Raw genomic sequence first — 115,343 nt, 5'->3', positions numbered from 1 at the left:
CGAGCCCGGAATCTTTGAAGCCCCATCTGCCAGGTACTGCAGAACCGTACGGCGTGACACGGTATCGCCGCGCAGCAGCGCACGGGCAAACCCGTCGGACTCGCCGGCGATGAAGCAGTGCTCTTTTGCACGGGTGATCGCCGTATAAAGCAGCTTCCGATCCAGCATGGCGTAATGGCTGAAGGTCAGCGGCATCGCGATGCTGCGGTACTCCATCCCCTGGACTTTGTGCACGGTCAGGGCATAGGCCAGCATCAGGTGCGAAGTCAGCTGCGTATAGTCGTAGCAGGCGACCATCTCCTCAAGAGGGTACACGACATAGACCTGCTCCGCCTCTTCGTCGATCCGGAAGAGCAGCCCCAGCATCCCGTTGAAAATACGGCGTTTCTCCGAAGGCGCCTCTGCTTTGTACTCCTGAAGGCTCCAAGAAGGCAAGTTGTCGTTTTTCGTATGGACCACCTTATCCATGAGTGCGAAGCGGCGCTCGCCGCGCTGGACGGTCTGGCGGGGGGAGGGGTTGAAATAGCCCTGCAGTACCCGGTTGAGGTTCTCGGTACCGAGCGTCCCTCCCTTCATCGGGCTGATCACCTGGAAGGCCGTCAGGTAGGCATACAGCTCTTTTTGTTTCAGATGCTCGCGGCACGCGGGGATCGCATTCACCGCCTGCTCTGCCAACGCCGCCAACAGCGCCTCGGCATGGGTTCCACGGTCGGGAAAGTCGCGTGAAGCGATCGGCAGGAAGCGGAAGTCTTCATACTCCCCGTAGAGTGCGGGGATCTCGCTGTGGCGTACCGCATCGGCGATGGCCGGGATCGCCTGTGTCTCGCTTTGACGGTAGATCTTCGTCAAGGTCACCACCGGCATCAGTTTGAAACGGATGATGTCGCCGAGCACGTCCCCGGCGCCGATCGGCGGCAGCTGTGCATCGTCGCCGACGATGATAAGTGCCGCATCCCGGTGGCATTTGCTGAGCAGCCGGGCAAAGAGCGGTGCATTGATCATGGAGGCTTCGTCGATGAGCACGACCTTGTAGGGCATGCTGTCGCGCTCTTCGAAGCGCACCAGCAGGCTCTGGATCGTCGCACTCTCATAGCCGCTCACCTCCCCGATGCGCTGGGACGCGATGCCGCTGAGCGCACAGGTGATCACCTGTTCACGTCCGTGCCGCAGGGCCAGGAGGTCCAGCAACAGTTTTGCCGTCGTGCTCTTACCCGTCCCGGCATAACCGACCAGACAGAAGAGCCGTTTTCCCCGGTTCAGCGTCTCAAGCGCTTCGCGCTGCTGCTCTCCCGGTACAAATGCCGCCTCCGCCAAAAAAGTATCGAGATCTTCGGTCAAAGGGGTGTCATCGCGTTTCGCTCGCCGACGGAACTCTTCGTAGAGAAAACGCTCTGCCTCATAGAGCCGCACCGGCGAGAGTAGCTCGCCGTTCAGCGGGCGGATCGACTCCTCCGCAACATGCTCCGCCAGTACCGCCTCATAACGCTGCGGTACGGCACCTTCCTGCAATAGGGTATCCAGTTCGGCGAAGAGTTCCTCTTTGCCTACACAGCTGTTGCCGTCGCGTTCGCAACGCTGTGCTATCGCGTATTCCATGGCACAGGCCAGACGCCGCTCATCTCCGGTCTCCACCCCCATCTTCAGGGCCAGTTCATCGGCACGCCGGAAACCGATCCCCTCCACGTTGGTCAGGATATAGGGATTTTTCCGGATCGCCGCGACAGGGTCTCTGACCTCTTTCATCGCACCCGCGATCGTCGTCAGCATGGCGGGGGTAACGTCAAAGGGAGCCAATAGGCTTCCCAGTTCACGCATAGAGCGGAACTGTTTCCAGCGGCCCTGGATCCGCTCCACCCGTTTCTGTTTTATGCCTGCGAATTCTGTCAGTTTTTCGATGTCGTTGTCGAGGATGTCGATCAGGCCCGCTTCTCCGAAACGCTCAATCAGTTCTGCGGTCACCTTTTTCGGGAAGCCTTTGACGACACGGTTGAGGAAAAAGAAAAGTTCATGCTGGTTGACGTTGAGGGTGTGAAATTTGAAGGTACGCCCGTATTTGGGGTGTTCGACATACTCGCCTTCAAGGGTGACGGCCGCGTTTTCGATGCTGGCGACACTGCTCTCAAAGTAGTGGCCGCTGATCTTCTCGCCCGAACCGAGCACGCCGACGAAGAAGCCTTCGTCCTCGTAAAAGATCTTCTCGATCTGGCCGATCAGTTTCATGGAAGAGGAGTTACGCCTTTACCCGTGCAAGCCGCTCCGCTTCCTGGGCTTTGTAAAGTTCCGCGCATCCCTTGGCCAGTTCACGGATCTTGAGAATGTAGTTGGCGCGTTCTGTCTGGGAGATCGCCTTGCGCGCATCAAGGGTGTTGAAGGTGTGGCTGGCCGCCATACAGAGGTCATAGGCCGGCAGGGGAAGTTCCGCATCGAGGGCACGTTTGCACTCGGCGGCCTTCGCCTCAAAGTCGGCGAAGAGCATTGCCGTATCCGCCACTTCGAAGTTGTACTTGGAGAACTCGATTTCCCCCTCTTTGTGAATGTCGCGGTAGAGGGTTTTGCCGAATGCATTCTCGTTCCAGACAATATCGAACACCGTATCGACGCCCTGGAGGTACATGGCCAGGCGCTCCGTACCGTAAGTGATTTCGACAGCAACCGGGTCACAGGCGACACCGCCGACCTGCTGGAAGTAGGTGAACTGCGTGACTTCCATCCCGTTGAGCCAGACTTCCCAGCCCAGCCCCCATGCGCCCAGCGTCGGGGATTCCCAGTTATCCTCAACGAAACGGATATCGTGCTCTTTGAGGTTCAGGCCCAGGTACTCCAGGCTTTTGAGATAGAGCTCCTGGATATTGTCCGGGCTCGGCTTGATCAGGACCTGGAACTGGTAGTAGCTCCCCAAACGGTTGGGGTTCTCGCCGTAGCGACCGTCCGTCGGACGGCGGCTCGGGGCGACATAGGCTACCGACCACGGCGTCGAATCAAGCGAACGGAGGAAGGTCGCGGGGTGAAAAGTCCCCGCGCCGGCCGGGATATCGTAGGGTTGGACGATATTGCAGCCTTGATCCTTCCAAAATTGCTGCAGTTTGAGCAGCAGGTCACTAAATGTCAACATCGCTATCGCCTTGAAAAAAATTACGCAATTATAGCCACTCCTTTCTGAGGCATCGATGGCGACGGCTCAGTAGGTCACGCACTGCTTCCCACTGATGTAATCATCCAGAATCCGGCGGTGGTCGAAAACCAGCGGCGTTTTGACCGCATCTTCGGGTGTAACGACCCGGAGTTTTTTTGCATCGTCGGCCGCGATGGGAAACCCGGTTGCGCGGCAGACAAATACCGCCGAGACGGTATGGAAACGCGAATCGCGGGAGGGATCGGAGTAGATACCCAGCAGACGTTCCACCCGGACATCCAGGCTGATCTCCTCTTTCATTTCCCGGCGCACTGCCTGTTCGACCGTTTCGCCGATATCGACAAATCCGCCCGGCAGCGCCCAGCCGTGAGGCGGATTTTTGCGTTCGATCAGTACGATACCAAAAAAACTGCCTTTGGCATCGAAAAGTTCGACGATACCGTCGACGCTGACATGGGGTGTTTTGATCATGACTGAGGGTTCTCCATCCTATGCATTAAAACTATCTATTCCGCCGTTCCTAAAACGTTATAGCCCGTATTAATGTAACCGGGTTTTACACCAAATAAACCGATGAGAATGTGTTTCCTTCGGAAAAAAAACAGGTAAAGCAACTGTTAGTAAAATTCCCAAAGCTATTTTCATGATCATTCCGGGCCCTCTATGGCGGAAAGATTGGTCAGTCAAAGGTCAGTTGTACTGTATCGCGTGCTGTTTTTGAAGCTTACCGTTTGCAGAGTGTACAGCGGAGTTTCCGCTGCACAAAGGGCGAATTAATAATCGCTGGTAAATTTGAAGATGGCAGAAATGTATCCCTGGACCAAGTCATTAATTACGAGAGCTGCATTGGAATCAGCAACGTCACAATAACGTGCCCCCAGTTCAATACCGAAATCTTCGCTCACGTTAAGATTGACCCCGAGGTCTGCGCCGTAGTAAGGATCGACGTCCGTATCACCAATAGAGTTGATAACACCGGCGTTAAGACCCATAAAAATGTTGAACACATCGCCGAGGGGAACAAGGTACTGCAGTGAAGCGCCGATCTTCCCTGCTTTCTTGTATTGGTCCGTATACCAGAAGCTACTGTCAATGAAAACACGGTAATGACGGCTTTCCGCACCCAGTTTCAGACCGAGCGTCGCCGTTCCTACTTCACTGGTTTCACCGATTGCCGTGTTCTCAGTGTTGTATTTCGTGTTAACATATCCGGCTTCCACCCCGATAAGACCTTTGGCACTCTCTTCTTCGGCATAAGCGCTCATTCCCAGAACCAACAATGCCGGCAGCATGATTTTTTTCAACATAGTACACCTTTAGTACAGTATAACACCTGCTGTGTTTCCCTGATTATACCCACTGCGATTTTAACGCAACTTTAAACCGCCGTAATGTGATCCGCCGCACACCGCCCGCTGGCAAAAGCCCACTGGAAATTATAACCGCCGAGTTCGCCCGTGACGTCGACGACCTCCCCGACAAAATAGAGCCCCCGCACGTCCCTGCTCTCGCATGAATAGGCTTGCAGTGCGCTGCAGGCAACACCCCCTTTGCTCACCTCCGCTTTCGTAAACCCGAAGGTTCCGGCCGGGGCAAACGTATAGGCGTTCAATGTTTTCAGCATTACTTTTTCTTCTGCTGTCACTGCACTGCAGGGCTTGTCAGATACCCCCAGAGCATCAAGGAACTGTGTTACAAAACGTTTCGGCAGCGGAATCGCGGTGGCGATTTTTTTGTTCCCGCCCCGTTTCAACACCCCTTCGACAGAAAGGCCGTCAAGGAAATCGATCGTGATCATCCCCTTCTCCCAGTAAAGCGACGCGGACAGGACGGCCGGACCGCTGATACCGCGGTGGGCAAAAAGCATATCCTCCCTGAGACGTTTTTCGCCGACATGTATCGTCACCGGAAAACTGATCCCCGTCATGGCCTTCATCCAGAACTGCTCTTTTTGCAGCGTCATCCCCGCCAATGCCGGACGGAACGGCACCGTTTCAATCCCAAAACTTTCGGCAATCTTCAGGCCGATATCTGTCGCGCCCACTGAGGCGTAACTGACCCCGCCCGTGGCGACGATCACGTTCCGTGCCTTGAGCGTCCTTTTGTCCGTCGTAACGATAAAGCCTTCATCATCGTGCCGGACCGTCTCGATTTTGTGTCCAAGGAAGAAGCGGACCCCTTCGGCGGATTTGAGCAGGATATCGATGAGTTCCTGGGCACTGCGCGGGCAGAAATAGTAGCGCGCTTTGCGGACAACAGGCTCGCAGCCCCGCGCACGCACCCACTTCAGCAGGGCGCTGTCGTCAAACCGTTTCAGTACGCTCCGCACCAGGGCTTCATCGCCGAGGTAGTTGTGTTCGGAAACGGAGACATTGGTGAGGTTGCACTTTCCGCCTCCGCTGATACGGATCTTGGCACCCGGTTTGGCATTGCCCTCAACGACACAGACGGACAGACCGCCCCGTTCGTTCAGGCGGGCCGCAGCCATCAGACCTGCCGCACCGCCGCCGAGAATGGCTACATCATACTCCACGCGTCCCCTTTCGCTATAATTGCGTAATTATAATAAAGGGTAGAGCGAAAACCGCTGTGCCCTGCAACAGGCAAAGCATGAGTACAAAAAAACTGCATATCGTCTCGTTGGGGTGCACCAAGAACCTCGTGGATACCGAAGTCATGATGGGACGGCTACAATCGTACGAACTGACCCAGGAGAGCGAAGATGCCGACGTCATCATCGTCAACACCTGCGGCTTTATCGACGCAGCCAAGGAGGAGTCCCTTAATACGGTCCTGAGCCTCGATGCTTCCCGCAAGGAGGACTCTGTCCTTGTCATGGCCGGCTGCCTCAGCGAGCGCTACAAGGAAGAACTGAGCAAAGAGCTCAGCGAGGTCGACATCTTCACCGGTGTCGGCGACTATGACAAGATCGACGAACTCCTGGCTGCGAAGCAGAGCCGCTTCAGCGACGAGGTCTACCTGATCGACGGTGCCGAGCGCGTCGTCACCGGCTCTACCTACCACGCCTATGTCAAACTCTCCGAGGGGTGCAACCAGAGCTGTTCATTCTGCGCCATCCCCTCCTTCAAAGGCAAGCTCCACTCCCGGACACTGGAGAGTATCGCCGTCGAGGTCGAGGGGCTTGTAAAGAAGGGGTATTACGACTTCAGTTTCATCTCCCAGGACTCCAGCTCCTTCCTCCGCGACCAGGGCTTCAAAGACGGGCTCATCCAGCTTATCAAACGCGTCGAGCTGATCGAAGGGGTCAGAAGTGCACGTATCCTCTACCTCTATCCGACGACGACATCGATGAAACTGCTGGAGACGATCGCGAAGTCGAAAACCTTCCACAACTACTTCGATATGCCGATCCAGCACATCGACGACGGTATGCTCAAGATCATGAAACGCGGTGCCGGCCGGGAACAGACGCAGATGCTGCTCGACTACATGCGCAAGCTGCCGGAGAGTTTCGTGCGTACCAGTTTCATCGTCGGCCACCCGGGTGAAACGGGTGAAAGCTTCCGGGCGATGTGCGACTATGCCCGTGATTTCGGTTTTGACCGCATCAACGTCTTTGCCTACTCCGACGAAGAGGGCACAAGCGCCTTTGAACGCACTGACAAGGTCGACGCTGATACGATCGCAGAACGCGCCGAGATCCTGGGCGCTATTGCCGAAGAGGCGAAACTCGCTTCCCTGCAGAAGATGGTCGGCAGCGAGATCACCCTCGTCATCGACGGTGAAAGCGACGAGCACGAATACCTCCTCAGCGCCCGCGACCTCCGCTGGGCCCCGGAGATCGACGGGGAGATCTACGTCAACGACAACGCCCTCGACGAAGAGCTCTCTTTCGGCGTACCTTACCGTGCCAAGATCACTGAACTTGTCGGTGAGACACTGACGGCGACCGTTACGGGCCATGCTTGATGCCCAAACCCTTCCGCTCCTAGCGAAGGGGAAAAATCTGCTGGCGTTCTCCGCCGGTATTGATTCCACCGCCCTCTTTTACCTGCTGCTGCACGAAAAGATCCCTTTCGATATCGCCCACGTCAACTACCATACCCGCGAACAGAGCGATGCAGAGGCCGCCCATGCCCGTGCGCTCGCTGCACAGTACGGCAAACAGTGCTACGTTTATGACAGCGGCGAGATCCTCGAAAACTTCGAAGCGGAGGCCCGCCGCATCCGCTACGGCTTCTTCGACACTTTGATGGAGGCACACGGTTATGATGTCCTGCTGACGGCACACCAGCTCGACGACCGGCTGGAGTGGCTGCTGATGCAGCTGTGCAAAGGTGCCGGGCTCCCCGAACTGCTGGGAGTGGCACCTGTCACTGGCCGGGATGGCTACCGGCTGGTCCGTCCCCTGCTGGGTACCAGCAAAAACGAGCTTCGGGCCTGGCTGGATTCGCGCGGATACCGCTACTTTGAAGACGCTTCCAACCGCGACCCGCGCCACACGCGTAACCGTTTCCGTACGCAGCATGCCGCACCGCTGCTTGAACAGTACCGCAGCGGCATCCGAAACTCCCTTGAATTTCTCAACCGCGATGCCGCGGCCCTGCCGCCGCTGCCCGTACCTGTCATTGATTTGGACTTCTTGATGTTGATCGGGCCGCTGGAGCGTTCGGCACTCATGCGTGCCGTTGACCGCTGGCTGAAGCGGCAGGGATATCTGCTAAGACAGGGGGAAAAAGAGCGGATGCTTTCCGAAGACAGCCTGGTGCTGGGACGCCGCTATGCCCTGAGCATCACGCCGCGCTGCACCATCGTGACGCCGATAGCAGACACCAGCATGCCCAAATCATTCCGGGAATCATGCCGGGTACTAGGCATCGGGGCAGCCGTCCGCCCCTATCTTTATGCCCACCCGGATCATTTTACTGCAGTGCGGGAGAAACTGGCTGCTGCAGCAGGTGAAGCGAAAAGATAACCCGGACCTCATTACCCTCTGCCTGCATGGAGAGGGAGGAACCGACTTTCAGGACCCAGGGTGCGGTATCGAGACGGTCGATCAGTGCATAAAATGCCAGCGGCGTTTTCAGCCGTGCGGAGACCTCGAAGCCATCCGCGGAAGCCGTCACCGTCAGCGGTGCCTCTTTCAGAACCGTCGCAATCCACGCCTTCAGCTGCGCGGCATCGATACTATTTTCAAAACGCTCCGAGAGCCGTGCATCTTCCATCGCCAGCTGCTCTTTCGTCTCATAAAGCCGGTCGTATTCCATCTGCAGCCTGTCGCTGCGCTCAACTGCGCTCTGCACGTCATCCTGCAGCTGCAGATAGGCTTTTGCCTCCGGGATCAGCAGCCAGACCGTCACCCCAAGGATCAGAAAAATGACGGCGAAAAGCGAAAGGGTCAGTTCAAAACCCGTATTCTGGCGTCTGAGCATCACTGCAGCCCTCCCGTTACGCTGAATCGCAGGCTGAACGTTCCGGATTTGGACGTCGCAGAAGCGAGGACATAGCGTCCCGAAAGGGCCCGTTCAAGATCCGCCTTCAGGGTGCTGAAACGGCGGCTTGTCCCTTCGAAAAGGATCCCCGCCCCGTCATACGCGAAATGCGTCAATACCGCGTCGTCGGGAATAAGGTCGAGCAGATCGTAAAGCTGATCGGCCAGGAGCTGATCCGAAGCAATGGTCTGCTGCCACAGCTCCTGTTTCTGCGAAAACTGCGTATGCTGTTCGCGCAGTTGCGCCGTCTGAAGCTGGATCGTCTCCTGCGCGTTGCGCTCTTTTTGCACCGAGGTGCGCAGTTCCCCGTTGACCAGGTGCAGTCCCGCCGATGCCGCCAGCAGGAGACCGACGAGGATGCCCCCGCCGACCCATACACGGCGTACGGCGGCTGAAAAGGGGCTTTTAGCTGCCTGATCAATAAAACTATAATCCATAGCCGTTCTCCTTCATAGACGTTTGGGCACAGAGTGCAGCGGCATCAACCGTACGGCTCTGCGCTTCCACCAGCAGGGTCTCTTCCAGTGCCGCGGCAAGCTCCTCGCCCGACCCGGCGGCATCGAGGATATAGACGGCCTCGACAAACTCACCGCGGCAGCACGGCTTGCCGTAATAGGTATCGAGCGTCGTCGCAATTTTCTCCACCATCGGTACGGCGGAACCGTTCCCGTCGCAGCGGTACTGCTCTGCAAACCGCAGATGGCTCTCTTTGACGACTGCCAGACTCATCCCTCCCGGCGTTATCAGCACATAAAGCGCATGCGCCCCCGCCATCGTTGCTTCAAAATAGGCATGCAAGACGGCAAAGGGCGTATAGATGGCATCGGGGGCCAGCTCCGTGTAGCGCTCCTGGATCCCGTAGAGCACCTCTTCATCGCAGTAGTTCATCCACTCTTCGTCGATGCAGAGCGTCCGGCTCCGCTCCACGATCGGCGCCATCTCTTTCGCCTTGGAGAGCGAACAGGTCGGCAGTGCACCGCAGCGGTCGCTGTCGGTCAGCACGGCGATATAGTTATAGGGCGTACGCTCGACCTGCTCCTGCAAAAACGCGAGCGCCTCTTCGTCCAGTCCGGTAAAAAAGACGCGCTGCCGCACCTGGATCTCTCCGCGCCTCGTCTGCGTCACGACACCGACTTGCAAGGTGCTTTCGTGCTCATAGAGGCCGATGAAGACCTTGTCATAAAAACGGGCGAAAAAATCAGCCAGTGCCATCGGTCTCCTTGCATAGCGGATGGGCCGTCCGGTAATGCTTCATTTTCAGGGCGCTGCCCAGCTTCGTATAGATCTGCGTCGTTGCCATCGACGCATGGCCCAGCAGTTCGCTGACGTCGGCAATCCGGGCATCATGATTGAGCAGTTCAGTCGCATACGCATGGCGTAACTGATGCGGGGTCACCTTCAGGCCGACCCGCGCAAATGCCCTGTTGACGAGGTATCTTAAACTATTTTCGCTTAAACGCCTGCCGTTACACTCGCAAAGGAATGTGCGCGGGGAACACGCTTTTTGATGCATTGCAATTACCTCGCCAGCCGCCTGCGTCAGCGGCACGTCTCGGACCTTGTCGCCCTTCCCCCGGATGCGGACCCACTCCCGGCCGATCCGGTCAAGCCGGAGTCCGTAGAGCTCTGAGAGGCGCAGCCCGAGGGTATAGAGCAGCGTTACAACCATCCGCTCGGTCGGCTCGGCCACGGCTAACGCTTCCATAATATGGGTGTGGGAAACGGGCTTGGGGAGGGTCTTGGGGACTTTGATGCTCTCATCCGAACGGAGTTCGACGGAAAGCCCCTGTTTTTTGAGGTAGGCGACGTAACTGCGCCAGGCGCTGAGCTTTTTGGCGATCGTCCTGGGTCTCTGCGAAGCGATCAGCAGACGAAAGGGCATCAGGTCGATGACCGCGACACCGGACTCCACCGTCCACTCCACCTTTGGAAGCGCCTCCCGCAGCGCTTCGTCGTAGCTCTTGACCGTCAGGTCCGAATAGCCCCGGATATCCAGCAGATAGTCAAGGAAGTCAAGGCGGTATCGGCCGAGGTCGGCTTTGGTCATTTTTCTACTCCAGCGCGTGTTCCATCAGCTTTGATTTTACCATCTCTTTGGCCGTATCCATCCCCAGCCCTTTCAGATCGATCGGTTCGGAAGCATAAAACGTCAGCCGGCCGAAGGGTTTGGGAATCACAAAGCGGTCCCAGCTCTTCAGCCGCCAGCAGCGGCTCGGCACACAGCTGAAAACAATCACTTGTGCCCCGGTTTTCTGCGCCATGGCAACGATCCCGTCGGCCACTTCATAGCGCGGTCCGCGGGGGCCGTCGGGCGTGATCCCGATATCCGCCCCCGCTTTGAGCGTCCGCATCGCTGCGATCAGCACCTTGGCGGCATTGCGGTTGGAGGAGCCGTGGATCGTTCCCAGCCGGAAGAAACGCATCACCTGTGCAATGATCCGGCCGTCGAAATGGTCCGAGATAAGGACATTGGCGTTGGGGGTTTCGCGGAAGCGGTAGTAGAGGTAGGGCATCAGCAGCAGATCCCCGTGCCAGAACGCGAAAATGACGGGGTCTTCGGGGACGTGAGCCGGGAGGTTGAAACGTTTTTTCGACGTATGGAAGATCACGCGGATCAGCAGGGCGCCGACCGGGGGGATGAGCCAGAGGCCCAGCTTCTGAAGCAGCGCTTTTTTGAACGACTGTCGCTTCTTTTTCGCTGCCATCTTATGCGCCGACCAGCTCCCCAACCTGGCCCATGCGGTAGGTCTGGGTGATGCGTACATCCGCAAACTGCCCCAGCAGCTCCTCGCTCCCCTTGACTTTGATCAGGATGTTATTGTCGCTGCGTCCCGCCACGTATCCGTCGCTGCGCAGCTCTTCGAAATAGACAGTAAAGGTTCTGCCCAAATAATCTTTGCACTTTTCGTCGAGCATCGCATCATGCATGCTCTGCAGGCGCATCAGGCGCTCCGAGGCAACCTCCGGATCGACGACGTCCGCATACTCCGCCGCTTCGGTCAGCGGGCGCGGGGAGTATTTGAAACTGAACATCTGTTCAAAGCCCGACTTCCGGACGACATCCATCGTCTCCTCGAAATCCGCGTCGCTCTCGCCGGGGAAAGCGACGATGACGTCCGTACTGATACTGACGTCCGGCACCATTGTGCGGAGCTTCTCGATACGGTTGAGGAACCACTCTTTGGTGTACCCGCGCTTCATCGCCTTGAGAATCGACGTCGATCCGCTCTGCAGAGGAACGTGGATGGACTTGCAGATCTTCGGGTTGGCAGCAAACTCGCCGATAAACTCGTCATCCATGTGGAAAGGGTGCGGCGAGGTGAAACGGATCCGCTCGATCCCCTCGACGGCGCTGACGCGGCGCAGCAGCTCCGTGAAGTTGATCTTTTCATGCTCACCGGAGAAACGGCGGCCGTAGTTGTTGACGTTCTGCCCCAGCAGGAAGATCTCTCTGGCGCCGGTGGCCGCCGCCTTCTCCGCCTCCCTGACGATCAGATCGGCCGGAATGGAGATCTCGTCACCGCGCGTTTTGGGCACGATACAGAAGGTGCACTGCTTGTCGCAGCCGATGGAGATGTTGATGAACGCTTTCCACGGCGAACTGCGGAACTCGCTGAAAGCGAACTGGGACTCGTCATAGTCTATTTCCGTCTCGACGGCCTTGTCGCGGTGCAGTACATCGGTGATCTTGGAGACGTTGCGCGCGCCCAGGACGAAGTTGACGTAGGGCGCTTTTTTGATGATCTCCTCACCCAGGTGCGACGCGGTACAGCCGCAGACGCCGATTTTCGCATCGGCCTTTTTCTTTTTGTTGAACGCGCCCAGTTCGGAGAAGAGCTTATGGACCGGCTTTTCGCGGACGGAACAGGTGTTGATCAGGATCAGGTCGGCCTCTTCGGCGCTGTCACAGAGGGCATAATCCTCTTTCTGCGACAGCTCGGCGATCATATGTTCGCTGTCGCGGACGTTCATGGCGCAGCCGAGGGTTTCGATAAAGAGTTTTTTCACAGGAATGCTTTGGGGGCCCGGGCGGGCTTAGAGGATATGCACTTCGTACATATATTCGTTGTCGGCGAGTCCGAAACGTACTTCGCGCATATAGACGCTCTTGCCTTCATTCTCAAAGTGTTCCTGCAGTGCCAGCAGGTCCTTGTGCGAGTTTTCACGGTCGAAATAGAGAATTACTGATCCCTCTTTTTCGACCATGCTCTCGATCTTTTCAACATCAACTTTCTTCGGTTTCTTATCGGTGTGGCTGCGAGCGATTTTAAGCTCCATACTCATCCTTTCTCCCGCCTCATATCAGCGCTTTTAATAGTAACGCGATTATAGCCCGCGTTTAATTAAGCATGCATTAAGTTGCATGCCTAGTAGCAACTTTAGTCTTTTTTGGGTATAATACTACCCTTCTATAAAAAACAATCACCCCCACATTTTTTTATGGAACGACTAGCGAATACACACAGGGATAGTTATGGAAAATATTCTGGACATTATTGAATCGATCGCACACGAAAAAGGGCTCTCCTCCGAAAACGTGAAAGAAGCGGTCAAAGCGGCATTTATCCAGACGGCCAAGCGCCTGGTCAACCCGGAGTTCGCCTACGATGCGGAAATCGACCCGGAGACAAAAAGCATCCGCGTCTACCAGACCATTACCGTTGTCGAAGATGACGACGAACGCCTCGAGGGCGAAGAGGCGGCTGCCTATGTCGGCCTGACACGTGCCAAAGCCGAGGTCGATCCGGACGTCGAAGTCGGTGACGAATTCCAGATCGAGCATGACATTGAATCCCACGGCCGTACGGCGGCCGCAACCCTGTTCCGCGAAATCGAGTTCCATATCCAGCGCATGGTCGAGAACGAACTGTACAACAAGTACAAAGAGAAGATCGGCACCATCGTCTCCGGGCGCGTCACCCGCGTCGACGGCAAGCAAAACACCTATATCGATATGGAAGAGGTCAAGGCCGTGCTGCCGATGAAGAGCCGCATCAAGGGTGAGCACTTCAAGGTCGGCGACGTCGTTAACGCCGTCGTACGCCGCGTCAACATCGACAAGATCAACGGCATCTCCATCGAACTCTCGCGCACCTCTCCGAAATTCCTCGAAGAGCTGCTCCGTCTCGAGGTTCCCGAGATCAACGACAAGCTCGTCATCGTCGAGAAGTGTGCGCGTATCCCGGGCGAGCGTGCCAAGATCGCCCTCCTCTCGACCCATCCGCAGGTGGACCCGGTCGGCGCGACCGTCGGGGTCAAAGGGGTCCGCATCAACGCCGTCAGCGACGAACTGCTGGGCGAAAACATCGACTGTGTCGAGTACACCTCCGTACCGGAACTCTTCATCGCCCGCGCGATGAGCCCGGCGATCATCAGCTCCGTTACGATCGAAGGCGACCCGGAAGATGAAGAGAGCGAAGCAAAAGCGATCGTCACCCTCCCGAGCGACCAGAAATCCAAAGCGATCGGCAAAAGTGGTATCAACATCCGCCTCGCCTCCATGCTCACCGGCTACGCCATCGAGCTCGTCGAGCAGGGTGGTAGCACGACGACCGCCGAAGAGGGCATGCCTGCCGAAGAGAAAAAAGAGGACCTCTCCTCCCTCGAAGCGCTTTTCGGCGAATAAGCGCTTTTCCGGCACACCTCCCACCTCAGAGGTGTGTTTCTACACATCCACCTGTTTTCGAATCACCTACAATACATCTTATCAGCCCCGCTTAGCATAAGGGTTCAGCTTCAACAGAAGCATATCGGCCAGCATATTCCCCAGCAGCGTCAGGAATGCCGTAATCATCAGTATCCCCATAATGACGGGATAATCCCGACTAAGGGCACTCAGGTAAAAAAGCTGTCCCATCCCCTCGATCCCGAAGATCTGTTCCAGGATGACGCTCCCCCCGATAAGCCCCGGCAACGATAGTCCCAGAAGTGTAATGACGGGGGGCATCAGATTGGGCAGGATGTAACGCCGGAAGAGTATCCGTTCCGGCAGGTCCCTTGCCTTTGCGAAAAAGTAGTAGTCGCTTTTGAGGATCTCGAGCGTCAGGGAACGCACATATACCGTCATCGAACCCAGGGCCAGGAAGACCATAACAAAGACGGGGAGGATCAGGTGCCATGCCATATCCAGCCAGTAGGCGGCCCCCTCCTCCGGCCCGCCGATACTGTGCAACCCCGTGATCGGAAGCCACTGCAGTTCAACACTGAAGAGCAGGATCATCAGCAGCGCAAGGTAGAACGAGGGCATCGCAAAAGAGACCAGTGAAAGCTGCCGGATCGCGTGGTCGGTTTTTTGCTCAAAACGCATTGCCGCTTTGATGCCCAGCCAGAGCGACAGGGCGAAAACAAGCAATAAAGAGACAATATTGATCCCCAGGGTGATCGGGAGGCGCTTCATGATCTCGGCGGTCACATCTTGTCCGCTGACAAAGGAGATGCCGAAATCGAGCTGTGTCATGTTGGCAATCCAGTCCGTATACTGCTGCCACAGCGGCTTGTCCAGTCCGTAAACGGCCTTGAGTCGTTCGATCGCTTCGGCGGACATATTGGGGTTGAGCTCACCGCCGCTCAGAAAACTGTTGGGGGCCGCATGAATGGCCATAAAAGAGATGATCGTAATAAGCATCAGCATCAGCAGCAGGTAACCTGCCTTACGCAAGAGTAGGTTCAAAGCGTGTACTTTTTATTGGGTTGAAAAATTATAGCGGGAAAAGAAAAAAGAAAAGAAAGGGTTCCGCCCGGAGGCGGAAGAAGAACTTCTAGAATTAGAAGTTCAGTGTCAGGTAAGCCTGAACAGAGTTGTATGCGTCACCGTTGTTCTGGTCTTTTGCATCAGTGTTGATGTAGGCCAGTGTTGCATCGAGTGCACCCAGAAGCTGTGTGCCGGCAGTGATTGTCAGCTCGTTGACTTCATGTGTTGTCATCGTGTCGTTGGAAACGCTTGTATAGTAAGCGCCCAGGTCGAAACCGCTCAGGGAAGCTTCACCCGTGATGTTGAAGGATGTTGCATCCGGCATAGCAATATAGCCGTAGTTCCACCATGCTTCTGTGTACAGTTTGGACTGTGCAGTTGACCAGTTTGTCGCTGTATTCCAACCGGCACCGACACCTGCTGCATCATCAACAGATGAGTAAGAAGCTTTGATCGTGAAGGCGTCAGTTGCGAAACCGGCCATTACAGCGTAAGCAGTATTGTCTTCCAGTCCAGATACGAAATCACCTGCATCAACATTTGTATACTGTGCACCGAGAAGGATACCTTCCATATTCAGGTCAGCCTGAATCCAGTAAGCCTGTGCCATACGAGTAACATCGTAGTACCACGCCTGAACTGTCAGCGGTTTAACGGAGTTGTTTACGATACCGAATGCGTATGCACCGTCTGTACCGTATGTTGTAAATGCACCGTTAGCGTTGACAATACCTGTGTATGCCAGACCAGTTTGGTAAACATCACTCGTACTTGTACCCGGTCCAAAAAGCGGGCTGTCGCCGAACCACTCTGTACCGTTACCGTTACCGACGTATGCAGCAACAAGTGTTGTATCCGGGAGGTCCTGGTTCAGGAGGACTGCCGCTTCGAACGTATTCTGCTCAACAGACCATGTTTCTGTAAACGCCAGCGGAGTGTCAAGAGCCATACGGCCGACTTTTGCAGTGGTCTTACCAAGTGTAATGGCTGCCCACGCTTCGTTGAACCAGCTGGAGTTCTCAACTTTTGCTCCACCAAGCGGTCCAGCATAGTTGTTACCATTCGTTGTAAGGTTCTTTGTCGTGTGAGAAGAAGCCCATACGTTGGAAACGAAGTTGTTTTCAAGACCGAGGGTAGAGACCATCGTATAAGATGCACCAGCAGAAATACCCGGGAGCAGGTCTGCACTGACGTTCAGGTGCATTGCAGCGTCTGCTGCAGAAGAGTCTTTATCGAACAGTTCACCGTCTTTACCGATAAATCCGTTATAACCAAATGTATCAGCATCCCATGTGCCATACACAATCTGAGCGTCACCGCTGATCTTTACATTGTCAACCGCAAACGCACTAACACCCATCAGCATTGCAGCTGCCAGGCTCATTTTGACTAACTTCATTCATTCTCCTTCAAGTTAAGCTTGACCTATGTTTAAGTTTCGTCGCCGTCCATTCTAACACACAAATCTTAAAAAATTCTGTAATTCAAAAGAAATTTTCACACCCCGCAAACCCCCTGTACAGCGGGCTTGATAGCTTTGTGATAATATTAAAAAAGTCTATTATTCTCCCAAAGCTTCGATTATGTTTAATATAACTATACTATGCAAGAAAACTCAAAGGTAACAGGTATGAAACTTTTTATGCCCATAATAGTGGCAGGTTGTATCCTTCATGTAACAGCGGCTGCTTCTGACATAGACACAAGCTCCCCCTCTCAAAATACGGAGCTCAATGCCATTACCCCTACAGGCAAGATTGACCCTGACAAAAAAGGCTTTCTGCAGCGCAGTTACGAACATTGGGAGGCAACCGAGTGGGAAGAGAATACACAGCCTGAGACGGCTCCTGAACAAGACGCATCTTCCGACGCGGCACCGGTTGAGGAAGCGGAGGTGTCAAAGGTAACCGAAGACACAGCCGTTGAGACCGAACCGAGCGCTGAAACTGCCAAAGCCGATGAGACGACTGATACAGCAGCAGAGCCTGAGACCGACCCCGAGAAAAGTTTCACGCTGCAATACTATTTTGATAAATGGGGACGGTATCTGGACAACAAAGAGAAAAACCGGACCGAACCACTGCATTCGGAAAAGCTTGAAAAGATGCCTGCGATAGGAAAATAGAATGGAAGAGGAGCATGCGCTGTAGAAAACGCTTGCCCTTATAATGTATAGAGCGTGTCAAACGCTCTTTGGAAATGCCTACTTGTTTTCGTCCCAGCTGAGGACCGTTTTGCCCTCGGCGTTCTTCTCGACAGCCGCCATCCCCATAATGTTATAGCCAGCATCGACGTAGTGGATCTCCCCGCTGACGCCGGAAGCCAGATCGCTCAACAGGTACATTGCCGAATTCCCCACTTCTTCGATTGTAACGTTCTTCTTCAGCGGTGCATTGAGTTCGTTCCATCGCAGGATCTGTTTGAAGTCACCAATGCCCGCCGCGGCAAGGGTCTTGATCGGGCCGGCGCTGATAGCGTTGACACGCTGCCCTTTCGTACCGAGATCAACCGCCATATAGCGTACCGTTGACTCCAGGGCCGCCTTGGCGACACCCATAACATTGTAGTTGGCGACATATTTCGGCCCGCCGAGGTAGCTCAGCGTAAGGATCGAAGCGTCGTCCGCCAGTACCGGCTGGAGCTTGTTCGTCAGGTCGATCAGGGAGAAAACGGAGATCTCCATGGCGATGTTGAAAGCGCTCTTCGTGGTTTCCAGGAAGCTGCCCGTCAGTGCCTCTTTCGGGGCGAAAGCGACGGAGTGGACAAGAAAATCGATCTTGCCCATATCCTTTTCAACGAGACCAGCGATCGCATCCATATGATCGGGGTTGGAGACGTCCAGCTCATACACCTTGTCCGAACCGAATGATTCGGCAATCGGTTCCACGCGCTTTTTGAGCGCATCGTTGAGGTAGGTGAACGCCAGTTCCGCCCCCTGATCGTGGCACGCCTTTGCAATACCGTATGCAATGGATTTGTCATTCGCCAATCCGACGATAAGACCCTTTTTACCTTTCATCAACATGTTAAACCTCCTGTTTTTTAATTTGTTTCGCCGTAGCGATCATCCGGCAGAAGTCATCTGCATCGAGCGCGCCGCTTCCGACAAGTGCGCCGTCAACATGATCAAGCGCCAAAATAGCCGCGGCGTTTCCGACCTTGACACTGCCGCCGTAAAGCAGCGGCGCCGTCGTCAGCTTCGCCAGGGCACCGTGGATCAGTTCGATCTCGCTTTCGCTGGGAACGCGACCCGTACCGATCGCCCAGACCGGTTCATAGGCGATCACCAAGTTTTCATACGAAAGGTCGATCCCTTCAAGCTGTTCCGCCAGATAGGTCATCAATGCCTCGTTCCCGGCCTCACGGACTTCCAGCGGTTCCCCGATGCAGTAGACGATACGGTATCCGAGCGCTTTGAAATAGGCGAATTTTTCCGCAACAAGCGCCTGGGACTCCCCGAGAATGTGGCGACGCTCAGAATGGCCAATCAGGATGGTACGGATCCCGAATTCGTCAAGCTGCTCCGTCCCGATCTCGCCGGTGTATGCCCCGTTTTCGGTAGCCCATGCGTTTTGCGCACCGACGGTCACACCGCCTTTGCCGCTGCACAGTGCTGTCGCAGGCGGGAAGACCATCACCTCATCCGCAATGTCTGCTTCGGCGATATACGCAGTCACCTTCTCCAGGTACGCTTCGGTGGCAGCGCGGGTGTGGTTCGTCTTGAAGTTGGCCGCGATGATCAATCGTGTGCCTTGATCACGAGCGGCTTGACGCCCGGAAGGACTTTGCCCTCAAGCAGCTCCAGGGACGCCCCACCCCCTGTGGAGATAAAGGTCATCTCTTCGTCAAGGCCGATACGCTGGACCAGGTCCGCCGTATCCCCCCCGCCGACGACGGTCGTCGCATAGGAGTCGGCGACAAAGTGGGCGATCTTGCTGGAACCGCGGGCAAAACGCTCCATCTCGTAGACTCCCATCGGACCGTTCCAGAGCACCGTCTGGACGTCGTTGAGGACTTCGCGGTAGAGACGCACCGTCGCCGGCCCGATATCGAGGCCCATCCAGCCTTGCGGGATCTCCTGGGCGGAAACGAGTTTGCTGGTGGCATCCGCGGAGAAGGTCTGCGCGGCGACAACGTCAACCGGCAGGTAGAACTTCACCTTGCGGCGGCGTGCTTCGTCCATGATCTTCTGCGCCTCATCGAGCAGGTCGTCTTCGACCAGGGAGTTTCCGACGTCGTAACCGAGCTGCTTGAGGAAGGTGAAGGCCATCCCCCCGCCGATGATGATCTTGTCGACGCGCGGCAGCAGGTTGATCAGTGCTTCGAGCTTGCCCGAGACCTTGCTCCCGCCGACGATCGCCGCGAAGGGGCGGACCGGCTGCTTGATCAGCGTACCGAAGAAACGGATCTCTTTTTGCAGCAGGAAGCCCGCCGCCTTGTGCTTCTCGTCAAAATGCTTGGTGATCGCCTCCACCGAGGCATGGGCGCGGTGGCTGACGCCGAACGCGTCGTTGATGTAGAACTCCGCCATCCCCGCTAGTTTCTCGGCAAGGATATCGTCATTTTTCGTTTCACCCTTTTCAAAGCGGAGGTTTTCCAGCAGAAGGACTTCATGGCGCGGCAGCGCAGCCGCTTTGGCCAGGGCATCCTCACCGACGACATCTTTGGCCAGGGTGACACTGCGCTTGAGCAGCTGCTGCAGACGCAGGCGTACCGGCTCAAGGGAGTATTTCGGATCGACCTCGCCCTTCGGACGTCCCATGTGTGATGCAAGGATCACGGCACAGTCTTTATCCAGGCAGTAATTGATCGTTGCAATCGCCGAGCGGATACGGCGATCATCGGAGATGTTTCCGAACGAATCGAGCGGGACGTTGAAATCACAGCGGATAAATACTTTTTTGTCCTGCAGGTCCAGATCTTTGATATTGAGAAGCTCCATGCAGTGTCATCCTTCACTAGAGTTATTATTGTGCGTGATTTTACCCAAGCTTAGATATAATTTCGTTAAAAAGCGGGGCCATGGCGATAGCGATTTTCGGCGGTTCTTTCGATCCTCCCCATGCCGGACACGCCGCTGTCGTTTCACGGGTACTGGATACCCTGCCGATCGAAACGCTTTATATCGTTCCGGCCTATGTCAATCCGTTCAAGCGCGGCACCCATGCCCCCCCGGAACTTCGTCTGCAGTGGCTTGAGCGTATTTTCGCTTCCAGAGAACGCGTCCGGGTCAGCGCATTCGAAATCGATCAGGGCCGGCCCGTACCGTCGATTGAGACCGTCCGCCATTTCAGAGAAATCGATACGGACATCTACCTCATCATCGGCGCGGACAACCTGGACGCGCTCACGAAATGGCATGCATTCGATGAGCTGGACCGCATGGTCACCTGGGTCGTTGCCAGCCGGAAGGGCAGCGAAGTCCCCGAACACTACCTGCGGCTGGACGTCGATGTCGACATCAGTTCGACCGAGCTCCGCTCATTGGAGAAAACCCATCTCATTCCCGACAGCGTCCGGGAAGAGATAGAAAACTATTACAAGGAAATTCAGTGCAAAAACGACTAGAAAAGATTATTGACGTGCTCGACCGCAACAAGGCAGAAGCGATTGAGCTCTTCGACCTTCGCGAACGGGACTATTTCGTCGAGTACGTCATTATCGCGACCTCTCTGGGGGAACGCCATACCCACGCCCTCCTCGACTACCTGAAAAAGGATCTGAAGCCGGGCGAGCACTTCAACCAGGTGGACGAAAGCGGCGAGTGGATCGTCGTCGACCTCGGCGACGTTCTCATCCATATCATGACGCCGGAATACCGCAGCAAATACGATATGGAGTCTTTTTTGACAGAATTGGCTAAAAAGCAGGAGTTTTAAAAAAACTCTAAGCTTTTACAGCTATAATTTCAGCCTCCTTAACGGATAACTGGTGTGCGCTCGTAGCTCAGCTGGATAGAGCACTGGTTTGCGGTACCAGCGGTCGGGCGTTCGAATCGCTCCGGGCGCACCATTTACTTTCAAGAATACAATCCACACAAACATTCTTACTACTGTTAAACGATTTTCCAAGTATCCAACACATACGTCATGTGTCATACCGATCTTGATTTGGCTAAAGCAAGTTATTTCATAACGTTTCAGAAAATCTACGACGATCAACAGCACCTGCGATCGGGGTGCTTTTTCTTGCATGTCGGCACGTTCCGGACCAAGAAATGTTGATGCCAGATTTCCGGTACCGGGAGTCGGGTATTCGTATCGCTGCGGCGCACCGTTTATTTAATTCCCGCCGACTCAATTTCCTAACCACGTTCAAAATAATCTGACTTTTTATTTGGCATCGTCCCGTATCCCCTTTGCAGCCGTTTGGGGTACAATAGCGCAACCAAAACTCCGGAGAACCGATGTTCGAAAAAGCCAAAGCCTTTATGCTGGACCACCTCAAAGCCTTCGGGGTCGATCCGCTCCCTCCCGTCATCGAAACCCGGGGCAAAGGCGTCTCGCTTCTCCAAAACGAGAAAGAGAGCGTCATCGTCATCGGCAGCAGTACCGATACCGAAACACTGCCCCTCGTCGAATGGATGGTCGCCACAGGCAAGGCCCTGCTGCACCAACAGGGCAGTGACCTTGTCCCGCTCATCCTCGGGGGCGAAAGCAATAACAATGAGAAGCTGCTTCGTGTCGCAGACGATCTCTTCTACATCATCGACCTGGCAGCCATTTACCAATGCTACCTTCAAAATCCCGTTGAGGCCTACTGCATCTACGACGACGCCATCGAGTTGAAAGATGAGGAGAGCCTCCATCCCATAGCCGTCGCGCTGGGGCTCTCCCACCCGAGGGGACTGGAGGCGATGGGCTTCGACAAAAAGGAGCACGCCCCCGTCTTCGAAGAAGCGGAGTTCTTCAAACCCGTCATCACACAGAAGCGCCCTGACCTCTCCCTGCTCATCGCCCTTCAAAACGCATGGCAGAAGCAGAAAGAGAGCCCCATCCGTCTCCGTGTGGAAGGGCAGATGATACAGTTTTTGTCGGTGGTCTGAACAATACGGGGAGCGACGGAAGAACGCCATAGAATCTATGGCGCGCTTTAAAGATTGTAAGTTATAATTTCGCGCTTCACAAACGATGCGTCCGTAGCTCAGCTGGATAGAGCACTGGTTTCCGGTACCAGGAGTCGGGGGTTCGAATCCCTCCGGGCGTGCCATCCATTTATTCAACCATCCAATACTGATTCTCTTACGGCGCTGTCTGTATCTGCCCTGTTGTACCTACTGCCACACATCCAGTATCACTGCACGCAACATCGTATATCCCGCCATTGGTAGTCGCAGGCGTCTGTTCAGTCCACACGATACCATCCGGTGACGTCAGAATCGTTCCATCCGATTCTCCGCCGATTGACCCGACAACAATAAAATGGTCATCCACCCAGGTAACACTCTGCAAAGAAGCCGTCGTACCGGATACCTGCGCTGTCCACACCAGGCCATCGGGGGACGTCTGTATGGCACCGTCCAACCCCACGGCCACGAATTGTGCACCGGACCACGCAATACGGAAAAGCAGGTCAGCAGCCGCTAGAGACCGTGGCGTCCACGTAATGCCGTCTTCAGAAGTCAGTACCGTATTGCTGCCGACTGCCACAAGCCTTGTTCCCGACCACGCCACGTCATTGAGAATGGTGGTGGCCCCGGATGTCCGAATGGTCCAGTCTACGCCGTTGGGCGACGTCAAGATCGTTCCTAGTCCCGTACTGCCACCCACAGCCACAAACTGAGTTCCCGTCCATGCCACACCGTTGAGCAGATTTGTCGTTCCCGAAACCTGCGGCGTCCACGAGACACCGTCAGCCGAGGTGACAATTCTGCCGACGGCATCCTGCGCACCGCCGACAGCAACGTATTTGTCGCCAGACCACACAACATCGTACAGCGCTTCGGAAAATGCCGACAACGTCCCAACCATTGAGTCCCGCACCGTCCAGCTCACGCCGTCCGGTGACGTCTGTACAATGTTGTCAAAACCGACCGCCAAAAATTGCGAGCCGTTCCAGGCGGCTGCATTGAGTCTCTGCCATGCACCTTCCCGCCGAACGGTCCAGTCTGCCGCATCCGGGGAGGTCAAAATCCCTCCGTTGTCCCCCACTGCCGCATACGCTGTTCCGGTCCAGGTGACGCCATGAAGTCTTGCAAACGTCTGCGCTAGTTTCTGGGTCCAAACCACACCGTCCACGGAGGTAAACACACCGTCTCCGACGGCTACAAACTGTGTTCCGGACCATACCAGATCTTCAAAGGAAGAGGAGGTATTCGCATCCCGGGCAGTCCAGGCCGCGCCGTCAGGTGATGTCAAAATCACACCTTCCGGTGTCACTGAGGAGCCGTTGTTTCCACCTGCAACAAACAAAGAAAGGGACTCAGACCACTCAACGGCAAAAAGAGCACAGGGCACAGGTATGACCTGCTGTGTCCACGCCGTGCCGTTCGTCGAAGTCAATATCAGCCCCGGGTAACCGCCGACCGCCACAAATTGCGATCCGGACCATGTGACGGCATTTAACGATATCGGCGCAATCTGCGATGTCCAGCTGACGCCGTCAGCCGATGTCAGTATCATCCCCAGCCCGGCGATACTGCTGCTATAACCTACCGCGACATATGTCGTTCCGGACCATGCGATATCGCGAAGCGATACGGTTGCACCTGTCGGGTACGCAGCCCAATTTTCGCCGTCAGACGACGTCAGAACAGAAGAGCCATAGTCTACGGCAGCAAACTGCGTTCCCGTCCAGACGGCATTGGAGAAATCCACGTCGATACTCTGCGGGTGCGGCGTCCATTCTACGCCATCTATTGATGTGAGTGCAATATTGTCGGTCCCCACCGCCGAAAACACCGCCCCCGACCAGGCGACGCCGCGCAACGTATTGCCAAAAGCCCTGAGGGTCCAATTCATTTCCGACCCAGTGAAGTTGTTGTCCAAGACGTCGGCATCTGTAATGTTTACCGCCCTGCTCGCAGGCGTAAACAGAAAACCGCTCATACTTGGCGTCAACGTATACGTACCGCTCACTAACCCGGAGAAGCTGTAATGACCCAATACATCCGTCGTAGATGTACTGTTTTGATCGCCCTGCAAATATACCGTCGCATTGATGAGGGGATCGCCTAAAGACGTCGAAATGCTCCCGCCAATGTTGTAAGTCACCAGCGAAGATACAAAATCCACACCGCTTTTGTTTGCATCACTGAGCGTCACACTCGCTTGCGACGGCGTAAACGTATACCCGGCCTTGCTCGGTGTCAAACTGTAATTCCCGTTTTCCAAACCCGAGAAGCGATAGCTTCCGGATGCATCCGTCAGCGTAGCCGAAGATGCACTCCCCCCCAGGGCAATCGAAACACCTTCCACTATATCGCCGCTCACTGTACCCGAAATTGAATAGTAAACGGGCGAAGAGCCTCCTCCCCCGCCGCCCCCGCAGGCGCTGAAAAGCACCGTCGCCGCGACCAATACCAATTTTTGAATTTTGCGCCGCATATGTCCCCCCCTTTACGCTAATACCCTATGCATATATTATATATCGCAATTAAACTTCTGTAGTCAATGTAACCATCTTAATGCCGTTACAGATGTTTGGCATTCGCATCTCTCTGGATGAACTGCTGATCTCCTGCCCATAAAACCTTCCAAAAACCATTTATTCAATCAAAGGACAGGCACACTGCTAATTTGGAATTTTATAAATATTTCGATATCTTATTTCTACACATAATCAAAAAAAAGGTGACCGTCATGCTCAAACTCACGATTACGTTTCTTCTCTTATTCCCCTCACTGTATGCCATCACCTGGGATGAAGCATCTAAAAAGATTGCCAATATGAGCTTTGAAGAGTACAAAGTCTACAAAGAAACGGACGAGTACAAAGAAGCAAGAAAGTCTTTTACGGATTCAGCCATACTCCGTATGCCTAGAATCAAAATCACGTCGTCAAAAGATATCGAAAAGATCATCCCCAAAGGGAAAAAACAAAAAAAAGGTGCTGCAAAAAAGCTTGAATATAAACATCTCGTGATTGATGCTACTCTGAAAGATAAAAACTTACCTGATAAAACAGACGTTGAACCCTTTATGGATCGGCTCTTGGATAAAGCAATCCAGGAAGAGGGCCAGGGTGTCGATGCTATTACTATCATGCTGATGAGATCGGACAAGAATCAGGCAATCGCTTCAGCAGAATGGTGGCCGCTGAGACACAAACTCGATCCTGACAATCAAAAGAATATCGATAACAAATCGACTTATATCAAGCGTATCGAAGTCATGGATGAACAGTGGAGTAAAAACATCCAGAAAAAGAGAAAGAAGAAAAGATAAAAAGCGCTATCGCGTTTTTCTGCCCCCAAGATCATTTCGCCGAAACCGGTCACATTGGTTTCGGAGTTGACCGTCCTGCCCTGTTGTCGATTTTCCAAATGTCTCCGATTTTGCGGACGTAGAGCATTCGTTGCTTTCCGTCTTCGAGGAATTTGGTGCTGCAATGCTCTTTTCCCAATGATCGAACGGAAAAATTGCTCACAGACCGCTTTGGGCGCGCTTTGAGTTTTTCGGCAACGGCACGTTCGACTTCGTTCCTATCTTCTTCACGCGTATGGCAACCGTCCAAACGTTCACGGAAATGGGGGTCTTTGAATGCGATCGAGAGCGCGTAGGTCTGCATCTCCGTATCGGTAGGAAGCTTCGTCCATGAGGTGGTAACGGCATCAACGGGGCTAAAAAGCTGCAGCACGCCGGCGGACAAGAGGCCGGCGAAGGCTGCTGCGAGTAAGAAGAGCCGCACGGCTACTTGCGGCTGTTATAGGCGTCGATGGCGTCGCGGAAGCCCGCCAGGTGGTTCAGCGAACCCGCCTTGAGGTTTTCAAAGGTGTTGACGACGTCCGAAGGCATCCCCTCTTCGGCCGCTTCAAGGTCATCGATGTCGGTGATCTCAATGTATTCGCCGACCATCAATGCGCTCAGCTCGGATTGGGTTCCCTGCGCAACCAGCGTGTCATAGAGCTCCTGGAGTACCGGGATGTCAAACACGCCCACCTCCGTTTCGTCGATGCCGGAGATATCGGCGCCGTAACGCTCGCACAGCACCTTTGCCTGATCGATATGCTCCTGCTCCGACGCCTGGATATTGGCAAACACCGCTTGGTTCGTATACATATTCCCCAGCGTAATGTACGTATCGCGGGCGACTTTCTCCTCCTGGTAGATAAACACCAGTGTCTCCAGCTGCTCCTCCGTCACTGCCGCAGCCGTTCCCTTTGCCGCCATACCGCTTGTCGCCATCACCGCCGCGATCGCCGCAGCCATTACCATTTTTTTCATTGTTTAACTCCTGTTTTGTTTGACAGGTATGGTAATGATGCGGTGTGAAAAAATCATGAAAGCATGCAGAAGGTTTTGGGGAGAGAGGGGCGGAAGATGGTGATAGGCGGGCTATTCCGGCCGGTAGGCCTCTTTTTTCTTTTTCATCGCTTTTTTCTTCTCCGCCTGTTTCGCGGCATCGTTGAGTTCGTCCTCGCCGTCGTACTGCACCTGGTTGAGAAACTTCTCTTTGTCGTCGAACTGGCCTGTCCGGATGGCCCACATGATCCCCAGCAGTGCCAGTGACCCCAGGAAAACCGAGACGGCCAGCATCATGATAATTACCCAACTGTCCATACTCTCTCCTTTTCAGCGGCGTTTCGCCGCGCGCTTCCAGCTGTAGGCGATGCGCATCGAGTTGCCCACGACCAGCAGGGAACTCAGCGACATCGATATCGCGGCGACCAGCGGAATGATGTATCCTGCCATCGCCAGCGGTACGGTAATCGCATTATACACGAGCGAAAGAGCGAGGTTCTGCTTGACCAGGCCGTAGGTCGCGCGGCCGATCCTGAACGCCTCTTCGAGGGAGGTGAGAGAATCGTTCATCAGGACCACGTCGCTGACGTCGATGGCGATGTCGCTGCCGTTGCCCATCGCAATGCCGATCTCCGCCTGGGCCAGTGCGAGGATGTCGTTGACACCGTCCCCTGCCATGACGACCTTATGCCCCTCGCTCTGCATCTGGGCAACCATGGCGGCCTTCGCCTCGGGGGTCAACTCCGCATGGTAGTGCTCGATACCGACTGCTTCCGCGATCTTTCGCGCGGAGCGTTCATGGTCACCTGTCAGCATGATGACGTCGATGCCGGCATGGGTCAGCGCGCGGATCGCCTCTGCCGCGTCGGGACGGGGCTTGTCCGCCAATTCAAAACGGGCGACCAGCGTCTCGCCGACGGCAAAGTAGAAGAGCGTATGTGCGCTCTCGTCCGCGGGAGCGATCCCCTGCTCTCGCATCAGGGCGGCATTGCCGCCGCTGAGCATCTGCTCCTCGCAGCGCGCGACCATCCCCTTGGCTGCGATCTGGCGCACCTCATCGAGGATGGGGAGTGCGGCCGGTGCCGCTTCGGCATTGAGGTATTCGGAAACGCCGACGGCGACCGGGTGTTTGGAAGCATTGAGCAGTGCCTGGAGCTTCAGGCCGTAGCGCTGCTGCTCCTCCTCCGTACCGTACCACTGCACATCGACGACCTGCGGACGCCCCTCGGTAATGGTGCCCGTTTTGTCAAGTACCAGGGTGTCTGTCTGCGCCAGGGTCTCGAGCTGAGCGGCCTCTTTGAAGAGGATCCCCCGCTTCGCCCCCTGCCCGAGTCCCACGAGAGTTGCCACCGGTGTCGCCAGCGCCAGGGCACAGGGGCAGGCGATGACAATGACGGAGATACCGACCATGAAAGCGATATTGAACGGGTGCGGCCAGAACCACCAGACAAGGAAAGTGCCGAAAGCCATCAGCAAAATGACACTGGAAAAGTACTCGGAGAGACGGTTGGCCAGCTGCTCTATCCGCGGCTTTTTGGCCATGGAGCGTTCGAGCATCGTCAGGATGTTCGACAGGGTCGAGTGTTCGAAATCCTTCGTCGCTCTGTACTGGACGACGGCGTCGATGCTCGTCGTGCCGCTGACGACGCTGTCGCCCTCGCGCTTATAGATGGGATCGCTCTCTCCCGTCAGGCTTGATTCGTCGAAACTCCCCTCGCCTTGAAGGATCTCTCCATCGATGCCCGCCTTCTCCCCCGCTTTGAGCAGGATGACGTCGCCGACGACGACCTCGCTGACCCCGACGTTCACCTGGGTACCGTCCTTGAGCAGGGTCACCTCCCCCGGTACATGCTTGGAGAGGACGTCGAGGGTATCCGCGGCGCTTTTTTTGCTGAGCACCTCCAGGAACTTGCCGACGAGGACGAAGGTGATGATCATCGTCACCGAGTCGAAATAGGCTTCGCCCAGCTCAAAGAGGGTGATATAGATGGAGTAGAGGTAGGTCAGCGACGCCCCGGTCGCGACGAGGATGTCCATGTTGACCGACCGGGTGCGGATGCCGTAGTAGGCCCCCCGGAAGAAGACCCAGCCGCTGTAGAAGAGCACGGGCGTCGAGAGGATCCACTCGGCGACGTTGAGGATGTTCTTGATCCCCTGCGTCATCCCGGTAAAGAAGCCGGCATATTGCGCCACGGCTATGGTCATGATGTTCATCATCGCAAAGACGGCGACGGCGATGCGGAGGTAGTAATCCTTGCGCTCCTTCTCCGCCCGTGCTTCCTGGATCTGCGGATCGTACGGGAAGGCATCGTAGCCGATGGCGCGGATCATGTCGATGATCTGGGAGAGTTTGACCACCTCGTCGTCCCAGATGATACGCGCCTTGTTGTTCGTATGGTTGATATGCGCCTCGACGACGCCCTCCATCTTGTGCAGGGCCTTTTCATTGAGCCAGACACAGGCGGAGCAGTGTATCCCCTCGATAATGAGCGACACCTCGCTGAAGCCTTCGCTGTCCGTCTTAACGTAGCGGTCGTAGAAAGCCGGCGAATTGAAGTTGCCGCTGTCCTCGAACTGCTCCGTCGGCGGGACGAGGGTCTCCTCACCGAGCTTGTCGTAGAAGCGCTCCAGCCCCTCGTCTTTGAGCAGATGGTAGATCCCCTGGCACCCTTTGCAGCAGAAGTGGAGATCCCCCTCCTTGATCATCACCGATTCATCGAACTGCAGATGGCAGTGGTCGCACTTGACGTTAGACAATCTCGAAAATCCCCTCTCCACGGTTTTTGCGGATGCGGTCGTAGGGCGCGATGATCCCGCTCATGCAGATATAGACCCCGGGGGCGGGCTCTGTCGCCGCAAAGCCCAGCGCCATCCCCAGGTTGACGCTCGCTTCGGTTTTGTCGATGCTGAAGGGGACCATGGCGCCGGTGAGGACGATGACCCGCTCCTCTTCATCCTCCTCCATCCACTCCGCCAGGGCTTTGGCCGTCAGGTCCATCGTGTCGGTACCGTGGACGATGACGTAGACCTCCTCGTCGTCGACGTCGATGATATTGATGAGCTGCTCGCGGTCCTCATCGGTCATCTCCAGCGAATCTTTGTAGAGCATCCCGGCGATCTCGACATTGTAGGCGAAGCTCTCGACGATATCCTCGACCGCTTCATTGTCAAAGGGGACCTCGAGCGCCCCGAGGATGGGATCGTAACGTTTGTTGAACGTCCCGCCGGTATTGAGGATCTTCATAGCAGCTCCCTTAATGATTTGATAATGCGCGATGCTTCGGTCGTCTGCGCTTCGGCATCGAACAGGTAGGTTTCCCGCACTCCGGCACGGTGGGCCGCGACGATGTCGCGCTCCTTGTCGCCGACCATCACCGAATGCGCCAGGTCGATTCCCAGCTCCCGGGCGGCCTGAAGCAGCATACCGGGTTCGGGTTTGCGGCATGCGCAGGCCCCCGTCACCTCCGGATGGTGCGGACAGTAGTAGACGCCGGCGATCCTGACACCGTGTTTGCCGAACTCCTGCACCATCCACGCTGTCAGACGGTCAAAATCCGCTTCGCTGTAGCGCCCGCGGGCGATGCCGGACTGGTTGGTGACGACGACGATCATGTAGCCCCGCGCCTGGTAGGCGGCGCAGAGCTCGAAAATGCCGTCGATGAATTCGAAATCCTCGATGCGGTAAAGGTAGTCCGTATCGACGTTGATCACGCCGTCGCGGTCGAGGAAGAGGGCCGGTTTTCCCATGGATGAAAACGCCATCCGAACTAAGTCCGGACAGCTACGCCAACGCTGAGTTCGCCTCGGCGGCGTGCCCTCGCGCCTTGCGCTCTTTGTAAATTCTCAGACATACGCATCGTCTGTTTGCCTATGCTCCGACGCCGTCGCCGAAAAGCTCTTTCTCGATCACGTCACAGATGATGTGCCCGATCAGGATATGCGACTCCTGGATACGCGGTGTCGCGTTGGAAGGGACGATGATGGCGATGTCGGCCATCTGCCCCATCTTGCCGCCGTCACGGCCGACGAGGGCGACGGTCGTGATCCCCTTCGCCTTGGCGCTCTCAAAGGCATTGACGATGTTCTGGGAGTTGCCCGAAGTGGAGATGCCGAAGAAGATGTCGCCTTCCACGCCCATGCCTTCGAGCTGGCGGGAAAAGACCTTGTCGTAGCCGTAGTCGTTGCCGATCGCTGTCAGGTTCGACGTATCGGTGGTAAGGGCCAGCGACGGGATGGAGGGGCGGTCGAAGCCGTAGCGGCCGACCAGTTCCGCCGCGATATGCTGGGCATCCGCCGCGCTGCCGCCGTTGCCGGCGAGCAGGGTTTTGTTGCCGCGGCGATACGCCTCGACACAGGCCGTGGCCGCTGCTGCGATCGTGTTCAGCAGGGCGTCGTCGTTCAAAATCTTCTGTTTGGTCTCAATGGAAGCGGAAATCTCGTTTTCAAGGTAGGCTCTCATCAATAGCTCTTCCTTCCTCTCTCTATTAGTAGTGATGCCATTGTACCGCCGCGATGGTAAAAAGCGCGTTACTTGTTGACAAGTAAAAAGCAAATAGTATAAAATACGGGAAATCTTTCATATTAACGACCTCGATTTCTTCACTTAGAAAAATCCACACAGCAGACATAGAGGAATACCTTCATGAGCGATACTTCGCGCAGCAACAATTCACGAAACAGTAAAAACAGGACCCACAAGCCCGTCGAAGGCTACACCGTAGAGGACCTGAGAGAGAAGACGATCGACGAACTGGTCGCCATGGCCGAAGAGCTCGGCGTCGAGAGCCCCAACGAGCTCAAACGCCAGGACATCATCTTCGAGATCCTCAAAGCCCAGACGGCCCAGGGAGGCTTCATCCTCTTCACCGGTATCCTCGAGGTCATGCAGGACGGCTACGGCTTCCTCCGCTCCGTGGACAAGAGCTTCAGCGACTCCCTCAACGACGCCTATGTCTCCAGCACCCAGATCAAGCGCTTTGCGCTTCGTAACGGGGACGTCGTCACCGGCCAGGTCCGTGCGCCCAAGGACCAGGAGCGCTACTATGCCCTGCTCAAGATCGAGGCGATCAACTACGTGCCGCCCGAAGAGAGCAAAAAACGCCCGCTCTTCGAAAACCTCACACCCCTCTATGCCAGCGAACAGCTCAAGCTTGAATACCAGCCGACCCACCTCACCGGACGGATGATGGACCTCTTCTCTCCCATCGGTAAAGGGCAGCGCGGCCTCATCGTCGCCCCGCCGCGTTCGGGTAAAACGGAGCTCATGAAAGAGATCGCCCACGGCATCACCCACAACCACCCGGAAGTGGAGCTGATGGTCCTGCTCGTCGACGAACGTCCCGAAGAGGTTACCGACATGGAGCGCTCCGTCAAGGGCGAGGTCTACTCCTCCACCTTCGACATGCCGGCGAAGAACCACGTCAAGGTTGCCGAGATGGTCATCGAGCGCGCCAAGCGCCGTGTCGAGATCGGCAAGAACGTCGTCATCCTGCTCGACTCCATCACCCGCCTCGCCCGCGCCTACAACACCGTTACACCTAGCTCGGGTAAGGTCCTCTCGGGGGGTGTCGACGCCAACGCCCTGCACAAACCGAAGCGCTTCTTCGGTGCCGCCCGTAACATCGAGAACGGCGGCTCCCTCACCATCATCGCCACGGCCCTGATCGAAACGGGAAGCCGCATGGACGAGGTCATCTTCGAAGAGTTCAAGGGGACGGGTAACTCCGAGGTCGTGCTCAGCCGCAAGATCTCCGACCGCCGTATCTTCCCGGCGATCGACATCCTCAAGTCCGGTACCCGCAAAGAGGAGCTCCTCGTCGGTCCGGACGTCCTGCAGAAGGTCTTTATCCTCCGCTCCATGCTGCACAAGCAAGAAGACGAGGTCGAGGCGCTCCGCTTCCTCTACACCAAAATGCAGAAGACCAAGTCCAACGACGAATTCCTCTCCATGATGAACGAGGGCTAAACCGGTGCGCGTCGGTGTTTTCGACAGCGGTATCGGCGGCCTGACCGTCGTCAAATCCCTGCTGGAGCACCGCCTCTTCGACGAGATCGTCTACTACGGCGATACCGCCCGCGTCCCCTACGGGGTCAAGGACCGCAACACCATTATCCGCTACGCCCTCGAAGCGGTAGAATTTTTCAAAAACTTCGACATCGACCTGCTCATCGTCGCCTGCAACACCGTCAGTGCCTACGCCCTGGAGGAGATGCGCGCCCAGGCCCCCTTTGACGTCGTCGGCGTCGTCGAACCCGGCATCCTTGCCGCGAAGAACGCGCTGGGCGACAGCGATGCGGAGGTGCTGGTGCTCGGTACGAAGGCGACCGTCGGCTCCGGGGCCTACCAGCAGCTTCTGCAGAACCACGGCTACCGCAACGTCGAAGCCAAGGCGACGGGGCTCTTCGTCCCCATCGTCGAGGAGGGGCTCTTCGAGGGCGAAGTGCTTGAAAGCACGATGCACCACTACTTCGCCGGATGCAAAGCCCCGGATGCCGTCATCCTCGGCTGCACCCACTTCCCCCTGATCGCCGGGGCGATCTCCAGCTATTTCGGGGACAAAGCGCTGATGATCCACTCCGGCGAAGCGATCGTGGAGTACCTCGAAGCCCATTACGGCATCAAAGAGGGTGCCGCGAATACCGAGATGAAATTCTTCGCCTCGGAAAACCCCGACGGGCTGCGGAAGGTTGCCGCACAGTGGCTCGGCCTCCCGACCGCGTAACCCCGTCTAATTGCCATAGATAACCCCCGCTTCAACCATCGTGTGTTAAACTCAAACCCAATTATGCAACAAAGGAATCCGCTGTGAACGAGCGCTCGCAAGTCCTGGCACTGAAGTACCGTCCCCGCCGTTTTGAAGACCTCATCGGGCAGGAGACGATCGCACAGACGCTCTCCCTGGCCCTGGACTCGAAACGCCTCTCGCACGCCTACCTCTTCTCCGGCCTGCGCGGTTCGGGCAAGACCTCGACGGCGCGGATTTTCGCCAAGGCGCTGATGTGTGAAAACGGGCCGACCTCGCACCCCTGCGAACAGTGCGAACACTGCCTCTCCGCCAACGAGGGGCGCCACATGGACATCATCGAGATGGACGCCGCCTCCAGCCGCAAGATTGACGATATCCGCGACCTCATCGAGCACACCAAGTACCAGCCCGCCAGCGCGAAGTTCAAGATCTTCATCATCGACGAAGTGCACATGCTCACCAAGGAGGCGTTCAACGCCCTGCTCAAGACCCTCGAAGAGCCCCCGCCCTTCGTCAAGTTCATCCTCGCAACGACCGACCCGCTGAAACTCCCCGCGACTATTCTCAGCCGGACCCAGCACTTCCGTTTCAAGAAAATCTCGAACCAGGATGTCAGCGCGCACCTGCGCCACATCCTCAACCTCGAGAACATCACCTATGAACCCGATGCCCTGCAGATCCTGGCCCGCAGCGGTTCGGGGAGCCTGCGCGACACCCTCACCCTGCTCGACCAGGCCATCATCTACTCCAAGCACCACGTCGACGTCTCCACCGTCACGGAGATGCTGGGCCTCATCGACCCGCAGTTTTTCGAGTCGCTCTTCGGCGTCATCTTTTCCAAGGACCGCGCACGGCTCGTCGACACGCTCCGGGAGCTGGAGGCCTACGAGGCGGAGATGGTCGTCGACGAACTGACCTCCTGGCTCAAAGAGCGGCTCTACGACCATGACGACGCCCGATTCTCCCCGCTGCTGCTGGAGCGGTTCTTCCGCATCCTCAGCGAGGCGAAGTCCCTCTTCGCCATCAACGCCGAAGGGAGCTTCGTCCTGGGGCTGATCTTCTTCAAGATGATCGAGGCGCTGAAGGTCAAAGAGATCGACCAGATGATCGAATCCCTCGAGGCCCAGGTCGGCCGCCCCGACAGCGTCGCTTATGCCCACGCAGCACCTGCCATCCCCGCCGCTGCCCCGGCGGCCCCCACCGCTACCGCAGCACCGGCCACAGGGATCGAAAGCGCACCGGAAGTACCGGCCGCGCCCGAACCGGAGCCTATTACCGCCCCGGCACCCGACCCCGCGCTTGCGAAGTTCGAAGCGCTCTGTGAACGCATCGAGGACCGCAGCGCGGATCTCGGCAAATGTTTCCGTGAACAGATCACCTTCATCGCCTACGGCGACGACACCCTCACCTGGGAGAGCTGCGCCGACGACAACTGCCGCGCCAAGCTCAAGCACGGTTTCCCGGTGATCAAACAGCTGGTGCGGGAGGTGTTCGGGTTCGAGACAAAAATAAAGCACAACCCCTGCTCGAAACCGGAAGTGGAGGCTGCCCCAAAGCCTGAACCGGTTTCCGAACCGGTAAACGAAGCACCGATGCCCGAAACCGGTTATGGTTCAGGGAACACTATGTCAGCGGTAGAAGATGATATGGAAGAACGCCCCGCCTATATGGAGAGCTACAGTGCTGCGGAAGAGGCACCCCAGAGCGCCTCCATGACCGAAGAGATCGAGACGGGTTCGGGCAGCTGCGTCACGGGGAACTGCGAGCCGGACCTGAGCACCCGGGAGATCGACGGCAACGCCATTCTCGACGAACCGATGATCCAGAAAGCGACCGAACTCTTCGAAGCGACGAAGATCACGATCCAGAATAAAGTCTAGGCCGCCGGCAGCTTAGTGCTGCTCGGTCACCTTTTCACCGAAATTTTTGATGTCCGAACCGATGCTGTCCGCCGTCTCGTTGATCTGTGCGGATGAGCAGCCTCCGAATGCCGCCATGACTGAAAGTGCCAAAGCAAGAAAAACCGTAATGCGCATGCGTACGCTCCTTTTTTTGCGTTGATTATAGCCACGCCCCTTTTAGAATCAGCTTGCCGCAGACACGCTACAATGCCGTTATGCATACCATCGTTCTCGCCACCTTCAACGCACGTTACAGCCACGCTTCTCTGGCGCTGCGCTATCTCTACGCCAATCTGCGCGAACTGCGGGAGCGCAGCGTCATCCGCGAATTCGTCATCAACGAGAACATCCAGCAGATCGCCGAACGCATCCTCGCCGAGCAGCCTTGGATCGTCGGCATCAGCACCTACATCTGGAACGCCGGCGACGTCGCGGAGCTCATCGGCATCCTCAAGAAGGTCTCCCCGGAAACCGTCATCGTCCTGGGCGGACCGGAGGCGTCGCACCTCCCCCACCGGGTCGATTTCTCACATGCTGACTACATCATCAGCGGCGAAGGGGAAATCGCCTTCTACGAACTCTGCCGCGACCTGCTCGCTGGCATGGAACGGAATGACCGTTTCATCAAGGCACCGACAGTCGACCTCGCCGCCATCGCCCTCCCCTATGACGACTACGACAGCAACGACATCCAAAACCGCTACGTCTACCTGGAGACGTCGCGGGGCTGCCCCTACCTCTGCGAATTCTGCCTCTCGGCCATCGACGACAAGATGCGCTACTTCGACATCGACGTCATGACTGCGGAGTTCGAGAAGCTGTGGCAGCGCGGGGTGCGCAGCTTCAAGTTCATCGACCGTACCTTCAACCTCAAGCTCGCCTACGCGAACAGGATCCTCGACTTCTTCCTCGCCAAGGATGAGCCGTACTTCCTGCACTTCGAAGTGATCCCCGACCACTTCCCCGAAGCGCTGCGGGGCCGGATCGCGCGGTTTGCCCCGGCCGCCCTGCAGCTCGAAGTCGGCATCCAGACCCTCAACCCCGAAATCGCCGACAATATCCACCGCCCCCTGCGGCTCGCAAAAATAGAGGAGAACCTACGCTTCCTCGAGGAACATACCCGCGCCCACCTGCATCTCGACCTTATCGTCGGCCTCCCCGGCGAAACGCTGGAGAGCTTCGCCCGCGGGCTCGACACCCTCGTCTCCTGGAGCAGCGGGGAGATCCAGATCGGCATCCTCAAGAAGCTCTCCGGCACGACGATGGCCCGCCACGACGACCCCTTCGGCATGGTCTACGCCGACACCCCTCCTTACGACGTCCTCAAGACGGCCCATGTCTCCTTCGAAGCGATCCAGAAGATGAAGCGTTTCGCCCGCTATTGGGACATCCTCTACAACAGCGGCAACTTTACACGCAGCGTCGCCCTGCTCTGGCCCGAAGGGAAGGTTTTTGACGGGTTCTCTGATTTCAGCAGCTGGGTCTACGGTGAAACCGCGGCAACATGGAAGATCGCCCAGGAGCGGATGGCCCGACTGCTCTTCGACTACCTCGTCGACGTAAAACTATTCGACAAAGAAGACGTCGGCCGCGCGATGGCCGCGGATTTCGCCAAGAGCCACGGCAAGCGCCTCCCACCCTTTCTGCGCGCCTACGCCTCAGAGGAGAGCAGCGGCGGGGAAGCCGTACAGGGAAGCGCATCGACAAAACGACAATCGATGCGGGTCTGATCCACCTACTACGCGAACTCCAACCACAGACCCTTGCCACTTTTTTAAAAAAGTAGCACAAAAATCGTCGTTTCGCGAATCGCTCATCCCTCCCGGCTTTCTGCCTCCGGGATGGCTTTCAACGAACGCTCAACGACAGACACTATTTAACTTCATGCGCTTCAGCGCGCCGAAGCTCGTATCGCGCCTGCGGCACAGCAATCATATTTCATCCGTTTACACCGGTTTACACCCTGTTGTGCGAGCGCTTACATTGACGTCCTATCATGGTAAACGTAAAGAGGATGTTTCCTCTTTTAGGGCACCTCTAAAGATCCTGCACGGTCTTTAGAGGTGCCCTTAATCCCCTTCCAAAGGATAGACCATGAAACGGACACTTCTCATCGGAGCGCTGCTCGCAGCCGCCGGCACTGCCGCTTTCGCAGGACCGCACGGCGACAGCCGCATGCTTCTCAATTCCCTTGACCTGACATCGGCACAGAAAGCGCAGCTCAAGACCATCCGCATAGAGGCGCGCAACGAACGGTTCAAACTGAAAGACCAGATGGACGACCTGCGCGACAAAACGAACGACCGCATCCTCGCCGTCCTCACCGACGACCAGAAGAAAGCCTACATCGCCGCGCGCAGCGACCGTATGAAACAGCGTATGGATAAACGGTGCGATCGTGATAAAATGCCTATGAAGAGACCAAAATACGACTAGGCAATGGCAAAAATCCTGTTAATCGAAGATGATACCGAGATCACCGCACTGCTCGAACGCTACCTCGGGCAGTACGGCATGGAGGTCGTCTCCTACACCCACCCCGAAAGCGCCCTGGCATCGCTCGGCATCGAATCCTACGATGCCGTGCTGCTCGACCTGACCCTGCCGCAGATCGACGGGCTCGAGGTGTGCCGGCGTCTTCGCGAACGCAGCGACATCCCCATCATCATCTCCTCCGCCCGGCACGACCTCAGCGACAAAGTCATCGCCCTCGAGTACGGGGCGGACGATTACCTGCCCAAACCCTACGAACCGCGCGAACTCGTCGCCCGCATCCAGAGCCACCTGCGGCGCTACGCAGGCACCGTCACCCGTCAATCTTCCCGTTTTTCGGTCGATACCGCGCGCATGCGCATCGACAAGGAGGGCGAACCCCTCTCGCTCACCGTCGCCGAGTATGAACTCCTTGCCCTCCTCATCAAACACAAAGGCGAAGTCGTCTCCCGCGACTTCATCGCCAACAACGTCGACGCCATCGGCTGGGAGAGCACGGAACGCAGCATCGACGTGCTCATCGGCCGCATCCGCCGCAAGATCGAAGCGGACCCGAAACACCCCGCCTTCATCCACTCCGTCCGCGGCGTCGGCTACAAGTTCACGGAGTGACCATGCCCCGCCGCAGTTCCATCTTTTTCAAGCTCAACCTCTTCTTCCTGCTCGCACTGGTCACGCTGGCGCTGCTCTTCGCCCTGTTCCACGTCACCGCTTCGCATATGGAAACACGCCGGGAGATCCTGCGGGGGATGGAACTGGCACGTCTGCTGCACCACCTCCGCAGTACGGACCGTGCCGAACGCACCGCCGCGCTCGCAGAGGCGCAGTTTGCGCTGCTCACCCCCGACGCCCTGCCCAAAAACGCCAGGGAGCTGCAGCCGCCCCGTAACGCGGACGACCACGACGCACGGGAACACCGGGAGCGACTGCCGCTGCGGCTCTACGAGGCAGGCGGGAGCTACTACTTCCTCTCCACCCTCCGTCGCGACCCCTTTCTTGTCAAAGATGAACGGCCCGCCGAAAACTTCGGCGGCCTGCAGCTGATCTTCGTGTTCCTGCTGGCGGGGCTCGTCACCCTCTATGTCCTGCTGCGCCGCAGCCTGCTGCCGCTGCGCGATCTGCATACCCAGATCCGCCGCTTCGGACGCGGTGACCTCGATATCGACACCTCCAGCACGCGCCGCGACGAGATCGCGGCAATCGCCAACGAATTCAACGACGCCCTGGAGCAGCTCCGGCAGCTGCGCGCGTCACGCCAGCTCTTTCTGCGCAACGTCATGCATGAGCTGAAAACCCCGCTGACCAAGGGCAAACTCTCCCTGGCAATGATGGAAGAAAACGAACAGACCGCTTACCTCAACCGTCTTTTCAGCCGGATGGACGACCTCATCAACGGCGTCGCCCAGGTCGAAAAGCTCCAGAGCATCGGGCTCGACCGCATGCCGCAAAACGTCGCTACCCTGCTGGAAACGGCCGTGAACCAGCTCTACCTCTCCGCGGAGCGGCGCCAGGCACTGCGTATCACCGCCGACCCGGGTGTCAGCATCGACGCCGACGCCCCCCTCTTCGTCAGCGCCCTGTGCAACCTCCTCGACAATGCGCTGAAATACAGCAGCGCACCCCCGGTCACCGTCACCGCCGACCGCGAGGGGATCTGCATCGCCAACGCGGGTGCGCCGCTGGAAGTGCCGCTGAACACCATTATGCAGCCCTTCTCCAGTGCCAACCCCGCCGGCGGACTCGGGCTCGGCCTCTCCATCACCGACACCGTCATGAGGGCCCACGGCTTCACCCTCGTCTACGACTACCGCGAAGGAATGCACCGCTTCTGCATCCGCTTCGCTCCTTCGGCCGCCTGACGCTTCACTCCTCCGCCAGGGAGGCTTCCAGAAGTGCGATCAGGTTCAACGCCCCGACAATGCGGTAGGAGGCATCCACCACCGGGAGGACTTTGTAGACCTTCCGGCCCAGCATCTTCTGCCGTACATCTTCCAGCGGTTCATCCGGGCTGCAGCAGACCACTTCCGTCTCCATGATGTCCGCGGCGTTTTCCGCCGTCAGGTAGTGGAGGATATCGGTGGCGGGCGAAAAGCCGTTCTGCGGGGCGATCCCCTCGTGCATGACGTGGCGGGCCAGGGCACCGAGGGAGACCACGCCAGACAGGGCGCCGTCATCGTCGACGACGAAGACCGCCCGCTCCTCCCCGTGCCGCAGCATCGTGTCGAGGATTTCCCGCAGCGTCGCCTCTTTATGCACCGTCACGGCACCGTATGGCGTCTTTGAGCGCTCCAGGAACATTCCTACTGTCACTGTTTTCATCTTTTCTCCTCCACTTCGCCTGCGCGTACCAGCATCTGCTTCAGCAGCAACGGGCCGACCAGTTCATTCACCACCGTGGCGGCAATCACCGTATTGAGCACCGTCGTCCCGATGGCGCCGAACTCGGGGTGGTGGTAAAGGATCAGCGCGAGCCCCAGCGCCACCCCCGCCTGAGGCATCAGCGCCGGGCCGATATGCATCCGCACCGCTTCGGGCGCCCCCGAGAGGCGCGCACCGACCCGGCTCCCCGCAACCTTTCCCATCAGGCGCAGCCCCACATAGAGCAGCGCGACCGGCCACACCTGCGCCATCACCTCCAGCTCCATCGTCGCCCCGGAAATGAGGAAAAAGAGCACGAAGATCATCTCTTCGAAATGGTGCCTGATGGTCAGGAAGAGTACATCACTCCGGGCGCTGCTGTTGACCAGCGTCATCCCGTAGGCCATGGCGGCCAGCAGGCCGTCGAAGCCGAAGGTGTCCATGCTGCCGTAAAGCAGCAGCAGTACCGCCGCCGACGAAATCACCAGGGCACTCTCCGAGGCGACATAGCGCAGGTGCAGCCCCTGAAGCCACCCCGCGGCGATACCGCAGGCCAGCGAAACGGCGATGCCGACAAAGGGGGAGATCAATGAGACGAAGAGCGGTGCGTCGGTCAACCCCATCAGGGTCGAAGCGATGCCGAGCACGATGGAAAAGTTAATGAGCGCCACCGCGTCATCCGTCGCCACGACCCCCAGGATGGTCAGCGTCAGCGGTCCGCGGGCACGGAACTGGTGGATCACCGCCAACACGGCGGCCGGGGCCGTCGCGGCACTGATGGCCCCGAGGAAAAGCGCCGTGATCATCACGACATCCTCCCCCTTCCCGGGCAGCAGGAAAGTCAGACCGAAGACCATACCGGCCCAGACGGTCAGGAAGGCCAGTTCCGACTCCCCCAGCATGATCGCGATGATGCTCTTTTCCAGTTTCCGGATCTTGTCGAGCTTCAGCGAACCGCCGATCATAAAGGCGATCACCGCCAGTGCAAAATGGACGATCTCGCGGCTCCCCTCCATGAAGGAGAGCGGAAGAATCCCGCTGACGGAAGGACTGAGCAGCAGCCCGGTCAGCAGGTAGCCCGTCACCTTCGGCAGCCTGAAACGTTCGCTCAGCAGTCCGGCGGCGTACCCGACCGCGAAGAGCAATCCGATCCAGAAGAGCGTCTGCATTTTGACCCTACTCCGTTTTACTTCCGCCGAAATAGCGCTCGGTCTCGCCCACGATCACCTTATGCAGCAGCAGAAGGCCGATCAGGTTCGGGATGATCATCAGCCCGTTGAAGAGGTCGGAGATGTTCCAGACCAGCTCCAGCTTCAACACCGCCCCGACAAAGATCATCAGGACGAAGACGACGCGGTAGTAGCGGATATGCCCCTCGCCGAAGAGGTACTCGATCGCCTTTTCGCCGTAGTAGCCCCACCCGATCAGCGTCGAGTAGGCGAAGAGCACCGTCGCCGCCGTCACGATCACCGTCCCGGCAACGCCCAGGAAGTGGGTGAAGCTCACCATCGTCAGCTCCCCTGCCGCCACCCCTTCGTGCCACTGCGGCGCCATGAGGATGACCAGGGCCGTCATCGTACAGACGACCAGGGTGTCGATGAAGGTCTGCGTCATGCTCACCAGCGCCTGGCGCGTCGGCGAATCCGTCTTGGCCGCCGCCGCGGCGATGGGCGCGGAGCCGAGGCCCGATTCGTTCGAGAAGACGCCCCGTGCGACCCCGTAGCGGATCGCGGCCGCCACCGTCGCCCCGACGAAGCCGCCCCCCGCGGCAATCGGCGTGACGGCATGGGTAAAGATGAGCCCGAACGCCCCCGGTACCTTGTCAAGGTTCAGCACGATGATGGCGAGCGCCCCCAGCACGTAGCCGGCAATCATAAAGGGGACCAGGACGCTCGTAAAGCGGGCGATGGACTTGATGCCGCCGAGGATGACGACCCCCGAAAGAATTGTCAGGACGATCCCGGTCACCCAGGCGGGAAGCGCGAACTGCCCCTGCAGCGCCGATGCCACGGCGTTGGACTGCACCATGTTCCCGATGCCGAAGGCCGCCACCGCCGTAAACACGGCGAAGGCCGCGCCCAGCCACGGCAGCCCGGCACCTTCGGAGATGTAGTACATCGGCCCGCCCTTCATGCCGTTGCTCCCCTTGACGCGGTACTTGACCGCCAGGACCGCTTCGGAGTATTTGGTCGCCATGCCGATAAGCCCGATGACCCACATCCAGAAGACCGCCCCGGGACCGCCCAGCGCGATCGCCGTCGCGACCCCGACAATGTTCCCGATGCCTACCGTCGCGGCCAGGGCCGTCATCAGCGCGGCGAAGTGGGAGATATCCCCCTCGCACTCATCGTTGCGGTGCCAGATCAGTTTGAAGGCGTGGCCCAGCGCCCGGAACTGGAGCCCCCGCAGCCTGACGGTCAGGAACAGCCCCGTACCGACCAGCAGTATGAGGACCGGCGCCCCCCAGATAAAACCCGCCGCCGCTGCGACCGCCTGTTCAAACCACTCCATCAAACCTCCTGATTACACCTTGAAATCGTCTCACACTCACGCCTTGCTGCGGAACTGGACCTCCGCCGCCTCCAGCCGTTCGTAGCGCCGTACCCGTCTGCGGTGGGGACGCCACTCCAGCAGCACAAGGGCCACCCCTTCCCAGAGCGACACCCAGGCGGCCACGGTGAGTCCCTCGGCAAAGACCTCCCCCACGACGGAGGGGCTCTCCCCGATCCACTGCCGTACCCAGACGGCCAGGAACATGATGGCCACACCAACGGCGAAAAGCAGCCCCGCCTTGCGCAGCATCTCCGCCGTCGTCTCCCGCTCCAGCTCGGCCATGTACTGGAAAAACGTGCCGATGCTGCTACGGATGCGGGTGTACTTCTCTTCCGCTTCCTCTTCCGAAAAGGTAAAGCGGATGACCAGCGGTGTCCCCGGCAGCTCTTTGGCGGACGACGTCAGGTAGTCCGTCAATTCCTGGTCAAGGTCCCGGCGCAGGTAGTCGGCATGCTTGTCGAAATAGTTATAGAGCGCTTCGGGCCGCTCTGCCGCCACATCGATGATGTAGCGCCCCTGCGCATCCCGTTCGTAGCGTCCGAGGTAGCTTTTATGGTTCGCCATGCATCCGACCTTGGCAGATTTTGCACTATCATAGCGCATTTCCGGCCCCGGTTCGCTTCGCATCCTTTGACAAACGCTTCACGATTGGGCTAAAGTTATAGAATGTTGGATGATCCCGTTACCAGGGCCGCTATGGTCGTCTTCGTCACCGTCTTCTTCGCCACGCTGATCGCGATCGCCGTGATGTACCTGCTCATCCGCGCCGGGGAGAAGGGGCCGCCGAAACCGCCGCACAAAGGGCAGATGTGGCTGGCCGGGATTATCGGCATCGGCATCCCGATGCTGATGCTCGCCTACGCCCTGCTCTTCTCCCCCTCCGCCAGGCTTACACCGCATCAGCTCCATCAGCAGCAGATAGAAAAATCACAGGGTAGCTTACAGCAGGGGCGCTAGCGCCTCCACGTCCACCTCTCTCCCCTTCTTGTACCGCTTGACGTACTCGACGATCATCCCGTGGAAAAGGGCGTAGATCGAGGGCAGTTCCTGCGCCTCGAAACGCCCTGCTATCCCCTCAACGCACCACGCCTGCAGGTCGTCGTAACTCTCATGCTCGAACCCGAAGGCCCGCAGCAGCCTCGCCGTGTAGGCATCCACGACCATCGCGTCGCGCCCGCAGGCGTAACAGAGAATGGAATCCGCCGTCTCTGGGCCTATTCCCTTCTGCTCCAGCAGCCACTCCCTGCTGACCTCATTGCGGAAGGTCTCAAAGTCGCCGTAGGCTTCCAGCAGCGCCGCCGAAAGCGCCTGCAGCACCCTCGCCTTGTTCTTGAAAAGCCCGCTGGGGCGGATCAACTCCATCAGCTCGCCGGGATCGGCGTCTGCAATCGCTTCGGCGCTGAGCGCCCCCGCCGTATCCAGGTTGGCAAGCGACTGTTCCACCCGCGTCCACTGGCTGTTCTGCGTCAGCACCGCCCCGACGACAACGGCGAAGGTGCCGTAATCCGGCCACCACATCGGCGGTTTCCCTTCGAGCAGGTTCAGCGCGTCCAGAGCGCTGTAGAGGGTATTCGCATCGGGTAACGGTACCATGAATCTCTCCATTGACAGCATTCTCTTCACGCATTATACACGGGACAGACTATCCATAAATCTGAATGGAAAACATATCATCGCCTGAAGAAGATGGCGTAAAATTGTTAAAAATACACAATTTTGTTACACTTGAAAAGCGCAGTGCCACTCTTTGGGGACTCCGCGGATCTATGGCGACCCGGACAGAAGCGCATCTTGTCGGGAAAGATCAATCGTGAAAGGAAAAGAATATGAAGGCGTTGTTATTTCTGACACTGGGTACTACACTACTTTTCGCTTTATCCCCCTATGAGGTCTCTGAAAAAATAAAAACAATGACGTTTGAAGAGTATAAGGCGTATATTAAAACGGATGAATACCAACAGTCTATGCACCGGAAGGTACAACACCCCGATCAATCATCGAACAAAGTCGCGCATTCAAAATCCGGCCGGAGCGGCAATTGTGTGAAATTCGTCGTCCTGCATTCCGCCGAAAGACTCGCACGGGAGGTTGGCGAAACATCGCAATGGATCAACTCTGCAGACATTATGATACACCTCTGGACAAAACCTTCAAGCCTTGGGAAGGGGAATATAATTGGGGATGTGCGCCCGGGTTCTCATGTCCGGATTCTGGAAGAGACAGCGGATGACTACAAAGTGGTCAGCCCCCTTGACCAGAGCGTCGGATGGGTCAATAAACAGAAAGTATCACGCATACAGTTTGAAGATGCACAAACGCGCGAAGTGTGTACCCCGTAAAATCTTCAAGCAATACTGATCATATCAGCGGTGATCGCCCAGGGTTTGCCGGGCCGCCAAGCCCTGGCAATTACTTCCAGCTCTCCTCGACGATCTGCTTCGAGCGTTTGTAGGGGTAGCGCTCCAGCAGTTCGTGGATAGGCAGGAGCATGTCGAAGTTCTTCTGGCGCATGAAGTGCATCAGGGTGACCGACGCCCAGTAGTCGTGCTCGTACTCCGTGCCCGCAAGTGACGTCGGGACGCCCTCTTTGTTGACCGTATGGCAGGCGCTGCAGGTGACCGGGCCGGCGTATTCGCCGTCGGGGCTGTACTGCATGGCCTGGTCGTGGGTCGTCTGGTCGATGCTGCGGGTGCCGTCGAAGCGGGTCGGGTAGAGGCCGTGCGTCGACTCGTGGCAGCTCTGGCAGGAGAGCTTGCCGTGCCCTTTCGAGTGGCGGTAGAGGGCGTACTTCTTGTTCTGGTCCATCGGGAAGTAGTCCCCGCCCTCGTCCTCGACAAAGGGCGCCGCGTGGCAGTCGGCGCAGTGCGGTTCGCCCGAGGCCAGCCACCAGTCGGAGCCGCCGCTCACGGCGTCGTAGCCGACCGCTTTGCCTTTCGGGTCATCCCACTCGCCGAGAATCGGGCTGCCGTCTTTTTTCGTCCCTTTCACCGTGGAGAGCACCGCACCCTTATGCTCGGTGTAGTAGGCCTCCGTCTCCGCCACTTTCGGGTCCGCCATCGCGGCGAACTTCTTCATGCTGCCGCCCGCCAGCGCCTTGACGACCGTTTTGAGGTCGCGGTTGCGCAGGGTCTTGCCCGACTGGTACTTGGGGTCTTTGATGGCGTCGTAGGCATAGAGCTCCTGCGACAGCGCATTGTGGCAGTGCGTACAGTAGAGCCCGCGCATCTTCTCGACCTTCTTGCCCTTTTCGTCCTTCATGCTCACCTCTTCGAGGTAATAGCGGCCGACGCTGTTGAGGAAGAACGGCGGTTTGACATCGGGGTTCGTGTGGGCGTCACGGCCGTTGTAGCAGCCGCCCCCGGCGATGCGGAGGTCTTTGTCCCCCACCATGTTGCGGCCGTAGGCATCGGTGAGGCGGAAGAGCATATCGGCGTCGTTCATGCTCTTGTCCTGCCCGTGCGTCGGGTGGCAGACCTGGCAGTTCGCCGGACGGTCGGCGCCGTCGGGCACCGGGGCCGCTTTCATGTGGAAGCCGTGCACCGCTTCGGCCAGCGGCTTCGCATGGACTGCCTTGTAACTCGTGACCCCGTCACGCGGCGTCTTGAGGTTGCCGGAGATGTTGTCGCCGTGGCAGTCGGTACAGTTGACGGAGCTGACGGTCCCCAGGCGGAAATTCGGCGTGTCGGTCTTGTAGTCGCGCAGGAAGTCCGTGCCGTGGTGCTTGTCGTGCAGGGCGAGGATGTTGATGAGCCCCTCGGCCAGCCGCGCCATGTACTCGGTGACGTCGGGGTGGTAGCCGATCCAGTAGTCGTACTCGGTGTCGCTCTGCCATACCCCCTCTTCGCGGGACTTGACGGCGGCGACGCCCTGGCGGGAGTGGCAGACCTGGCAGTTGGGGATGTCGATGGGGTTGGTGCCCATAAACTCGTAGACCCTCTTCTCGTCATCGAGAATCGCCTTGCCGTGCTTGTCGTGGACGCGCACTTTGGAGACCTGGTAGGGCTGGAAGGTGCGGTCGTCGACGCCGCGGATGGTCCCTTTGCGCTCCGTGTCCGTAAAGGCCGTCAGCGGCAGCCCCAGGGCGTCCCAGGTGTACTCGGCGCTGAGTTTGAGTTTGACGTCCTGCAGCTCGGGGATGAGCGTCTCGGTCATGACGACGTTGTCGCCGTGCTCGTCGGCAAAGTCGAGGTAGCCGCCGTACAGCGGCTTGTTCGTCGGGCCGTGGTCGGTCTTGATGGGCATATCGAGGCCGAGGTACTTGCGGTCCGCCTTGGTCGCGCCCTTCGGGATCGTCCCCAGGCTGTCCTCGTAGATGTAGAGGTGCTTCCAGACATAGTTGGGGAGATTGTCGTTGTTGTCGTCGGTGCGGCCGTTGCCGTTGACGTCCTTCTTGACGCCCCAGTAGCGCATCTTGTTCCCCTCGGAGTAGCTGTTGTCATCCACGTAGTAGTAGAGCTGGATCTCGTTATCCTTGCGGATGAAATAGGGAGACTTTCCGTCCTTGCCGGTGATGACCCCCTGCGCCTGGATGCTGTTGTAGGGCGGGATGATGCAGCAGTAGCTCTCGTCGAACCCGGCGCAGTGCATGCCGAGCTCATAGTTGATGAAGACGTTGTATTTGTTAAAAGGGTTGAACGCGTCAACTTTTTTGCCCTGTTGTTCGATCGTGGTCGGTATCAGTCTGTCCTGCGCGAACGGGGGCTGGGCGTTGTAGGCCAGCGCCGCCGTGCCGAGCAGGAGTGCAGCGGTCATCATTCGAAACATTTTTTATCACTCCGACGGAATTTTTAAACGATTCTACCGCAGATCTATCACAGAGTTATTATAATTTTTTCTTTTTTGTCAAGTTCAACTTTACGTTTTGGGACGAAAAAAGGGGGGATTTTATAAACGGGTGTCCGCCTTGGGCGTCACCCTTCGCAGACGAGCTTCTCAAACCGCTTCAGGATCGCCGTCGCTTCGGCGGTTTCGCGCGCCGCTTCAAGCAGTGCCGCCCGCTTCTCTTCCCCGAACGGTTCGGATTTGGAAACCTCTTCGATATAGGAGCGCATGACGGCCCTGTCGAACTCGGGGTGGAACTGCACCCCCCAGGCGCACGGCCCCATCCTGAAGGCGTGGTTTTCATCGTGGGTGTTGAACGCGAGCCGCACGGCGCCTTCGGGCAGGGTGACTATAGTCTGGGAGTGGATGGTATGGGCATCAAAACGCTTCGGCAGGTCGCAGAAGAGGCGGTCGTCGCTGGCACTGTCGGTCAGATCAATGGCGACCGTCCCTATTTCCATCCCGTTACGGTGATAGCCTGAAACGCCGCCCAGGGCCTTGGCCAGGAGCTGGTGTCCGTAGCAGATCGCCAGCATCGGGATGCCCCGCGCCACTGCTTCCGCCAGCCACGCTGCCGTCTGTTTGCTCCAGGCCTCCTCGTCGGTGACCATGGCGTGCGACCCGGTGACGATCACACCGTCGCACCGCGCCGGGTCCGGCAGGGCGTCGCCCCCCTGGACGTTCACCGTAAAGGGGCGCGATTGCGGCAGCTCCAGCTTGGCGATGATCCAGTCTTCAAAATCATTGTACGCGCTCCGTGTCGTCCCGAACGTCGATCCCGTTTTGATGATGCAGATCCGTTTCACGCCGCCTCTTTTTTTGCGTTATTGTAATCGATGGCAAGAGGGTCTGCGGCCCGGTACGCGCCCAAAATTTATGCACCTTATTTACCGCGCTTCCGTTTCAAAAACAACACGCTTTTCACGTAACGGCCTCTCGTTCTGCACAAACCGATGGATTTATACTATCAGGCAATTACACTATAGGATCGGTCAAGTGTGTAAACGCAAATCCCCCTATAATGGTCCAAAAGAATCCAGGAGAACAAGATGACAAATTTTACCTATCATAACCCCACCAAGATCGAATTCGGAAGAGACAAGGAAAAAGCCATCGGCGACCACATCGCCGCGGCGGGCATCACGAAGGTGCTGCTCACCTTCGGCAGCGACCGCATCAAAAATGACGGTCTCTTCGACACCGTCGCCGCCAGCCTCAAAGCGAACGGCATCGAGTACGTCGAACTGGGCGGCATCGTCAGCAACCCGCTGCTCTCGAAGGTGTACGAGGGGGTCGAGGCGGCCAAAGCCGAAGGCGTCGGGGCCATTCTCAGCGTCGGCGGCGGTTCGGTCCTTGACAGCTCCAAGGCCATCGCGGCGGGCAGCCTCTACGACGGTGACGTCTGGGACTTCTTCATCGGCAAAAGCGTTATTGCAAAAGCGCTGCCGGTCTTTGACATCATCACCCTCGCCGCGACGGGGAGCGAGATGAACACCTACGCCGTCGTCACCAACGAGAAGACGCAGCAGAAGTTCTCCATCGCCTCGCCCCACGTCTACCCGAAAGTCTCCGTCGTCAACCCGGAGCTGCAGAAGTCCGTCTCCAAAGAGTACCTCGTCTACTCCGCCGCGGACATCATCGCCCACTCCATCGAGGGGTACTTTACCGCCTCGTATCATCCCGACATCATCGCCAAGTACATCGAGGCGAACATCTCCACCGTCATGACCACGACAGAGACGCTTCTGGCCGACCCGGACGACTACAATGCGCGCGGCGAGTTCGCCTGGGCGGCGACGCAGGCGCTCAACGGCACGACTACCCTCGGCGTCGCGGGCTACAGCTTCCCCAACCACATGATCGAGCACAGCCTCTCGGCCCTTTTCAACGTGGCCCACGGCGCGGGCCTCTCGGTCATCATGCCCGCGTGGATGAAGTGGTACCATAAGCAGAACGAAGCGCAGTTCGAACGGTTTGCAAAGAATCTTTTCGGAAAAGAGAGTGCCATGGAGGGGATCGAAGCGCTGGAACAGTGGTTCGACAAGGTCGGCACGCCGACAAAGCTGTCGCAGTTCTCGATCAAAGAGAGTGACATCGACGCCATCGTCGAAAACGCCGCGGCAAATGCCAAGATGTTCGGCCTGGCCGACACCTACACCGAGGACGTTCTCGGAACGATCCTCAAACTGGCGCTCTAAAGCGCCCGCCTTTCTATACTTCCCAGGCGTCGGTGACGATCTCGCGCCCGTCGTCGAAGGTCTTGATCTTCCTGGCGCTCATGCAGCGCCCCTTCTCGTCCAGCTCGAACACGGCCGTCTGCAGAATCTTTTTACATTTTTCCGGGACGTTGAAGTGGCCGGGAAGGCCTGTCAGGAAGCGCTGCAGCGGGATCTTGGGGTCCATCCCGATGACGTTGTCGCGGCAGCCGCTGAGGCCCAGGTCCGTGACGTAGCCCGTGCCGCCGTCGATCTGCAAATCGTCCGTCGCCACGTGGGTATGGGTGCCGATGATGGCGCTGACGTGGCCCTTCAGCATCATGAGCAGCGCCCTTTTCTCGCTCGTCGCCTCGGCGTGCATATCGACAAGGATGACTTCGGCCCCCTCGCGCCGCAGCGCCTCGACGCTCTTCTGCGCGCAGATGAAGGGGTTGTCGACCATCGGCATGGCGTAGTAGCCCATGACGTTGAGCACGCCCACTTTGACGCCGTTCACCTCGTACATGCCCGTGCCCTTGCCCGGCATCGCCTCGGGGTAGTTGTGCGGACGCAAGAGCGGCAGCTTTTCAAAAAGGGGGATGATCTCTTTCTTGTCGAAGCTGTGGTTGCCCCCGGTCATAACGTCCACGCCTGCGCCGAAGAGCTCGTCGGCGTTCTTGGCGGTCAGCCCGAAGCCGTGGCTGGCGTTCTCGTAGTTGGCCACGACGAAGTCGATGCCGTGCTCCTTCCTGAGCCGCGGCAGGTGCTGCTTGATCATCGACCGACCCGGCCGCCCGACAACGTCACCGATCATTGCTACTGTAATTGCTTTCATAAACGCTATTCTACCCTGAACGTTTTAAACCGAACGCGCAGTGCCGGCTGGGAAACGAAAGTAACAGAGGGGCTTCTGCTTTTCCATGTAAGGAGAAGGGTTCATGACACGCGGCAAACTGAAAAATCTTTTTTAACCAAATTTAATCTACAATATGACAACCGATGAAATTCCAGGAAACAATCATGAAAAAAACTTTGCTATTACTCTGTCTGACAGCTTTGCTCCACAGTGCGGAGCGCGAGACATGCTTTGAGGCGTACCGCGCTGAAAAAATCTCGAAGCAGGCGCTGGTGAAGTGCCTGGATTCCCTACCCGAGGCAAAGCCGGAAAAACATGCAGAAAAAACGCATAAAGAAACTACAAACGCATTGGGACTATATCTCGCCAACACGCTTCCCTATCAGGCGACCCGATACGTAGAATCATTCGACTGCTTCAACAAGGACGACAAGACGATGCTCTATACGTACACACTTGCACTCAAATACCGGATGCAGCATGTCGAAAGTATGGAAGATCTTGAAAAGAGCGATCTAGACTACTGGAGGCTTTGGCATATTGTGAGCGACATTGGGAGTGCCTGCAAGCTCCATTATTCATTTGACAATGTCCTCGAAGCCATCATCACCCCGACAGAAAGCGAACAAAAAGCACTGAAAAAACTGCGCAGGGTGGAGGGACGCATCCGCACGGACGGGTCATCGGAATCGTCAAAACGGATGCGCGAGTATGACGCCAAACTCCGCGCCCGTGTTTTGGCGAACAAGCCGGTATACAGCGTCGAACCGAAAGGTGACGACAAACGCGATTATGACCTCACATCGCTCAAGCAGCTGCCTGAAAATACGATACCGCGTAATGTTTATGAAAGTATCGACCATATGGAGACTACCCGCAAAAACAAGGAGATGCTGTTCAGACTTGCCTATCTCAAAGAGGAGATACTCCGCAATTACGACCGTCCCAAAAAGCGGCACGCGATGCAGCAGGAGATCGTCTATCTCGAACAGTGCCAGCGGCGGCTGGATCTGTATCAAAAGAGCGGTGACAGACTGAACGAAAAGCGAAAGCTGGTATCTTCAATTACTTCCTATTCAAACTATTACCCACTGAAAACCGACTTTCTGCCCAACGAGATCAGCGCATACTGTGAGAACAATATCACGGCGATGACGCTTGCTCCCGTCGACGTCGCTATTGAAAAACCGGCGCCCAAACATAACAAGATGCCCGTATTCGCCACATCCCAGGCGTACATCAACAGCTACGGCAGAGCCCCCGGAACCAAGACGAAGATGCAGGCGTACCTCAACGAGATCAGAGCGGCGATAGGGAAGCAGAACGGCGATATCGGCACGGGCCTGAAGGTACTCCGCCTGCAAGACTGCATCAAAGACGAAACGCCTTTTCTTCAGTTGCTGAAAACTGACATCGAACAGGAGGGGCTCAAAGAGGCGTTCGGCACCTATGTGGTACAGCCGATGTTCTGGTGGGCGACAACCATCGGTATGAAGATGAAGCAGGAGGGAGAGAGTGAAGAACTCAAGCACTTCTTCGACTGCAACCAGACGGCGCTTTTACAACCCAAAGCCGCCACGACGGTCCGGAAGACGGCGGCACAAAAGCCCGGTTTCACAAGAGCTGCCATGGGAGCCGGGATCAGTCAGAAAGACAGCATCCTCAAGTATTACGCCAAGGTCTTTGAAAACAGACCTACTCACGACCTGACCAACAGTAAAGCCGTTGAAGCCGGGATTATCGACAGCAAATGGATCGATAAGGAGAACAAGATCATTCCGGCTTTCGGCAGCAGCGTCCGTATCGAGGGGATGCCCCAGGGCGGCATGAAGCTGACATACGAAGGCGTTCCCGGCGGAAACCTCTGCAGCGGTTTTGTGACTATGAACAAGAATGACGCCATCCATTTTGACAGGAAAAGGTATCAAGGCATCGACTACATCCTCCTCAACAACCACAAGCTCCGGATCAACCATATGGTCGGCAAGCATGTAGAGCGCCTGTGCGGCGAACAGGAGGAAAACAGCGTTTCGTTTGTCAAAGAACGGACGACCAAAGAGTACCAATACGGCCCCCAACCCATTGCCAGCGCTTTTGACGTGGCCCAAAAAACCGACGTGATCATGGAGACACGCCATGCTCCATACGGTTTCGCACACTCCGATAGAGGCAGCAGTTTTTTTGTCAGCGGTCAGGACGCCAGAATATTTGACAAAGAACGGAAGCTTCCTCCCAAAGCCCTCCCCCGGGACATGGCTTACAGTTTCCAACCCGTGATGTCACCCGACGGCAAAACGCTGGCGGTTGGGAGCAGGGACAAAATATACCTTTGGGATATTCAGGGAAACAAACTTCGGAAAACACTTGACGGTCTGCCCAAAGGTGCCAAGAACCTCATGCATTTTTTGTCAGACAATAAAACCCTGGTGGCCGGGGCAGGCAAAAGCATCTATTTTTTCAATACGGAGAATGAAAATATCATAGAGATGACTCCGAAATTCATTGAAAAAGAGAAGAAATATTTTACGCCGAGGATCAGCGCTGTCGGGGAATCGCCGGATGGTACGACGATTTACATCGGCAGCAGCAACGGGCATGTGGAGCGTTGGCAGAAAAAGGGAAGTGGTACGGGAAATATGAAATTCACCTACTCGGACACCATCGAAGACAAACAGGTCCGCGATATCGGTGCCATCGCCCACGATCCGAGGAACTCTGATCATTTGATGGTCTGCAACGGGCAAAACATCCGTTTTTGGGATGTGAACAAAAAATCGATCGTCGAGACCCTTGACGCCGATTTTTATATGCAGTGCAAGCACCTCGAAATGAGCAAAGACCACAGGTATCTTATGGCGTCAAGCCAATCTGGCGTATTTCTATGGAAACTGGGCAGCAAGGTCCAGTATGAGGTTCTCACCGGCGGGGACATCAGAGGCGCCATCTTCATAGACGAAAATCATATTGCCACGATCGGCAGGGAGATTGCGTTGTGGCAGCTGGAGGCAAAATAGCTGCTACCGCAACCATACTGAAGCATATGCGATCTTTACAGTAGCCGCGGCAGGTGCTGTTTTATCATCAACCGCCCCGGCCGCCCGACGACGTCACCGATCATTGCTACTTTCAACCTATTCATGGGTAGCAATGTAGCTGTATCGGACTGAAAAAACTGTTGTTTGGCTTTCCCTGCAGGATACGCCTGCGCGATTCCCTGATTTCAAAAGATTCGATAAATGTTTTTTATGATAAAAACAATATAATTTTTTTATGTTTAAAAATATTTCTATTACAACCGCACTCACGAGAATTGTCGCATTCCTCTCCGACATCTTTCTGGTAAGCCTGGTCATCGTACTCTTTCTGCCACTTCTGCCGAAGTCGTATGTATCACTCTTTCCCTACGCCCTCATAGGTTTCTCTTGGCTTTACCGCGTATTTCTCCCGCTTTCGCCCCTGCGGGGCACCCTTGGGAAAAAACTATTCGGCCTGACCCTGGAGAGGGATAATTCCGAGCCACTGACTTTTCGAACATTGGCCATTCGTGAAACAATCGTACTGGGATATTTCCTTTACGTGTCCGCTGCACTCAAAGTCTCCGAGCTTACGCACGGCAACCCGTCAATCCTCCTGTTTCTTGGCCTCTCGCTCCTGCCGGTACTGCTGATATTTCTGGATCGGGACAAACGGTCCTTGCATGACCGGATCGCCCTTACTGTCGTCCTCGATACGATTGAGAGCAGTGCTCCGCCGCTACGCATTTTCAGAATGTTTTTGCGCACTGTCGCCATCCTGGGCTTACTGATCATCACAGGCTACTACATGCTCTTTGCCAGCGTCATGTGGCGAGCGGCTCAACAAGCACAGGCGCTATACGATCAATCATACCAACGGACCTATCCCACAAACGACTATGGCGATGCTCGTATCCGCTTCTATGCCGATGCGCTGAACGTCTATGTCCCGCGCTACATCGATGCCGAAGACGAATATGACATTTTTGCCAATGACATCAAATCGGAACTCGCCCAGAACTGTATCGACCGTCTCCAAAAACTGCACGATCCGGAAAGTACCGGTGAAGGCCGCTCCTTCTACAAAAATGCGCGAAACGCCTATGTCGCGAATGATAAAATTGATCTCGCCCAGGAGCAGGAAGCGTACTCAAGCAGCCGCTTTTATGTCGTCGACACGAACTTGATCAACGAGATCGAGAGAGATATTACGGGACTTTCAGCGCGGAGCCTCCATAGCCCGTGCGATGACAGCGTCAATGTTGAAATCCTCTATGACAGCTTTGCCAAAAAATATTTCGAATCATTCGAACATCAGCTCTTTCTCGAAGACGAAGATGAGCAATGGTATGAAACCTTCAAGGAACACCATCCGGAGCTGATACTGCTGCAAGAACAAAAAGCGCTGGAGGCTAAACTAGATGACGAAGAACGTCTTATCAGAAAAAAAGAAGCCCGCAAAAAGATGTTGGCACGCTTGCGCTACGATCGTTCTCTCAAACGAGGACCTTCCATTTTTTACGTCATTGCCAACGATCAAGAAAAGGTATTGGATGAACTGCTTCGCGACCGTTCCATTCTTGAGGTACGCAACGGCAACAGCTTTACACCGCTGTTTTATGCCGTCCGACTGCGCAAAGAACAGAGTGTAAAAAAACTACTACTCAACGGTGCAGACATGTACGCGGATTTGCACAGGATGACTCCCTTTGATGTCGCGGTCACCGATGGAGACCGATCTATTCCGATCATCAAAATGTTTCTGGAACACGGTTACGATGTGAATTATCAATATCTTAGAGGCCCAACGGCACTGACAATTGCCGCCAAGAAATGTAGGAACTTTGCACTTGTCGAATTACTTCTGTCCAATGGAGCCGACCCTGCTCTCAAAGACAAATTCGGCGGAGACACATTGACCCGCATACAAGCGTCTTGCAAGGGGAAAAACCTTGAGCGTATGCAGGAACTGATCGCTAAATACCCGTGATCGATCCAAACTGGCTATACTCACTCTTAGTATGAAAACAGTGATTGCCGCCGTGATATCGCTTCTGTTGTTGCAAGGGTGCAGTCCAACGCTGTCGCCGATGGCCAAGCGTCTGCTGGCCGGAAAAGGCGATGTCGCTACAGTGACTATTTGCTACCCAAAGTCATCGAACCTCATCCTCTCGGTGCATAGTGTCGGCATCATGGTGGACGGTGCCTATGCCTTTTATCTGCACGGCGGCGAGCGCATTACCTTTCCCATCCCGCCGGGAACGCACGAGCTCGGCGTTTCCGATTCATCCTCCCCCTATTTCACGCACCTGGAAAGCCTTGCTTTCACGGCAGAAGTGAACGGTTCGAATTTCTTTGAGACCTACCCCGTATTTGAAGGGGTCACCTTTGTTCCCTACGGATTCATCCCCATTCCGGGGCCGGATATCCGTTACAAGCTTTTTGAGGTGGACAAGGAGCGTGCCGCGCAGCTAAAGACGAAGCAGGTCGACGCGAACGAGAGGATAATGCCGGAGCAGTAACCGGCTTGAGATACCGCTATTTCTTGAGCCGCGGCAGGTGCTGCCTGATCATCGACCGTCCCGGCCGCCCGACAATGTCGTCGATCATTGCTACTGTGAGATTTTTCATAATCGGCATTGTATCGCTTTGCGGGTTAAAGCCGTTCCTAGTGAAGATATTGCATAGCAACACTCAATCTATGTTAACTGTTTTGATGATCAAAGGTTGTTTTACATAGAATGTTCACTAATAATATAGAAGCTATATCTATTGGAATTAAATGCAAAACTATATTTCGAATCTTGAAAAGGGTGAGTTACATGTCCATTTAAATGGATTAGTATCAACATCTACTATTCAGAAGATTATCATTGAAGAATCAATAGAAGTCCCTCAGGACTTCAACATTCACAGAGATTTAATACGAGAATTTCCTATGGAAAGTCTAGAACAGTATCTTAAACCATGGGACGTACTAAGACTCATCCCTAATAGTAAGGAAAGTCTAAAACTCATGGTTCAAAATGCATTCGAAAATCTGAAACAGCAAAATGTCTCATTTGTTGAAATTAGAAACAGTGTAGTCTACTTATCATTTCTAAATAACATCAGTACAGAACTAGCCCTTCGGTGGCTTTTAGAAGAAATCGAACAGGCTTCTGAAAAATACAATATAAAGGCAGGGTTATTGATGACAATATCCAGAGGTGATTATTCAGCAGAGAACTTTCATACACTCATAAAGGCGTATGAAAAGCTTGATAAGCCCAATGGAGTCTTAGGGCTAGATCTTGCTGGTAATGAGGATATTGTAATTTCAAAGAATATTAGTAGTTTATTTAGAAATGCAAAAGAAAAATATGGTTTCAACATTACGGTACATGCTGGAGAAACTGGCAATGTAGCCAATATTATTGAAGCTATAGATTCGTTTACGGCTGACCGAATCGGTCATGGTACAGCCGCAGAAAAAGACCAAGAATTAATGGCATATATAAAAGAAAGAGATGTTTGTATTGAAGTATGCCCAATTAGTAACCGTTTAACTGGTGCTGTCAGAGAAGAAGATGATCACCCAGTTGTCAAATTCCTCGAAAACGATGTTCCATTCGTGCTATGTTCTGACAACCCTGCACTACATAACAAAACTATCAATGATGATTATATGTCCTTTCATGATGAAACAATGCGAAAAGACATATTAGAAAAAATGTTGGCTACTCAGAAGAAGTATTCATTCATCAAAGGACTTTAATGAAAATCAGATTTGTCACTAATAACCTGAATAAACTTGCAGAAGTTAAAAAAATGATAGATGCAGCAGAAATAGTTGCAACAGAATTGAAAATTGAGGAAATACAAACTGATAATGTGAAAAAACTTGTTAAAGACAAACTACTAAAAGCATTTAAAAAGGTGGGAAGACCTGTATTTGTTGAACACACAGGACTTTATCTCGACAGCTTAAATAGTTTTCCTGGAGGACTGACGCAAATTTTCTGGGATAAATTAGAAGCTGATAGGTTTTCAAAATTATTAGGAACTTTAGATACTACAACTGCTATTGCTAGAACAACCATAGGCTATTGCGACGGTAAAAAGATACATTATTTTGATGGTGAAATAATTGGTAATATCTCTCCTGAGCCAAAAGGAGAAAGACGCTTCCAATGGGATTGCGTTTTTATACCTGATGGTGAAGAACAGACTTTTGCAGAACTAGGCGATAAAAAGAATGAGATTTCTATGAGAAAAATAGCGTTTGACAAATTCAATAAGTACCTGAAGGAAGGCAACTAACCATGGAACAATTATTCGAAGCATACAAACAAAACAATATCATTCTCTTTGTTGGTGCTGGTGTTTCCATGGGCTTAGGCTTACCTTCATGGGGTGACTTGATCAACGAAATTGCTAAACAATTGGATTATGACCCCGAAATATATTCAACTTTTGGTGACAATTATGCGTTAGCCGAATACTATACAATCAAACAAGGTGGCTTGGGAAAACTTAGAAGTTGGATGGATAGGAATTGGCACTCAGATGCTATAAAAATTGAAGATTCAGATATTCACAAAATTATTGTAAATGCTAATTTTCCACTGATTTATACAACAAATTACGATAGATGGCTAGAAAATGCATTTGAAAAATATGGCAAGCCTTATCACAAAATAATTGGTGTTAGTGACCTAACAACAACAAATGATCAAACAACTCAAATTGTAAAGTTTCATGGTGATTTTGATGATGATAATTCAATAGTTTTGGATGAAACAAGTTATTTCAAACGTTTGGATTTTGAAACACCTCTAGATATAAAGCTAAGGTCAGACGTACTTGGGAAAACTGTCTTATTCATTGGATATGGGCTGTCAGATATAAATATTCGATTATTATTCTTCAAGCTTTCTCAATTATGGAAAGAGAATGCCCAAGGCAGGGTGCAACCAACATCATATGTTTTTTCCTCTAAACCAAATCCTATTCAGGAAGACATATTAAAACAATGGGGAATTACAATGATCTCATCAGAAATAGATGATCCTGGTGCCGCCTTAATCGAATTTATGACGAAGCTTACTAGTCAATAGCTAGCAAATTAAGCAGACTAAAAAAACTACGATCAGTTTTTGATTGCTTATTTCAATCGTAAAAATACAGGGTAACTCATTTTGGACAAATTCATTTCTATCGGTGTAAATCAAGGAGATGCTTTTTATTTAGAAAGGTCTGGAGTAAAAATTCTCGTTGATGGTGGAAGAGCAAGGACAGGATTCCCAATACAGTTTTCACGAACCATTGTTACTGATGAATTAGATGTTGTTGTTTGTACACATGCAGATGCAGATCATATCAATGGTTTACTTGGTTATTTTGAATCTGGACTCAAAGCCAAAGAAGTTTGGTTACCAGGTGTATGGACTAGTCGTTTAGAAGATTTGATAAAAAATCCATTAGGTTTTATCATAGAGCTAAGTAACGATATAGCTGAAATTGGTGCCTTTGAGAAAAATAATTTAGAAGATTTAACGGATGTAGACTTTTTAGAGCAAAAAAAACATCCTAACCAGACAGATAAATCAAGTTTAGATGTTGATCAACTTTTTCAAGCAATGGAAGAAGCTGCACACAGAACAGAATTGTTTGACATAACTAATTACTACCCGTTTGGATTCCATTATCACTTTAAAAGTTTAACTCAATATGAGCTTTTCATAGATGCAATTGACACCGCAAAGAAGATAAAAGAACTTGCAGTGCTTGCCTATAATGCAGGGGCCAAAATTAGATGGTTTGAGTTTAATAAAGACAAGGCTGCATACGGTGGAGAAATTTATCTCAGACCAGTCAACTCACAAGAGATTGTCAGAATATCCCCACCACTAAATGCATTAATGTATTTGTACGTCAGTAAAGCAAATAGAGAAAGTTTAGTTTTTTATTCCACTGACAACTATGGAACCACCAGTGTCTTATTTAGCGCAGATTCTGATTTTTCATTTAACCAAAATATACCAAACCTTTCAGCTAGTTCAATAATTACAGCACCACATCATGGCTCTGAACATAATCAAAAGGCATATACTCGTTTAAGGACCTTCATCCATGATAAAACGATATTCGTTCGTAGTGATGGAAAATATAAAACTAGACCAGGAATCACTTTTAAACAATTGTCATGCAAGAAGATATGTACTTTATGTAACACTTTAAATTCGAACAAACAAGATATTACTTTTACTACAAACAAAACAGGATGGACGAAAAAGAAGGGTACTTCTTGGTGTCACTGCCAGTAAAATTTCTAACAAATCAAATAAAACTAATCAATAAACCGCAGATGTCTTTTTGATCGATCATTTTAAACGTTAGGCAAAGCGATTATGACCAATGTCATATCGTCTACTAAATTCAATAATCCTCCTCCTTAAAGAAAAAACACCGAACCTTTTGTACAAAACCTCATTAATAGCCTTTTTTAGAATAGCCTGCAAAAATGCCCCTTTGAATAAAGGGCACCTCTAAAGAGATAACCGAACCATTTTTGCATGCCCAACGTGAAGGCAAAAGGAATATATGTATGAAAGCAACATTTGACAACCCTACAGCGGTAAAGAGCCTTGACGATCTCGCAGCGCTGGCGGATTATTCGCTCATGGACACGTTGACCCCCGACCCCGAAGCGACGGCGGACGGCGTTGACCACGCGCCGCGGCAGGTCTTCAGCGGGCATTATGTGCCTGTGAACCCTACGCCCATAGAAACCCCCGTGTACATCGCGCACAGCGAGACTTTTTTTCGCGAACTGGGCTTTAGCGACTCATTGGCGACCTCGGAGGAGTTTATGCGGATGTTTACAGGCGACAGTTCGCAGCTCCCGGAGCCGCTGCGCCGCCGGGGCTGGGCGACTGGGTACGCGCTTTCCATCTACGGGACCGAGTACTATGAGCAGTGCCCCTTCCGTACGGGCAACGGCTACGGCGACGGCCGCGCGGTCTCCATCCTCGAAGCGGTCATCAACGGGCAGCGCTGGGAGATGCAGCTCAAAGGCGGCGGCAGGACACCCTACTGCCGGGGTGCCGACGGCCGCGCCGTGCTGCGTTCGAGCATCCGCGAGTTTCTGGCGCAGGAGCACATGCACGCCCTGGGCGTAAAAACGTCGCGCTCGCTGAGCCTCTACACCTCCCAGACGGAGACGGTTGCAAGGCCGTGGTTCAACAACGGCTCCTACTCGCGAAACCCCGAAGTCATGCTCGAGGAGGCCGTGGCCATCACGACGCGGGTCGCCCCCTCTTTTATCCGGGTGGGCCAGGTCGAGCTTTTCGGCCGGCGTGCGCGCAAGAACGAGCACCCCAAGGCGTTGGAGGAGCTCGAGCAGATCGTCCTGCACCTCATCGACCGCGAATACAAAGATGTGATCGATGCCGCGCTGCCCCTCCGGGACAAGGTGCTCCTGCTGGCAACGGCGTTCCGCGACCGTCTCACCACGCTGGTGGCAGAGTGGATACGCGTGGGGTACTGCCAGGGCAACTTCAACAGCGACAACACTGCCGCCGGCGGCTTCACCCTCGATTACGGCCCCTTCGGATTCATCGAAATGTTCGACCCGCGCTACCAGCCGTGGACGGGCGGAGGAGACCACTTCTCCTTCCTCAACCAGCCCCAGGCGGCGGAGACGAACTTTGCCATGTTCTGCAGCGCGCTGAAGCCGCTGCTGACGTCTGATGAAAAGGCCGTGAACGAGCTGGACATGCTGACTTTAAGATTTGCAAGAGCGATGCAGGGGAAAATGATACCCATGTGGGCGTCAAAGCTGGGACTGCATCAGCTGGATGCGGCACTGTTCAACGAACTGGTGACGCTGATGATCGAGACCGGGGTGGATTACACCATCTTCTTCCGCGAACTCTCATCCGTGCCCGAAGATATCGCCCCGCTGACGAAGAGCTTTTACGGTGACGGGGTCAAAGATGCCGCGCTGCTGGAGCGCTGGAGCGAATGGCTGGAAAAATGGAAGGGTGTCGTACAGGCGACCAACCCCGACGACATCAACGCCGCGTCGCCGGAATCCCGCGAAAAGCTCTCACGCTGGATGAAATCCGTCAACCCCAAGTACACCTTGAGGGAGTGGTTCCTCGTCCCGGCCTACCAGCAGGCCGCCGACGGGGACTATACGCTCATCAAGGAGCTGCAGGCCGTCATGACCGACCCCTACGCCGAGCAGTCCGAAGCAGTAGCGGCAAAGTACTACAGCAAAAAGCCCACGGAGTTCTTCGAGATCGCCGGTATCTCCCACGTCACCTGTTCCTCTTAAATGCAAGCAATAGTGCGCGTGTAACAGCGCCACCGCCTTTTCCGCGGCCGTCTTCCGGCCGTAGCACGGTATATGCATTCGTTTTGTTCTTCTTACAAGCGTAACGGCAGCTATCTCTTATTCCGGTGCTCGCACACAACTTGAACGAAGCACATCTCGAATTGCATTGCAAAGATTTCAGAACGCGGAAGCAGAGATAATATTTCGTTCATTCATGACTTTTTTACGATGGGTTCACACATAGGAACTCCCATGGGAACACCGATCGATTACATCTATGAAAACAAACTCGAATGGCAGCCGTCATTCAAAGGCGCACTCGGCGTAGCAGGCCGTTACGGCTACCGCGGCGCGCTCGTCGTCACCGAGGGCAAGACGAAGCCCCTGACCGTCCTCAAGCAGGCCATTGCCGTCGCGGACGACGATAAGATGCTCTTCTTCGCCGGGGAGCTGGAAAGTTTCGACGACTTCGAAGCGGCCTTCGCACGCTACAAAGGCCTCTTCTCCCCCGAAACCCTGACGGCGTTCTACTTCACCGACATCGCCGGCGATGCCGTCTTTGACTACGAGGGCATCAGCGTCCACGCCTTTTCGCTGGACGAAAGCTCCGTCTGGAACGAGCTTGTCGAGGCCGCCGACCTGGACAAGAAAGAGCTCAAGCGCATGGATTCCGAAGAGAAACTCGACACCATCTACGACGAGCTCAAAAGAACCCCCCTGCGCGCGGCGTCCAAAAGCTACGAAGAGGCGCGTGCGCTCAAGATCGCCTAGGCTGCCGCTTCTCCCGCAGCCGCCGGGGCCCCGGCGGTCAGCCCTCTCAGCTCTCTTTCAACACTTTCCCCGGCATCACACTCTGTTACGCCGAGAATCCAGGCCGCTTTACAGCACCTTCGGTTTCGCCGTGCGCAGGTAGTGCAGGACCGCCTTGATGATGTCGTCGTCGTCTTTGCTGTCGGCGGTGACGTACTCTTTAGCGCCGCTCAGGTACTCTACCGTGATGTTCTGGCCGTAGGAGCTGAGCATCTTGATGTGCTTCTCCAGCCCCATCAGTTTGATGACCATCAGCTCGAAAAACTGCTTCGTCGGGCCGTCCGGGCGTCCGAAGCGCTCCGTGACCTCCTCCTCGATCTCGTAGACCTCCGTCGGGGTCTCGCAGAGGCTGAGGCGGCGGTAGAGCTCCAGGCGCAGGCGGTCCTCGGCGACGAGCTCGTCGCTGATGTAGGCACTGACGGCGAGCTTGAGGTCCACCTTCGCCTTGGGCGTCTCTTTCTTGTTGCTCAGCTCCTTGATGGCGTCCTCGAGCATCCGCAGGTAGAGAGAGTAGCCGATGTTCTTGATGTGGCCGCTCTGCGCGTCGCCCACGAGGTTCCCCCCGCCCCGGATTTCGAGGTCATGGTAGGCCAGCACGGAACCGCTGCCGAGGAAGGAGTTCGACTCCAGGGCGATGAGGCGCTTCTTCGCCTCCTCGGTAATAAGCTCCTTGTCCTCGACGATGAAGTAGGCATACCCCTCCGTATGGCCCCGGCCGACGCGGCCGCGGAGCTGGTGCAGGTCGGCGATGCCGAAGCGGTCCGCCCCGTCGATGATCATCGTGTTGACCCGCGGCATGTGGATGCCCGACTCGATGATGGAAGTCGCGAGCATGAGGTCGTACTCGCCGTCCTGGAACTTGAGCAGCTCTTTCTCCGTCTCGACGGCGCCCACCTGCGAGTGGAGCATCAAAATGCGCAGGTCCGGGAGGATGGCCTTGAGCTCGCCCAGCTTGATCGGCATGTGGTCGATGGAGTTGTAGACGTAAAAGACCTGCCCACCCCGGCGCAGCTCGCGCAAAATGACCTCTTTGACGAGCTTTTCGTCGTAGGCCTTGACGAAGGTCCTTACCCCCTGCCGTTCACCCGGAGGGGTCATGAGGGTACTGAGGGTCTTGATGGAAGAGAGTGCCTGGTTGAGGCTGCGCGGGATCGGCGTGGCGCTCATGGTGAGCAGGTGCGTCTTCTCGTAGAGGGTTTTCAGCTTCTCTTTCTGCTTCACCCCGAACTTGTGCTCTTCGTCGATGACGACGAGGCCCAGCTTGGCGAACTTCGTGCCGAAGAGCGCGTGGGTGCCGACGACCATGTCGATGGTCCCCTCGGCCAGCCCCGCCTCGACGGCCTTCTTCACCTTCGGCGTGACGAAGCGGTCGATCTTGGCGATGCGGAAGTCATACTCGGCGAAGCGCGCCTTGAGCGAGGCGAAGTGCTGGGAGCTCAGCAGGGTCGTCGGCACGATGACGGCCGACTGGTACCCCGCCTGTGCCGCGGCGAACATCGCGTTCATCGCCACCTCGGTCTTGCCGAAGCCGACGTCCCCGCTGAGGAGCCGGTCCATGACGAGGCCGCTGCCGATCTCGGCGATGATCTCGGCGATGGAGCGCGCCTGGTCCTCGGTGTACTCGAAGCCCGCCTCCGCCTGGAACGCCGCCAGTTTTTTGGCATCGGTCTCGATGACGGGGGCGCTGATGAGCGCACGCTGGGCGGCCGTGTTGACGATCTCCGAGGCGATCTCGAAGAGGCGTTTGCGCACGGTCTCCTTGAGGCGTCCGAAGCTCCCCTTGCCCAGGCGGTCGAGCACCGGCGGCGCCCCGGCGCCCGCGATGTAGCGGTCGATGGCGTCGAGGTTCTCCACCGGCAGCAGGACCCGCTCGTCGCCCTGGTAGCGGATGGCAATGAAGTCGCGCACCGAGCCCAGGATCTCCGCCTGCTCGATGGCCTCGAAGATCCCGACCCCGTGATCCTCGTGGACGACGTAGTCGCCGGGCTTGAGGTCGTCGAGGAGCAGGCTGCTCTTGCGGCGGCGCTTTTTGCGCACCGGTTTGTTCAGCGAGATGATGAGCTCGGTGTCGGTTATGAGGTTGACGATCTCGCCGGAGCGTTTGACGGTGAGCCCCCGCGTGTCAAAGAGGCCCGCCTGCTTCAGCTGCGCGTCGCTGCTGGCGATGATGGTCACCTTCTTGTTCGGGTGGACCTCCAGCAGGGTTTTGACGTCGGTGACCGCGAGGGCCTTGACCCGGTCGTCTTCGGGGAGCACCGCGACGGATTCGAAAACGCCCTGCGGCACCTGCGGGGTGTTGAGGGTGTAGGCCTCGCCTATCATCGCGTCGAGGCGTTTGACGGCGGCGACCTTTTTGCCCTCGAGGAAGTTCTCGGCGTCGTCGCCCAGGTACCAGAAGCCCAGGGAGTCGATGTCCTTGACGAAGCTGTCGCTCGTCGAGGCTTCGACGGCGGCGACGATGCGCTCGTACCCGGCCTCGTCAAAGGCGTAGGGGGCGCTGTGCAGCTCGAAGCCCTCCAGCTCCTCGCCGACGGTGCGCTGGGTCTCCACCTCGAAGGCCTTGATCTGCTCGATCTCGTCGTCGAAGAGGGAGATGCGGTAGGGGCTTTCCGTACCGGGGGCGAAGACGTCGATGATGTCGCCGCGGAAGGAGACCTCCCCCTCCACCTCCACGAGGTCGACAAAGCTGTAGCCCCAGTGCAGCAGCTCCGTCTTGAGGGCTCCTAGGTCGAGGCGGTCGCCGAAGGCGATCTGCTTCGTGCGCAGCAGGTGCGTTTTGGGCAGCGGGAAGAGCAGGCTCTTGAACGGCGCGATGACGAGGGGCTTCTTGTCTGCCTCGTAGTAGTGCCGCAGCGCCTCGGCCATCTGGCTCAGCTCTTCGCTGAAGGGGCGCAGGTCATCAAGCCAGGTCGCGCGGAAATCGGGGAGGACAACCGCGTCGATCTCCTTGAAGCGGCAGAGGTCGCGGAGCTGCTGCGCTTCGGCGGCGTCTTCACAGATGAGAACGTCGGGGAGGCCACCCTTTTTCAGGTAGGCGTAGAGCTTGGCCTGCATCTCAGCGTGCCGTATCGTTGCGGAAGGTTTTCGGCGCTATGCGCAGGGGCGCCGTCACTGTGTGGTTCATTTCAATCCCGTCATTTTTATAAAGGCCTCCGCCACGCTGAACGAGCCGAAGACCAGGTACATTTTCTGTGCCTGCACCCCTTCGAAAGAACGGTAGGGGATATCCAGCGCTTCGAGCGCCCCGACGAGCGCATCGCGGGCGGCGGCACGTTCGCTCTGCACCTCGATCAGCTCGACGCGCTCGATGTTATCGCGGAGCGCGGCGAGGATGGATGCGTAGTCCTTGTCGCCGTAGCTGTTGTAGACGAGGACGACCTTCTGCGCCCCGAGCTCGCGTGCGATGGCACGGGCGGCGAGGACGTTGTGGCCCACGTCGAGCCAGACGTTCGGGGCGATCCGCGAGAGGCGGCCGAAGAGCGGCGCGCTGAAGCTCTGTGCGTCGAAGGGGACGCCGAGCACGTGCATCGCGGCGGCGGCGAGCAGGAGATTGTCGCGGAGGTACTCCGGCAGCTCCAGACGCCCGGCCGTCTGTTGAAGCGCCATTATAGCATCTTGGTCTAACAGCCGTTCACAGCGCAGCAGGGTCGCGCCCCGCTCCGCGGCGATCGCTTCTGCAACGCGGTAGACGACCTCGTGGGGCTGCAGTCCCAGGATCACCGTCGGCCCCATCGCCCGCAGTTTCGTCGCGGCGATTGATTCGATGGTGTCGCCCAGGAAGGCCTGGTGGTCGAGGTCGATGGGGGTGACGAGGGTGAGCGTTTTGGGGAAGACGGCGGTCGCGTCGAACTCGCCGCCGAGGCCCGCTTCCATGACGACGTAGTCGCAGGGCTCATAGAGCGCCGCGGCCATCAGGGTCGTGAACTCGAAGTAGCTCAGCGCCCCGGCTGTCTCCGTATCCAGCCACCCCAGCACCTTCTCGAAGGCACTTTGCAGCTGTTCGTCAGTAGCATCGCTGCCGTTCAGCCAGAGGCGTTCATTGAAGCGCAGGATGTGGGGGGAGGTGTAGTGGCCGACGCTGTAACCGGCATGCAGGAGGGCCGAGGCGAGGAAGCGCCCCGTCGTCCCCTTGCCGTTGGTGCCGACGAGGTGGATGATCTTCGGCAGCGTGACACGGGATTTGACCTGTTCCCAGGCCCGCGGCATCCGCTCCAGGTCGATCTTGTCGTAGTAGAGCGGTTTCGCGTCGAGGAAGTCAGCGTACTTCAGCAGAGGCCCCCTCGCCCGCGACCTGGGCGACAAAGCTGTCGAGCGCCTTCTCCGAGCCGTACTTGATCGCCTCGAAACGGACGAGGTCGGAGATGATGGCGTTGGGTTCGATGGTAAAAATGTAGCTTCCCCGCGCATTGTAACGGCGCGTCTCTTCCCCACGCTGACGGTCGACGTCGAGGGTGACGATGGCGCGGTAGGCGACGATGTAGCCGTTGGTGTCGTACTGCACCGGTGTGAAGACGACATTGCGCAGGGAGATGGTCAGGTGGGTGCTGGCGTGCGCCTCGTCGGTCAGGCGGGTGCGGAAACGGTTGACGACGGCCTGATCGAGGGCGTCTTTGATGTAGACGGTGTTGTCCGGGTCCTGCATGGAGATGACGACCTTCGTGCTGACGCTCTCCTGCAGCACCGGCTTGACGGCCCGGCTCGTCGGCTTGTAGCCGCACCCCGCCAGCAGCGCCGCGGCGACCAGTACCGAACCGAAACGCTGCATTCCACCCATGATCTCTTCCTTACTTGACGACGATGTTGACGAGCTTGTTCGGCACGACGATCTCTTTGACGACCGTCTTGCCCTCGAGCCACTGCGGGATGATCGCCTTGGCGGCTTCGATCATCGCCTCTTTGGACGCATCCGGCGCCACGTCGATCTGGCCGCGGTTCTTGCCGTTGACGGAGACGCCGAGCGTGATCGTATCGAGGGCGAAGACCTCTTCTTTGACGACCTGTGCGCCCAGGTTTTTGCGGCCGAAAAGGCGGTCGCTGATCTCCCAGCAGACGTGCGGCACGATGGGCTCCATCAATGAGGTGAGAACCCAGTACGCTTCCGTCCAGACCGCTGCGTTCTCCTGCTCGTTCAGGGCGTTCATCGCCTCCATGACCCCGGCGATCATCGTGTTGAAGGTGTAGCGTTCGCCGAAGACGTCGTTGGCGCGCACCAGCGCTTCATAGACCTTCTTGCGCGCGGCCTTCTCCTCTTTGGAGAGAGCGGCGTGGTCGATTGCCGGCAGGGTATCCGTCGCCGCAGCTTTTTCGCTGCGGTCGTGGAAACGGCGCAGGAAGCGGTAGGCCCCCTCGACGGCGCTGTCGTTCCACTCCAGCTCCTGGGTCGGCGGTGCGGCGAAGAGGATGAAGAGGCGGGCCGTGTCGGCGCCGTACTTCTCGATCAGGGCATCAGGGTCGACGGTGTTGCCCTTGGACTTGCTCATCTTCGCGCCGTCTTTGAGGACCATCCCCTGGGTCAGCAGCCGCTCGAAGGGCTCCTTGACGTCGACGTAGCCGAGGTCGCGCAGCGCTTTGGTGAAGAAGCGGCTGTAGAGCAGGTGCAAAATGGCGTGCTCGATCCCGCCGATGTAATGGTCGACGTTCATCCAGTAGGCGAGCTCCTCCTTGTCGAAGGCCTCTTTTTCCCAGGTAGCGCGTCCCGCCGTGTAGCGCAGGAAGTACCACGACGACTGGATAAAGGTGTCCATCGTGTCCGTTTCGCGCTCGGCCGCGCCGCCGCATTTGGGACAGCTGCACTGTTTCCACGTGGGGTGGTGCTCCAGAGGGTTCCCCTCGCCGGTGATCTCGACGTCGTCGGGGAGTTCGACCGGCAGGTTCTCTTTTTTCTCCGGGACGATCCCGCAGGCCGGGCAGTGGATGAGCGGGATCGGGGCGCCCCAGTAGCGCTGGCGGCTGATGCCCCAGTCCTTGAGGCGGTAGTTCGTCACGCGCTTGCCGATGCCGTCGTTTTCGAAACGGGCGATGATCGCCTCTTTCGCCGCGTCGCTCATCATCTCGCTGAAGTCGCCGGAGTTGAAGAGCATGCCCGGTTCCGTCATCGCCTTGCCTTCGACGACCCCCTCGTCGGGGTGGGCGATGACCGGCGTGACCGGCAGGCCGTACTTCGTCGCGAAGTCGTAGTCGCGCTCGTCGTGCGCCGGGACGGCCATGACCGCGCCGGAGCCGTAATCCATCAGGACGAAGTTCGCGACCCAGACCGGCACCATCGCTCCCGTGAGCGGGTGGACGACATTGATGCCCAGCGCGACACCGTGCTTCTCTTTCTGGCGGTCGATGGAGCTGCTGTTCTTCATGACCGTGATCGCGGCGGCGACTTCCGGGTCGAGCAGGCCGTTCTCGATCATGTAGGTGACCAGTTCATGCTCCGGCGCGAGGGCCGTGTAGCTGACGCCGTAGATCGTGTCCGGGCGCGTCGTGTAGACGTCGAATCCGTTGAACCGGTCGCGCAGCAGTTTCTTGGAGTGCTCCTCGAGGTGCAGGGTGAACTCGAGCCCGCTGCTGCGGCCGATCCAGTTCTCCTGCATGGAGAGGACCTGCTTCGGCCACCCCTTTTCCAGCTGTTTAAGGTCGTCGATCAGCTCGTCGGCGTAGTCGGTGATGCGCAGGTAGTACTGGTGCATCTCTTTCTTGACGATGGGGGTGTCGCAGCGCCAGCAGCAGCCGTCGACGACCTGCTCGTTGGCCAGGACCGTGAGGTCGTGCGGACACCAGTTGAGGAAGGCTTTCTTGCGGTAGAGCAGCCCCTTCTCGAAGAGGTCGATGATGAAGCCCTGCTCGAACTTCGTATAGAGCGGGTCGGAAGTGGCGAACTCGCGCTCCTTGGAGAAGGAGAGCCCCAGGGTGGCGAGCTCTTTGCGCATGTAGTCGATGTTCTCGTAGGTCCACTTTTTCGGGTGCACCCCGTGCTTGATCGCCGCGTTCTCCGCCGGCATCCCGAAGCTGTCCCATCCGATGGGGTGCAGGACGTTCAGGCCCTGCTGGCGGTAGTAGCGCGCGAAGGCGTCGCCGATGGTGTAGTTGCGCACGTGGCCCATGTGGATACGCCCCGACGGGTAGGGGAACATGCTCAGGACATACTTTTTCGGCTTCGTGAGATCATCGGAGGGTTCAAAGCTGCGCTCGGCATCCCAGAACGCCTGCCACTTGGTTTCGATTTCGGACGGGTTGTATTGCAAGGTGACTCCTCGAGGCGGGCCGCAGCCCCCTCACTGTATTTCGGGAACCGGCGCCGGGCGCCGGATTAGTACTCTTCTCGCGTTTTGGAGCTTTCGATATAGACGAGGCCCATGGAGAAGACGTTGGCGATCAGGGCGCCGATGGTCAGGGCGACCGCGACGTCCATGTTGCCGACGACAACAAGGTAGATGAACGCCGGGATCAGGTGCAGGTCCGCCACGAGCGAACTGGCGAGCAGTTCGGCCGAGAGCAGGTTGCGCACCCCGATCTTGAGGATCGTCGAGACGAGGTTCAGGCTCGCCGCGACGAAGAGGGAGACGGGACCGTGTTCATAGAGGAACCCCGCCGTCGACGTCAGACTCATCAGCGTAAAAAAGACGTAGATTACTTTACCCCAATCCATAGATTGCTCCTTTTTGGGCTAATTTTACCATTAACCCTGGTCTACGAAAATGCCGAAAGCATTTTTGTGCTTTAGCGGCATAGCGCCAAGCGTAGGCATACGGGACTTTCAAGGAAACATCGCTTTGCGAGCGGTACCCTTGTTTTGTTCCGGATGCCGTTTCAAATTAAACGGTCCCCTGTTCGTACATGGACCGCATCTTCTCTTTTTCGGCGCGGCGTCTGGCCGCTTCGGCCAGTTTCGTACGGTAGTTGCCGACATTGAAGCCGAACCACATCAGAATCGGCGAGGCGACAAAGATGGAGGAGTAGGTCCCCACGATGATGCCCACCAGCAGCGTAAAGGCGAAGGCGTGGATGATCTCCCCGCCGAACATGAAGAGCGTCAGGACGACGAAGAAGGTCGTCAGTGACGTCAGCGTCGTACGCGAGAGGGTCTTCGTGACCGACTCGTTGATGACGTCGGCGAGCTCGATGCTCTTCGACGCGGTCACCCCTTCGCGGATACGGTCGAAGACGATGATCGTGTCGTTGAGCGAATAGCCCAGCAGGGTCAGCAGCGCCGCCAGGACGTCGAGGTTGACGTCGATGGCGAAGAGCGAGATCGCGCCCATCGCGATGGAGACGTCGTGGATCAGCGCCGCGATGGAGGCGACGGCGAAGCGCCACTCGAAGCGGACTGCGACGTAGATGAGGATCCCCAGGATCGCCAGCAGCATCGCCATGACGCCTTTTTCGCGCAGTTCGCCGCCGACTTTCGGCCCGACGATATCGACCCGGCGGACTTCGAAGCTGCCCGTGCCCTTAAGGGCCTCACGGGTCACGTCGCCCATATCGGACTGGACGTCTTTGCTGGAAGTTTTGAGGCGGATGATGATCTCTTCGGGCGAACCGAACTCGGTGATCTGCGCCCCCTCGTAGAGCGGGTTGGTGGCCAGGGTGTCGCGGACCGTGTCAATGGGCGCCGCGCCCTCGTATTTCACCTGGACGATCGTACCGCCGGCGAAGTCGATGCCGTAGTTGAGCCCCTTGGCCGCCAAAATCCCCCAGGAGATGAGGACCAGCACGATGGAGACCGCGATGGCGATCTTGGACTGGCCCATAAAGTTGATGGTTTTCGTCTGTCTGAAAAATTCCATTATGCCGCCGCCTTCTTTTTACTGACGCCGAACCAGAAGCCGACGTTCTTGCTCTTAGCAATACGTGTTTCGAGCATCTCGTAGATGCCGTGCGTGCCGAGGATCGCCGTCAGCATGGAAGCAAGGATACCGATGCTGATCGTAATCGCGAAGCCCTTGATGGCTCCCGTCCCGTAGACGTAAAGGACGATCGCCGCGATCAGGGTCGTAATGTTCGCGTCGAGGATGGCGCGCATCGCGTTGGCGTACCCCTCTTCAATCGCTTTATGGATGGAGACGCCCTGGTAGAGCAGCTCGCGGATCCGTTCGGAGATGATGACGTTGGCATCCACCGCCATACCGACGGTCAGGACGATACCCGCCATCCCCGGCAGGGTCAGCGTCGCGCCGAACATCGCCATCACCGCGATGATGAGGAAGAGGTTCGCCACCAGCGCGATGTTCGCAATGATCCCCGCCATCTTGTAATAGACGATCATAAAGGCGAAAACGAGGACGAAACCGCCGATCAGCGCGATCATGCTCGCCTTGATGCTGTCGGCGCCGAGGCTCGGTCCGACGGAGCGTTTCTCCAGCATAAAGATCGGGGCGAGCAGCGCACCCGAACGCAGCGCGATCGCGAGGTCCTGGGCCTGTTCGACCGTGTAGCTCCCGCTGATCTGGCCGTGGCCGCCGCCGATACGCTCGTTGATGACCGGGGCGGAGTAGACCTGGCCGTCGAGGACGATGGCGAGGTGGTTGCCGACGTTCTTGCCGGTAAAGTCGCCGAAGATCTGCGCACCCTCGGAGTTAAGCGAGAAGTTGATGACGGGCTGGTTGTTCTGGTTGAAGGCCACCTGGGCATCGGTCAGCATGGAGCCGTCAAGAATCGGAATCTCGCGGACAAGGTACTTGCCGCCCGCCTTTTCCGCATCGGGAAGGATGACATCGCCGAAGCGTGCCGCCTCGTCCGCTGTCATCGTATAGGCGCGCATCTTCCGCTCTTCGTCCACGGCCATCAGCTCGAGCTTCGCCGCGCGGGAGATCAGCTCGCGTGCGCGCTGCTCCTCTTCGGCACTCTTGATCCCCGGCAGTTCGACGAGGATTTTATCCTCGCCCTGTCGCGCGACCGTCGGTTCGGCGAGGCCGAACTGGTCGAGACGGTTACGGATCGTCTCGATCGCCTGGTCGACCGCCTGCTTCTGGGTCTTCTGCACCGCTTCGGGCGTGAGGGAGAGACGGTAGCTCTCCGCCTCGTGCACGACGCTGAGCCCTTCGATATCGGCCAGCATCTTGTCCATCGCCGGCGCATCGTCGCCGTCGAGCAGCGTGAAACGGACCGATTCGTCGTCGGCGGCAAGACCGTCGATGAGGACCTCTTCGCGCTCGCTGAAGTGGTTGATTCCCGAAGCGATCGCCTTGAGACGGGAGTTGACCGCCTCTTCGGTCTTGACGCCGAGCAGCATGTGCAGACCGCCCTGCAGGTCAAGCCCGAGGGTGATCTTCGTCCCTTTATCGGTCTGCAGCAGCGACGGGACGGAGAAGACCACCCCGAAAAGGATCGCGGCTGCGAAGACGATTACTCTGAAGTTAAGCTTCATCCTCGAACTTTCGCGCAACGGCGTCTTTGGTCAGTTTCACTGTCACGTTGTCGGCAAGCGTAACGGAGAAGAATGTCTCTTCCACCTTTTTGACTTCGGCGATCAGACCGCCGGAGGTGACGATCTTGTCCCCTTTTTTCAGGTTTTCAACCATCTCCTTGTGCTTCTTCGCCTGCTGCTGCTGCGGGCGGATGATGATGAAGTACATGATCGCGATCAAAAAGATAAAGGGCAGTAACTGTCCGATGATTTCCATTGGGTGTATCCTTCTATTATGCGGGGTCGTGCCCCAAAATCCGTGCCATTATACTTAAGCAACCGTAAAAACGAAGTTAGTGTGCCCTGCAAGAGCTATTACCGCCCCTGCACTTTCTTCCGACCGTTCCATTGCATTGGCTTGCATTCCGGGTACGCACACTGTTTCTCTGGCACTTTTTCTATTTTTTATTAACATTTTCATCTGTTTACAGTTAGAATTACCAAACCGGTCAACGGCGCCATGCCGCCGCGAACGGGAACGTTATTGAGAAAAAGTCATCACACAGGGAGCCGCTTTGCCGGATATTCGTGACTATATACAGATCAACACTGCCGACGACGGTGAAAGAACCGTTCCTATCCGGCCGAGCGAGATGCCGGAATACCTCGGAACGGACGATCCCGTCGTCTTGAAAACCACCTGGAAGCCTCTGGGCAACAGCGGCTACGCTTTCAAGACCCACCGTCTCGTCCGCGTCAATGAAGACCGGATGGAGTTTCGGAGAAGTTTTCAGTCGCTCCTGTTCACCCTTCTTTTTTCTTTCGGAGCCGCCGGTTCCCTTTTTCTGGCCTTCTCCGACGTTTTGGGGAGCCAATCGGACCCCTTGCTTTTCCTGCTCTTCACACTCTCCTTTACCGGACTGAGCGTCTTTTTCTATTTCAGCGGCAGGAAGCGGATCGTCATCGACAAGGCCGTCAGCGCGTTCTGGCGGGGGGAAGATGAACCGTCAAAGGTAATCAACCCGCATGCCATCAACGGGTACCACTCCTTGAAAAACGTCCATGCCGTGCAGCTGCTCAAGCGGTTCATCCCGGGAGACCACGACAGCAAATCCTACTATAAGCACGAACTCAATCTGGTCTTCGCCGACGGGAAGCGCGCCGCCGTGATCGAGCACAACGATGCCAATACGGTCACAAAGCAGGGACAGAGGATCAGCGACTTTCTGGAGGTGCCCCTGTGGGATGCACGTTCCGACATCCCGGCCCCCTCGCCGTTATCCCATCTCTCCTTCGGCAAACCGTTCGAATACATGATGAGCCTCCTGTATTTCTACAGCCGGTTCAAGACGATTACCGCATATGTCATCCTCGCCGCTGGTTTTTCGATATTTTTGATGATCATTCTTTCCTCCCCGACGGACCAAAAGGATCACAAGGACAAAAAAATCAATCTTCTTACGGTGACCTGGGCGGAACGGCAGCAGCTTGAACCGCAATACACCGCCGAACTTTTCGCGCTCGTCAAGAACCCGACAGAGTATTTCGTACCCTTCTCCCGCCTGCTGGACACCCACCTGGACCTCAACGCCAAAGATGCGCTGGGACGCACACCGCTCTACTATGCCGTCCTGAACAGAAACATCGACTATATCAACACGCTCCTGCGCAGAGGCGCCGATATCCATGTCAGGGACAACAACGGTACGGGCCTGATAGACCTCCTCGACAAAAAACGCGACTCCCAAATTTACAGTATGCTCGTCTATGCCCAGCTTGAAGAGAATGCACGGAAACGGGGGAAAGAGATCGCCTTTGTCTCCTACCGCATTCTGCCCGACGGCACGCTCGTCATCAAAGAGCTCAAAGAGCGGTAACGGCACCGGCGCCGGCAGTACGGCTCGCCGTTTCATCACCGTGCCCGAAAACGTATCAACCACAACTCCGCGCAATTGGCTATAATCCGCAATAAAGAACACCCCCGATTCAAGGACCCTCTTATGATGCCGCGCGCCGCCGGACTCCTGCTCCACCCCACCTCCCTGCCCGGTCCCTGGGGCATCGGCACCCTCGGCACTGAGGCCCGGGCGTGGGTCGACCGGCTCGCCGCCGCCGGGGTCGGCTACTGGCAGATCCTGCCGCTGGGCCCGACGGGCTTCGGGCACTCCCCCTACCAGTGCTACTCCGCCTTTGCCGGCAACGCCCTGCTGATCGACCCCGACCTTCTTGTCGCCTCGGGCCTGCTGCAGGAGTCCGAACGCCCGCCCCGCTCCGATGGGGGCAGTGCCGTCGATTTTGACAGTGTCATCAGCCGCAATACGGCAATGCTGGAAAAAGCCCATGCCCGTTTCCGCCCGACAGCGGCTTTTGACGCCTTTTGTAGCGACCATGCCGCCTGGCTTGATGACTACGCGCTTTTCATGGCGCTGAAAACCTACTTCAACGAACGCGTCTGGAACGAATGGCCGGAGAACATCCGCCTACGCGAGCCCGAAACCCTGGCCTACTACGCGAATATTCTCAAAGACGAAACCGCTTACCACCGTTTCGTGCAGTTCTGCTTTTACGACCAGTGGGAGGCCCTGCGCGAATACGCGAACGCCAAGGGGGTGAAGATCATCGGCGACCTTCCCATTTACGTCGCGATGAACAGCGCCGACGTCTGGGCGCACCCCGAGTACTTTCAGCTTGATGACGACCTGCAGCCCACCGCAGTGGCGGGCGTGCCGCCGGATTACTTCAGCGCAACCGGCCAGCGCTGGGGGAACCCGCTTTTTGACTGGGAACGGCTGGAACAGGAGGGGTATGAGTGGTGGGTCGCCCGCCTGAAGGGGGCCCTGGAGCTCCACGACTGGGTGCGTATCGACCATTTCCGCGGCTTCGAGGCCTACTGGTCCGTCCCCGCAGACGAGGAGACGGCGATGAACGGCGAGTGGATCACCGGCCCGGGCGCCAAACTCTTCGACGCTTTCCGCCGCGCCCTCGGCCAGGAGCTGCCCATCATCGCCGAGGACCTCGGCATCATCACCCCCGAGGTGGAGGCACTGCGCGACGACTACGGACTGCCGGGGATGAAGATCCTGCAGTTCGCCTTCGGCAGCGACGCCGGCAACCCCTACCTGCCCCACAACCATATTCGCAACTGCGTCGTTTACACGGGTACCCACGACAACGATACGACCAACGGCTGGTTTTATGCGGCCCCGCCTGAAGAGGCCGAGCGCGCCCATACGATGCGCTACCTCCACTGCCCCTGGGAGGCGTTTCACGAAAGCCTCAACCGCACGGCGCTCGCCAGTACGGCCAACCTCGCGGTGCTGCCGCTGCAGGACCTGCTGGGGCTGGGCTCCGATGCGCGGATGAATACGCCCGGCACGGCGGAGGGGAACTGGCACTGGCGCGTCACGGCGCCGCAGTTTGACGACGCCCCCTGGGAGAACCTGCGGGGCATGCTTGATCTTTACGGCCGCTTTCAGGTGGCGCAGGCATGATGTTCCGCGCCAAAGAGGGGGACCGGGCTATGGAAGCATCGCGGAAACGGATGCCGTTTTTCCAGTCGCTGGCCGTCGCCTTTACGATCGCGTTCGCCTTCTCGGCCTTTATCTACGTCGACTATTTCGCCCTGCCGCACATTGCCGCCGTCGAAACCCTCCTCGCCCTCGCCGCCTACTACGGGCTGCTCGCCGCCCCGCGCCGCACCGTGCTGCAGGCAGGCTTTCTGATCGGCATCTTCTGGTTCTACTGGATCGGCTTCAGCTTCCGCTACTACGGCATGCCCTGGGCGATGCCGCTGATGACCCTGCTTTTCGGGGTCGTCTACCTTCTCTATTTCGGCGTCCTCGCCCTGAGTGAACAGCCGTTAATACGTGCCGTTCTGCTCTTCGGGCTCACCTTCGTCGCGCCGATGGGCTTCAACTGGATGGTCCCGGAGCTGCCACTGCTGCACAGCTATCTCGGTGTTGAAAAATGGCAGTTCGCCCTCATCCTCATTGCCCTTGCCGCCGCGGCAACGTTAAAGACGCCGCTGCGCTTCGCCGCCCTGCTGCTGCTCGCCGGCGCCTACGCACCCGCCTACACGCCGCCCTACACGCCGCCACTCAAAATCAAGCTTGCCGCGACGGCCGTCCCCCAGGAGCTCAAATGGGAACCCTCCAACCGGATGCCGACCATCCTGGGCAATTTGGCGCGTATCGACGACGCCGCTCAGGAAGGCTACGACCTCATCATTCTTCCGGAGTCGGTTTTCCCGCTTTTCTTGAACAAGGCGCCGGAGCTGATCGACGAACTTAAAGCGCGTTCGGAAAAGATCGCCATTGTGACGGGGGGCCTGCTGTTTGAAGACGGGAACAACTACAACGTCACCTACTTCTTCCACAACGGGGAGATGGAAGTCGCCAAGAAGATGGTCCTCGTGCCCTTCGGCGAATACATTCCCCTGCCCAAATGGCTGGGCGGCTGGGTCAACGAGGTGGTTTTCGACGGCGCTTCCGACTACCTCGCCGCGGACCACCCCACCGACTTCCTGCTCGGCGGCACCCTTTTCCGCAACGCCGTCTGCTACGAGGCGACGACCGACGCACTTTTTGCCGGTGATCCGGAGTACATGATCGCCATCAGCAACAACGCCTGGTTCACCCCCTCGATCGAACCGACGCTGCAGCAGCTGCTGATGCGCTACTACGCCCGGCGCCACCACACCCTCATCTTCCACGTGGCCAACGCCGCGGGGACGGGAATAATCGAATGATCCTGTCCAAGCTCCTCGCCGAAGCTGAAGGCCTCTCGCACGCCTTTACCGAACGGCAGGGGGGCGGCAGTACGCTCCCGTATGCCTCGCTCAACCTCGCCTACCACGTCGGGGACGATGCCGCCGCCGTCGATGCGAACCACGTTCTGCTGGCCGAACGGCTCGGCTACACACCTGAACGGCTCGTCCATATGCGCCAGGTCCATTCGGACCGGATCGTGCGCTGCACCCCGGAGATGGGCTTCGAGAGCCGGCCCGAATGCGACGCGCTGATGACCGACCTTGAGGGACAGCCGCTGATGGTGATGATCGCCGACTGCACCCCCGTGCTGCTCTTCGATCCGCGCCGCCGCGCCGTCGCCGCCGTGCATGCCGGCCGGGCCGGTGCGCTGAAGAACATCGTCGGCAAAACCGTGGCCGCGATGCACGACGCCTACGGAAGCGACCCGGCCGACCTGCTGGCGGTGCTGGGACCTTCGATCGGGCGCTGCTGCTACGAGATCGGCCCGGAGGTCGCCGCAGAGGTCGAAGCGGCCGGCTGCGGCACGGCTCTCTCTTTCCGGGACGGGCGCCGCTATCTTGACGTCAACGCCATCCTCCTGCAGCAGCTTGAAACGGCGGGCCTTCCGGCCGGCCATATCGAGAACATCGGCAGCTGTACCGCCTGCCGCACCGACCGCTTTTTCTCCTATCGGGCCGAGGGCGGCACGACGGGACGACAAGCGGGGATCATTATGCTAAAATAGTTCCCAAAAAGGCTCCCGATTGACCCTCTTCCAGATTATCCTCTTTGCCGCTTCCGCCTTTTTCGCCTGGCAGATATACAAATTTGTCCAATCCCTCGGTGAAGGAGAGACGAAACTCCCCTCCCATACCGACGCACCGCCCCAGTCCGAACCCGCACGCCCTTCCCATCCCGGCGCCCAGGAGCTCGACACCCTGATCGACAAGGCCGATACGGCCTACGGCGAGGGGAACCTTTCCGAAGCGCGGGTTTACCTGGAACGGGCCGAGAAGCAGGACCCGGACAACCCCGAGGTGCTGAACAAACTCGCCTTCATCCTCTTTAAAGAGGGGGAGAACGAAGAGGCCCTGCAGAAATACAACCGTTCGCTCACCCTCGATCCGGGCGACGACCTGACCCACAACGCCGTCGCCGCGGTCCTGCGGAAGCTGGGGCGCCTGGACGAGGCGCAGGAGCACTACAAGAGTGCCGTCGACATCGACGACAGTTTCGAAGAGACCTACTACAACTACGGACGGCTGCTTATCGAAAAAGGGGACATGGAAGGGGCGCGCATGATGTTCGAAAAAGCGCTGGAGCTGCGCCCGGACTACCCCGAGGCGACTGAAGCCCTGGAGCGGTTGCAGTGAACCAGCAGCGCCTCGCCGTCCTCATCGACGCGGACAACTCCCAGCCCTCCATTATCGAAGGGCTCCTCGACGAGATCGCCCAGTACGGCATCGCCAGCGTCAAGCGCATCTACGGCGACTGGACCTCGACCCAGCTCAAGGGGTGGAAAGCCCACCTGCTCGAACACGGCATCCAGCCCATCCAGCAGTTCGGCTACACGACGGGCAAGAACGCGACGGACAGCGCGATGATCATCGACGCGATGGACCTGCTCTACACGGGGAATTTCGAAGGCTTCTGCATCGTCTCCAGCGACAGCGACTTCACCCGCCTGGCCAGCCGCATCAGGGAGAGCGGCGTCAGCGTCTACGGCTTCGGCGAACGCAAAACGCCCAAGCCCTTCCTCAGCGCCTGCGACAAATTCATCTATACCGAGAACCTGCGCAGGGACGTCATCGCGAAAGAGAGCGTCGACGTGACGAAGGAGAAAAAGCTGCTTGAACTCCTGCGCGACGCCGTCGACGACGCCGCCGACGATTCGGGGTGGGCCAACCTCGGGATGGTCGGGCAGCTCGTCGCCAACAAGCTCCCCGACTTCGACCCCCGCAGCTACGGTTTCAAAAAGCTCGGCGAACTGATCCGCGCCACGGAGGCGTTCGATTTCAAAGACGAAGACCCTCTTACCAATACCCGCGGCCTCTTTATCCGGAACAAACACAAGAAAAGGAGATACCGCGCATGACGCTGGGAGCCATTTACGACGCCCTCGACGCCCTTTCGCCCTTTGAACTGCAGGAGAAGTGGGACAACTCCGGCCTCATCGTCGGCGATCCGGCCCAGGAGATCACGACGATCGTACTGAGCATCGACGTCGACGAGGCGCTGCTGGAGGGGCTCGAGGAGGGCACCCTCCTCGTCACCCACCACCCCCTGATCTTCGGGGGGCTCGACGCACTCGATTTCACCCAGTACCCGGCCAAACTGCTGCAGACGATGGTCAAGAAAAACATCGCCAACATCGCCATGCACACCAACTTTGACCAGACCCACCTCAACCGCTGGGTCGCAGAGCAGATCCTTGGGCAGAGCGCGATCGAGCAGGAGGGTTTCGTCGCCTATTTCGACGTCGACGAGGATTTCGACAGCTTCGCCCGCAACGTCGCGGAGCGTTTCGGCCTTGCCCAGCTCAAAACCGTCAAATGCCACGAGCGGCTCCGCCGCGTCGCGCTGGTGACGGGCTCCGGCGCCTCCCTGATGCGCGGGCTCGAGGCCGACTGTTTGCTGACCGGCGACATCAAATACCACGACGCCATGGAGGCCAAAGCCCTCGGACGCTCCATGATCGACATCGGCCACTTTGAAAGCGAACGCTTTTTCCCCGAGGTCCTTGCCCCGCATTTGAAAAATTTCGGATTAACGGTTATAATTTCGTCATCGAAAAACCCGTTCACATATTATTGATCGTAGTAGCCTCCGACGGCAACGGGTAGCGGCATTGCAAACAATGCTGTTTCAAACTTTCCCACGGATAAAGGAATCTTCTGTGAATAAGCACCTCAAACAACTGATCGACCTTTCCAAGATCGACAAAGAGATCGACGCTTTCGACCCGCAGATCGAAGCGGCCAACCACAAATACGAGTCGGCTCTTGTCAAAAAAGAGAGCCTCGAGAGCAACATCGACGGTCTCGAAAACGAGATCAAGGACGAGCAGCTCAAGCACAAGAAGAACGAGCTGCACCTCGCGGAACTCTCCCAGAAACTCGAAGAGAACCGCAAAAAGAGCGCGGAGATCAAGACCGAGAAAGAGATGAAATCCCTCCAGCTCGAAGAGGAGATCGCCAAGGAGCAGATCAGCTTCGCCAACGAAGAGATCGAGCGCCTCGACCGCATCATCGAGAGCAAGACCGAGCGTGTCAATGAACTCAAGGTCCAGATGGACGAGCTCGATGCGAACCTCGGCAGCGTCAAAGAGGATGTCGATGCGAAACTGGCCGAGATCGACAGCGAACGCCAGCAGGTCTTTGCCCGCAAGCAGGAACTTGTTTCCCAGATGAACCAGAAGGGGCTCTCCTTCTACCAGAAGATCCGCCGCTGGGCGAAAAACACCACGGCCGTCCCGGTACGCAACCAGGCGTGTATGGGCTGTTTCATGGTCATCAGCGACAAGGTCTACGCCGACGTCATCAAGGGTGAAGAGATCACAACCTGTCCGCACTGCGGACGTATCCTCTACCTCGAAGAGGAAGCGACTGCCGAAGCGTAAGCTTCGCACCCCCTATTGCACGGCACCCTTATGAAGCCGTTTTCACTCATCTATTTCCTGCTCAGCGCCCTGCTCTACGCTGCCGCACTTCCCCTGCTGTTGCTGTTCAGCCTGCGTCCGAAATACCGCCGATCGATCCCGGCACGCTTCTTTCTCAGACGCAACCCGCCGATGGCGCCGGGAGGGATCTGGTTCCATGCCTGCTCCGTCGGCGAAACGCGCGCGCTGAAACCGCTGCTGGACCCGCTCCCTGCGGAGGAGGTGCGCATCACGACCATCACGCAGACCGGGCAGGATGTCGCCGGAGGGTACGGCGCGCAGCACCGCTATCTCCCCTACGAGCTTTTTATGCCGTTCTGGGTCAGACCCCAGCGCGCGCTCGTCGTGCTCGAAGCGGAGTTCTGGTACCTCCTCTTTGCCGTTGCCCGCGCCAGAGGGGCCCGCATCATCCTGCTCAATGCGCGGCTCTCCGAGCGCAGCTTCCCCAAATACCTGAAGCTGCGCTGGTTCTACCGCCGCCTCTTTGCACGGGTCGACAAGGTCTTCTGCCAGAGCGAGGCCGACAAGGCCCGCTTCGAGCAGCTGGGCGCCGCCAACATCGAAGTGATCGGCAATATCAAGCTGGCGCAAAGCGTCACCGCCGCGAAAACGTACGCCAAACCCGAGGGCGAGACGATCGTCGCCGCAAGCACCCATGAGGGGGAGGAGGCGATGATCCTCGAAGCCTTCCGCTCCCGCTATGCCGCGCACCCCGACAGCCGTCTGCTCGTCGTCCCCCGCCACCCGGAGCGCTTCGACGCCGTCTGGGAGATGCTGCACCAGCAGTGCGACGGCGAACGCATCGCCCGCTGGAGCAGGGACGGCGGGATCGAAGCGCTCACAGAGAATGTCATCGTGCTCGTGGACGTCATGGGCGAGCTCAACAACCTCTACGCCATCAGCGACATCGCCGTCCTCGGCGGTGCCTTCAAAGCGGACGTCGGAGGCCACAACCCGCTCGAACCGGCCCATTTCGGCTGCCGGACCATTACGGGGACCCACTTTTTCAACCAGCGCGAACTGATGCGCTACGTCGATAATATTTCCGTCGTCGAGAACGACGCGCTTACCGAAGCGCTGGGACAGGCCGAACAGCTCCGCCCCGCCGCCATCAACGGAAGCGTCGATCTCCAACCCTTTTTTGACTATCTCGACAAGGAGAACATCTCATGAAAAAATCCCCGAACGACTACCGCGGCCAGAGCAAAAAACTCGAAGCCAAAAACAAGATCAAATCCAAGGCCTTCGCCAAAAAAGACGCCGGCCGCAAAAAAGCCGCCCCGCAGCGCGCCGGGACTGCCGATGAGCAGGAGAGCCGTTACGTCCAGGCGCGTCCGAGCGGCCCCTCCGACAAAGCCTATAAACTGCTGGCCGCGCAGGAGGGGATCTCCAATGCCAAAGCCAAGGAGCTGATCGACCGCGGCCTCGTCTACGTCGGGAACCAGAAGGTGATGATCGCACGGGGCGAACTGTCGCTCAAGACGGAGTTCAGAGTCCAGAAAGTCGAGCGCATCCGGCCGATCTTCGAGAACGACGATCTGATCGTCGTCGACAAGCCCGCCTTCCTCAACGCCGACGAAGTCGAACGCCAGTTCAAGGGGACCCGTCTGCTGCACCGGCTCGACCGGGAAACGAGCGGGGTGCTGATGCTGGTCAAGAATGAAGCGTTCCGCGAGAAGGCGATCGAAGCCTTCAAGAACGACGAGGTCTATAAAGAGTATATCGCCTGGGTCGAAGGGGTCGTGACCGAAGAGGCCGTGATGGATGAGCCCATTCTGACGGAGAAACGCCACGGCAAAGCCCACTCCAAGATCTCCAAAAAAGGGAAGCCGGCCGTCACCGAGATCTTCCCCCTGGAAGTTTCCGCCAAAAAAAGCAAACTCAAACTGATCATCCACCACGGGCGGACCCACCAGATCCGTGTCCACCTGCGCGCTTTCGGACACCCGATCATCGGCGACGAGCAGTACGGCGGGCGCCGCAGCCAGCGCGTGATGCTGCACGCCAAGAAAGTCGAACTCCTCGGCATGACGTTCGAAACGCCCGAACCGAAGCTCTTCATCCACTTCTCGGCCTGACACACCCCTTTGCCGGGGACGGCATGCCGCCCCCGGGGGCTACTCCTCGTTTTTAGGCGCGGCGTAGACTTCGATCTCGACGCGGCGGTTGGCGGTACGCCCCGCATCCGTTTCATTCGTCGCCACCGGGCTGCTTTCACCCATGGCACGGGTTTCGATCTGGCCCGCCGCGATGCCGAGTCCGATGAGCCTGCTGCGGACGGCGTTTGCACGCCGCTGGGAAAGTTTCATATTGTACACTTCCGTCCCGACGCTGTCCGTATGCCCGACGACCACAAGGCGGTCATTCTTCTGCAGCCGCTGGACCAGCTGTTTGAGTGCAGCGTCCCCCTGCGGCTTGACGTCGGACTTGTCGAAATCGAAAAGGGTATCCGATGCCAGAACAACCCGCTCGGTCGGTTTTTTGATAATCACCGGTTTGGGCACCTCTTTCACGACTTCGACCTCTTTGACAACCTCCACCTCTTTGACGACCTCTTTTTCCAGGACCGTTCCCTCGCCCGGGACCGGCACCTCTTTCACCACGACGACTTTTTCCGGCTCCGGCTCCGGGATCCCGAAGCGGTAGACGACGCCGACGGAGTAGAGGTTGACGTCATAATCCGAACTGGAACCGGCCTCGGCAAGGTGGTACCCTTCCCATTCGCCGCGTACGCCGAGCGCCGGGGTGAAGTCGAACTGCACGCCGGCACCGAGTTTGTAGCCGACATCCCATTTGGTGACATGCATGTCTTTGGGCACCCCGTTCACCAGCAGCGTGCCGCCGCTGTAACTGTAATCTTTGCTCATCTCGCCGTACAGTACACCGACACGCGCAAAGAGCGAAAGCGCGTCTAAGAGCGGGAGGTGGCCGACAACGTCCATGTTGATCCCCTGCCCCGACAGGGTGCCTTTATAGGTCTCCGCCGTATTGGTGACACTTTTGAACGAGAGTTCGCCGAGGTTGAAATAGCCCCCTTCGACGGCAAAATACTGGTTGAACAGATACCCTCCGAAGAGTTTCGCACCGAACGAATCCTCATCCGTCGATCCATTCGTTACATAGCAGGCGGGGTCGCCCTGGCACACCTCTTTTTCGGCCGTCGACAGTGAGACCGATCCCGTCGCATACCCCAGGTTCGCCCCCAGGTAGGGGCCGGGCATAGCAATGCGTTCGACCGCCTCTCCCTGCAGGGCTGCCGCCACCAAAAATACCGTCGCCGCCGTCCGTTTCATTTTCATCTTCTTCCTTCTGTTGCCGGGAATGCACCCCGCAGAGTTCCCTTTGGATTAATAGCCGTACACCAGACTCATCATGGTCACGTCCGCCTTGCCGATGCTGGCCCCCAGCAGCCCCGTGACCGTGTCAAGCAGCGGAGTGAGCAGCGGCAGCAGAATGGAGAGCAGCGGATTAAGCAGGTCGCCCAGCAGACCGGAAACGTCAAGCGGAATGCCCAGCAGCGTGATGGTGAGCTCCAGGTTCCCGATCAGGGTGTTAAGCAGGGCATCCGTCGTCGACCCCGTCGGCGCATTAATGCTCTGCATCTGCATCATGTCGACCGGGGCAAAATTGATCGCGCCGCTGTTGGCCACCCCGGCGGCATAGGCTTTGACACTCACTTTCACCAGCCCCAGGAGATTGACAAGATCGGCCGCACCGACATCTTCCGGGGAGAGCGGGGTCTGCGAAAAGAACTGATCGTCAGGGATCGTTCCGATCACGAGTGTGGCCAAACCGTTCTGGACGCTCATGGCAACTTCATCGTTGTTAAGCGTCGTCAGACTCCCGATTGATGAGCCGAGTTCCAGGTAGAGCGGCAGGTTGACCAGATCGGAACTGACCGATCCCTCTCCGTCCAGCCCCGTGTTCAGTGCGCCGAGAAGATCCCCGAGAATACCGCCGACTTTCAGATTGAGCTGCAGACGCGTCGATGCGGAGTGGATCGTATCCCCTTCTGCCATCAGTGCGATTGCCGGCGGAGCAACGACCTGCAGTCTCAGCCCGCTGGTTTCATCCGTCAGGAGCGGCAGATAGAGCGGGATTTCAATCGGTGCATTCAGGACCGGGGCCAGTGCCTGGTTGACGCCGGAGAGCAGCGACTGCACACTCAACTGCGCCGAGGAGACACCTGTCATCGCCAGTACGTCGTTCAAATCAAGCGGCAGCATGTCGACCGGGAACTGCAGCAGGCTGCCGATACTGATGGGGGTGTTGCTAAGCTCTGAAGCTTCCACATCAGCCATGAGCGCATTGATAAACTTTTGCGCCTCAACAGCATCAATACCGCCCAGCTGCTCCGCAATGACATGCAGCATCGCATCCAGTGTAATGTTGCTGTCGAGAAGCTCCTGCACCGTTGTCACATTCAGCTCGCTGCCCAGGTCCGATACCAGCGCCGGAAAGCCGAGGCCGATGTCGACCAGGCCGCCCGTTCCGGCGACATCCACGGTTGCCTGTGCTCCCACAAGCCCGCCGAGTACGCCGCCGAGCAGGTCGGAGTTGTTCGTATCGACAGAGACGGGGGTCGACGCCATGGAGAAGACGGCCGCCTTGACCAGCTTCAGCGGGCCCGTCGTAAAGCTGTTCACACTGTCATACTCCAGCTCGATTCCGCTAAGCGCCGTGACGGGCTGCTTGATCGTAAAGGTATACGTCGCATTGTAATCGAGCGGTGACGACGGCGTAAAGGTCATCAGGTGATCGCTGCCGATGTCGGCGTAATCGATCGTACCGTCGACGAGGCTGCCGTTACCGTCGCGCAGGAACACATTGGTACTGTTAAGCGTCGCCGTATTGACCGCTTCGTTGAAACTGCCCAGCATGTGCGCCCCGACGGAGACGTTGGTATCGCCGTCACTGGGCAGCACTGTTACCTGCAGGTATTTCAGCGTCCCCGTCGTGAAATGGATCACATTGTCATCTGCAAGCAGGTAGCCGTCACTCGCTTTGACGCCCCGGGTGACATAGACGGTGTAATTCGAATCTTTTGCGAGATCGCTCTGTGACGTCAAGGTGAAGAGCCGGGTATCTGTTCCGTAGAATTTGATGTCGGCAGAGACTTTGGTTCCGTTTTCGTCCAGCAGATAGAATGTGCCATTGTTCACCGTCGAGACATTCATCTCTTTGTTGAATTTGGCCGTAATGACTTTATTGATCGGGATGTTGACATCCCCCTCCGCCGGATCTATCGTCACCTGCAGTTCACCGCCGTTGACCGGTCCGTCAAATGCACTGTCCCGCCCGCAGGCAGCCAGCAGCAGCATCATTCCTACGCCGATGATCCCCATCAGCCCCCATCGATACACCGATCGCACCATGTTGTACTCCCTTTTCCCGTATTACACTTTTTCGCCGTTCATTCGGCAGCCGCCTGATAGCGCCGGAAGAATACAGATTGCGTTCTGTTTTCCCGACAATGTCACAAAAATAACATTTTGAAGCATATCTACATTAAACTTAATAAAGATCAATATATATATTTTTTTGTTTTTTTATATGTTTTTATCAAATTATTATCAAAAATATCATGCTGGATTATGGTTATGACGTAGCAGGCTTTATCCACCAGTCAATGCGGAGGGTAAAAAACTCGGAAAACAACGATGGGGATGCGGCAGACCAACCGAGTGTGCCAAGCAGAAAAAAAATAGTAAAAAGGAAATTGAAATGATTCGAAAAGAGGGAGGAAGCACCTGGCTCCCGGTACAAAGGGCGCCTAAGCGCCCCTATATGCACTGTAAGTGATTGTTACTTCGCTTCCCCTGCCGGGAGGGTGACTTCATCGGCCGGAGGTGTAACCTCCTCTTCCGGTGCTTTCGGTGCGGCGATGATGTCGATATCGACACGGCGGTTCTGCGCGCGACCTTCATCGGTCTCATTGGTTGCGACCGGATCGCTTTCACCTTTGGCCTTCGTTTCGATGCGGTCGGCTTCAATACCATTGACGATCAGCTCGTTCTTGACCGCGTCTGCACGGCGCTGGGAGAGCTTCAGGTTGTACAGTTCCGAACCGATACTGTCCGTATGGCCCGTGACGATCAGCTTGTCATCTTTTTGGAGCTTGGCCACCAGATCTCTGATCGCAGCTTTACCTTCGGGCTTGACGACAGCCTTGTTGAAGTCAAAGAGGGCATCCGTCGCCAGGACGACACGTTCGACCGGTTTGCGAATGACGACCGGTTCGGCCGGGACCTCTTTGATGACCTCTTTCTCAACGACTTTTTCAACGACAACAGGCTCAGCCGGGACCGGGACCTCTTTGACGACGATGACCTTTTCCGGTTCCGGCGGCGGCACCGGTGCGTTCGGATCCTCGCCGAAGCGGTAGACAATACCGACGGACCAGAAGCTCATATCCATCCCCGAATCGGAGGCATCCTCTTCCATGTGGTACCCTTCCCATTCACCGCGGACTCCGAGGCGCGGGGTGAAGTCGTACTGCACACCGGCACCGAGCTTCAGGCCTGCACCCCACTGTCCCGGGCTCATGTCTTTCGGAACACCGTTGATATAGAGCGTACCGCCCGAATAGGAGTACTCTTTGTTAACTTCGGCGTACATGACACCGAGACGGCCGAAGACGGTCAGCTGTTCGAGGATGGGTAGGTGCCCAACCACGTCAGCATTGAGCCCCTGCATCTTCGCGCTGCCCTTATAGGTCTCACCCGTGTTGGTCACATGCTTGAACGACACCTCGCCGAGGTTGAAATAGCCGCCTTCAACGGCGAAATAGTCGTTGAAGAGGTAGCCTCCGAACAGCTTGAGCCCGAAAGCGTTCTCATCGATCGAGGAGCTGATGACGGTACAGGCCGGGTCGCCGTCGCATGCTTCCTGTGCCGTATCGGTCTCATTGACCCTGCTGGTTGCATAACCGACATTGCCCCCGATATAGAGGCCCGGGAATGCAATGCGTTTCGCCGGAAAATCGGCGTGTGCCGCAGAAGCAAGCAGTACCGCCGCCGCTGCCACTGAATATAAACTCTTCATTTTAATCCTTCGTTCGTGGGGCACAGCCCCGTTTCATTCTCTGTGCTTTACGGCTGCACAATATAGTGCTCGATCAGACTGAGCATCGTGACATCGGCCTGACCGCTATACGCCCCGAGCGCGTCACTCAGCATATTAAGGATCGGCGACAGCGCCGGTGCAAGCGTATTCACCAGCAGATCGCTCAACGCCCCCACAAGACTACTGACATCAAGCAACGGAATACCGAGCAGTGTCACTTGCACTTCAAGATTGCTTGTCAATGTTCCAAGCAATGATCCAGTCGTATCTCCCAACGGTGCGAAGGCACTCTCCATCTGCGGCACATTGACCGGTAAGAAGTGCATCGTCGTATTGTTTGCATCCCCAACAGCATATGCCTTGGCAGTGACGGTTGCAAGCCCAAGAAGATTGATAAGGTCTACCGGTGCGAAACTGTCGACCGTCAACGGCTGGTCGGAGAAGAACTGATCATCCGGAATCGTCCCGAGGTAGATTGAGGCAAGCCCGTTCTGTACCGCCATCGCGACATCGTTAACTGAAAGCGTCGTCAAGTTACCTTCAGCAGCCCCCAGCACGATATACAGCGGGAGATTGAGGATCTCACCTGTACCGAGACCAAGCAGCGACAACAGGTCAGTAAGCGCCGAACCGGTCAGTGCAAGCTTCAGCTGGATTCTGGCCTGGGAAGCGCGGATCGTATCCCCCTCAACCATCAGTGCAATCGCCGGCGGACTCACCAGCTGCGCACGAAGCATACTGCTGCCGTCTGTAAGACCCGGGATGGAGAGTGGTATTTCGATGACACTTTCTGTGATCGGCGCGAGTGCGCCGTTTATCGAACCCAGCAGAGAGACTACATTCGCCTCTGCAGCCGAAACACCCGCCATGTCCAGGACATCTTGCACACCCCCGGGGAGAACGCTGTCAGGGAACTGCAGCAGCTCCCCGATCGATACCGGCTGATCAAGACCCTGGTCAGCCACTGCCTGCGCGATCTGATCCACAGCATCTTTGCCCGGACCTGCCGGCATCTGGTCTGAAATAATCTGCAGAAGAGTCGTCAGACTGACGTTACTGTCCACGAGTTCCTGTACCGTCGTTGAATTGGTTTCTCCGGCGAGAGCGGCAACAAGCCCCTCGTAGTTGATCGTCGCCGAAGCCAGCCCTTGTACACCATCGACCCCCAGGGAGATATTTGTCCCGAGCAGGTTACCCGTAACGCCGTTGAGGGCCGATTCGTTTGTATCGACTGCCACGGCGTTACTGCCCATACTGAAGACGGCTGCATCGATGACGCGGATCAGGTTACCGGTCGTAAATGTTGAACTTTCATCACTGGCCAGCGTATCGCCGTTGACAGCCTCAACACCGGTTGTAACCGTGAACGTATAGGTCGTATACGCCGTGAGGTTCGCATCCGGGTTGAAGACGGCAATGTAATTAGCGCCGTCATAGCTGATCGCTCCCGGGAGAACGCCGCTTACATTGTTCTCAAGATAGAAAGTCGTACCGTCAAGCGTCGTATCATTCACATCTTCATTGAAGTAGGCAACGATATTGTCCGTGACGGCGACGCCTGTTTCTCCGTCAGCCGGTACGATATAGACCTGCAGTTCCGTCTGGGTACCCGTCGTGAACGTCGAAGTCTCATCCGTGCCGAGCTGCTCACCGTCAAGGGACGTCACATCGTTCTCAACGACAAACGTATAGTCGCTGTTCGGTGCCAGCGTCGTGCCCGGCTCCAGGATGAAGGTCACGACCGTGTTGCCGTTTGCATCCGTAGCGGTATGCAGCGTACCCGGGACATGGGTGCCGTTTTCATCCATCAGGTAGATATTGCCCGAATTCAGCGTCGACAGATCCATCGGTTTGTTGAAGGAGGCGGTGATCATCGTATTGATCGGCACATTCGTTGCGCCGTCCGGCGGATTGATCGAAACTGCCAGGCGCAGCCAGTTGCCGGTCACGAACATCGCTTGCTCGTTGGCGGCGAGCGTATGACCGTTCGGAGCCGAAACGTCCGTCGTCACGACGGTTGTATAGGTACTGAAAGGTGCAAGGTTCGATGCCAGTTTCAGAATGACCGTCGCATTGTCGTCAGTATGTTCGATCTTTGTGACCGGGACTTTTGCACTGAGCGAATCCAGCAGATAGAAGCTGTTGTTCGTGACGGTCGCAAAATCGATCGGTTCGTTGAACGTTGCCGTGATATTGGGGTTGAGCGATACGTTCGTGTCCCCATGCTGCGGGTTGAGCGTTACCGTCAGTCCCAGGCCCGTTCCTGTCGTAAATGTCGTGACGACATCCCCGCCCAGGCGCGAGTAATCCGTACCGCGGATGCCGTTCGTCGTGACGAACCGGTATGTCGTGTTCGCGGTCAGATTGGCATCGGGCTTGAAGCGCAGTACCTTGTTCAGGTAAGACCACGAACCCGCAACCATATTGTCATTCGGATCAAGCAGGTAGAACGTCGTCCCCTCGATCAACGTTGCCTGCTGAATATCTTTGTTGAACGTTCCCGTAATATCCGTATTCAGGAAAACGTTTGTTGTCCCATCGGCAGGTTTAACATCCACCGTAAGACCACTGCCTTTGACATTGTTGTCAAAAACACTGTCCGCACCGCAACCCGCCAGCATGATCATCATGATCGTGCCGAGGAAGAGTGCCAACCCCCTCTTCGTTTGCAAGAACAATTGCATTATATACTCCTTCATTCGTGAAGCTGTTCCCTCGTTTAAGGCCGCTTCGCGCCGTTCTCCCCGTGCAAAATACTTGGGAAAATTCAATTAATAATAGCACACAAAGCTGAAGTTAAACAAAGAAATTAGTATCGATTATAACAACATTTCATATTGTGATATCAGGCAATATTTTCGGAATTCAAGGAGCTGAAAACGATTTTTCGGAGGAGGGAAAGTAAAGAAATGTATAGACGAATCCTACCCGCAGCAGGTCATGCTGCGGATGGATGGTAAGAGGTTGGTGTTAGAGCGGCAGCGCCAGGTTCTGAGCGTTCAGAAGGCTCAGGAGCGTCTGCAGGATCGCCGTCGGATCCGTTGTCAGGCTTCCGAGCAGTGACGTAATCGTGCCGGCAAGGTCGCCGCCGAGCAGACCTGTCAGCGTATTCAGCAGATCACCAAGCAGGTTTCCGCCGAGCAGGTCGCTCACGGTACCGAGCAGGCTGCCAAGCAGGCCGTCGAGACCGCCTGCTGTCAGCGTTCCGAGGATCGCTTCGAGGACACCGGTCGGATCGCCGCTGCCGAGGATCGTATCAAGCAGGCTTGTCAGGTTCGCCAGGTCAAGCGCGCTGAGCGGGTTACCGTTTACAAGCAGACCGCTCAGGTCGGACAGCGGCAGCGTCTGCGTCAGGTACGGGACGTTGGTCATGAGACCGCCGAGGATGCCAAAACCGCCGAGCTTGTCGATCGTCGTGACGATCGGCATAACGACCGCAGCGTTGAGCAGGAACGATGCACCTTCAGCATTCAGGCCGTGCGCTACAGATTCCAGCAGTGCCAGCATATTGACGGATGTCGTCAGCAGACCGTTCACGCTTGTATCCATCGGATCGAGACCGAACGGCAGGACTTCACCCGGCAGGGCAAGGATATCGTTCAGTGACAGTGCCGGAAGGTTCAGATCCGGTACCGCACCGAGTACTGTCGTCAGCACTGTAGAGACCGGCGCGGGGATCGGCAGCGCATTAATGATGTCCATCAGCTGCGCGACGCTCAGTTTCGTTGCCATCAGCTCATCCAGCGGAAGTGCACTGAGGACCGGGAGTGTTTTCGCCGCGGCGATAATGTCATTGATCGTCGTGTCAGTACTGACCAGGCTCAGGAGCCCTGCAGGATCCAGCGCAAGCGCACCGCCGTCAAGCGGGAGCGCACCGAGCAGACTTGTCAGGGAGCCGACCAGGAGGTTCGGATCAAGACAGGATGTGAGGTCGCCAGCGACCTGGGCGAGCAGACCTTCAACCGTACCGAGCAGACCTGTTGTCGTTGTCAGCAGGGTTGCCGGCAGGCTGCCGAGTGTCGTGCCGAGCAGTTCCTGCGGTACGGTGATAAGGTCACCGAGGCTCAGCAGGTTTGTCAGCTGGGACGGATCGAGAGCGCCTGTCAGTGTTGACAGGACAGCAGCCGGATCGCCTGATGCCAGCGTACCGAGAATACCGAGAAGATCGCCTGCGCTCAGCGGAGCGGCAAGAAGGTCTGAGAGTGTCGCAGTATCAAGAAGACCTGTTGCGCTCTGAACGGCACCAAGCAGATCGCCCAGCGGCAGGGCGACGGCGAGGGTCTTCAGGTTGGCAGCTGTCAGTTCGGCACCGCCCAGTACGCTGTCTGTCGCACAGTCAAGCGTTGCGACAACAGGTTCAAGCTGCGGGATACAGGCAGCGACATCGTAGCCGACACCCATAACCGTGTCGTCCAGGAATGTCAGCGCATCGATACCAGTTTCTGCCACACCGGCAGTCGCATCGGTTACCGTGCTCAGTACCTGTGTCAGCAGGCTCGGTGCAACCGTCAGCAGATCACCCAGCGGCAGCGTCTGCAGCAGCGTTGCAGGGTCCAGTGCATCTTTAATGGAAGCAACGATAGCCAGGACATCCGGCGTACCGCCGATGAGACCGATGATATCGAGTACCTGGCTCAGGGAAACGCTTGTCTCAAGCATTGCACCGACGGTGACATCCGTCGTCGTCAGACCGAGTTCAACCATCGCGTTGGCAACCGTTGTAAGGTTGAGCGGGATTGAAGTCAGCAGGCTGAGGTCTGCTGCGCTCAGCGCATTGGTAAGCGTACCGGTTGCCGTATTGAGCACACACTCAAGCGTACCGAGAAGCGCCGTCGCCTGTTCTGCACCGACTACGGTACCGGATGTCGTTGTTGTTGAAGATGAGGAACCACATCCAGAAAACAGAAGTGCTGCCCCCACAGCACTTGACATCAAAATACCCCGTACGCCATTTAGTGATTGTTTCATTGTTTTTTCCTTATATAATGTAGAAGTCTGTCGTGCACAATAGCAGTCTATGCAGATTTCACAGCACGGATCGGTTCAATCCGCCCAAAACCGGAGGGCTCGCACAGAAGCCAGTCGGTTCGCCTCGGTCATTTCAATAGTTAAACACGCAGCAGCGATCAGCCCTCACCGATGCCACCTCTTACCCTTTCTCATTTGCCTGCATTTGACTGAAACCTGATGCCAAATCGTCTTTAGAGTCGTGGTAAGAAAATTATGCCATTGTCTACCCTTTCTTAGCCCACATCTATAGAAGAAACCGTTATATTGCCTTCACCTCATGTTACCTATTTACACACTATGCCCATTTTCGATGGCGGTGAATTACAACTTTTTCTTATATATGTTTGTTTATATTATTTTTTAGTGTATTTTATGCTGCTGAGTAAATTTGTTTTAAAAGATTCTCTTATATTGGCTTTTTTTGAACGTCTTTTAACGGTTTTTTTCTACAATAAAATCACACTTTTCACTCTTCTATATCTGATACCCGTATGAACCCATCTCATATCGACAAGACTTTTACCACCGCCGTCATACTTTAATATAGGGTTGTTTCTCAACACACCAAACATCCTGCAAAGGGTGTTTCGCTATAATGCGCCTTCATCATTTTGCACCCACCATCATTCGTTGCGATGCAGAGTACAAGGAGCACCCGTGTTTGATACCTTGACGGATTCATTTACATCCGCCATTAAGAAGATCCGATTCCACGACGATGAGAAGGCACTTAAAAAGGCGCTTGCCGAACTGAAAAAAGCCCTGCTCAAAGCCGATGTCCATCACAAGGTCGTTAAAGAGCTCATCGAACGCGTCGAACTGGATACGAAGAAAGCCGGCATCGGCAAGGACCAGTTCCTGGATGCGATGCGTTTCACCCTGCATGACCTGCTGAAAACCGAGGGGCACCAGGGGTTCGTGTTCGCCGCCAACCCTCCTACCGTTATCCTGATGACGGGCCTCCAGGGGTCGGGAAAAACGACGACAACGGGAAAACTCGCCACCTACCTCAAAGAGCAGAAAAAGAAAAAGGTCCTGATCGTCGCGGCGGACCTGCAGCGTATGGCCGCCGTCGAGCAGCTCCGACAGATCACGGCCCAGATCGGCGTCGACCTCTATGAAGACGAGGCGACCAAAAACCCGGTGGAGGTCGTCACGGCCGCCATGGCCAAAGCGAAAAACAGCCTGTACGACGTCGTCCTCGTCGATACCGCCGGACGCCTGGCCATCGACGAAGAACTGATGAGCGAGCTGAAGCAGGTACGTGATGCTGCCAAGCCGAGCGAGATCTTCTACGTCGCCGACTCCATGACGGGGCAGGATGCCGTCCGTACCGCCCAGAGCTTCAAAGAGCAGATCGGTATCGACGGGGTCATCCTGAGCAAGTACGACGGTGACGCCAAGGGCGGGGTCGCCCTCGGCATCGCCTCGCAGGTCCAGGTGCCGCTGCGTTTCATCGGGGCCGGCGAAAAGATGGCGGACCTGGAGGTCTTCCTTCCCGACCGTATCGTCAACCGCCTCATGGGCCTGGGGGACATCGAGGGGCTGGCGGAGAAGGCTTCGAGCGTCATCGATGAGAAACAGGCGAAGAAGCTGACCCAGAAGATCAAGAAGGGACAGTTCAATTTCAACGACTTTCTCGAGCAGATGGAGAGCATGAAAAAACTCGGCTCCATGAAATCCCTGCTGGGGATGATCCCCGGGATGGGCGATATGTCCAAGGCGCTCAAGGATTTCGACCTGGAAAACTCCCAGGAGCTCAAACAGATCAAGGCACTGGTCAGCTCCATGACCCACAAAGAGCGCGAAAACCCCGACCTGCTCAACAACAGCCGCAAACAGCGTCTGGCCAAAGGGGCGGGGATGGACCAGATGGACGTCAACCGCATCCTCAAGCAGTTCAAAAATGCCGCGAAGATGGCGAAGAAGTTCTCCGGCAAAAAAGGGATGCAGGACCTGCAGAACATGATGAGCCAGATGCAGGGCGGGAAATTCCCGCGCTGATCCCCCGCCGCGCCGTTTGCATGCGGCACTTCCTGCTTTACCCTTTTTATCGATTTTTTCCGTCGCAGCGAAACTGTTATAATGGTCACATCTTCGTGCATTTTCCCACAAGGAGAGATCATGCGTACACGCCTTCTTTACCTCCCCCTGTTTCTCTTGCCGCTTGCCGCATTTTCCATAGAGCCCCAGGTGCAGATACAGCGCCCCGCCGTCTCGACCAAGGTGCCCCAGAAAATCGTGCCCCCGTCTTCTTCTACCCAGCAGCCTGTCGAAAAACCGGATCTGACGGTGACCGGTATCACGGCCTACACCCAAAGAGGCGGCACCATACTGGGTCATGTCCGCAAGCTCTACGTCAATGAGCCGCTTGAACTGGACACCACCATCGAAAACGTCTTTGCCTATGACGGGCACAGCCGCAAAAAGTTCAAGATTACCGTCCAGTTCAGGTACGGCTACTCCGGCCCGGTGCACCAGGAGAAGACCATCTGGGTCACCAAAAACCTTGAACCCGGAGAGTCCATTACACAGCACATGATCTACGGCAGGGTCAAAAACACACCGGACGTACTTTACGTCAAAGTCATTGCCGATGCGGGGCACGCGATCGCAGAGCGTAACGAAAACAACAATGCCGACGAACTGGAGATCAGGGTAGAGGCGAGACCCTGAGGAAGCACAGCCCTCAAAGCAAGTCTCCTTCGCTCAATGAGGCGGGGGCAACCCCCTCCTTGTGCTATCCAGAATTATTCGCTATAATTTCGCCATCGTTTTACGCTTATGAACAATACCTCTATGACATTGGCGTATCGCATACCCGAACGGTTTGCACGGAACGTCTCCGATAAGACGGTTAGAGGCCGCGGTATCAATGTTAGAGTGACTCCTTCATCGTCCCGCAGCCCTACCCCCTTTTCCCAACGTTCCCGAAAACCATTCACCCATTTTTTATCGAAGGAACGAACAATGACAACAATCCGTCTTACCCGTATGGGACGCAAAAAACAGCCTTTCTACCGCGTTGCGGTTACTGACTCCCGCAAGCGCCGTGACGGCGGCTGGATCGAACTGATCGGCTGGTACAACCCGATGACCAAAGAGCAGAAGATCGACGAAGAGCGTCTGAACTACTGGATCGGCGTCGGCGCGACAATGAGCGACCGCGTCAAAAAGATCACCGGCAAATAATTATGGTCACCGATTTCGTCGCCGAATACGCACGTCTCATCGCCTCCCATCCCGAGGACATCCGCGTCGAGATGTTCGAAGGTGACGAGATCGCCGAAATTGTCCTCTATGCCAACGGTGCCGATATCGGCAAACTGATCGGCAAAGAGGGCAAGATGATCGGCGCCATCAAAACCGTCATCTCCGGCTGCAAAGCCAAAGACGGCAAGAGCTACCGCATCAATGTCGAAGCGGCAGAATAACGACCGTCTGCTCCATATCGCCACGCTGGGCCGCACCGTCGGTCTGCACGGCGAGATGAAGCTGCACCTCTTCACCGATTTCCCCGAACAGTTCGTCCCCGGCGAGACCTTCTATACCAAAGAGCGCACGCCCCTGGTGTTTGAAACCGTCAACATGGAACGCGAACTGGTCAAACTCGAAGGCATCGACACGCCCGAAGAGGCCAAGCGCTTCACCAATGTCATGCTCTACACGACCTACGGACGCACCCGCGAAATGTGCCACCTCGATGAGGGGGAACACTTCTGGTTCGACCTGATCGGGTGTACCGTCACGGAAGAGGGTGTCGTGCTGGGCAAGGTGATCGAGATCGAACGGATCGGCGCGGTCGACTATCTGCAGATCAAGACCGACGATGCCCTGGCCAAACGGCGGCTGCCCAAGCAGTTCCTGCTACCAAAGCAGCTGCCATTCGTCGAGCATGTCGATACCGAAGCAGGTCTCATCACCGCGCACGGGGCGATGGCCATCCTGGAGGAGTCGTGACCTTTACCTATGTCACCCTCTTCTCAAACCTGATCGAGGGCTATTTCCAGGACTCCATCCTCAAACGTGCGCAGGAGAAGGGGCTTTTCAGCGTCGCCTACCTCAACCCGCGCGATTTTACGACGAACAAGCACGGGAAGGTCGACGACACGGCCGTCGGCGGAGGCGCCGGAATGGTGATGACGCCACAGCCGCTCTACGACACACTCAAACAGCTCCGCGAAAACGATCCGGACGTCCATATCGTTTTCGCGACCCCTGTCGGCAAGCCCTTTGTGCAGAACGACGCCAAACGGCTTGCCAAGAAAAACCATGTTGCATTTGTCAGCGGCCGATACGAAGGCATCGACGAAAGGGTCATCGAGACCTTTGCGGACGAACTCTTCAGCATCGGCGACTATATCCTGACCGGCGGGGAGCTGCCCTCGCTGGTGATGACCGATGCCATTGCCCGCAATCTCGAAGGTGTACTCGGAAACAGCGAGTCACTGGAGACGGAGAGCTTTGAGACCCACCTGCTGGAAGCCCCCTCGTTCGGAAAGCCGCCGCTTTTTGACGATAAGGGCGTGCCATCAGAATTCTTAAAGGGAAACCACAGTAAAATTGCGGCACTCAAAATTGCCTTGTCAGAATGCAAGACTAAATTCTTCAGGCCTGAGCAGCTTAAAAGGCATAGAAAAAGGACATTGTATGAGAAATAAATACATCGAAAATTTCGAAAATGCTCAAGTCGCTGAAAAGAACGTCCCAGAATTCCGCGCCGGTGATACCGTACGCCTCGCTGTTACCATTAAAGAGGGTGACAAAACTCGTGTTCAGAACTACGAGGGTGTATGTATCGCAATGCGCGGTCAGGGAACGGGTAAAACCATCACAGTTCGTAAAATCGGTGCCAACGGCGTCGGTATCGAGCGCGTTTTCCCGATCTACAGCGACAGCATCAACGAAATCAAAGTGCTTCGCCGCGGCCGTGTACGCCGTGCGAAACTCTTTTACCTGCGCGACCGTGCCGGTAAATCTGCACGTATCAAAGAGCTCCGCAAGTAATTGCGGACGCCCTTCACACCCAACACACTTCCCCACCAACTTTTTACCACCAACCGCTTCCTGCAAAAGGAATCCGTATGACGCTTAACCTGTTTTTCATCACTGCCACCGCCCTCTTCATCATCGCCGTACTGAAACAGCTGCTGGAAACAAATGCCTTTCTGAACCGCCTTCGCGACCACCATCCTTCTCGCTACGAAGCGATGGGACGCCCGCGCTGGAACATCCAGTTCGGCGACCCCCGCTTCCGCGAAGCCGTCAAATACATCCGTGCCCACAAGTTCGCCGACCTCGACGACCCGGAACTCGAACGCATCTACAAAGCCATCAAAAGAGCGGACAGGGTCGCCATCGCCTCCGCCGTCGTCGCCATACTCATCACCCTCATAGAAGTAATGCGGACAGCTGGATGACACTTATCCAATAAACCATACATGAAAGCAATCGCTACCCGCTGCTTCTGTTGAGTCAGAAACGGTAATTAGCGTGTCGAACGGATTGCCAGGGAGTGGAATGTCCCGAAAGCGGCAGCCCTTCGCACTTTCTTCTTTCGGGTTCGGTTTCTTCTTTGTGCGAGCAAAGAAGAAAGGGAACAAAACATAAATGATCTTGGAAAACACGGCTCAGTACAAGCCGATAAGAAGCTGCTAGTAGTCTTTGAGCGCCCGTTCGATATCGCGCTTCATATCCTTCTCTTTCATATCGGCGCGTTTGTCGTGCGACCACTTTTATCGCCGTCCCCGGAGCAAAGCCCCGCGGACTTTCGCTGGCCGCTATGGCACTGAAGGCGGCTCTTCCCGAGCCGCAAAAAGCTGCTAGTAGTCTTTGAGCGCCCGTTCGATGTCGCGCTTCATATCCTTCTCTTTCATATCGGCGCGTTTGTCGTGCAGCTTTTTACCCCGCGCGATGGCGATCTCAAGCTTGATGATGTTCTTGTTGTTGAAGTACATCTGCAGGGGTACGATCGTATGCCCCTCTTTCTCCACGGCATCCGCCAGTTTGGCGATTTGTTTTTTGTGCAGCAGGAGCTTCCGGCTGCCGCGTTCCTCGTGGCCGTAATAGTGGTGCGTCGTCTCCAGGCGGCCGATGTGGGCGTTGAACAAAAAAGCCTCGCCCCTGACAAGCTTGACGAAACTGTCCTTGAGGTTGACACGGCCGGCACGGATCCCTTTGACCTCACTGCCCTTTAGCACGATACCCGCCTCGAATTTCTCGAGGATCTCGTAATCGTGAAAGGCTTTTTTGTTTTTGGCAATCGTTTCGCCCACTTGCAGTCCTTTGAATCAGTGATGCAATCATAGCGAAAACCCGACCTTCGGTGAATCCTCTTCCTTGGAAATCTCCATGCCGGGTGCGGACGCCGACAGGGAACTTTTCCTATAATACGGCATGATACACCTTAACCGTTTTATCGACAAACTCGGTATGCACAGCCCTTTGAAGATCGTCACGGGCGTGACACTGGCCACCACCCTCGTCTCCGTCCTCTGTGTCGGGATATTCTACACGCTACTGACCGGCACGCTTCCGCCGGTCATTCTGGGCTTCTCCATCCTGATGCCGCTGCTGATGACCCCGCCGATTCTCGTCATCGTCATCAAGCTCGTTATGCGGCTCGAAACGTACAAAAACGCGCTGCACGATGAAATCGAGAAGAACCGGGAGAAAGATATGCTCCTTTTCGAGCAGGAACGCTTCGCCCTGATGGGGGAGATGCTCTCGAACATCTCCCATCAGTGGCGCCAGCCTCTCAATGCGATCAACCTGACGCTGCTCTCCGCCAAACTGGCAAAGGCGACGGGGCGTCTGGATGACGAGGCACTCGACCATGCCTTTGAGACGATCGAACAGAACACCCTGCACCTCTCCGAAACGATCGAGGATTTCCGCTCGTTCTTTCAGAACAAGGCCCCAACAAAGCTCCTGCCGCTGCATCAGATCGTCTACGAACTGCACCGCATCATCACGCCGACGCTCGAAGCCAATAACATCGCACTGGAGATCACATGGAACAGCGATACGATCCACCGGCTGCAGATCGCTACGGCGATCTCCCAGGTCCTTCTCAACCTCATCAACAACGCCAAAGACGCCCTCGAATCCCTGGACCAAAAGAACAAACAGATCCGCATAGCGTTTGAGTACCCTCCGGGCGGGGACCAACTTCGTATCTGCGTTTTCGACAACGGCCCCGGCATCGACCCGGCGATCCAGGGGAAGATCTTCGATCCCTATTTCACGACGAAGGGCAACCTCAAAGGGAGCGGGATCGGCCTGCATATGAGCCGCCAAATCATCCAGAAGCTCTTCCACGGCACGATCATCGTTTCCAGTGTGCCCGGCGAGACGCGCTTCGCCATCATGCTGCCGACGTCCGTCTACTGTAAACCTGAAACGTAACCGACCTACGCCTCGACCGCTTTGAAAAAACTGCTCCCGCTGCCGGAGAAGAACCAGCCGTGGCGAAAATGCTCTTTGAGCTCCGGATAGAGCGACAGCGCCGGTTCGAACAGGTCGTTCGCATCGTCGGCACTCAGTTCGGAAAGCAGCGTTTTGGAGTCTGTGGCGGCAAAATAGTCGTAAGCCTCGGGTGAGAGCTCCCTGTAAAAGCTCTCCCGGAAACGGCGGTAGACGGCGGGGGTACTGATCTCGATCGGCGGGGTGCGCGTCTCGAGATGCAGCGGGGCTTCATCGAAGGGCTCCACGATCTCGCCGATCCCGGAGACATTCGCGCTGGGGTACCCGTAGACGAAAAAGGGGACATCCGCCCCGACCCTGGCACCGATGGCGGCCAGCTCGCTGACGTCCAGGCCCAGGTGCAGCACTTCGTTGCACATCTTCAGGTAGGTGGCCGCATCCGAACTGCCTCCTCCCAGTCCCGCAAACGCCGGAATATGTTTGTTCACGGCGATCCCGTGGGTCTGCATCAACCGCTCGAGTTCCGTCGAACCCGTCGCTTCGAGCAGGGCAGCGTAAGCTTTGTAGATCGTATTCTGTTCCGTCGCACAGGCGAAATCGCCGTCGATGACGAAGCCCTCCGTCTCCTTCGGGAAGAAATAGAGCAGGTCATGCAGCTGCTCTACGACCATGAAACGCGACAGGATCTCGTGGTACTCCCCCCGCTTTCCCGTGACCTTCAAAAAGATATTGACCTTTGCCGGTGCCTTGTAGTGCTTCATAGTGCCACCTTGTTCAATACATAATGCACGCCTTCGCCGTCAAAGGCGAAGACCGCCATCTCCCGCCCGTCGTCGACACGGTAGACCCCGTCCTCCACGGGGGCAAACTCGTCACGCGTCAACGGCTGCCCCAGAGTGATTTTCCGCCACTCGCCCCGGTATTCGACCGGAGGAAGACGCAGGCAGCTTCGGATATCGAGTGGGCGTTCTCCCTCATAGACGAACTGCCCTTCGCAGAGCCGTTCGAGCATACTGAGCGCCCCTCCGTCGAGCCCCAGCCGCTCATACACGAGGCGTCCGAGCGATCGGATATAGGTCCCCTCGGAGACCGTCGCCTCAAAGGTCACGAAAGGGTGACAGTAGTGCAGGAGTTTCACATCATACACGGTCGAGTGTATCGTCTCCAGCTCAAAGGGGATGCCCGCCCTGGCCAGATCGTAGGCCCTCCGTCCGTTGATCCGCTTCGCACTGAAAATCGGCGGGGGATAGGCCTGCTCCCCCTTCAGGGATTCGACGGCCTCCCGGACCTTCGCTTCCGGCAACGGCACGATGTCGTCGATCTGCTCGACCCCTTCGATGTCGAGCGTATCGGAGTGTGCCCCGAGCCAGAGCGTCGCCCGGTAGCGTTTCGGGGTCTTATCCAGGAAACGGAAGAGCGAGGTGTATTTTCCGAAGGCGATGATGAGCACCCCCTTCGCAAAGGGGTCGAGGGTACCGGAGTACCCCGCTTTTTTCACCCCGTATTTGCGCTTCAGGGTGCGCAGGAACTGGTTGGAACTGAGCCCGGAAGGCTTGTAAGCGACAAAGAGTCTATTCATTCATACACTCCGGCGAGCAAAGCCCACCTTCGTTACGCTAACGCTGAGTTTTGTCCTCGTTCCAGCGAAATTCCGCAAGCTGCATCTTCGGCAGGAGACCCACACTCCGAAAGTACTTCCTCCGGGGCGCGTGCAGTAAACCGCACTTTTCACTAATTACAGCCTTTCTACGAAGGAAGCGAGGATCTCCCGCTTGTTGCCGCCGAAGTTGATATTGAGCTTGAATTCGCGCCCGGCTTTGCTCACCCCGATCACGCGGCCGGCACCGAAGATCTTGTGACGGACGAGGTCCCCTTTTTTGAACGCCGTGTTCTTCTCGATCTTGAGGGAGCTTTCGCACAGCCCGGCTTCACCGAAGAAACGGCTCTTTTCCAGTTCCGTACGGCGTCCCTTGTAGTAGCGGCTCTGGACATGTGACAGGGTCAGCGAATCCTTGGCGCGCGTAAAGGAGACGTACCCCAGGCGGCGCTCCTCCTCCAGGTCGCTCCCGTCACCGATCAGCGGCAGGAAGCCCTCTTCGAGGCCGATGATGAAGAGGTGTTCGAACTCCAGCCCCTTGGAGGCGTGGATACTCATGATGTAGATGCTCTCCCCCTCCACCTGGTCCTGTTCGCTCTGCAATGAGACTTCGTTCAGAAAGGCGTCGAGGCTCGCTTCGGGGTTCTGCTTAATAAAGTCGCGGAAGAGGCCGAAAAACTCGTCGATGTTCTGCACCCTCTCCGTCCCGTCTGGCATCGCCTCGTAGAAGGCCTTGATCTTGAAAATCTCGTCGATGCGCTCGGCAAAGCTGTAGAGCGATTCGTCCGCAACGGCGCGCATCTGTTCCAGTTCGCTGACGAACTGCTTGAGGGTCGTGGCGTTCTTCTTGCGCACCAGGCCTTCGAGCTCTGCCGCGGCACTGAGGCGTACCAGATCGTAGAGGGAACGCTCCTGCTCGATGGCCGCCAGTTCCAGCTTGTCTATAGACGCTTTGCCGATCCCGCGTTTGGGCTTGTTGATGATACGCTTCATCGAGAAGTTGTCATGGTGGTTCGTGATGACGCGCAGGTAGCTGATGATATCCTTGATCTCGGCCCGGTCGTAAAAGCGCAGCCCGCCGACGAGCTTGTAGGGGATCCCCGCACGGTTGAGCCCCTCTTCGAGGGAGCGGCTGAGCGCATTGATGCGGTAAAGCACAGCGATCTCGTTGGGGCGGACCCCTTCGCTGATCAGTTTTTTGATCTGCAGCGCGATCTTGCTCGCCTCTTCGTTCTCGTCGTTCGAGGAGAGCATCTTCACCGCTTCCCCGTCGCCGCGGGTCGGCAGCAGCGTCTTGCCCAGCCGGGAACGGTTGTGCTCGATCAGCGCGTTGGCGACGGTCAGAATAGGCGTGCGCGAGCGGTAGTTGTGTTCGAGTTTGACGACCATCGCATCCTCGAAATCCTGGTCGAACTCCAGGATGTTACGCACGTGCGCCCCGCGCCAGCCGTAGATGCTCTGGTCGTCGTCGCCGACGACACAGAGGTTGTTGTGGGCAGTGCAGAGTTTCTGCAGCAGCTTGAACTGCAGCTCGTTCGTATCCTGGTACTCGTCGATCATGATGTACTGGTAGCGCTTGCTGGTCTCTTCGGCCAGTTCCGGATGCTCGTCGAGCAGTTTATAGGTCAGGGAGATCAGGTCATCGAAATCCACGAGGTTGTTTTCGACGAGGTAGGCCTCGTACTCCTTGTAGACCTTTGCGATCTGCTCGTAATTTTTCTGCTCGGCCTGGGCATGGGCCTCCTCGGGCGTGATGAGCGAGTTTTTATAGCGGGATATCTCGCTGGCGACCAGCGGCAGCGGCAGATCGCCGTTGAGCTTTTTCAGAATCCGCTTCTTGTCGTCGGTGTCGATGACGACGAAGTTGTTCTCACGGCTGAGACGGTGGATATGGAACTTCAGGAAGAGCAGGCCGAACTTGTGGAACGTACACAGCAGCGGCGGATAGCTGTTCGCGTCGATCATCTTGAGGGCGCGCTCGCGCATCTCCTTTGCCGCTTTGTTGGTAAAGGTCAGCGTCAGCGTATTGCTCGCGGGGATTCCCACAACGTCCAGCAGGTAGGCGAGGCGCGAGGTGATTGTCGTCGTTTTTCCGCTGCCCGCTCCCGCCAGTATCAGTAAGGGGCCGTCGATCTTTTTGACCGCTTCGGCCTGCTGTTCGTTGAGGTTTTTGAAAATATGTTCCATCTTCCGTTTTTCGTGTTTTTAGGTTAATCTATTATATCAATAAATTTTTAAGCTCTCATTGTTTGATGTCAATTTGGCGTTACTTCAGCGGAAAATTATAAAAAAAGTAATCAAAACTAATCTCTCTTATTGAAATGACTATCATTGTACGTTATAATTCTGATGTTTTATTTTTATGGTGCCCTGTTATCCAAAAGCGGACGCTTTATAACAAAGACAAATACGGCCCATTGCCAAGGATATCTGAATGCTGAAAGACTTCGCCAAACTCCAAACTTTTTTGACCGTCGTCAAAGAGAAGAGCTTTTCCAAGGCGTCTGCAAAACTGGGCATCTCCCAACCCGCCGTCACCCAACAGATCAAATTTATCGAAGAGTATCTTGACACCCGCATCGTCGAGCGCAAGAAGAACGGGATCAAGCTGACCAAAGAGGGCGAAGACCTTTACCGCATCGCGATCAAACTCGAAAAAGCGATCAACACGAGCCAGAAAGAGCTGCTCAAGATCATCAACAAAGACTTCACCTTTATCCTGGGTGCCTCCTACGCGATCGGGAACTACGTCATCCCGACCTACCTCGGTGCCATCAAAGAGAAGATCCACAACGAAGTCTACATGCACGTCGGCCTCTCCAACGAGATCATCGACGAGCTCGAAGACAAGAAGATCGATGTCGCACTGATCGAATCCCCGGTCTTCCGCGACGGGATCATCTACCGCGAATGGATGGAGGACGAACTCGTCCTCTTCTCCAACCAGCCGCTGCCGAAATACCTGAAAAAAGAGGACTTCTTTACCTTCGACTGGATCTGCCGCGACGAGAACTCCCACACCCGCAAGCTCGTTTCCGAAGCCTTCGAAGAGCTTGAGATCGACTGTTCGACGTTCAACGTCATCGGGGTCGTCCAGTCGCCGACGGCCGTCAAAGAGACGATCATGCGCTCTCCCAAAAACGCGGAGCGCCCGATCGTATCGGTCATCTCCCGCCACGTCATCGAGGACGAGATCGCCGAGGGCAAACTGTACGAATCGCGCATGCGCAACTTCCGCGTACACCGCAAGTTCTACATCGCCTACTCCAAAGACCGCAAGCACGACGCCTTCGTCAACAACGTCGTCGACTTCCTGCTCACCATGCGGATGTAACTTCGGCGCAGACAAGCGTCGCCGTTATCTCGGCCGTACCATCCGGTACGGCTACTTCTTCTTCAGAAACTTCTCGTTTTCCGGATTCGACAAAAACGCCGCCATCGAATTCTCGATCCCGCCGTCATCGACCGCTTCCGCTTCTTCCGCACCGCTTTTATACACGGCGTGATTGATGAATATCGGTGTCTCGTCGATAATGATCTGCATGATGCTCGGCAGGGGCACCGTCACGAAACTGCCGATGTTCTCCGCACCGAAGCCCGCTTCGAAGATGAGGCGGTTCCCGTCGATGCGCGCACTGTCGAAGGTGTAGCCCGCCAGATAGAACAGGGTCATCGGCCGGAAGGACTCGGTGATGTGCTCGGGCAGCGCCGGTTCGAAGCTCAGATGCTCGATCTTGCAAAGAATGCCGAAAGACTGGTCGTGTTCGAACAGGTAGAGCATCAGCTCCTCGACATGCCGCTGCATTAAATCGACAAATTTTTCATCATTGAGAATATTGATGAGCATCATCTCTCCCAGTTAATTAATCGGGGGAAGTATACCACCGCTCACCTCGACAAAGCCTGACAGGGCATTCATCACGGCCACCCGCTCCGCCTGCCGTGCCGCGTCGAGGGTGATGTCGGCGCAGATAAGCTTCCCTTCGGCGATCAGACGGGCACGCGCCGTGCCTTCGAGCAGCGGCCGTTTCGGGGTCAGCCACTGCCCCCCGATCAGACAGGCGACATTGGCGATGGTCGTATCGGTGATGAGACCCGCCTGCACGATGAGGACGTCGTCCGCACTGCCGCGCCGGGCAAAGAGCCGGTCAAGCTGTTCACGCTCGGTCGTTTTGTCGCGGTAGGCAATCGCCTCATCTGTCACCGGCTGCAACGAGGTGATGATACGGGGGGTGTAAGGGAGAAGTTCATATATGAACAGATGTTCATCATACTGGACGCGGCATCGCCAGCACCCTGTTTCCGGGGCTTCAAGACGGTTTATAAGGTCGTATTGGGTGACGATGCCGTGGCGTTTCAGCGTCCGTTCCAGACGCTGCTGATGCCACTCAAGATAGGGGAAACGCCCCTCGTCGGCCAGGATCGTCTCCAGAAAGGGCATGGCCTATTCGCTGAAAAGTGCCGTCGAGAGGTAGCGTTCGGCCGTGTCGCAGAGGATGGTGACGATGGTCTTGCCCTTGTTCTCCGGGCGGGCGGCCACCTGCATGGCGGCGTAGACGTTGGCCCCGGCGGAGATGCCCACGAGCAGCCCCTCCTCTTTGGCCAGCATCCGCGACGTTGCCATCGCATCGTCGTTGCTGACGGTGACGACCTCGCCGTAGATCTGCGTGTTGAGGACGTCCGGCACAAAGCCCGCGCCGATCCCCTGGATCTTGTGCGGGCCCGCTTTGCCGCCGGAGAGGACCGCCGAGTCCGTCGGTTCCACGGCGATGATCTCGATGGAGGGGATCACCTCTTTGAGGCGCGTACCCGTTCCCGTCAGCGTGCCGCCGGTCCCGACGGCCGCGACGAAGATATCGAGCTTGCCGTCCGTATCGCGCAGGATCTCTTCGGCCGTCGTTTTGATATGCACCGCCGGGTTGGCGGGGTTCTGGAACTGCTGCAGGATGACGGCGTTGCCCAGGCTCTCTTTGAGCTCTTCCGCCTTCTCGATGGCCCCCTTCATGCCGGACATTGCCGGGGTCAATACCAGCTCCGCGCCGAGGGCCTTGAGGATATTGCGACGCTCGATACTCATGGACTCGGGCATGGTGAGGATCAGTTTCAGCCCCAGTGCGGCACAGATCGAGGCAAGCGCGATCCCCGTATTGCCGCTGGTCGGCTCGATAATCGTCGTCTGGGAATTGATGATGCCGTCATCCATCGCCGTTTTGATCATGTTGAAACCGATCCGGTCCTTGACGGAGCTCGTCGGGTTCATAAACTCGCATTTGCCGAGGATCGTCGCTCCGGTCTGCTCGGAAGGGGTGTTAAGACGAATCAGCGGCGTGTTGCCGATCAGTTCAGTGATGTTTGACGCTATCATTCCTTATCCTTTATTGTTGCTTCGTGCTATTATAGACGAAGCCATGAGAAATTATCTGTAATCTATAGTATTTAACTATGTTTTTACGTGTATTTTGACAGATGTCAACCTTAAATGCATTTGCCATTCCCATGTGGATAAGCATACACGGCTATAATGACGGTTATGAAACTGCGAACATTCACCCACAAACGCATTATGCTTTTCGGTGCCCCACGCGCCTTTTCGCGCGATGAGTTCGACCGGCTGCTGCAGGCGGCACAGATCACCCTGGCCGACGCGTACGACGACAGTGTCGACGCCGTCATCGAGGGCCGGCTTATCAACCCGATCGAGCAGGAAGTACTCGACCGTCTTTACGAAACGCACAAGGTCGTCCCCGTCCCCATCGATGAATTCGAAAAGACGCTCTGTTCGCAGATCGAACCCGACCGTATCATCATGAGCCTCAAGCTTACGCGCGACCGCGACCGGCTCCGCGCTTTTTTGCAGAACCCCCATATCGACAACGACTTTTTCCTGAAACTGCTGCAGCTCTACGACTGGGGCGGAGAGGGCTTCTTCGACAGCGATGAGAACCGCGACGTTACGGCCGCACTGATCGGCCGCTACTACGAGAACATCGAACGCAACCACAACGTCCAGTACTCCACCCTCGGACTCATGCACCTGCTCCGGCAGACCCGCCGCCCCCGGCTCATCCGCGTGATCGGCGGACTGCCGCCTCTTCGCAAAGCCGTCAGCTCCGGCGACCGCCAGATGCGCGCCGTGCTCGAAGCGCTTGCCCTGCACCCCGACACGGACGAACCGACCCTCAAACACTTCATCCGCCAGGGCGACGACGCCCTGCGCACGCTCGTGGCCGCACGCCCAACGCTTGACCCTGCCCTGCAGCAGGAGCTCGCCGGCATGAACGTTCCGCAGATCAATGCGGCGCTCGCCGCCAACCCCGACCTCAGCCCGGCACTGGCTGACACCCTCTTTGCCGACGACAGCCTCGCCGACGTCGGTTACGCCCACATCCGCCTCGACGGCGGGCGCTATGAAAAAGGCCTCACCAACCACGCCGCAGCGCTGGCCGCCAATCCCTTACTGACAGAGGGCATGCAGCGGCAGCTCTATGCAAGCGGCGATCACGCCGTCCGGTGCGCCCTGGCCGCCAACCCCGCCTTGCAGATCGCGGACACACTCATTGCCGACGCAGATGAAAGCGTCATGCAGGCGCTCGCCGCCAACCCGTCGCTGAGCGCGGCGCAGCTCGAAGCCCTGGCCGGCACGGCCTGCTGCGACAGGGCGCTGGCGGGGAACGGCTCAGCCCCTGCAACGCTGCTCGAAGCGCTCTACGCCAAAGGCGATAGCGACGTCCTGCTTGCCCTCGCGGCCAACCAGGCCACCCCCGTCGCGATCCTGCAGCAATTGCAGCTCGATGCGCGTTTCGAGCGCGCCGTGCGGACCAACGACGCCTTCGGGCAGTTCATTCAACGCGAAAACATAGGATGGTTATGAGGGCACATCCAACTCCCCTCCGCGTTTTCAGCGTTACAGAGAAAGTTCTCATCGGAATCTACCCTCCAAGGTTTGTCAAATACCTGAGGCATAGTACAATCCTGAAGAGAGTTTTCTCTGCAACGCCCTGCGGGAAAGCATTTGAGGCACGATCTTTCCTTGGTTCACTTTTTGACGTAGCTCCCGCTATGCCTGCAAAGCGCTCCAAAAAAATCTCATACCTCAAATCCTTTCTGAAATTCACGCAGGGAAATTGGAGGTGCCCTTGAGAAGTCAAGAGATCATTGAAACCCTGGACGCCCTGGTCGAGCAGAAGCTTCCGACCTTTTTGTGGGGGGCACCGGGCATCGGCAAATCCTCCGTCGTCAAGCAGATCGCCGAAGCGAAAGGCATGGGCTTTATCGACCTGCGCCTCTCGCTGATGGACCCGACCGACCTCAAGGGGATCCCCTTTTACGAAAACCAGGCGCACCAGGCCGTCTGGGCGCCGCCGTCGTTCCTGCCGCGGGAGGGAAGCGGGATCCTCTTCCTCGACGAGCTCAACACCGCCGCCCCCTCCGTACAGGCCTCGGCCTACCAGCTCATCCTCGACCGCAAAGTCGGCGAGTACGAACTGCCCGAGGGGTGGGCCATCGTCGCGGCGGGCAACCGCGAAAACGACCGGGGCGTCGTCTACCGCATGCCGCTGCCGCTGGCCAACCGCTTCATCCACCTGGAGATGGACGTCAACGTCGACGACTGGCGCCGCTGGGCTTACGGGCGGGGAATCGACGAGCGCATCATCGGCTACATCAGCGCCAACAACGCGGCCCTCTTCGGTTTCGACCCCGCCAGCGACACCAAGAGCTTCCCCACCCCGCGCAGCTGGGAGTTCGTCAACGGCATCCTTGCTTCGGGCATGCGCGATCAGCTGGCCCTGAACGCCATCGCCGGGGCCATAGGCGAGGAGCGCGCCGTCGATTTCATGGCCTTTGCCAAAGTGATGCACCTCCTGCCCGACACCGACGCCGTTTTGCGCGGGGAGTCGCACGAGGTCCCGGAGGATCTCAGCGCCCTCTACGCCCTCGCCTCCGCCCTCGTCGCAAAGGTGCTCAAAGCCCCCGATGACGACGTACTGGCACGCCTGCTCGACTACACGCACCTCCTCCCGCCGGAGTTCGCCGTCCTCATCGTCCAGGATCTCCAGAAAAACGGTGTCATGATGGACCACCTCGACGCCTACGGCAAGTGGGTCGGCAAGTTCGCCTTTCTTCTGCAATAAAAAGGTACAGCATGGCGCGCGCACGTAATAGAAAAAGGTTGACAACCGATCAACACCATTCATGCGCGGCAGCCGATTTGCCCTTTCTTCTTCCCGGTTCGGCTTCTTCTTTGGGCAAACAAAGAAGAAGGGGAACAAACACTTCGGATCTAACCCATGTCTGAAAAAGTCGCCGCCGAAAAACTGGGCAAGGCCAAGGCCACCCTCCTGCTCAACTCCCCCTACTTCGGCACCCTCGCCAGCCGCCTGGAGCTGGACACCAGCGACGACATCCCGGGCTTTCTCAGCAACGGCCTCCGGCTGGAGTACAACCCCGACTATGTCGAGAACCTGGATGCGCAGGAGTGCGAATTCATGCTCGCCAACGGCGCCATGCACGCCGCGCTCGTGCATGAACGGCGTCAGAACGGCCGCATGAGTTGGCTGTGGCAGCTGGCCACCGACCACGCCATCAACGCCATGCTCGTGCAAAACGGCTTTGCCCTGCCGCCGCAGGTCAATTACGACCCCCGTTTCGAGGGGATGTACGCCGAGGCGATCTACGCCCAGCTCAAAGACGAAATCAGAAACGAAGAGTACAGCGACGACGAGAGCAACGACACCGGCTTCAACGAGAACAACCAGCGCAAGCGCGACGAGCTGAAAAACGCCGAGGGGGACCACGATCCGGACAAAAAACGGCCGCAGATGGAGGTGGAGAACAGCGTCGAAGAGTCTTTATTCGAACATTTTGAAAAGGCCGTCCGCGAAATGCTGGAGCAGCAAGGAGACACCCCGCTGGGGCTGGAGCGCTTTTTCATCCCCACGACGAAGAGCGTCATCGACTGGCGCAGCGAACTCGCCCATGCCCTCAACCGCCACCTGCGCAGCGACTACCGCATGCTCCCGCCCTCAAAGAAACTGCTCTACAGCCACATCTACCTCCCTTCGCCCACTTCGGAGACCCTCGACCTTGTCATCGCCATCGACAGCTCCGGCTCCGTCGACGAGGTGCTGCTGGGGCGCTTCATCGCCGAGGTCGAGTCCCTGCTGGAGACCTTTGCCGACTACCGCATCGAGCTGCTTGTAAGCGATGCGAAGGTGCAGTCGCACCACCAGTTCTACCCCGGCGAACCGCTCGTCTTCGACCTCAAAGGCGGGGGCGGCACCGACTTCCGCCCCGTCTTCGAATGGACGGAGCGCCATGCCCCGATGGCCCCGCTGCTGCTCTACTTTACCGACTGCGACGGCCGTTTTCCGGACACGGAGCCCCTTATCGACACCGTCTGGATCACCCCCGAGACCGACAGGACGGTCCCCTTCGGAAAAGTCATCCCTATCACTTTATAGACAACAAAGCGCCTCTTAAGCGTGCAGTATCTATAATTCGCCCGCAAAGTGACAAGTAGGGATACGCAAGCCGAACGGACTTTGACACAAAAAAATTTATTGGAGAACTCCATGAAAAAGATTCTTTTTCTGATGGTTGCTTTCGCTGGCGCTGCTTTCGCAGCTGACGCTGATGTTGCAAACCAGACACTCAAAGCTTACTCTATGATCGCTGCAGGCGTCGGCCTCGGTCTCGCTGCTCTCGGTGGCGCTATCGGTATGGGTCACACTGCTGCTGCGACTATCGCAGGTACTGCTCGCAACCCGGGTCTGGGTGGTAAGCTCATGACGACTATGTTCATCGCCCTCGCGATGATCGAAGCTCAGGTCATCTATACACTCGTTATTGCCCTGATCGCTCTGTACGCTAACCCGTACCTCGGCTAATCAGCCGAAAAACCCGCGAAGGCTTCGGCCTTCGTTTTTTTTGACAGTCTGAAGAAATTTAAGCTGTTTATAACATTCTCGCCAGTATAATTCTGGTCTTTTAAAACTTACTGTTAAAACGCGACCGTGGTGGAATTGGTAGACACGCTATCTTGAGGGGGTAGTGCCAACTTGGTGTGCGAGTTCAAATCTCGCCGGTCGCACCATCTTCTAATTTTTTCACAACATCATTCAAATCCGACTCAAAACCCTGAAACAAAAAAAACATCGCTTATTTCTCTATACGCAATGCTGCCGTCTTTGCTGCAGATCCCACCCCTTCTGTCATCATTTTTATATGCTTCTAAGAGGGATCGTTTAATAATAAAATTATTGCTCTTACAAAGGATGGCATGATGATCCGGATGGGAATACTCTTACCCGCCTTCACGGCGTTGATTTTATTGGCTGCGTGTGGCGGTGGCGGCGGGGGAAGCAGTACCCCGACGGTGACCGGCCAGTTTATAGACGCCCCCGTCCAGGGGCTCTCCTATGCCTGTTCTTCCGGTACGGCCGGTACGACCGATGCCGGCGGCGGGTACACCTGCCCGGACGGCGACACCGTCACCTTCTCGGTCGGCGCCGTCACCATCGGAACCGTCACGGCCGAAAACGGCCCGGTCGCGCCCTACAGCTTCTTCCCTACCGACACCGTGGCCGCCGTCAACCTGGCACGGCTGCTGCAGTCGCTTGACGGGGACGGCGACCCGAACAACGGGCTCATCGATCTCAACAGCACATTGATCGCCTCCCTTCCTGCGGGGACGGATTTCAGTTCCCCCACTTTCGCCGCAGATGTCGAAGCGGCACTGGGGATCACGCTGGTCGGGGCGGTCGAAGCGATGCACGCGCTGGGCGAAGGGATGGCGGCCGTGGGCATGACCGTCCCGCTCACGGCGATCGCCGTTCCCGAAAGCGGTTCGGACATTGAGGTCAACGACACCATCGCCGTCGTTTTCACCCGGAGCATGGATACGACCAGCCTCCTGCTCTCCGGCACGATGAGTCCCCAGAGCAACGGCGGAGCCTGGAGCGCGGACGTCCATGCCAATGACCGCCTGACCTTATCTGCCAAAACCTACTGGACGGAAGGGGCCCAGACCCTCGTCATCGACGTCAACGACACCGGCGCCAATGCCCTGGATCAGCTCGCGCTCTCCTACACGGTGACGGCCCCCGCCGATGCCGATGCGGACGGCTACCCCTTTACCACCGACTGTAACGATACCAACCCCAATGTCTATCCGGGCGCAATCGAAATCATTGGGAACAACATCGACGACAACTGTAACGGTATGATCGACGAAGTCGAAGTCGAGGTCTGTGACGGCGACGACAACGACGGTGACGGCCTGATCGACAGTGCCGATCCGGACCTCATCGCGCCGCTTTGCGCATTACAGGACGGGGTCTGCAGCGGAGCCACCAAAACCTGTGGCGGCGCTGCCGGATGGCTCCCCTGCGACGACGCCGTTTACCTTGCACATGATCCCAACTATAACAGTTCCCTGGACCCATGTGACAGTCTCGACAACGACTGTGACGGCGCTACGGATGAGAACGGGGTAGTCTCCTGTGACGACGGCTACGCCTGTACGACAGATGTCTGTACCGCCGGGGCGTGTGCCAATACGCCCAACGACGCCTTCTGCGACGACGGCAACCCGTGTACGGCCCCTTACTGCGACCCGACGACCGGCTCATGCGATACCGCAGGGTGCAATATGTACTATCTCGTCGCCGGCACCGCCTGTGATGACCTTGACCCGCTGACGGTGGACGATGTCTGCGACGGCGCCGGGGTCTGCAGCGGTACGCCTTCTCCCGATGCCGACAGCGACGGGGTTTCAGACGCCGCGGAGACCATCAACGGGACAGACCCGAACGATGCCGATACGGACAACGACGGTCTCAACGACGGCCAGGAGCTCAGCGCCAATACCGACGCGCTCGACGCCGACACCGATGATGACGGCATCATGGATGGCCTTGAAGTCACCTACTCACTCAATCCGCTCGACAATGACAGCGACAACGACGGCCTCAACGACGGTCTCGAGATCGGAAAGTCTTCAGGTATTTCAGGCGGCACCAGCGACGGCGCGGCCGCCATTGCCTACAGCGGGACGAACCTCGCACTCTGGCAGCCGGACACCGACCCCACCACGCATACCGACCCCCTCGACCCCGACAGCGACAACGACGGCCTTTGCGACGGGTCGGCCACGGTCGCCCCGGTCTGCACGGGCGGCGAGGACATGGACACCAACGGCGCCGTCGGCGCTTCCGAGACGGACCCCGCCGATGCCGATACGGACGACGACGCCCTCGCCGACGGCAGCGACCCGCATCCGCTGGCACCAGACAGCTCCTCGGCGATGAAATTGGCGGGAGGGACCAGTGAAGGCGCCTATGCGCCCAATCGCATTCCCTACAGCGGTACCAGCTGTACCGACGCCGACGTGGACGGTTACTGCGCAACCCTGAGCGACTGCGACGATGCCGATGCCACGGTCAATCCCGGAGCGACGGAGATCTGGTACGACGGCATCGATGCGAACTGTGACAATATGAACGACTACGACCAGGACGGCGACACTTATGTCGCTTCAGCTTATAACGCCAATGCCGGTGGTAGCGCCCCTAATACCGATGACTGTGACGATACCAATGCCGCGATCAATCCGGGTGAAACAGAAGTCGCCGGCAATGACAAAGATGAGAACTGCAACGACTTGGTCGCCTGTTTCATAGATGCGGACCACGACACTTACGGTTCCTTTACCTCCGAGGAAGCCTATCCTGCTTTAAACGGTACCAGTCTGACCGCCG

Annotated in this window: 106 protein-coding genes and 3 tRNA genes (2 of these 109 running past the window's edge); 55 read left to right on the top strand and 54 right to left on the bottom strand. The window is 56.9% G+C overall.

Features of this window, described 5'->3' with window-relative positions:
- From WCX18_RS02870 to WCX18_RS02850, 5 genes are all read right to left on the bottom strand, one after another.
- On the bottom strand, positions 1 to 2,220 hold the 5' portion of the coding sequence (locus WCX18_RS02870) for an AAA family ATPase (RefSeq protein ID WP_345989402.1). The gene continues 9 nt to the left of window position 1, outside the view; 2,220 of the gene's 2,229 nt are visible here — the first part of the coding sequence; its start codon is at positions 2,218 to 2,220; the stop codon falls past the left edge of the window.
- A gap of 10 nt (positions 2,221 to 2,230) precedes the next feature.
- Positions 2,231 to 3,112 carry a glycine--tRNA ligase subunit alpha gene (glyQ, locus tag WCX18_RS02865; RefSeq protein WP_345986094.1) on the bottom strand — a complete coding sequence of 294 codons (882 nt, stop codon included), beginning with the start codon at positions 3,110 to 3,112 and terminating at the stop codon, positions 2,231 to 2,233.
- Positions 3,113 to 3,178: 66 nt separating this feature from the next.
- Positions 3,179 to 3,604, bottom strand: coding sequence for an NUDIX hydrolase (locus tag WCX18_RS02860; protein WP_345989400.1), 426 nt, complete (start codon positions 3,602 to 3,604; stop codon positions 3,179 to 3,181).
- 302 nt (positions 3,605 to 3,906) lie between these two features.
- Complete coding sequence (locus tag WCX18_RS02855; RefSeq protein ID WP_345989398.1) at positions 3,907 to 4,440, bottom strand: outer membrane beta-barrel protein; 534 nt, start codon at positions 4,438 to 4,440, stop codon at positions 3,907 to 3,909.
- A 71-nt stretch (positions 4,441 to 4,511) separates the two neighbouring features.
- The gene (locus WCX18_RS02850) at positions 4,512 to 5,666 is read right to left on the bottom strand and encodes an aminoacetone oxidase family FAD-binding enzyme (protein WP_345989396.1); all 1,155 of its coding nucleotides are present in this window, start codon (positions 5,664 to 5,666) and stop codon (positions 4,512 to 4,514) included.
- A 77-nt stretch (positions 5,667 to 5,743) separates the two neighbouring features.
- Here WCX18_RS02850 and rimO point away from each other — a divergent pair, with 77 nt between their 5' ends.
- Entirely contained in the window at positions 5,744 to 7,063 is a 1,320-nt protein-coding gene (gene rimO / locus WCX18_RS02845) for a 30S ribosomal protein S12 methylthiotransferase RimO (protein ID WP_345989394.1), read from the top strand.
- On the top strand, positions 7,056 to 8,069 hold the full coding sequence (gene tilS / locus WCX18_RS02840; RefSeq protein ID WP_345989392.1) for a tRNA lysidine(34) synthetase TilS: 1,014 nt from the start codon (positions 7,056 to 7,058) through the stop codon (positions 8,067 to 8,069). The genes rimO and tilS overlap by 8 nt, the downstream gene beginning before the upstream one ends.
- Here tilS and WCX18_RS02835 read toward each other — a convergent pair.
- From WCX18_RS02835 to WCX18_RS02805, 7 genes are read right to left on the bottom strand one after another with little or no spacing between them, the layout of a single operon-like run.
- Complete coding sequence (locus tag WCX18_RS02835) at positions 8,017 to 8,529, bottom strand: hypothetical protein (protein ID WP_345989390.1); 513 nt, start codon at positions 8,527 to 8,529, stop codon at positions 8,017 to 8,019. The two genes, tilS and WCX18_RS02835, sit on opposite strands and share 53 nt — an antisense overlap.
- Entirely contained in the window at positions 8,526 to 9,023 is a 498-nt protein-coding gene (locus WCX18_RS02830) for a hypothetical protein (RefSeq protein WP_345989388.1), read from the bottom strand. Before WCX18_RS02830 ends, WCX18_RS02835 begins: the two co-directional genes overlap by 4 nt.
- Positions 9,013 to 9,798: a hypothetical protein gene (locus WCX18_RS02825; RefSeq protein WP_345989387.1), complete on the bottom strand. Its 786-nt coding sequence runs from the start codon at positions 9,796 to 9,798 to the stop codon at positions 9,013 to 9,015. The genes WCX18_RS02830 and WCX18_RS02825 overlap by 11 nt, the downstream gene beginning before the upstream one ends.
- Complete coding sequence (locus WCX18_RS02820) at positions 9,785 to 10,633, bottom strand: tyrosine-type recombinase/integrase (RefSeq protein ID WP_345989385.1); 849 nt, start codon at positions 10,631 to 10,633, stop codon at positions 9,785 to 9,787. The genes WCX18_RS02825 and WCX18_RS02820 overlap by 14 nt, the downstream gene beginning before the upstream one ends.
- Positions 10,634 to 10,637: 4 nt before the next feature.
- Complete coding sequence (locus WCX18_RS02815) at positions 10,638 to 11,291, bottom strand: lysophospholipid acyltransferase family protein (RefSeq protein ID WP_345989383.1); 654 nt, start codon at positions 11,289 to 11,291, stop codon at positions 10,638 to 10,640.
- 1 nt (position 11,292) lies between these two features.
- A complete protein-coding gene (gene miaB / locus WCX18_RS02810; protein WP_345990751.1) occupies positions 11,293 to 12,600 on the bottom strand; it encodes a tRNA (N6-isopentenyl adenosine(37)-C2)-methylthiotransferase MiaB in 1,308 nt (435 codons plus the stop codon).
- A gap of 21 nt (positions 12,601 to 12,621) precedes the next feature.
- Positions 12,622 to 12,864, bottom strand: coding sequence for an HP0268 family nuclease (locus WCX18_RS02805; protein ID WP_345986081.1), 243 nt, complete (start codon positions 12,862 to 12,864; stop codon positions 12,622 to 12,624).
- Between the two features lie 196 nt (positions 12,865 to 13,060).
- Between WCX18_RS02805 and nusA the strand changes: the two genes are divergently transcribed.
- Positions 13,061 to 14,212: a transcription termination factor NusA gene (gene nusA, locus WCX18_RS02800; RefSeq protein WP_345989381.1), complete on the top strand. Its 1,152-nt coding sequence runs from the start codon at positions 13,061 to 13,063 to the stop codon at positions 14,210 to 14,212.
- 81 nt (positions 14,213 to 14,293) lie between these two features.
- Here the strand turns inward: nusA and WCX18_RS02795 are convergent, their stop codons facing one another.
- On the bottom strand, positions 14,294 to 15,256 hold the full coding sequence (locus WCX18_RS02795; RefSeq protein ID WP_345989379.1) for an ABC transporter permease: 963 nt from the start codon (positions 15,254 to 15,256) through the stop codon (positions 14,294 to 14,296).
- 94 nt (positions 15,257 to 15,350) lie between these two features.
- A complete protein-coding gene (locus tag WCX18_RS02790) occupies positions 15,351 to 16,676 on the bottom strand; it encodes a hypothetical protein (protein ID WP_345989377.1) in 1,326 nt (441 codons plus the stop codon).
- 231 nt (positions 16,677 to 16,907) lie between these two features.
- Between WCX18_RS02790 and WCX18_RS02785 the strand changes: the two genes are divergently transcribed.
- Complete coding sequence (locus tag WCX18_RS02785) at positions 16,908 to 17,402, top strand: hypothetical protein (protein ID WP_345989375.1); 495 nt, start codon at positions 16,908 to 16,910, stop codon at positions 17,400 to 17,402.
- Between the two features lie 78 nt (positions 17,403 to 17,480).
- On the opposite strand, the gene fabI is transcribed toward WCX18_RS02785, so the two are convergent.
- Genes fabI through WCX18_RS02770 form a run of 3 tightly spaced genes read right to left on the bottom strand, consistent with a single transcriptional unit; the run spans position 17,481 to position 20,219 of the window.
- A complete protein-coding gene (fabI, locus tag WCX18_RS02780) occupies positions 17,481 to 18,302 on the bottom strand; it encodes an enoyl-ACP reductase FabI (protein WP_345989373.1) in 822 nt (273 codons plus the stop codon).
- A gap of 1 nt (position 18,303) precedes the next feature.
- Positions 18,304 to 19,020, bottom strand: coding sequence for a triose-phosphate isomerase (locus tag WCX18_RS02775; RefSeq protein ID WP_345989371.1), 717 nt, complete (start codon positions 19,018 to 19,020; stop codon positions 18,304 to 18,306).
- Positions 19,017 to 20,219: a phosphoglycerate kinase gene (locus tag WCX18_RS02770; protein WP_345989370.1), complete on the bottom strand. Its 1,203-nt coding sequence runs from the start codon at positions 20,217 to 20,219 to the stop codon at positions 19,017 to 19,019. Before WCX18_RS02770 ends, WCX18_RS02775 begins: the two co-directional genes overlap by 4 nt.
- 80 nt (positions 20,220 to 20,299) lie before the next feature.
- Between WCX18_RS02770 and nadD the strand changes: the two genes are divergently transcribed.
- The 5 genes from nadD to WCX18_RS02745 all read left to right on the top strand — a co-directional run bounded on the left by nadD (position 20,300) and on the right by WCX18_RS02745 (position 22,486).
- Entirely contained in the window at positions 20,300 to 20,845 is a 546-nt protein-coding gene (gene nadD / locus WCX18_RS02765) for a nicotinate (nicotinamide) nucleotide adenylyltransferase (protein ID WP_345989368.1), read from the top strand.
- Entirely contained in the window at positions 20,830 to 21,156 is a 327-nt protein-coding gene (gene rsfS / locus WCX18_RS02760) for a ribosome silencing factor (RefSeq protein WP_345986072.1), read from the top strand. The genes nadD and rsfS overlap by 16 nt, the downstream gene beginning before the upstream one ends.
- 56 nt (positions 21,157 to 21,212) lie before the next feature.
- Positions 21,213 to 21,289: transfer RNA gene (locus tag WCX18_RS02755), tRNA-Arg, on the top strand.
- A gap of 394 nt (positions 21,290 to 21,683) precedes the next feature.
- Positions 21,684 to 22,322, top strand: a complete 639-nt coding sequence (locus WCX18_RS02750; protein ID WP_345989366.1) for a hypothetical protein — start codon at positions 21,684 to 21,686, stop codon at positions 22,320 to 22,322.
- An 87-nt stretch (positions 22,323 to 22,409) separates the two neighbouring features.
- Positions 22,410 to 22,486: transfer RNA gene (locus WCX18_RS02745), tRNA-Arg, on the top strand.
- A 32-nt stretch (positions 22,487 to 22,518) separates the two neighbouring features.
- Here WCX18_RS02745 and WCX18_RS02740 read toward each other — a convergent pair.
- Positions 22,519 to 24,822, bottom strand: coding sequence for a carboxypeptidase regulatory-like domain-containing protein (locus WCX18_RS02740; protein WP_345989364.1), 2,304 nt, complete (start codon positions 24,820 to 24,822; stop codon positions 22,519 to 22,521).
- Between the two features lie 255 nt (positions 24,823 to 25,077).
- On the opposite strand from WCX18_RS02740, the gene WCX18_RS02735 reads away from it, so the two are divergent.
- Positions 25,078 to 25,662: a hypothetical protein gene (locus WCX18_RS02735; protein WP_345989362.1), complete on the top strand. Its 585-nt coding sequence runs from the start codon at positions 25,078 to 25,080 to the stop codon at positions 25,660 to 25,662.
- Positions 25,663 to 25,711: 49 nt separating this feature from the next.
- Here the strand turns inward: WCX18_RS02735 and WCX18_RS02730 are convergent, their stop codons facing one another.
- The 7 genes from WCX18_RS02730 to gmhA all read right to left on the bottom strand — a co-directional run bounded on the left by WCX18_RS02730 (position 25,712) and on the right by gmhA (position 31,138).
- Positions 25,712 to 26,125: a hypothetical protein gene (locus tag WCX18_RS02730; RefSeq protein ID WP_345989360.1), complete on the bottom strand. Its 414-nt coding sequence runs from the start codon at positions 26,123 to 26,125 to the stop codon at positions 25,712 to 25,714.
- Positions 26,126 to 26,127: 2 nt separating this feature from the next.
- A complete protein-coding gene (locus WCX18_RS02725) occupies positions 26,128 to 26,661 on the bottom strand; it encodes a DUF2202 domain-containing protein (protein WP_345989358.1) in 534 nt (177 codons plus the stop codon).
- Positions 26,662 to 26,772: 111 nt separating this feature from the next.
- Positions 26,773 to 26,997, bottom strand: a complete 225-nt coding sequence (gene ccoS / locus WCX18_RS02720) for a cbb3-type cytochrome oxidase assembly protein CcoS (protein WP_345989356.1) — start codon at positions 26,995 to 26,997, stop codon at positions 26,773 to 26,775.
- A 12-nt stretch (positions 26,998 to 27,009) separates the two neighbouring features.
- The gene (locus WCX18_RS02715) at positions 27,010 to 29,436 is read right to left on the bottom strand and encodes a heavy metal translocating P-type ATPase (RefSeq protein WP_345989354.1); all 2,427 of its coding nucleotides are present in this window, start codon (positions 29,434 to 29,436) and stop codon (positions 27,010 to 27,012) included.
- The gene (locus WCX18_RS02710) at positions 29,429 to 29,923 is read right to left on the bottom strand and encodes an asparaginase domain-containing protein (RefSeq protein WP_345989352.1); all 495 of its coding nucleotides are present in this window, start codon (positions 29,921 to 29,923) and stop codon (positions 29,429 to 29,431) included. Before WCX18_RS02710 ends, WCX18_RS02715 begins: the two co-directional genes overlap by 8 nt.
- Complete coding sequence (gmhB, locus tag WCX18_RS02705) at positions 29,920 to 30,426, bottom strand: D-glycero-beta-D-manno-heptose 1,7-bisphosphate 7-phosphatase (protein ID WP_345989350.1); 507 nt, start codon at positions 30,424 to 30,426, stop codon at positions 29,920 to 29,922. Before gmhB ends, WCX18_RS02710 begins: the two co-directional genes overlap by 4 nt.
- A gap of 121 nt (positions 30,427 to 30,547) precedes the next feature.
- Positions 30,548 to 31,138: a D-sedoheptulose 7-phosphate isomerase gene (gene gmhA / locus WCX18_RS02700; protein ID WP_345989348.1), complete on the bottom strand. Its 591-nt coding sequence runs from the start codon at positions 31,136 to 31,138 to the stop codon at positions 30,548 to 30,550.
- Positions 31,139 to 31,321: 183 nt separating this feature from the next.
- Here gmhA and rho point away from each other — a divergent pair, with 183 nt between their 5' ends.
- From rho to WCX18_RS02685, 3 genes are all read left to right on the top strand, one after another.
- A complete protein-coding gene (rho, locus tag WCX18_RS02695) occupies positions 31,322 to 32,644 on the top strand; it encodes a transcription termination factor Rho (RefSeq protein WP_345989346.1) in 1,323 nt (440 codons plus the stop codon).
- Positions 32,645 to 32,648: 4 nt separating this feature from the next.
- Complete coding sequence (murI, locus tag WCX18_RS02690; RefSeq protein ID WP_345989344.1) at positions 32,649 to 33,401, top strand: glutamate racemase; 753 nt, start codon at positions 32,649 to 32,651, stop codon at positions 33,399 to 33,401.
- A gap of 83 nt (positions 33,402 to 33,484) precedes the next feature.
- Positions 33,485 to 35,305, top strand: a complete 1,821-nt coding sequence (locus tag WCX18_RS02685) for a DNA polymerase III subunit gamma/tau (protein WP_345989342.1) — start codon at positions 33,485 to 33,487, stop codon at positions 35,303 to 35,305.
- Between the two features lie 12 nt (positions 35,306 to 35,317).
- Here the strand turns inward: WCX18_RS02685 and WCX18_RS02680 are convergent, their stop codons facing one another.
- Positions 35,318 to 35,461, bottom strand: coding sequence for a hypothetical protein (locus WCX18_RS02680; RefSeq protein WP_231020287.1), 144 nt, complete (start codon positions 35,459 to 35,461; stop codon positions 35,318 to 35,320).
- Between the two features lie 80 nt (positions 35,462 to 35,541).
- Between WCX18_RS02680 and WCX18_RS02675 the strand changes: the two genes are divergently transcribed.
- From WCX18_RS02675 to WCX18_RS02660, 4 genes are all read left to right on the top strand, one after another.
- Positions 35,542 to 37,056, top strand: coding sequence for a DUF4080 domain-containing protein (locus tag WCX18_RS02675; RefSeq protein WP_345989340.1), 1,515 nt, complete (start codon positions 35,542 to 35,544; stop codon positions 37,054 to 37,056).
- Between the two features lie 364 nt (positions 37,057 to 37,420).
- Positions 37,421 to 37,762 carry a Spy/CpxP family protein refolding chaperone gene (locus WCX18_RS02670; RefSeq protein WP_345989339.1) on the top strand — a complete coding sequence of 114 codons (342 nt, stop codon included), beginning with the start codon at positions 37,421 to 37,423 and terminating at the stop codon, positions 37,760 to 37,762.
- A gap of 3 nt (positions 37,763 to 37,765) precedes the next feature.
- Positions 37,766 to 38,431 (top strand): response regulator transcription factor, encoded by a 666-nt coding sequence (locus tag WCX18_RS02665; RefSeq protein WP_345989337.1) that lies wholly within the window; start codon positions 37,766 to 37,768, stop codon positions 38,429 to 38,431.
- A gap of 2 nt (positions 38,432 to 38,433) precedes the next feature.
- Complete coding sequence (locus tag WCX18_RS02660) at positions 38,434 to 39,678, top strand: ArsS family sensor histidine kinase (protein ID WP_345989335.1); 1,245 nt, start codon at positions 38,434 to 38,436, stop codon at positions 39,676 to 39,678.
- Positions 39,679 to 39,682: 4 nt separating this feature from the next.
- Here WCX18_RS02660 and WCX18_RS02655 read toward each other — a convergent pair whose 3' ends face one another.
- Genes WCX18_RS02655 through WCX18_RS02640 form a run of 4 tightly spaced genes read right to left on the bottom strand, consistent with a single transcriptional unit; the run spans position 39,683 to position 43,294 of the window.
- On the bottom strand, positions 39,683 to 40,138 hold the full coding sequence (locus WCX18_RS02655; RefSeq protein WP_345989333.1) for a CBS domain-containing protein: 456 nt from the start codon (positions 40,136 to 40,138) through the stop codon (positions 39,683 to 39,685).
- Positions 40,135 to 41,346: a cation:proton antiporter gene (locus WCX18_RS02650; protein ID WP_345989331.1), complete on the bottom strand. Its 1,212-nt coding sequence runs from the start codon at positions 41,344 to 41,346 to the stop codon at positions 40,135 to 40,137. The genes WCX18_RS02655 and WCX18_RS02650 overlap by 4 nt, the downstream gene beginning before the upstream one ends.
- A gap of 7 nt (positions 41,347 to 41,353) precedes the next feature.
- On the bottom strand, positions 41,354 to 42,688 hold the full coding sequence (locus WCX18_RS02645) for a sodium:alanine symporter family protein (protein WP_345989329.1): 1,335 nt from the start codon (positions 42,686 to 42,688) through the stop codon (positions 41,354 to 41,356).
- Positions 42,689 to 42,724: 36 nt separating this feature from the next.
- Entirely contained in the window at positions 42,725 to 43,294 is a 570-nt protein-coding gene (locus WCX18_RS02640) for a hypothetical protein (RefSeq protein ID WP_345989327.1), read from the bottom strand.
- A gap of 102 nt (positions 43,295 to 43,396) precedes the next feature.
- Here WCX18_RS02640 and WCX18_RS02635 point away from each other — a divergent pair, with 102 nt between their 5' ends.
- The gene (locus WCX18_RS02635; protein ID WP_345989325.1) at positions 43,397 to 43,687 is read left to right on the top strand and encodes a hypothetical protein; all 291 of its coding nucleotides are present in this window, start codon (positions 43,397 to 43,399) and stop codon (positions 43,685 to 43,687) included.
- Here the strand turns inward: WCX18_RS02635 and WCX18_RS02630 are convergent.
- Positions 43,670 to 44,323 carry a 3-methyladenine DNA glycosylase gene (locus WCX18_RS02630; RefSeq protein WP_345989323.1) on the bottom strand — a complete coding sequence of 218 codons (654 nt, stop codon included), beginning with the start codon at positions 44,321 to 44,323 and terminating at the stop codon, positions 43,670 to 43,672. The two genes, WCX18_RS02635 and WCX18_RS02630, sit on opposite strands and share 18 nt — an antisense overlap.
- Before the next feature lie 233 nt (positions 44,324 to 44,556).
- Between WCX18_RS02630 and WCX18_RS02625 the strand changes: the two genes are divergently transcribed.
- Entirely contained in the window at positions 44,557 to 45,069 is a 513-nt protein-coding gene (locus WCX18_RS02625) for a hypothetical protein (RefSeq protein ID WP_345989321.1), read from the top strand.
- Between the two features lie 70 nt (positions 45,070 to 45,139).
- On the opposite strand, the gene WCX18_RS02620 is transcribed toward WCX18_RS02625, so the two are convergent.
- The gene (locus WCX18_RS02620; RefSeq protein ID WP_345989319.1) at positions 45,140 to 47,485 is read right to left on the bottom strand and encodes a hypothetical protein; all 2,346 of its coding nucleotides are present in this window, start codon (positions 47,483 to 47,485) and stop codon (positions 45,140 to 45,142) included.
- A gap of 155 nt (positions 47,486 to 47,640) precedes the next feature.
- A complete protein-coding gene (locus WCX18_RS02615) occupies positions 47,641 to 48,357 on the bottom strand; it encodes a glutamine amidotransferase (protein WP_345989317.1) in 717 nt (238 codons plus the stop codon).
- 243 nt (positions 48,358 to 48,600) lie between these two features.
- On the opposite strand from WCX18_RS02615, the gene WCX18_RS02610 reads away from it, so the two are divergent.
- Positions 48,601 to 49,749 carry an iron-containing alcohol dehydrogenase gene (locus tag WCX18_RS02610; RefSeq protein ID WP_345989315.1) on the top strand — a complete coding sequence of 383 codons (1,149 nt, stop codon included), beginning with the start codon at positions 48,601 to 48,603 and terminating at the stop codon, positions 49,747 to 49,749.
- 13 nt (positions 49,750 to 49,762) lie between these two features.
- Here WCX18_RS02610 and WCX18_RS02605 read toward each other — a convergent pair whose 3' ends face one another.
- Positions 49,763 to 50,572, bottom strand: coding sequence for a TIGR00282 family metallophosphoesterase (locus WCX18_RS02605; RefSeq protein ID WP_345990750.1), 810 nt, complete (start codon positions 50,570 to 50,572; stop codon positions 49,763 to 49,765).
- Between the two features lie 380 nt (positions 50,573 to 50,952).
- On the opposite strand from WCX18_RS02605, the gene WCX18_RS02600 reads away from it, so the two are divergent.
- The 9 genes from WCX18_RS02600 (at position 50,953) to WCX18_RS02560 (ending at position 62,710) form a co-directional block, all read left to right on the top strand.
- Positions 50,953 to 53,616: a WD40 repeat domain-containing protein gene (locus WCX18_RS02600; protein WP_345989313.1), complete on the top strand. Its 2,664-nt coding sequence runs from the start codon at positions 50,953 to 50,955 to the stop codon at positions 53,614 to 53,616.
- A 256-nt stretch (positions 53,617 to 53,872) separates the two neighbouring features.
- Positions 53,873 to 55,606, top strand: a complete 1,734-nt coding sequence (locus tag WCX18_RS02595) for an ankyrin repeat domain-containing protein (protein WP_345989311.1) — start codon at positions 53,873 to 53,875, stop codon at positions 55,604 to 55,606.
- A gap of 31 nt (positions 55,607 to 55,637) precedes the next feature.
- Entirely contained in the window at positions 55,638 to 56,138 is a 501-nt protein-coding gene (locus WCX18_RS02590) for a hypothetical protein (protein ID WP_345989309.1), read from the top strand.
- A 260-nt stretch (positions 56,139 to 56,398) separates the two neighbouring features.
- Positions 56,399 to 57,373: a hypothetical protein gene (locus WCX18_RS02585; RefSeq protein ID WP_345989307.1), complete on the top strand. Its 975-nt coding sequence runs from the start codon at positions 56,399 to 56,401 to the stop codon at positions 57,371 to 57,373.
- Complete coding sequence (locus tag WCX18_RS02580) at positions 57,373 to 57,918, top strand: non-canonical purine NTP pyrophosphatase (RefSeq protein WP_345989305.1); 546 nt, start codon at positions 57,373 to 57,375, stop codon at positions 57,916 to 57,918. Before WCX18_RS02585 ends, WCX18_RS02580 begins: the two co-directional genes overlap by 1 nt.
- A gap of 2 nt (positions 57,919 to 57,920) precedes the next feature.
- Complete coding sequence (locus tag WCX18_RS02575; RefSeq protein ID WP_345989303.1) at positions 57,921 to 58,715, top strand: SIR2 family protein; 795 nt, start codon at positions 57,921 to 57,923, stop codon at positions 58,713 to 58,715.
- Positions 58,716 to 58,796: 81 nt separating this feature from the next.
- On the top strand, positions 58,797 to 59,924 hold the full coding sequence (locus tag WCX18_RS02570; RefSeq protein WP_345989301.1) for a hypothetical protein: 1,128 nt from the start codon (positions 58,797 to 58,799) through the stop codon (positions 59,922 to 59,924).
- Between the two features lie 281 nt (positions 59,925 to 60,205).
- Positions 60,206 to 61,939 (top strand): protein adenylyltransferase SelO family protein, encoded by a 1,734-nt coding sequence (locus WCX18_RS02565; protein ID WP_345989299.1) that lies wholly within the window; start codon positions 60,206 to 60,208, stop codon positions 61,937 to 61,939.
- Between the two features lie 252 nt (positions 61,940 to 62,191).
- On the top strand, positions 62,192 to 62,710 hold the full coding sequence (locus tag WCX18_RS02560) for a hypothetical protein (protein ID WP_345989297.1): 519 nt from the start codon (positions 62,192 to 62,194) through the stop codon (positions 62,708 to 62,710).
- 108 nt (positions 62,711 to 62,818) lie between these two features.
- Here WCX18_RS02560 and WCX18_RS02555 read toward each other — a convergent pair whose 3' ends face one another.
- The 8 genes from WCX18_RS02555 to yajC all read right to left on the bottom strand — a co-directional run bounded on the left by WCX18_RS02555 (position 62,819) and on the right by yajC (position 73,359).
- Complete coding sequence (locus tag WCX18_RS02555) at positions 62,819 to 65,803, bottom strand: DEAD/DEAH box helicase (RefSeq protein ID WP_345989295.1); 2,985 nt, start codon at positions 65,801 to 65,803, stop codon at positions 62,819 to 62,821.
- Positions 65,804 to 65,869: 66 nt separating this feature from the next.
- On the bottom strand, positions 65,870 to 67,051 hold the full coding sequence (locus WCX18_RS02550; protein ID WP_345989293.1) for a bifunctional folylpolyglutamate synthase/dihydrofolate synthase: 1,182 nt from the start codon (positions 67,049 to 67,051) through the stop codon (positions 65,870 to 65,872).
- Positions 67,005 to 67,523, bottom strand: coding sequence for a hypothetical protein (locus WCX18_RS02545; protein ID WP_345986023.1), 519 nt, complete (start codon positions 67,521 to 67,523; stop codon positions 67,005 to 67,007). Before WCX18_RS02545 ends, WCX18_RS02550 begins: the two co-directional genes overlap by 47 nt.
- A gap of 10 nt (positions 67,524 to 67,533) precedes the next feature.
- Complete coding sequence (gene leuS / locus WCX18_RS02540) at positions 67,534 to 69,981, bottom strand: leucine--tRNA ligase (RefSeq protein WP_345989291.1); 2,448 nt, start codon at positions 69,979 to 69,981, stop codon at positions 67,534 to 67,536.
- A 65-nt stretch (positions 69,982 to 70,046) separates the two neighbouring features.
- Positions 70,047 to 70,385: a DUF6394 family protein gene (locus WCX18_RS02535; RefSeq protein WP_345986021.1), complete on the bottom strand. Its 339-nt coding sequence runs from the start codon at positions 70,383 to 70,385 to the stop codon at positions 70,047 to 70,049.
- A gap of 166 nt (positions 70,386 to 70,551) precedes the next feature.
- Complete coding sequence (gene secF, locus WCX18_RS02530; RefSeq protein ID WP_345989289.1) at positions 70,552 to 71,523, bottom strand: protein translocase subunit SecF; 972 nt, start codon at positions 71,521 to 71,523, stop codon at positions 70,552 to 70,554.
- Positions 71,523 to 73,103 (bottom strand): protein translocase subunit SecD, encoded by a 1,581-nt coding sequence (gene secD / locus WCX18_RS02525; RefSeq protein WP_345989287.1) that lies wholly within the window; start codon positions 73,101 to 73,103, stop codon positions 71,523 to 71,525. Before secD ends, secF begins: the two co-directional genes overlap by 1 nt.
- Positions 73,093 to 73,359: a preprotein translocase subunit YajC gene (gene yajC, locus WCX18_RS02520; RefSeq protein ID WP_345986018.1), complete on the bottom strand. Its 267-nt coding sequence runs from the start codon at positions 73,357 to 73,359 to the stop codon at positions 73,093 to 73,095. Before yajC ends, secD begins: the two co-directional genes overlap by 11 nt.
- 298 nt (positions 73,360 to 73,657) lie before the next feature.
- Here yajC and WCX18_RS02515 point away from each other — a divergent pair, with 298 nt between their 5' ends.
- From WCX18_RS02515 to WCX18_RS02470, 10 genes are all read left to right on the top strand, one after another.
- A complete protein-coding gene (locus WCX18_RS02515; RefSeq protein ID WP_345989285.1) occupies positions 73,658 to 74,959 on the top strand; it encodes an ankyrin repeat domain-containing protein in 1,302 nt (433 codons plus the stop codon).
- A gap of 123 nt (positions 74,960 to 75,082) precedes the next feature.
- Entirely contained in the window at positions 75,083 to 76,573 is a 1,491-nt protein-coding gene (gene malQ / locus WCX18_RS02510) for a 4-alpha-glucanotransferase (protein WP_345989283.1), read from the top strand.
- The gene (locus WCX18_RS02505; RefSeq protein WP_345989281.1) at positions 76,570 to 77,829 is read left to right on the top strand and encodes an apolipoprotein N-acyltransferase; all 1,260 of its coding nucleotides are present in this window, start codon (positions 76,570 to 76,572) and stop codon (positions 77,827 to 77,829) included. The genes malQ and WCX18_RS02505 overlap by 4 nt, the downstream gene beginning before the upstream one ends.
- On the top strand, positions 77,826 to 78,575 hold the full coding sequence (gene pgeF, locus WCX18_RS02500; protein WP_345989280.1) for a peptidoglycan editing factor PgeF: 750 nt from the start codon (positions 77,826 to 77,828) through the stop codon (positions 78,573 to 78,575). Before WCX18_RS02505 ends, pgeF begins: the two co-directional genes overlap by 4 nt.
- 19 nt (positions 78,576 to 78,594) lie before the next feature.
- Positions 78,595 to 79,203 (top strand): tetratricopeptide repeat protein, encoded by a 609-nt coding sequence (locus WCX18_RS02495; protein WP_345989278.1) that lies wholly within the window; start codon positions 78,595 to 78,597, stop codon positions 79,201 to 79,203.
- A complete protein-coding gene (locus WCX18_RS02490) occupies positions 79,200 to 79,925 on the top strand; it encodes an NYN domain-containing protein (RefSeq protein WP_345989276.1) in 726 nt (241 codons plus the stop codon). Before WCX18_RS02495 ends, WCX18_RS02490 begins: the two co-directional genes overlap by 4 nt.
- Positions 79,922 to 80,644 (top strand): Nif3-like dinuclear metal center hexameric protein, encoded by a 723-nt coding sequence (locus tag WCX18_RS02485; RefSeq protein ID WP_345989274.1) that lies wholly within the window; start codon positions 79,922 to 79,924, stop codon positions 80,642 to 80,644. The genes WCX18_RS02490 and WCX18_RS02485 overlap by 4 nt, the downstream gene beginning before the upstream one ends.
- 82 nt (positions 80,645 to 80,726) lie before the next feature.
- Entirely contained in the window at positions 80,727 to 81,449 is a 723-nt protein-coding gene (locus tag WCX18_RS02480; RefSeq protein WP_345989272.1) for a zinc ribbon domain-containing protein, read from the top strand.
- A 30-nt stretch (positions 81,450 to 81,479) separates the two neighbouring features.
- Complete coding sequence (gene waaA / locus WCX18_RS02475) at positions 81,480 to 82,661, top strand: lipid IV(A) 3-deoxy-D-manno-octulosonic acid transferase (protein ID WP_345989270.1); 1,182 nt, start codon at positions 81,480 to 81,482, stop codon at positions 82,659 to 82,661.
- Complete coding sequence (locus WCX18_RS02470; RefSeq protein ID WP_345989268.1) at positions 82,658 to 83,566, top strand: RNA pseudouridine synthase; 909 nt, start codon at positions 82,658 to 82,660, stop codon at positions 83,564 to 83,566. Before waaA ends, WCX18_RS02470 begins: the two co-directional genes overlap by 4 nt.
- A gap of 39 nt (positions 83,567 to 83,605) precedes the next feature.
- Here WCX18_RS02470 and WCX18_RS02465 read toward each other — a convergent pair whose 3' ends face one another.
- From WCX18_RS02465 to WCX18_RS02445, 5 genes are all read right to left on the bottom strand, one after another.
- Positions 83,606 to 84,787 (bottom strand): OmpA family protein, encoded by a 1,182-nt coding sequence (locus WCX18_RS02465; protein ID WP_345989266.1) that lies wholly within the window; start codon positions 84,785 to 84,787, stop codon positions 83,606 to 83,608.
- Positions 84,788 to 84,835: 48 nt separating this feature from the next.
- Positions 84,836 to 86,863, bottom strand: a complete 2,028-nt coding sequence (locus WCX18_RS02460) for an Ig-like domain-containing protein (RefSeq protein ID WP_345989264.1) — start codon at positions 86,861 to 86,863, stop codon at positions 84,836 to 84,838.
- Positions 86,864 to 87,293: 430 nt separating this feature from the next.
- On the bottom strand, positions 87,294 to 88,532 hold the full coding sequence (locus tag WCX18_RS02455; RefSeq protein WP_345989263.1) for an OmpA family protein: 1,239 nt from the start codon (positions 88,530 to 88,532) through the stop codon (positions 87,294 to 87,296).
- Between the two features lie 47 nt (positions 88,533 to 88,579).
- A complete protein-coding gene (locus WCX18_RS02450) occupies positions 88,580 to 91,237 on the bottom strand; it encodes an Ig-like domain-containing protein (protein ID WP_345989261.1) in 2,658 nt (885 codons plus the stop codon).
- 286 nt (positions 91,238 to 91,523) lie between these two features.
- Positions 91,524 to 93,485, bottom strand: coding sequence for a hypothetical protein (locus tag WCX18_RS02445; RefSeq protein ID WP_345989260.1), 1,962 nt, complete (start codon positions 93,483 to 93,485; stop codon positions 91,524 to 91,526).
- Positions 93,486 to 94,220: 735 nt separating this feature from the next.
- Between WCX18_RS02445 and ffh the strand changes: the two genes are divergently transcribed.
- From ffh to WCX18_RS02405, 8 genes are all read left to right on the top strand, one after another.
- Positions 94,221 to 95,567 (top strand): signal recognition particle protein, encoded by a 1,347-nt coding sequence (gene ffh / locus WCX18_RS02440; RefSeq protein WP_345989258.1) that lies wholly within the window; start codon positions 94,221 to 94,223, stop codon positions 95,565 to 95,567.
- 120 nt (positions 95,568 to 95,687) lie between these two features.
- Entirely contained in the window at positions 95,688 to 96,239 is a 552-nt protein-coding gene (locus WCX18_RS02435; protein WP_345989256.1) for a CARDB domain-containing protein, read from the top strand.
- Between the two features lie 294 nt (positions 96,240 to 96,533).
- Complete coding sequence (gene rpsP, locus WCX18_RS02430; RefSeq protein WP_231020228.1) at positions 96,534 to 96,755, top strand: 30S ribosomal protein S16; 222 nt, start codon at positions 96,534 to 96,536, stop codon at positions 96,753 to 96,755.
- A gap of 2 nt (positions 96,756 to 96,757) precedes the next feature.
- Entirely contained in the window at positions 96,758 to 96,997 is a 240-nt protein-coding gene (locus WCX18_RS02425; RefSeq protein ID WP_345986002.1) for a KH domain-containing protein, read from the top strand.
- The gene (rimM, locus tag WCX18_RS02420; RefSeq protein ID WP_345989254.1) at positions 96,978 to 97,523 is read left to right on the top strand and encodes a ribosome maturation factor RimM; all 546 of its coding nucleotides are present in this window, start codon (positions 96,978 to 96,980) and stop codon (positions 97,521 to 97,523) included. Before WCX18_RS02425 ends, rimM begins: the two co-directional genes overlap by 20 nt.
- The gene (gene trmD, locus WCX18_RS02415) at positions 97,520 to 98,224 is read left to right on the top strand and encodes a tRNA (guanosine(37)-N1)-methyltransferase TrmD (protein WP_345989252.1); all 705 of its coding nucleotides are present in this window, start codon (positions 97,520 to 97,522) and stop codon (positions 98,222 to 98,224) included. The genes rimM and trmD overlap by 4 nt, the downstream gene beginning before the upstream one ends.
- A complete protein-coding gene (gene rplS / locus WCX18_RS02410) occupies positions 98,214 to 98,570 on the top strand; it encodes a 50S ribosomal protein L19 (RefSeq protein WP_345970674.1) in 357 nt (118 codons plus the stop codon). The genes trmD and rplS overlap by 11 nt, the downstream gene beginning before the upstream one ends.
- A gap of 77 nt (positions 98,571 to 98,647) precedes the next feature.
- Positions 98,648 to 98,983, top strand: a complete 336-nt coding sequence (locus tag WCX18_RS02405; protein ID WP_345989250.1) for a hypothetical protein — start codon at positions 98,648 to 98,650, stop codon at positions 98,981 to 98,983.
- Positions 98,984 to 99,385: 402 nt separating this feature from the next.
- Here the strand turns inward: WCX18_RS02405 and smpB are convergent, their stop codons facing one another.
- Positions 99,386 to 99,838, bottom strand: coding sequence for an SsrA-binding protein SmpB (gene smpB, locus WCX18_RS02400; protein ID WP_345989248.1), 453 nt, complete (start codon positions 99,836 to 99,838; stop codon positions 99,386 to 99,388).
- A 121-nt stretch (positions 99,839 to 99,959) separates the two neighbouring features.
- Between smpB and WCX18_RS02395 the strand changes: the two genes are divergently transcribed.
- Positions 99,960 to 100,970 carry a HAMP domain-containing sensor histidine kinase gene (locus tag WCX18_RS02395; RefSeq protein ID WP_345989246.1) on the top strand — a complete coding sequence of 337 codons (1,011 nt, stop codon included), beginning with the start codon at positions 99,960 to 99,962 and terminating at the stop codon, positions 100,968 to 100,970.
- Between the two features lie 5 nt (positions 100,971 to 100,975).
- Here WCX18_RS02395 and WCX18_RS02390 read toward each other — a convergent pair whose 3' ends face one another.
- From WCX18_RS02390 to WCX18_RS02380, 3 genes are all read right to left on the bottom strand, one after another.
- The gene (locus tag WCX18_RS02390) at positions 100,976 to 101,749 is read right to left on the bottom strand and encodes a 4-(cytidine 5'-diphospho)-2-C-methyl-D-erythritol kinase (protein ID WP_345989244.1); all 774 of its coding nucleotides are present in this window, start codon (positions 101,747 to 101,749) and stop codon (positions 100,976 to 100,978) included.
- Positions 101,746 to 102,567 (bottom strand): tRNA pseudouridine(55) synthase TruB, encoded by an 822-nt coding sequence (gene truB, locus WCX18_RS02385; RefSeq protein WP_345989242.1) that lies wholly within the window; start codon positions 102,565 to 102,567, stop codon positions 101,746 to 101,748. The genes WCX18_RS02390 and truB overlap by 4 nt, the downstream gene beginning before the upstream one ends.
- A gap of 156 nt (positions 102,568 to 102,723) precedes the next feature.
- Complete coding sequence (locus WCX18_RS02380; RefSeq protein ID WP_345989240.1) at positions 102,724 to 104,772, bottom strand: UvrD-helicase domain-containing protein; 2,049 nt, start codon at positions 104,770 to 104,772, stop codon at positions 102,724 to 102,726.
- Positions 104,773 to 105,019: 247 nt separating this feature from the next.
- Between WCX18_RS02380 and WCX18_RS02375 the strand changes: the two genes are divergently transcribed.
- Positions 105,020 to 105,919: a LysR family transcriptional regulator gene (locus WCX18_RS02375; protein ID WP_345989238.1), complete on the top strand. Its 900-nt coding sequence runs from the start codon at positions 105,020 to 105,022 to the stop codon at positions 105,917 to 105,919.
- Between the two features lie 51 nt (positions 105,920 to 105,970).
- Here the strand turns inward: WCX18_RS02375 and WCX18_RS02370 are convergent, their stop codons facing one another.
- Genes WCX18_RS02370 through cysK form a run of 3 tightly spaced genes read right to left on the bottom strand, consistent with a single transcriptional unit; the run spans position 105,971 to position 107,950 of the window.
- A complete protein-coding gene (locus tag WCX18_RS02370) occupies positions 105,971 to 106,435 on the bottom strand; it encodes a hypothetical protein (RefSeq protein ID WP_345989236.1) in 465 nt (154 codons plus the stop codon).
- Between the two features lie 9 nt (positions 106,436 to 106,444).
- A complete protein-coding gene (locus tag WCX18_RS02365; RefSeq protein WP_345989234.1) occupies positions 106,445 to 107,026 on the bottom strand; it encodes an aminotransferase class IV in 582 nt (193 codons plus the stop codon).
- A 3-nt stretch (positions 107,027 to 107,029) separates the two neighbouring features.
- Positions 107,030 to 107,950, bottom strand: a complete 921-nt coding sequence (cysK, locus tag WCX18_RS02360; protein ID WP_345989233.1) for a cysteine synthase A — start codon at positions 107,948 to 107,950, stop codon at positions 107,030 to 107,032.
- A 165-nt stretch (positions 107,951 to 108,115) separates the two neighbouring features.
- On the opposite strand from cysK, the gene WCX18_RS02355 reads away from it, so the two are divergent.
- From WCX18_RS02355 to WCX18_RS02330, 6 genes are all read left to right on the top strand, one after another.
- On the top strand, positions 108,116 to 109,456 hold the full coding sequence (locus WCX18_RS02355) for a hypothetical protein (protein ID WP_345989231.1): 1,341 nt from the start codon (positions 108,116 to 108,118) through the stop codon (positions 109,454 to 109,456).
- A gap of 259 nt (positions 109,457 to 109,715) precedes the next feature.
- A complete protein-coding gene (locus WCX18_RS02350) occupies positions 109,716 to 110,717 on the top strand; it encodes a MoxR family ATPase (RefSeq protein ID WP_345989230.1) in 1,002 nt (333 codons plus the stop codon).
- Between the two features lie 156 nt (positions 110,718 to 110,873).
- Positions 110,874 to 112,046, top strand: a complete 1,173-nt coding sequence (locus WCX18_RS02345; RefSeq protein WP_345989228.1) for a VWA-like domain-containing protein — start codon at positions 110,874 to 110,876, stop codon at positions 112,044 to 112,046.
- Between the two features lie 111 nt (positions 112,047 to 112,157).
- Complete coding sequence (locus tag WCX18_RS02340) at positions 112,158 to 112,472, top strand: F0F1 ATP synthase subunit C (protein ID WP_231020210.1); 315 nt, start codon at positions 112,158 to 112,160, stop codon at positions 112,470 to 112,472.
- Between the two features lie 120 nt (positions 112,473 to 112,592).
- A tRNA-Leu gene (locus WCX18_RS02335) sits at positions 112,593 to 112,678 on the top strand.
- 198 nt (positions 112,679 to 112,876) lie between these two features.
- Positions 112,877 to 115,343, top strand: partial view of a MopE-related protein gene (locus WCX18_RS02330; RefSeq protein ID WP_345989226.1) — the 5' portion only. 305 nt of this gene lie beyond the right edge of the window; 2,467 of the gene's 2,772 nt are visible here — the first part of the coding sequence; the start codon lies at positions 112,877 to 112,879; its stop codon lies off the right edge, out of view.

The organism is Sulfurimonas sp. HSL1-2 (genome assembly GCF_039645565.1).
Taxonomy (GTDB): Bacteria; Campylobacterota; Campylobacteria; order Campylobacterales; family Sulfurimonadaceae; genus Thiomicrolovo; species Thiomicrolovo zhangzhouensis.
Note: the sequence above shows the minus strand (reverse complement) of the source record. Positions and strands in the feature narration are given on the sequence as shown.

Coding starts and splice junctions, on each gene's coding strand:
- glyQ (WP_345986094.1), bottom strand. CDS start 3,112: ATGTTGACATTTAGTGACCTGCTGCTCAAACTGCAGCAATTTTGGAAG.
- WCX18_RS02860 (WP_345989400.1), bottom strand. CDS start 3,604: ATGATCAAAACACCCCATGTCAGCGTCGACGGTATCGTCGAACTTTTC.
- WCX18_RS02855 (WP_345989398.1), bottom strand. CDS start 4,440: ATGTTGAAAAAAATCATGCTGCCGGCATTGTTGGTTCTGGGAATGAGC.
- rimO (WP_345989394.1), top strand. CDS start 5,744: ATGAGTACAAAAAAACTGCATATCGTCTCGTTGGGGTGCACCAAGAAC.
- tilS (WP_345989392.1), top strand. CDS start 7,056: ATGCTTGATGCCCAAACCCTTCCGCTCCTAGCGAAGGGGAAAAATCTG.
- WCX18_RS02830 (WP_345989388.1), bottom strand. CDS start 9,023: ATGGATTATAGTTTTATTGATCAGGCAGCTAAAAGCCCCTTTTCAGCC.
- WCX18_RS02825 (WP_345989387.1), bottom strand. CDS start 9,798: ATGGCACTGGCTGATTTTTTCGCCCGTTTTTATGACAAGGTCTTCATC.
- WCX18_RS02820 (WP_345989385.1), bottom strand. CDS start 10,633: ATGACCAAAGCCGACCTCGGCCGATACCGCCTTGACTTCCTTGACTAT.
- WCX18_RS02815 (WP_345989383.1), bottom strand. CDS start 11,291: ATGGCAGCGAAAAAGAAGCGACAGTCGTTCAAAAAAGCGCTGCTTCAG.
- WCX18_RS02805 (WP_345986081.1), bottom strand. CDS start 12,864: ATGGAGCTTAAAATCGCTCGCAGCCACACCGATAAGAAACCGAAGAAA.
- nusA (WP_345989381.1), top strand. CDS start 13,061: ATGGAAAATATTCTGGACATTATTGAATCGATCGCACACGAAAAAGGG.
- WCX18_RS02790 (WP_345989377.1), bottom strand. CDS start 16,676: ATGAAGTTAGTCAAAATGAGCCTGGCAGCTGCAATGCTGATGGGTGTT.
- WCX18_RS02785 (WP_345989375.1), top strand. CDS start 16,908: ATGAAACTTTTTATGCCCATAATAGTGGCAGGTTGTATCCTTCATGTA.
- fabI (WP_345989373.1), bottom strand. CDS start 18,302: ATGTTGATGAAAGGTAAAAAGGGTCTTATCGTCGGATTGGCGAATGAC.
- WCX18_RS02770 (WP_345989370.1), bottom strand. CDS start 20,219: ATGGAGCTTCTCAATATCAAAGATCTGGACCTGCAGGACAAAAAAGTA.
- nadD (WP_345989368.1), top strand. CDS start 20,300: ATGGCGATAGCGATTTTCGGCGGTTCTTTCGATCCTCCCCATGCCGGA.
- WCX18_RS02750 (WP_345989366.1), top strand. CDS start 21,684: ATGTTCGAAAAAGCCAAAGCCTTTATGCTGGACCACCTCAAAGCCTTC.
- WCX18_RS02740 (WP_345989364.1), bottom strand. CDS start 24,822: ATGCGGCGCAAAATTCAAAAATTGGTATTGGTCGCGGCGACGGTGCTT.
- WCX18_RS02735 (WP_345989362.1), top strand. CDS start 25,078: ATGCTCAAACTCACGATTACGTTTCTTCTCTTATTCCCCTCACTGTAT.
- WCX18_RS02725 (WP_345989358.1), bottom strand. CDS start 26,661: ATGAAAAAAATGGTAATGGCTGCGGCGATCGCGGCGGTGATGGCGACA.
- ccoS (WP_345989356.1), bottom strand. CDS start 26,997: ATGGACAGTTGGGTAATTATCATGATGCTGGCCGTCTCGGTTTTCCTG.
- WCX18_RS02710 (WP_345989352.1), bottom strand. CDS start 29,923: ATGAAGATCCTCAATACCGGCGGGACGTTCAACAAACGTTACGATCCC.
- gmhB (WP_345989350.1), bottom strand. CDS start 30,426: ATGGGAAAACCGGCCCTCTTCCTCGACCGCGACGGCGTGATCAACGTC.
- gmhA (WP_345989348.1), bottom strand. CDS start 31,138: ATGAGAGCCTACCTTGAAAACGAGATTTCCGCTTCCATTGAGACCAAA.
- rho (WP_345989346.1), top strand. CDS start 31,322: ATGAGCGATACTTCGCGCAGCAACAATTCACGAAACAGTAAAAACAGG.
- WCX18_RS02680 (WP_231020287.1), bottom strand. CDS start 35,461: ATGCGCATTACGGTTTTTCTTGCTTTGGCACTTTCAGTCATGGCGGCA.
- WCX18_RS02675 (WP_345989340.1), top strand. CDS start 35,542: ATGCATACCATCGTTCTCGCCACCTTCAACGCACGTTACAGCCACGCT.
- WCX18_RS02670 (WP_345989339.1), top strand. CDS start 37,421: ATGAAACGGACACTTCTCATCGGAGCGCTGCTCGCAGCCGCCGGCACT.
- WCX18_RS02665 (WP_345989337.1), top strand. CDS start 37,766: ATGGCAAAAATCCTGTTAATCGAAGATGATACCGAGATCACCGCACTG.
- WCX18_RS02660 (WP_345989335.1), top strand. CDS start 38,434: ATGCCCCGCCGCAGTTCCATCTTTTTCAAGCTCAACCTCTTCTTCCTG.
- WCX18_RS02655 (WP_345989333.1), bottom strand. CDS start 40,138: ATGAAAACAGTGACAGTAGGAATGTTCCTGGAGCGCTCAAAGACGCCA.
- WCX18_RS02650 (WP_345989331.1), bottom strand. CDS start 41,346: ATGCAGACGCTCTTCTGGATCGGATTGCTCTTCGCGGTCGGGTACGCC.
- WCX18_RS02645 (WP_345989329.1), bottom strand. CDS start 42,688: ATGGAGTGGTTTGAACAGGCGGTCGCAGCGGCGGCGGGTTTTATCTGG.
- WCX18_RS02640 (WP_345989327.1), bottom strand. CDS start 43,294: ATGGCGAACCATAAAAGCTACCTCGGACGCTACGAACGGGATGCGCAG.
- WCX18_RS02635 (WP_345989325.1), top strand. CDS start 43,397: ATGTTGGATGATCCCGTTACCAGGGCCGCTATGGTCGTCTTCGTCACC.
- WCX18_RS02630 (WP_345989323.1), bottom strand. CDS start 44,323: ATGGTACCGTTACCCGATGCGAATACCCTCTACAGCGCTCTGGACGCG.
- WCX18_RS02625 (WP_345989321.1), top strand. CDS start 44,557: ATGAAGGCGTTGTTATTTCTGACACTGGGTACTACACTACTTTTCGCT.
- WCX18_RS02620 (WP_345989319.1), bottom strand. CDS start 47,485: ATGATGACCGCTGCACTCCTGCTCGGCACGGCGGCGCTGGCCTACAAC.
- WCX18_RS02610 (WP_345989315.1), top strand. CDS start 48,601: ATGACAAATTTTACCTATCATAACCCCACCAAGATCGAATTCGGAAGA.
- WCX18_RS02595 (WP_345989311.1), top strand. CDS start 53,873: ATGTTTAAAAATATTTCTATTACAACCGCACTCACGAGAATTGTCGCA.
- WCX18_RS02590 (WP_345989309.1), top strand. CDS start 55,638: ATGAAAACAGTGATTGCCGCCGTGATATCGCTTCTGTTGTTGCAAGGG.
- WCX18_RS02585 (WP_345989307.1), top strand. CDS start 56,399: ATGCAAAACTATATTTCGAATCTTGAAAAGGGTGAGTTACATGTCCAT.
- WCX18_RS02580 (WP_345989305.1), top strand. CDS start 57,373: ATGAAAATCAGATTTGTCACTAATAACCTGAATAAACTTGCAGAAGTT.
- WCX18_RS02575 (WP_345989303.1), top strand. CDS start 57,921: ATGGAACAATTATTCGAAGCATACAAACAAAACAATATCATTCTCTTT.
- WCX18_RS02565 (WP_345989299.1), top strand. CDS start 60,206: ATGAAAGCAACATTTGACAACCCTACAGCGGTAAAGAGCCTTGACGAT.
- WCX18_RS02560 (WP_345989297.1), top strand. CDS start 62,192: ATGGGAACACCGATCGATTACATCTATGAAAACAAACTCGAATGGCAG.
- WCX18_RS02555 (WP_345989295.1), bottom strand. CDS start 65,803: ATGCAGGCCAAGCTCTACGCCTACCTGAAAAAGGGTGGCCTCCCCGAC.
- WCX18_RS02545 (WP_345986023.1), bottom strand. CDS start 67,523: ATGGGTGGAATGCAGCGTTTCGGTTCGGTACTGGTCGCCGCGGCGCTG.
- WCX18_RS02535 (WP_345986021.1), bottom strand. CDS start 70,385: ATGGATTGGGGTAAAGTAATCTACGTCTTTTTTACGCTGATGAGTCTG.
- secF (WP_345989289.1), bottom strand. CDS start 71,523: ATGGAATTTTTCAGACAGACGAAAACCATCAACTTTATGGGCCAGTCC.
- secD (WP_345989287.1), bottom strand. CDS start 73,103: ATGAAGCTTAACTTCAGAGTAATCGTCTTCGCAGCCGCGATCCTTTTC.
- yajC (WP_345986018.1), bottom strand. CDS start 73,359: ATGGAAATCATCGGACAGTTACTGCCCTTTATCTTTTTGATCGCGATC.
- malQ (WP_345989283.1), top strand. CDS start 75,083: ATGATGCCGCGCGCCGCCGGACTCCTGCTCCACCCCACCTCCCTGCCC.
- WCX18_RS02505 (WP_345989281.1), top strand. CDS start 76,570: ATGATGTTCCGCGCCAAAGAGGGGGACCGGGCTATGGAAGCATCGCGG.
- pgeF (WP_345989280.1), top strand. CDS start 77,826: ATGATCCTGTCCAAGCTCCTCGCCGAAGCTGAAGGCCTCTCGCACGCC.
- WCX18_RS02485 (WP_345989274.1), top strand. CDS start 79,922: ATGACGCTGGGAGCCATTTACGACGCCCTCGACGCCCTTTCGCCCTTT.
- waaA (WP_345989270.1), top strand. CDS start 81,480: ATGAAGCCGTTTTCACTCATCTATTTCCTGCTCAGCGCCCTGCTCTAC.
- WCX18_RS02470 (WP_345989268.1), top strand. CDS start 82,658: ATGAAAAAATCCCCGAACGACTACCGCGGCCAGAGCAAAAAACTCGAA.
- WCX18_RS02465 (WP_345989266.1), bottom strand. CDS start 84,787: ATGAAAATGAAACGGACGGCGGCGACGGTATTTTTGGTGGCGGCAGCC.
- WCX18_RS02460 (WP_345989264.1), bottom strand. CDS start 86,863: ATGGTGCGATCGGTGTATCGATGGGGGCTGATGGGGATCATCGGCGTA.
- WCX18_RS02455 (WP_345989263.1), bottom strand. CDS start 88,532: ATGAAGAGTTTATATTCAGTGGCAGCGGCGGCGGTACTGCTTGCTTCT.
- WCX18_RS02450 (WP_345989261.1), bottom strand. CDS start 91,237: ATGCAATTGTTCTTGCAAACGAAGAGGGGGTTGGCACTCTTCCTCGGC.
- WCX18_RS02445 (WP_345989260.1), bottom strand. CDS start 93,485: ATGTCAAGTGCTGTGGGGGCAGCACTTCTGTTTTCTGGATGTGGTTCC.
- WCX18_RS02435 (WP_345989256.1), top strand. CDS start 95,688: ATGCGTACACGCCTTCTTTACCTCCCCCTGTTTCTCTTGCCGCTTGCC.
- rpsP (WP_231020228.1), top strand. CDS start 96,534: ATGACAACAATCCGTCTTACCCGTATGGGACGCAAAAAACAGCCTTTC.
- WCX18_RS02425 (WP_345986002.1), top strand. CDS start 96,758: ATGGTCACCGATTTCGTCGCCGAATACGCACGTCTCATCGCCTCCCAT.
- rimM (WP_345989254.1), top strand. CDS start 96,978: ATGTCGAAGCGGCAGAATAACGACCGTCTGCTCCATATCGCCACGCTG.
- rplS (WP_345970674.1), top strand. CDS start 98,214: ATGAGAAATAAATACATCGAAAATTTCGAAAATGCTCAAGTCGCTGAA.
- WCX18_RS02405 (WP_345989250.1), top strand. CDS start 98,648: ATGACGCTTAACCTGTTTTTCATCACTGCCACCGCCCTCTTCATCATC.
- WCX18_RS02395 (WP_345989246.1), top strand. CDS start 99,960: ATGATACACCTTAACCGTTTTATCGACAAACTCGGTATGCACAGCCCT.
- WCX18_RS02390 (WP_345989244.1), bottom strand. CDS start 101,749: ATGAAGCACTACAAGGCACCGGCAAAGGTCAATATCTTTTTGAAGGTC.
- truB (WP_345989242.1), bottom strand. CDS start 102,567: ATGAATAGACTCTTTGTCGCTTACAAGCCTTCCGGGCTCAGTTCCAAC.
- WCX18_RS02380 (WP_345989240.1), bottom strand. CDS start 104,772: ATGGAACATATTTTCAAAAACCTCAACGAACAGCAGGCCGAAGCGGTC.
- WCX18_RS02375 (WP_345989238.1), top strand. CDS start 105,020: ATGCTGAAAGACTTCGCCAAACTCCAAACTTTTTTGACCGTCGTCAAA.
- WCX18_RS02370 (WP_345989236.1), bottom strand. CDS start 106,435: ATGATGCTCATCAATATTCTCAATGATGAAAAATTTGTCGATTTAATG.
- WCX18_RS02365 (WP_345989234.1), bottom strand. CDS start 107,026: ATGCCCTTTCTGGAGACGATCCTGGCCGACGAGGGGCGTTTCCCCTAT.
- cysK (WP_345989233.1), bottom strand. CDS start 107,950: ATGATAGCGTCAAACATCACTGAACTGATCGGCAACACGCCGCTGATT.
- WCX18_RS02355 (WP_345989231.1), top strand. CDS start 108,116: ATGAAACTGCGAACATTCACCCACAAACGCATTATGCTTTTCGGTGCC.
- WCX18_RS02345 (WP_345989228.1), top strand. CDS start 110,874: ATGTCTGAAAAAGTCGCCGCCGAAAAACTGGGCAAGGCCAAGGCCACC.
- WCX18_RS02340 (WP_231020210.1), top strand. CDS start 112,158: ATGAAAAAGATTCTTTTTCTGATGGTTGCTTTCGCTGGCGCTGCTTTC.